Consider the following 112,713-nt stretch of genomic DNA (forward strand, 5'->3'; position numbering starts at 1 on the left):
CCGCCGAGTCTATGCGCTGCTCACGAAGCTGCCACCCGGGGGTCCCACGGTGTGGGCCACGCGGGTGGCATGATCGCGGGTGGCATGATCGCCGGATGCGGAGTGTGGCAGCCGGTACCGGCCTTCTCGCGGCGCTGACGCTGCTGGCGGCGTGCACCCGGGCACCGACGCCGGTCGACCCGCCACCGCAGCCGACCGCCCCCGCCGTCTCGCCTACCCCGCCGTGCACCCCGGAGGGCATCCGGATCACCGAAACCGGGGTGAGCGCCGCGATGGGGTTGCGGGCCATGGGCCTGGAGCTGGTCAACTGCGGAAACCAGCCGTACGAGCTGCGCGGCTATCCGGCGGTCCGGCTCCGGGACGCCGACGGGGACCCGATCACGGTCCGGATCGTCCCCGGCGCCACCGGGATCACCTCCGGCTTCGACGCCTCACCCACCCGGGTCGTGCTGCGCCCCGGCGGGCGGGCCGGCGCGGCGCTGCTCTGGCGCAACACCGTCACCGACGCGACGGTGGTGGCGACCGAGGGCAGGCAGCTCGACGTCGCCCCGGTGACCGGCCGGCCGGCGCACCCGGTCACGCTGGACGGTCCGATCGACCTCGGCACCACCGGCCGACTGGGGGTCAGCGCCTGGAAGCGCCGCGACCCCGAGCCGACGACGCAACCGGCCGAGCCGAGCGGCCCGCCGTCCTCGGCCGTCACCCCCGACAACCCCCTCTGACGGCACGTTGACCCTGGCGGCCCGCCACTGCTCCCACATGGCGGTGACGCAGTCTCGGATGCCGGGGTGCAAGAGATCTTGGAGTTGTCGTACCAAATTTCGCGGCTTATGCGCCTTGCGCTGGCCATGTCGCTGCGCCGTTCACTCGGGCACGCGCTCGCCGTCGACTTCGGGCTGAATCTTGGTACGGGTCCGCCCCCCCCCGAGGGGCGAACCCGTACCAAGGTCGCGGTGTACGGCTCAGGCGGGGACGGAGGCGCGCGAGGTCGACGGGGTCTCGGCGGCCGTGCGGCGGCGGGCCAGCAGGGCGTCGAGCGCCCAGGTGCCCGGACCGAGCACCGCGATCAGCAGGAACGACCAGCAGAACATCGCGGCTGCCTCGCCGCCGTTGCGGATGGGCAGCAGGCCGTGCGGCTGGTGCACCACGAAGTACGCGTACGCCATCGAGCCGGAGGCGAGCAGCGCGGCCGGCCGGGTGCCCAGGCCGACGAGCACCAGCGCGCCGCAGACCAGTTGGATCAGCGCGGCCCACCAGCCGGGCCAGGTGCCGAATGGGATCGCCTCACCGGTGACCGGGTTGCCGCCGAGTATGCCGAAGATCGACGCCGCGCCGTGGAACATGAAGAGCAGGCCGACGACGATGCGGAACAGGGAGAGCACGGGGCCCTTCAACTGCGTGGGGACCATGGGAAACCTCCTGGGCGAGATGGGGCGACGTCCAGGATGGCGCGCTTAGGAATAGAAGTTAATCAATTCCTTGCTGGCGGGACAATCTTGTGGGAACGCTCCCATGATATGGGCGCGAAACGTTAAACGGGGCCCCCTCCTCTACCGGAGGCGTTAATAGGGGGCCCCGCCTTACACCTCAGCTCGTGATGTCCTTGCGGGTGAACCGCCAGAAGGCGAGCGCCCAGAACAGCGTCGCGTAGGCGATCGCCGAGATCGCGCCCCGCACCACGTCGTCGGTCTGCGTCGGCGTGGACAACAATCCCAGCCAGGCGCTGCTGTAGTGGGTCGGCAGCAGGTCGCGCAGCCCGCCCAGCGCGGTGATCTGGTCGAGGATGCTGGACAGGATCCAGAGCAGCACCGCGCCGCCGACCGCGCCGAGCGCGGCATCGGTGGTCACCGACAGCAGGAACGCCAGCCCGGCCACCACCAGCAGCACCACCGCCAGATAGCCGAGCACCCCGAGCAACCGGAGCAACCCGTCGGCCGGGGCCAACTCGGCGGAGACCTGACTGCTCAGCGGCTCCCAGCCGTACCGCAGCGTGCCGGCGAGCAGCGCGGTGCCCGCGAGCAGCAGCAACGCCAACCCGGAGTACGCGAGCGCGACCACCAGCTTCACCGCGAGCAGCCGGGCCCGGGGCACCGGCACGGCCAGCAGGTAGCGCAGGCTGCCCCAGCTCGCCTCGCTGGCCACCGTGTCACCGAAGAACAACGCCACCACCACGACCAGCAGGAACGACGCCGACACCAGGATCGAGAACAGGGTGAAGTTGAGCCCGCCCGCGGTGGCCAGGTCGGCCAGGCTGGCGAACTCGCCCCGCCCGCCGCCGTCGTCGTTCCCGGAGTCGAACTGGAACGCGATCAGGATGACCAGCGGCAGCAGCACCATGAACCCGAGCGCCAACTGGGTACGCCGACGCGACGCCTGCCGCCGGAACTCCGCCCCGAACGGAAGCGTGGCCGACGGCCGGTAACCGACCGCCGCCCCGCCACTGCCTTTCGACGCCACCTGGGAACCCGCCATCACCGGTCACCGCTTCCCCGAGAGTTCTCGCCGACCAGGGCGAGGAACGCGTCCTCCAGGCGACGCCGGGGCACCACCCGGTCCACCCCGATACCGGCGCGGACCAGCTCGGCCACCACCTCGCGGCGTGCGGTGCCGTTCGTGTCGACCACCAGCCCGCCGTCGTCGTCGGGCAGCACCCGCACACCGTCGAGCCGGTCGAGCACGGTACGCGCGGCGTCCGGGTCGCTCACCTCGAACAGCACGCTCGGCGACTCGCCGACGATCTCCCCGACCGGGCCGGCGGCCACGATCCGTCCCTTGTTCACCACCACCGCGTGGGTGCAGGTCTGCTCCACCTCGGCCAGCAGGTGGCTGGAGACCAGCACCGCCCGCCCGTCCGTGGCGTAGCGCTGGAGCACCCGGCGCATCTCGGCGATCTGCGGCGGGTCGAGCCCGTCCGTCGGCTCGTCGAGCACCAGCAGCTCGGGCAGGCCGAGCATGGCCTGGGCGATGGCGAGCCGCTGCCGCATGCCGTGGCTGTACTTCTTCGTCCGCCGGTGCACCGAGTCACCCAGGCCGGCGATCTCCAGCGCCTCGTCGAAGTGCGCGTCCGCCCACGGTCGCCCGGTCGCCCGCCAGTACGCCTTCAGGTTGTCCAGTCCGGACAGGTGCGGCAGGAAGCCCGGCCCCTCGACGAGCGCGCCGATCCGGGAGAGCACCGGCGAACCGGGCACCAGCCGGTGCCCGAACACGTAGATCTCCCCGGCGGTGGGCTGGGTCAGCCCCATCAGCACCCGCAGCGTGGTGGTCTTGCCGGCGCCGTTCGGCCCGAGCAGGCCGACCACCTGGCCGGGGTGCACCTCGAAGTCCACCTCGGAGACGGCGACGAAGCCGTCCGCGTACTCCTTGCGCAGGTTGCGCACGGCGAGCGGCACGCCCGCGTACTCCGGGTGCACGGAACGGTCCTGGCGGCGGTGCCGGCGGCGGGCGAGCAGGACGACCACGACGAGCCCGACCGCGATCGCGGCAAGCAGGCCGACAAGCACCCAGCGCCAGATCGCGGCCGAGGTGGGGATCGGCGCGGCGTCCACGGTGGGCAGCACCAGCGGGCCGTCGCCGAGCGCCACGGTGTGCACGGCCGGTTCGGCCGGCGTGGCGTACGCCTGGTCCGATGTCGCCACCACGAGCCGCAGCCGGTGCCCGGCCTCGACCCGGCGGACGATCGCCGGCAGCGTGACCGTGACCGGCGTCGCGGCGTCGAGGCTGGCCGGCAGGCCGGTCAGCCGCACCGGCGCGACCAGGCCGTCCGGCAGGGTGGCCGCGCCCTGCGGGTCGACGTCGTAGAGCTTGACGAAGAGCACCGCCTCGCCGGTCGCCGAGGCGGCCCGGATCCGCACGGTCGGTGCGCCCACCACGTCGACCGGGTCGTCGAGCGGCGCCGACTCGAAGCGCGCGTGCTGGCCGGGGATGTCACCGGCCACGCCGTCGAGCAGCGAGCCGAGCGCGCCGGCGAACGGGATCGTGGAGATCGCCGCCGGGTTGCCGTTGGGCGGTACGGCGACCGGCTGGGCCGGGCCGGTGAGCGCCACGTCGCGGCGCTCCTGCCCGGTCACGCCCGGGTAGTCGTCGGTGCGGTAGCCGGTGGCCACCAGACCCCGGTCGAGCGCGTCGAACCCGGCGATCCGGGAGAACGTGAAGGTGTCGCCGGGCGCCGCGCCCTCGCCCTTGACGTAGTGGTCGAGCCACTGCGCGGTCAGGAACCTCACCCGGTCGGAGTCGGAGGTCGGCCCGGCTCCGCCGTCGTGGCCGCCGGTGAACCAGGCGACCCGGACCGGGGTGCCGGTGGCGGCGATGCCGCGCGCGTTGGCGTCCGCCTCGGTGAGCGGAAAGAGCGTGTCCGCTTCGCCCTGCACCAGCAGGGTGGGGGCTTTGATCCGGTCCAGCGCCGGGGCCGGCGACGAGCGGCGCAGCAGCTCGACCGCGGCGGCGTCGGCCCGGCCGGTGGTGGCGATGCGCAGGTACGCGGCGCAGACGTCGGCGGCGAACCGCCCGCAGGCCGGGTCGGCGGCGCCACCCGGCGCCCGGCCGGAGCTACTGCCCGGGCCGGCGCCCGGCTGCGGGCTGGCCGGCCCGGCCGAGGCGGGCGCGCCCTCCGGCGCGGCGGCGGTGGCGCCGGACAGTCCGGCCGGGCCGGAGCCGGCGTTGCCGCCGCCGCCGAAGAAGATCCCGGCCCACCCCTTCTTGAACACGCCCTCGGTCGGCGGCTTGCCGGTGCTCTCCGGCAGGAACGCGCGGGACAGGTCGTTCCAGGTGATCATCGGGACGATCGCGTCGACCCGGCGGTCCTGCGCGGCCAGCAGCAGGGCCAGGCCGCCGCCGTACGAGCCGCCGACCACGCCGACCCGCGGGTCTCCCCCGGCGTCGAGGCGGATCTCCGGGCGGGCGGCGAGCCGGTCCAGCAGCCGCTGCGCGTCCCGCACCTCGTAGTCGGGGCTGTCCAGGTGGATCTGGCCGCCGCTGCGGCCGAACCCGCGGGCGGTCCAGGTGAGCACCGCGTAACCCCGGGCGACCAGGTCCTCCGCGTCGGAGCGGACCGACTCCTTCGTGCCACCGAAGCCGTGCGCCAGCAGGACCGCCGGCACCCGGTTGTCGCCGGAGGCGCCGTCGGGCAGGTAGAGCGTGGTGTCCAGGTCGACCGGCTCGTCCCCGTCCGGTCCCGAGCGGACGGTCACCAGGGCCGACTCGGTCCGGAAGTCCGGACCCTGCGGCCGGACCACCCAGACCAGCGCGGCGGCGACCAGGACGACCACCACCGCGGCGGCGACGATCCGGCGCGGGTGGCCGGACAGGGCACGCCAGGCCCGTGCGACGGGCAGCGGTGATCTCATGTGGCACACGGTACGGGCCGTCGACTGAGCGTTCCCTGAGATCCGCCGTACGTCCATTCGCCTGCGCCGTTCGGTGCGTACCGGCCGTCGTCCGCAGCAGGTCCAGAGCATCCCAGCGGGATGTATTCGCATCCCGTGAATTCACATCTACGGTTGCAAATCATCGTCGATGCCACGTCTCGGCGGCCCGATCCGACGCTGCGTGTGGCCATAATTCACTATCGGTCACCCCAGGACGAACTGACGTCAAGCCGACTCCGTGACCACGGTTCCAGCCACGCCCGGTTCGACTAATTTTCCGGTCCGGTGCACGGGACTGCTCACGGCGACCTCCCGCGGCACCGATCGCCCCGCCGTCGCCGTCGCCGGAGGAGACACACCATGACCGCTCCCGCGCCGCGGGTCCGTCGCCGGCCCTCCGTGCCGGGCCGCGTCCTGCCCCTGCTGCTGGCGCTGGTGCTGGTCGCCCCGCTCGGCCTGCTCTTCGCGCTGGCCGAGGGGAACACCGCGGACGACCACGACCTGGCCACCCGGGAACGGCTCGGCGTCCGCTACCTGCGTGCCCTCGGGCCGCTCACCGACTCGCTGGTGGAGGTCCAGTCCACGGCCGTCGCCCAGGCGCCGGCCTCCCGCGCCGCGCTCAACGCCGCCATCGAAGAGGTGGCGAGCGTGGACGACGCCGTCGGCGACGAGCTGCGCAGCCACGACCGCTGGGCCGGGCTGCGGGCGAAGCTGGACGGGATGCCGGCCCGCGAGCTCACCGACCCGGAGGCCGCGTACCAGGCCTACGGCGAGGCCACCGACCTGCTGCTCGCCCTCTACCTGAAGGTGCGGGAAAGCTCCGGCCTGATCCGCGACCCGCAGCCGGACTCGTTCTTCCTCCAGGACAGCATCGGCGGGGACCTGCCCGCCGCGACGGTGCTCGCCGGCCGGCTCGCCGACCTGGTCCGGCTGGCCGGCACGCGACCCGCCGCCCAGCGCACGCAGACCGGCATCGAGCTGGCCGAACTCCGGGTGGCCGCGTTCGGCCCGGCCAACGACCTGGTCGCCGACCTCCGCGCGGCGGTGGACAGCTCGGAGAGCACCGACCTGGGTGCCAACGTGCTCACCCCGTTGGACACCTACCAGCGGTCCCTCGAAGCGTTCACCGCGGCGGGCGGCGGGCGGGCCGCGCCGAACCCGCAGCAGCTCAGCGCCGCCGGGATCAGTGCCCAGGCCGCCGCCAAGCAGCTCCGCACGGTCATCCTCGACCAGCTCGACACCCTGCTGAAGGAGCGGCTGGACGCACTCGACCGGGACCGGCTGCTGGCCCGGGTCGCGGCCGGGGTGGCGGCGGCGCTGCTGGTGGGGCTGGCCGTGACGCTGCTCCGGCGCCGGCCCGCCGACACGCGCCCGCCGCACGTCGAGACCGCGCCGCCCCCGGCGGTCCGCCCGGACCCGCCGGTCCCCGCCCGGGACGCCGACCGCCTACCCGTCCGGGTCGGTGCGGCCCCCGAGGCCGAGCGGTGGAGGCCCTTCGATGCTGCTCACTAGGCTGCGGATCCGGGGCAAGCTCGCCCTGCTGGTGATCATCCCGCTGCTCAGCATGGTCGGGCTGGCCGTGCCGGTGGTGGTCGACCGGGTGGCCGCCGCGCAGCGGGCCGCCGACACCGCCGAGACCGTCCGCGTCGCCAGCCGGATCGGCAGCCTGGTGCAGGACCTCCAGCAGGAGCGCCTGCTCTCGATCGGGCTGCTGCTCGGTCGGGTCACCCGTACCGAGCTGATCCAGAAGTCCGCCACCGTCGACGACCGGGTCGCCGACCTGCGCGCCGAACCGCTGCCGGCACCGGTCAGCGAGGCCATCGAGGGGGTACGTCAGCTCGCCGACGTCCGCACCGCGACGCTCGACGGTCGGGCCATCCCGGCGCAGATCCTGAACACCTTCTCCCGGGTCGACCTCGCGCTGATCGAGTCGCTCCGGCTGCCGTTCCGGGTGGACACCGACACGTCGGCCGGGCGGCAGGTGCTCGCGCTCGACGCGCTGCTGCGCACCGACGAGTCGCTGAGCTCGTGCGCCACCCAGATCGTGCTGGTCCGCGCGAACGGTGACCCGACGGTGTCCGCCTCCTACATCGCCTGCGTCGCGACGCTCAACGTGGACAACCAGCGGTTCCGCAAACTGATCACGCCGGAGCAGCTACAGCTCGCGCTGCTTGACGACGCGGCGGTGGCCGCCCGGACCAACCGGACCTTCCTCCGGGACAGCGTGCAGGACCCGGTCCTCTCGATCGCCCGGGTGCCGCTGGACACGCTCTTCCCCTCGGTCCGCTCGATGATCACACTGGGCCAGTTCGTGGAGAAGAAGGTCATCGCGGACGTGATCGCGGAGACCGGCACCGAGGAGCGGAAGGCGCTGACCACGGCCTGGCTGGTCGCCGGGGCGGCGGCCGTGATCCTTCTCCTGGTGGTGCTGCTGAGCATGACCGTGGCCCGGACCGTGTCCCGGCCGCTGAGCCGGCTCACCACGTCCGCCGAGCGCGTCGCCCGGGTCGCCGAGGCGGAGCTGACCCGGGTCGCCGACGACGAGACCGAGTCGGTGCCGCCGGTGCGCCTCGACCCGGTGGACGTCGACGCCCGGGACGAGATCGGCGACCTGGCCCGCGCGTTCGACCGGGTGCAGCACACCGCCGCCCGGCTGGTCGAGCGGCAGGTGGCCGGCCGGCGCAACGTGGCGCAGATGTTCGGCCACGTCGGCCGGCGTACGCAGAACCTGGTCGGCCGCCAGATCGCGCTCATCGACCGGCTGGAACGGCAGGAGGCCGACCCGGGCCGGCTGGAGCACCTCTACCGGCTGGACCACATCTCCAGCCGGCTGCGCCGCAACGCGGGCAGCCTGGTGGTGCTCTCCGGCGCCACCGGCTCGGACGGTCACGTGGCGCCGGTCCCGCTGGCCGACGTGGTCCGGCTCGCGCTGGGCGAGATCGAGGACTACACCCGGGTCGACGTGCAGGTCCCGCCCGGTGTCTCGGCGGCCCCCGCGATCGTCGGCGATCTGGTGCTGGCGCTGGCCGAGCTGATGGAGAACGCGACCGCCTTCTCACCCCCGCACACCCGGGTGGTGGTCTCCGGCGAGCTGACCGGTGTGGGTGCCCGGCTGCTCGTGGTGGACCACGGCATCGGCCTCACCGAGGAACGGCTCGTCGAGGAGAACGCCCGGCTCACCCGGCGGGAACGCCTCGACCTCGCCCCGACCGAGGTGTTGGGGCTCTTCGTGGTGGGCCGGTTGGCCCGCCGGCACGGCTGGAACGTCCGGCTCGCGGCGACGCCCGGCGGCGGTGTCACCGCCGGCGTGGAGATCCCGGCCGCCTCGCTCGTGGTCCGCCGGCCGGAGCCGGCCGACGCGACCGTGGCCCGGGCCGCCGTCCCGGCCGGCGAGCGGCGTCCGGAACCCGCTCACACGGGTCGCGCGGTCGGCGTCCTGCCGACGCCCGCCGACCCGGTCGGCTTCGACGCGGAGCTGCTGAGCCGGGCCACCCGCAGCATCGCCAGCGGCGACTCGTGGAACGCCTTCGGCGAGCCGGCCGATCTGGACGGGGCCGGCCCGGTCGCCGCCGCACCGCCGGGGGAGGACCTCCGCCTCCCCGCCGGCGGCCCGCCGCCCGCCTGGCCGCCCGCGGCCGTGCCACCCACCACACTGCCCCCCGGCCCGGCCGCGCTCCCCGCGAGCACCACTCCGCCGACACCGGTCGTCGGCCCGACACCGGCCGCTCCCCCGGCCGCCGGGCCGACGACCGGCCCCGCCGTCGCGCCGCCCGCCGGCCCGGCCCACCAGGCGACGCCGCCCGCCGGATTCCCGCCGGGCGAACGGCCGTCCACCGTCCGGCCGTCCACCGCGCGGCCGTCGAGCGTGCCGGGTCCGGCCGGGCCGCCCGGGACCCGACCGATCCGGAAACGGGTGCCCGGCGCGAACCTCCCGGCCGGCCCGCCACCCGCGCCACCCGCGCCGGCCGGGCCGGCGATCGGGCCGCTGATCGGCATCCCGGACGACCCGGCCACGGTCCGCGCCCTGGTGGAGGCGTTCCAGGACGGGGTACGCCGGGCCGAGGACGACGTCACGCCGGCCGAATCGACGCCGGAGCGACCCCGGCTCAGCCGGCGGATACCCGGGGCGAACCTGTCCGTCTCGGCGGTGGCGCCCGCGCCCCCGGCCAGCTCCGACCCCGGCGACCCCGTCGAGGTCCGAAACCTCATCACCGAGTTCGAGGCGGGCGTCGCCCGTGCTCTTCGCGAAGTGAGCCCCCACCACCCACGCTATGAAGAGGATCCATCACGGTGACCAGCCCGTTCCTGCACGACAACGTCGAACAGAGCATTAACGGCGACCTCAGCCCCGAGGCGCGCACCTTCAACTGGCTGCTCGACTCGTTCACCTCCAGCACGGCGGGGGTGGTGGAGGCGATCGCGGTCTCCTCGGACGGACTCCTGATGGCCATGTCCGCGATCAAGGACCGGTCCAACGCGGAGCGGCTCGCCGCCGTGGTCTCCGGCATGACCAGCCTCGCCGGCGGCGCCGCCAGTTGGTACGCGCTGGGCGGGCTCAACCGGGTCATCGTCGACATGGCCGAGGGCTACCTGCTGATCAGCGCGATCAGCAGCGGCTCGGTCCTCGGCGTGGTCGCCGACCGGACCGCCAACCTGGGCACCGTGGCGTACGAGATGACGCTCTTCGCCGGCCGTGCCGGCGGCGCTCTGAGCCCCCGCCTGATCGCCGAGCTGAAGAATGCCGTTCAGCAATGATCCCGGGGGTCGCCGACGAGGATCCGGAGCCGGAACCCGGCGTCCGGGTCCGCCCCTTCCTGCGTGCGTCCACCCGGTCGACGTCGAGCACCGACGCCGACGACGGGGAGCCGTCCGGCCTACGACCGTTCGTGCTCACCGCCGGCCGGGTGGACGGTGACCCGGCGATCAGCCTGGAGACCCAGGTGACCGCCCGACCCGGCAGCATGTCGTGGGCGGTGACCGCCCGGCTGGCCCCGGAACTGGCCACGATCGTCGCGATCTGCGTCGAGCCGGTGTCGGTGGCCGAGATCTCCGCCCGGACCCGGATGCAGTTCGGGGTGACCCGGGTGCTGGTCGGTGACCTGCGCGCCGCCGGCCACCTCGACGTGCACGTCGCGGACGGCGACGACGCCCTCGATCCCGACCTCATCCTGCGAGTGATTGATGGACTTCGTGCGATCTCCTGACTGGCGGGCGTCCGCCCAGGGCGGGCCCGCCGCGAACAGCGCCCCCGCCCGCTACGGCAATCCCGCCCCGCTGATCGGCCGGGCCACACCGCCCCCACCGGCCGGACCACCACTGCCCTACCGGCCGCCGGGACCACCCGGGGAACCGGCCCCGATCGTCAGCCGGGTACCCTCGCCCCGCCCGCCGATCCCGGTGAAGATCCTCATCGCCGGTGGCTTCGGGGTCGGCAAGACCACCACGGTCGGCGCGATCTCCGAGATCGCTCCGCTGACCACCGAGGCGGAGATGACCACCGCCGGCATCGGTGTCGACGATCCGGGCGGGGTGGCCGGCAAGACCACCACCACGGTCGCCATGGACTTCGGCTCCGTGACCATCGACCGCAGCCTGAAGCTCTACCTCTTCGGCACGCCCGGTCAGGCCCGGTTCGGTTTCATGTGGGACGACCTGGCCCGGGGTGCGCTCGGCGCGCTTGTGGTGGTGGACAGCGCCCGGCTCGACGACTGCTATCCGGCGATCGACTTCTTCGAACGGGCCGGGCTGCCGTTCGCCGTGGGCGTCAACGCCTTCGACGGGCGGTTGGCCCTGGACCTGCCGTCCATCCGCTGGGCGCTGGCGATCGCCGAGCACGTGCCGCTTGTGCAGTTCGACGCCCGGGACCGGCTCTCCGTACGGGACGCCCTGCTTGTCGTCCTGGACCGGGCGCTTGACCGGGCGACCCGGTCCCGGGAACGCTGAACCATCCGTCGGTTCGGTCCGTGGTCATCGAAGGGGTGGACGCGATGAGAGGTGATCTGGACGAGACACTGGCCCGGCTGGCCCGGCGCGAGGAGGCGCAGCGCCGCCGGGCCCCGCTGCCCGGCGAGCCGGACGAGGGGGCCGACCGCGGCCTGACCCTCACCGGGTCCGACCTCTCCGGGTCCCACGTCGGCGGGCCGGACCTCGCCGGCCCGGACGTCAGCGGGCCGGACCTCATCGGGCCCGGCGTCGCCGGCCCGGACCCGGTCGGGCCGGTCGACCCTCGGGCCGGGCACGGCGCGTACCGGCTGCGCGGCGGGGAGACGCCACCGCCGCCCCGGCGGGATCCGGTCGAGGAGGTCGCCGAGGCGCTCCGGCGGGTCGTCGCCGATCACCCGGGGCTCGCCGTGACGGTCCGGGTGGAGCGGGGCAACCAGGCGTACCCGCTACGGGTCTCCTGGGCCGGACCGACGGTCACGGTGGGTCCGGTGCCCGCGCCGAAGCCGCCGCCGGCCTGGCCGATGTCGGTGAAGACGGTGGTCGACCCCGGCCACGACCCGGTCGGGACCGACCCGGCCGCCCGGCTCGCCGAGATGATCCGGCGCGACCCGTCGCTGCTGGAGAACCTCGACCCCCACTGACGAGAGCCGTCGCCACCCCCACGCGCGTCCCGCTCCTCCCGGCACGAATGACGGGGATCGTCAGCGGGTCGGCAGGGCGGAGTCCAGACACATTCGGGCGTGCGTCTTCCCGCCCTCTTCACGCAGTTCGGCGCCGCATCGACGAAGTACGGAGATCGCCCCGGCGTTGTCCGGCGTCGTGTCGGCCACGACCGTGTGCATACCGGCCGCCGCGGCGGCGTGCAGCAACTCCCGCAGCGCGGCGGCGCCCAGGCCCCGGCCTCGCGCCGACCGGCCGAGCCACATCCCGGTCTCCACCGTCCCCGGCTCGTCCCGGCGGGTCATCCGCACCATGCCGACCACCTCACCACCGGACACGATCGCGAACATCAGGGTGCGCGTCGGACCGTCCAGGCCGCCGAAGCTGGCCCGGTGGAAGTCGCGGAAGGCGTCCCGGCGGGCCAGCGACCAGCCGGCCGGGGCGTCCACCGGAGGCATGACATCCTCCGGTTCCGCCTCGGCCGCCGCTACGGAGAGCAACGGCTCCATGTTCCGCTCGTCCACCGGCTCCAGCCGTACCGCACCCGTCACGAGCCGGAGTCTGCCGGCCTCTCCGGCGCGCGTCCACCCCTTTGAGCACTCATTGCCGGTACGGCGGAGCGGGGCGACCGGTCGTACCCCCGGGGCGTTCCGGCTCACGCTGCGTTGTCATCCGACCGGTCCGTTCCCGGGTGAGGGCGCTCACGTCGGAAGGAACCCCGACGCATTCTGACAACTCTGCGTCACCGGCACGGGTCAGTCGGTAGCTTCGGGTTGGACGGACCACGACAGGGGGGTCGACATGTTGGAGCGGTTGCACGAGTCGGGAATCCGCGCGGAGCACGCCTACCTCGCCGGTTTCGTCAGCATCGGGCTCTCGTTCACCAGTTGGTTTCTCTCCAAGAGCCTGGAGCGTGCCGGCATGGCACGGGCGGACCGTTGGGGCATCTTCATCGGCGAGTGGGCGCCGACCTTCTTCGCCATCGGCAACGGGCTGCGCACCTACGAGAAGTGAGACCCGTCAACGCCGCCGGTTACGGGCCCGCGACGAGCGCAGCCGACGCAGCCGGCCGATCAGCAGCGGCTCGGCGGCCAGCGCGGCCGGGTGGTCCAGCAGCGCGTTGAGCAGTTGGTAGTAGCGGGTCGCGGACAGGCCGAACGTGTCCCGGATGGCCTGCTCCTTGGCACCGGCGTGTTTCCACCACCGGGACTCGAAGGTGAGGATCCGCCGCTCCCGCTCGGTCAGCCCGCCGGCGGCGTCCGCCTCAGCGGGTCCGGCCGCGTCGTCGCCGGCGGCGTCCACCCCACCGGCTCCGGGCGGCATGCCACCGGCATCCTCGACCCGGGTCTCATCGCCGGCCTCGACCGGGGTCTCATCGTCGGGCTCGACCGGGGTCCCACCGGCAGGCTCGGACGGGGTACGCGGCGGGGGGACGGCCCTCCGGCGCGTACCCGCAGTCGGTCCGGACGGGTCGGGCCGCTCCCGGGCGGTCCGGTCCGGGGCGTCGGCGGACATGGCGCTCCTCTCCGACGAAGAATGACCGGCGCGGGAGACGCGCCGGCCGAGGGGAACCCCAGCGTAACCAGGGCCGCCCTCGGCCGCATCGCCCCGCACGGTCCGCGCCGCCGTCGCCTGATGACGGCGGCGCGGACAGCGGGTCAGGAGATGTCCCGCCGGCGCATCGTCCAGAACGCGCCGACCAGGGCCGCCGCGGCGCCGACGCCGAACACCACCGCCGACTGCTGCCAGGTCACCACGTACCGGGCCGGCTCGCAGGCGCCCTTGGCGAACTGACAGGTGTCGTAGTCGAACAGCTCAGCCTGCTTCAAGAACCACGACTGGGCGTACGTGGAGAGCACGTAGCGGTCGCCGAACGGCACCGACAACACGCCGACCGCGATCCGGATGCCGATCTCGCTGACCGCGAAGAGCGCCACCGCCGCCCCGAGCGCCATCGCGGTGTGCCGGCCCAGCGAGGCGAGCGCGAAGGCGACCGCGGCGACGACGAGCACCAACGTCACCGCCCGCAGGCCGTCCAGCCCGATCGAGCGCCACACCCCGGCGGTCATCTTCGCGGTGGTGCCGCGGGACGTGCCGATCAGCCAGAACGCCGCCGTCCACAACGCGCCGAGCACGACGCTCAGCCCGAACACGGTGGTGAGCAGCGCGGCCAGCTTGGTGCCGAGCACGGCGAGCCGTTTCGGTCGCCACAGCAGCAGGTTCATCATTCCGCCGGTGTTCCACTCGGCGCCCACGAAGGAGGCGCCGACGATGAACGCGAAGAGCGCCACCGCACCGGCGAAGACGGCGATGAACGTGGGGAACTCGGCCCGGAAGTCGAACTGGTAGGGCAGGTTCCACTTCGGGTCGAACATCTCCGGCTGCGGCTGGTAGTCCTTGCCGCAGTTCGGGCCGTACCGGTCCTCGGTCTGCTCGCCGCGGGCCTGGGCGGCCTCGCACTCGGTCACGGTGCGCTGCCAGTCCTGGAGCGACTGCCGGTACTGGCGGTCGGACTCGGCCTGCGCGGCGGCCACCGTCTGCGGCGAGAGCTTGTGGCTGGAGAAGCTGAACGCGGTGGCCACGGTGGCGAGCCCGAGCACCAGCAGGACGAGCAGCAGCCGGGTGAGCCGGCGCTTGGCGAGCCGGCGCAGCTCGGTGACGAACAGGCTCATGCGCCCCAACCTCCTGCGGTGCCGGTCTGGTCGACCTTGGCGGACTGATCGACCTGACGGTGCTGGCCGGGGACCGGCGCGGTGGCGGTCAGTTCGAGGAAGACGCTCTCCAGGTCGACCGCGACCGGGGTGAGCTCGCTGACATAGAGGCCCTGCTCGGCGAGGAGCCGGCTGACCACCGCCGGCTTGTCCACGCCGGACAGCATCAGGTGGTCGGGCTCGCTGGCGACGCGGATCCCGGAGCGGGTGAGCGTCTCCACGGCCTGGGGCAGGTCGGTGACCGCCTCCAGGCGTACCCGCACGGAGCCCTGGGAGTGCGCCGCGAGCACCTGCTCGACCGGCCCGAACGCGACCCGCCGGCCGAGCGAGATGATGGTGACCGAGTCGCAGATGAGCTGGATCTCGCCCAGGATGTGGCTGGAGAGCACCACGGTCATGCCGGATGCGGCCAGGTCGCGCATCAGCCGGCGCATCTCCCGGATGCCGCCCGGGTCGAGGCCGTTGGCCGGCTCGTCCAGGATCAGCAGCTTGGGCTCCTTGAGCAGCGCGGAGGCGACGGCGAGCCGCTGCTTCATGCCGAGCGAGTAGGTCTTCACCCGCTCCCCGGCCCGGTCGCGCAGCCCGACCAGTTCCAGCACCTCGTCGACCCGCTGCTTCGGCAGCTCGCCGGCCTGGGCGAGCAGGCCGAGCGTGTCCCGCGCGGAGAAGTGCGGGAAGAACTGCGGGCTCTCCACGATGGCGCCGACCTGCCCGGCGACCGCCGGCAGCGCCCGCGGCAGCTCCTGGCCGAGGATGGCCATCCGGCCGCCGTTGGGCCGGATCAGCCCGAGCAGCGTACGCAGCGTGGTGGTCTTGCCCGAACCGTTCGGGCCGAGGAAGCCGTGCACCTGGCCGGCCTCGACCCGCATGTCGAAGCCGTCGAGCGCGTGGCGGACCCCGCGTTTCCGGCTCCGGTACGTCTTACGGAGACCCTCGATCTCCAGGACAGCCGACACAGCTGACCTCCCCCGATAAGTTAGGCGACAGCGACACCATACGCGGTATGCACGCGAAGGCAATACCCGGTATGCAACGTCGGCGTGTTAAGCGGGGGCCCCGCCTATACCGGAGGCGTTAAGCGGGGCCCCCTCCTTACACCTCAGGCGCAGACGACGTGCAGGCCGGCCTCGCGGAACGCCTGCACCAGGCTCGGTGACGCTCCGGAGTCGGTCACGAGCGTCTCCACCCGGTCCACCGAGCAGATCCGGGCGAATGCGTGCCCACCCAGCTTGGACGAGTCGGCGATGACCACGACCCGCTTGGCCCGGGCCACCATGAGGCTGTTCATGGCCGCCTCGCCCTCGTGGTGCGCGGCGGCGCCGAGCTGCGGGTCGATCGCGTCCACGCCGAGCAGCGCGACATCCAGCGTGACCTCACGCAGCAACGCCCCACCCAACGGCCCGACCAGCTCGAACGACTTCGGCCGGACCACGCCGCCGGCCACCACCACCTTCATCCGCGAGCGCACCAGCAGCTCGTTGGCGATGTTCAGCGCGTTGGTGACCACGGTGAGCTGGGCGCCCTCGGCGCTGGTGTTGAGGTCCGGGCGGACCGCCAGGGCGCGGGCCACCTCGGTGCTCGTGGTGCCGCCGTTCAGGCCGACCACCGTGCCCGGGGACACGAGCGCGGCGGCGGCGGCGCCGATCCGCTGCTTCTCCGCCGAGTGCTTGGCGGTCTTGTAACGCAGCGGCAGATCGTAGGAGACGCCGTTGGCGACCGCGCCGCCCCGGGTCCGCGTGATCATCTGTTGCTGGGCGAGCTGGTCGAAGTCCCGCCGGATGGTCGCCTGGGAGACCTCGAGCCGCTCGGCCGCCTCCTCGACGCTGACCCGGCCGCTGTCGGTCAGCATCTCGAGCAGCGCGTTCCAACGCGCGTAGCGGTCCACCGCGGGGGCCTCCCCTGACTGTGCACGTACGGTGATCGGTTGCGTGCACAGTAGTGCGCGAAACTGGGTCTGCGCAAAACCCCGTGCTGCGCGAACGGGGAGACGGTTGCGACGCCCACCTCACTTCGCGCAGAATGACGCGCGAAAGAAGGCCGGATCGCGCCGTATTGCGCAAGGTCTCCCGTGGCGAGGAGTGGTGATGGCGTACGTGCACGCGGAGATCGCGAGCCAACCCGACTGCTGGCGGGAGGCGGCCCGGCTCGCGCCGACGGTCGCCGAGCGCCTGCCGCGCCCCGGTGAGCGGGTCGCCGTGGTCGGTTGCGGCACGTCGTGGTTCATGGCGGAGGCGTACGCCGGACTGCGCGAGACCGCCGGCCAGGGCGAGACCGACGCCTTCCAGGCCAGCGAGTTCCCCACCGGCCGCCGCTACGACCGGCTCATCGCGATCACCCGCTCCGGCACCACCACCGAGGTGCTCGACCTGCTCGCCGCGCTGCGCGGGCAGATCCCCACCACGGTCCTGGTGGGCGACCCGGCCTCGCCCGCCGTCGCCCTGGCCGACGCCACGGTCGCGCTGCCTTTCGCCGACGAGCGCTCCGTCGTGCAGACCCGCTTCGCCACCACCGCGCTGGCCCTGCTCCGCGCCCACCTCGGCGAGGACCTCGGCCGGCTGGCCGCCGACGCCGAGGTGGCCGTCCGGGCCCCGCTGCCGATCGACCCGGCCCGCATCGAGCAGGTCACGTTCCTCGGTCGCGGCTGGACCGTCGGGCTGGCCCAGGAGGCCGCGTTGAAGTGCCGCGAGGCGGCCACGTTCTGGGCCGAGGCGTACCCGGCCATGGACTACCGGCACGGTCCCATCTCGATCGCCGCGCCGGGCCGGCTGGTCTGGGCGTTGGGCGGGATCCCGGACGGGCTCGCCGAGGACGTGGCGGCCACCGGCGCGGCGTTCGTGCACAGCCGCACGCACGGCTGCCGCACCGTGCTGACGAGCTGGGCGGCCGGCCGTACCCCGGTCGACCCGATGGCCGACCTGATCCTCGCCCAGCGCTTCGCGGTCGCGCTGGCCACCAGCCGCGGCCTCGACCCCGACGCGCCCCGCCACCTGACCCGGTCCGTGGTCCTGGCGTGAGGTCGGGCGACGAGGTCGTCGTCGCGCTGGACGTGGGCGGCACCGGGATGAAGTGCGCCCTGGTCCGGCCGGACGGCACGACCGTGCACACCGAACGGCACGCCACCGACGCCCAGCGCGGGCCGGACGCCGTGGTCGGGACGGTCCTCGACGTGGCCGAGGGCCTGGCCACCACCGCCCGCGCCGGCGGTTTCACGCCGGTGGCCTGCGGCATCGCCGTGCCCGGGGTGGTCGACGAGGCCCGCGGGGTGGCGGTCTGGTCGGCGAACGTGGGCTTCCGGGACGTACCGCTGCGGGACCTGGCGGGGGCGCGCCTGCGCCTGCCCGCGGCGCTCGGTCACGACGTGCGGGTGGGTGGCCTGGCCGAGGCCCGGCTCGGCGCCGGCCGGGACGCCGGCCACGTGCTCTTCGTCGCGATCGGCACCGGCATCGCCGCCGCGCACGTGGTCGACGGGTCGGCCGCCGGCGGCGCGCACGGCGCCGCCGGGGAGATCGGACACATTCTGGTACGCCCCGGCGGCCCGCGCTGCGGCTGCGGCCGGGCCGGGTGCCTGGAGGCGGTGGCCTCGGCCTCGGCGATCGGCCGCCGCTACACGGAGCTGGCCGGGACGCCGGCGACCGCCGCCGAGGTGGCCGACCGGGCGGCCGGCGGCGAGCAGCTCGCCGGTGAGATCTGGCGGGAGGCGGTCGAGGCGCTCGCCGACGGGCTCGCCACCGGGCAGGCGCTGTACGACGTGGCTACCGTGGTGATCGGCGGCGGGCTGGCCCAGGCCGGTCCCCGACTGTTCGATCCGCTGCGCGACGCGCTGCGCGAGCGGCTGACGTTCCACCGCGAGCCGCGCCTGGTCGTGGCCGCCCTCGGCGACGAGGCCGGTTGCCTCGGCGCCGCTTTACTGGCCCTGGACACCCTGGCGAAGGAGAGCTGATGACCCGGCGCGTGACCGGCAAGGTGGTGACCCCGACCGGCGTCATCCGGCAGGGCTGCGTGGAGATCCGGGACGGCCGGATCAGCGCGGTCGCCGACTACCCGTCGGTGCGCGACGGACACTGGATCCTGCCCGGCTTCGTGGACATGCACACCCACGGCGGTGGCGGGCACACGTTCACCACCGGCGACCCGTCCTCCGCCCGGCAGGCCGCCGCGTTCCACCTCGGCCACGGCACCACCACGCTGCTGGCCAGCCTGGTCAGCGCCCCGTTCGCGCTGATGCGGGACGCCACCGCCGCGTTCCGGCCACTCGTCGAGTCGGGCGTGCTCGCCGGCCTGCACTTCGAGGGCCCCTACCTGTCCGCCGACCGCTGCGGCGCGCAGAATCCGGAGTTCCTGCGCGACCCGTCCACCGACGAGCTGACCGAGCTGATCGAGCTGGGCGGCGGCGCGGTCCGGATGGTCACGCTCGCCCCCGAGCGGGCGGGCGCCACCGCCGCGATCGAGCTGCTGGTGGCGAACGGTGTGGTGGCGGCCGTCGGGCACACCGACGCCACCTGGGAGCAGACCCGCGCGGCGGTGGCCGCCGGGGCGAGCGTCGGCACCCACCTGTTCAACGGGATGCGCCCGCTGCACCACCGCGAGCCCGGTCCGGTGGTGGCGCTGCTAGAGGCCCCGAACGTGGTGTGCGAGCTGGTCGCCGACGGTGTGCACCTGCACGACGGCATGCTCGGTTTCGCCACCTCGGTCGCCGGGCCGGACCGGGCCGCCCTGGTCACCGACGCGATGGCCGCCGCCGGCATGCCCGACGGCGAGTACGAGCTGGGCGGCCAGGCGGTCACCGTGGCCGGTGGCGAGGCCCGGCTCAGCCGCGGCGGGGCGATCGCCGGCAGCACGCTCACCATGGACGCCGCGCTGCGACACGCGGTCGGCGCGGGCGTCGCGCTGCCCGACGCCGCCCGGATGGCCGCCACCACCCCGGCCCGCGCGCTCGGCCTCGGCGACCGGGTGGGCGCGCTCCAGACCGGCCTGCGCGCCGATCTGGTGGTGCTCGACGACGACCTGAACGTGGTCCGGGTGATGCGCGCCGGCGAGTGGGTGGAGTGAGCCGGGCGGGTCAGCCGGCGGCGGGGACGTCGACGCCGAGCACGGCCTGCTCGTCCGGGCGGTGCACCAGGACGTCCGCCAGATAGGAGTGCACCGCCCGGCGCATCCCCACGTCCCGGCCGGCCTGCTCGGAGAGCAGCCACTTGTGCTCGATGATCTGGGCGAACAGCTCCTGCGGCTCCAGCTTGCGGCGCAGGTGCGCCGGCACCGCCCGGACCACCGGCTCGAACACCTCGGTGAGCCAGCGGTGCGCCGCCTGCTGCTCGTCGGTCAGGTCGCTCTCCACCCGGTAGGCGTCCAGGTCGTTGAGGAGCTTGCGGGCCTGGTTCTCCTCGGCGTCCAGACCGGTCAGCCGCAGCAGCCGCCGGGTGTGGTAGCCGGCGTCGACCACCTTGGGCCGCACCAGGTAACGCCCGTTGTCGACGGTCGACAGCGCCACCTCGGCCACGTCGAAGCCCAGCTCGTTGAGGCGGCGGATGCGGGTCTCGATGTCGTGCCGGGCAGCGCGCTCGACCTGCTGCTCGTAGGTGATCTCGTGCCAGAGCTGCTCGTAGCGGCGCACCACCTCCTCGCAGACCACCTCCGGGTCGATCGACTCGTGCAGCAGGCCGGCGGCCTGGAGGTCGAGCGCCTCGCCGAAGATGTTCACCCGGGCGATCTCCAGGTCCTCGCCGCGCTGGCCGTTGGAGAGCGACGGGTGCAACGCCCCGGTCTCGGCGTCCACCAGGTAGGCGGCGAACGCGCCCGCGTCCCGCCGGAACAGCGTGTTCGACAGCGAGCAGTCGCCCCAGAAGAAACCGGTCAGGTGCATCCGGACGATCAGTGCGGCCAGCGCGTCCAGCAGCCGGTTCATCGTCTCCGGGCGCAGCGTGTTGGAGAACAGCGCGCGGTAGGGCAGGGAGAACTGAAGGTGGCGGGTGATCAGCACCGGGTCCAGCGGCTCGCCGTCGTCGGTCTGCCGGTCGGCCACGATCGCGATCGCCTCGACCGACGGGAAGTCGATCCGCTCCAGCGCCCGCAGCAGGTCGTACTCGCGCTCGGCGACCCGCTCCCCGGTCTCCTTCACCGCGTAGACGAAGCCGCCGAGCCGGACGAACCGGACGATGTGCCGGGAGATGCCCTGGGGTAGCGCCACCAGGTGCTCGGCAGGCCACTCGGCCAGCGGAGTCGACCAGGGAAGGTCGAGCAGCGCCGGGTCGACGAGGGCCGAAGTGATCCGCACGGCCACCAGTGTGACCGGTGACCGCCGCAGAACGCCTCCCTTCGTGGCTCGGCACACAACCGCCGCCGCCCCGGCCGCCGTCGGCGGCCGGTAGCGTGTGCGCGTGCGTCAGACCTCAGGGGTACGCCGCGACCTGCGGCTGCGGCCCGTCCGGCCGGCCGGGTGGTGGTGCGACGGGCTGCTGCTCGCCGCACTCGTGGCGCTGACCGTGACACTTGCCGCAGGGCACCTGTTCGGGCTCGACGCGGCCGTCGCCGACTGGTCCGCCGCGCACCGGCCGACCGCCGCCCGCTGGGTCGCGATGGCGTTCAACCTGCTCGGCCAGGGCACCCCGCTGACGCTGCTGGCGGCCGGGCTGGGCGTGCTGCTGGCGCTGCGGCTGCGCTCGGTGCGGGCGGTCCTGCCGCCGGTGGCCGCGTTCGTGCTGACGTTCTTCACGATCGGTCCGCTGAAGGTGTGGACCGCCCGACCGGCGCCGAGCGCCAGCGTGAAGGAGCCGTTCCTGCCACCCGAGCAGACGCTGCCGCTGTTCCAGCACGAACTGCCGGTGCGCTTCGCGCAGTCGTACCCGTCCGGGCACGTGGCCAACGCGATCGTCTGGTACGGCGTGCTCGCCCTGCTGCTGGCCCCGCTGCTGCGTACGGTCGGCCGGGTCGTCCCGCCCCGGCTGGTCACCGTGATCCGGGTGGCGCCCCCGGCGATCGTCTTCTGCACCACCGTCTACCTTGGCTGGCACTGGCTCACCGACTCGATCGCCGGGTTGCTGCTCGGCCTGCTGCTGGACCGGCTGCTGCGCCGGGTGCCCTGGGACGACCTGCCGCTGCCCCGGCGGCTCGGCGAGTGGGCGCGGCCGGTGGTCCGGTCCGTCCCGGACTGAACAGCGGCCGACCGGCCGGGCGCCGCCCCGCCGGCCGCAGGGCGGCACCGGCCGTTCACCCCGAGCCCCTAGGCTGCCTCTGTGGAACGGCTGGCGCGGCGACTCGGCGTACCCGATGCGGTCGTCATCGGTCTGGGCTCGATGCTCGGCGCGGGCGTCTTCGTGGTCTTCGCCCCGGCCGCGGCGGCGGCCGGCGGCGCCGGCCTGCTGGTTGCGCTCGCGCTGGCCGGCTTCATCGCGTTCTGCAACGCCACCAGCTCGGCGCGGCTCGCCGCCCGCTACCCGGAGTCCGGCGGCACCTACGTCTACGGCCGGGAACGGCTGCACCCGTTCGCCGGTTTCGTCGCCGGGTGGGGGTTCGTGGTCGGCAAGACGGCGAGCTGCGCGGCGATGGCGCTGACCATCGGGGCCTACCTGTGGCCGGGGCGGGCGCGGCTCGTCGCGGTCCTCGTGGTGGTGGCGGTGACCGCGGTGAACCTGCGCGGCATCGGCAAGACCGCGACCGCCACCCGGGTGCTCGTCGCGGTGGTGCTCACCGTGCTGGTCGTGGTGGCGGTGACCGGCGCGCCGCACGTCGCGGCCGACCGGCTCACCGGTCTCGCCGACGTCGGGACGCACGGCGTACTCACCGCCGCCGGCCTGCTCTTCTTCGCCTTCGCCGGCTACGCGCGGATCGCCACGCTCGGCGAGGAGGTCCGCGACCCGCAGCGCACCATCGGACGCGCGGTGCCGCTGGCGCTCGGCGCGGTGCTGGCGATCTACCTGACGCTTGCCGTGGTCGCGCTCGGCGTGCTCGGCTCCGGCCGGCTCGCCGCCTCGACGGCCCCGCTCGTCGACGTGGTGACCGCGGCCGGCCGGCCCGGACTGGCCTTACTGGTGCGGGCCGGGGCCGCCGTCGCGGTGACCGGGGTGCTGCTCTCCCTGCTCGCCGGCGTCGGGCGCACCACGCTGGCGATGGCCCGACACCGGGACCTGCCGGGCGCGCTGGCCGCCGTGCACCCGCGCCACCGGGTGCCGCACCGCGCCGAGCTGGCCGTGGCCGCCGTGGTGATCGTGGTGGTGGCGCTGGCCGACGTCCGGGGCGCGATCGGCTTCTCCAGTTTCACCGTGCTCGTCTACTACGCGATCACCAACGCCTCGGCGTTGACGCTCGGCCCGTCGCTGCTCGCCGCGTCGGGGCTGGTCGGTTGCCTGGTACTCGCGGTCAGCCTGCCGCTGCCAAGCGTGCTCGCCGGCTGCGGCGTGCTCGCCCTCGGCACCGCCTGGTACGCCGTCCGCCACACCGCCCGCGCGACCTGACCCTGCTCACTCGGTCGCGCGTGGATGGCCGGTGCCCGCATAGGTGAGCCACAACGTGCGGCGCTCGTCGTCGATCAGATACCAGATCCGGCCGCCGCCGGTCACCTCGTACTGCCAGCGTTCCAGGGCTTGACCCTTCCAGTGGCTGGTCGCCAACAAGCCCTTGAGTCGGTGATGACGGTCGGGGTTCGCCATCGATCGCGGGTCCGCTCGCAGCGCTTCGAACGCCCGGCGCAGGTTCGTCGGCACCTGCCGGACCAGATGCTCCCAGCCCTCTGCAGCGGCCGAGTCGGCGAAGCGCAGTTCGTACTCGCCCCCGACGGCCGGCGGCGCCGCCCGATCGCCCCGTTTCGGGCTCACGGCTGCGCGTCCGGCGCGGGCACCGGACCGAAGTCTCCGCTGGGCTCCCGGCCGACGTGCTCGAGCAGGACGGGATCGGCGTGCACCTCGGCAGTGTGCCGCCACTGGGTCAGCAGGACCGCGACGGGCGACAGATTCTCCAGCGAGGCGGCACCCTGCGCGACCGTGGTCAGCTCAGCTAGCAACTGGTCGACGTCCTCGTCGGGCAGGAAGGCGACCCAGGGCAGGGCCTCGCCCAATACTCGACGGACGGCCGCCAACGGCCCGGTACGAACCATGCCGGCCAGTAGTCGGGCGGTGAAATCGACGACGACCGCGTCCCGTTCCAACTGGTCGGCGCGGGTCAATGCCAGGTCACCGGCACCCCGACGGCGCAACCGCAGGGCGCGCACCTTTTCCAGCCGGTCCGCCGTGGCGGCCGGATGGTGGAGGAATTCGCTGAACGGAAGCTCTTCATAGACCGCACCCATGACTTCCACACTACCTTGGAACTGGCGCCGGTGGGTTACTCATCGGATTGGCGGGGAAACGGCGCGGCGGGCGGTCCGGGGGTGGTCTCCCGCAGCAGGGCGGTCAGCCCGGCCCGCCGGGCCACCACGGTCAACCGGTCGCCGGCGCGCAACACCACGCGCGGGTCGACCGACCAGTCGGCCTTCTGCCCGGTGCGGGTGTGCGCGAGCAGGCGCACCTCGCCCGGACGGGCGACCGCGCCGAGCGGACGACCGTCAAGCGGCGAGTCGGCCACCACCGGCACCTCGGTGACCAGCAGCGCGTGCCGGTCGACCGGGATGGTGGCAATCACCGCGCGGTCCAGCAGAGCCGCCGCGAACGACGGCGCGGCCAGGTAGGACACGCTGCGCGAGATGCCGATCCCGAACGCCTGCTGGATCCGCTCGGCGAAGTCGCCGTCGAACAACCGCAGCACCACCCGCAGGTCCGGGTCGAGGGAACGGGCGATGAGCGCGGCGCGCAGGTTCGCCCCGTCGTCGGTGGAAACCACCACGAGCGCCTGGCTGGTGTCGACCGAGGCGGAGCGGAGCGTCTCCTCCAGGCCGGCGTCGGCGACGATCACCGGCACCCCCAGCCGGTGCGCCAACGCGGCGCCCCGCGCGTCGGGGTTCTTGTCGATCGCCACCACCTCGACGCCGAAGTCGTGCAGTTGGGCCATCACCCGGGTGCCGATGTTGCCCAGCCCGACCACCACCACGTGCCCGGATCGGTCGGGTTGGATCCGGCCGGAGTGCAGGGCCAGCCGGGCGTTGACGATGCCGTCGACCACGGCGGCGGTGATCAGCGGGATCAACGCCAGCCCGGCCAGGTTGAGCACCACCTGCATCACCTGGGCGGCGGCCGGCTTGTTGACGTCCGGATCCTGCCCGCTGAGCGTGGTGACCAGAGTGAGGTAGAGCGCCTCGCCCCAGGTGACGCCGGCCGCCCGGGCGTTCAACCAGCCGAGCACCGCGATCACCCCCAGCAGCACCAGCACCGCTATGCCGATCTTGCGGGTGGCGAAGCTGCGGGCCGCCCGGAGCACCACCGCCACCGGCTGGCGGCGCCGCCGGGCCCGCACCAGCCGACGGGCGGCCAGCTCGGCGCCCGCCGGCCGGCCGGTCGCCTCGGCCAGCACCACGTCGGCCGCGGCCTCGTCGGCGGGCAGCACCCGGACCAGCTCCGGGTCGGTCGTGACGGCCAGGCCGCAGACCACGTCCTGCGGGCGTACGTCGGCACGACGGGCCACGTAGAGCGTGCGACCGGCGTGCCGGAAGTGGGTCGGCGCCAACTCGCCGAGCGCGGCGGCGACGAAGGCGGGAGCGGCCATCGAGGCGTCGGAGATGACCGCCGAATCGGGGAAGAGCTGACGCAGCCCGTCGGCCAGGTTGGTGTTGTACATCCGCACCACCAGGCGCAGCCGGGGCTCGACCGCCTGGGCGCAGAGGGCGGCGTGCATGTTGCCCACGTCGTCCTGGTGCAGCAGGGCCAGCCCGTCCGCGTCGACCAGCCCGGCCCGCCGGAACGTGGCCTCGTCGAGCCGGTCCGCCGTCACCACGCGGACCCCCGGCACGTCCCGCCCGTCCGGGCCGTCGGAGCGGCGGCGTTCCGGCACCACCAGCGTGACCCGGACCTGACCGGCGGTCGGATCGGTGGCGAGCAGCGCCCGCACCACCCAGTAGGCGAGCGGGTCGGAGCCGCAGACCACGTAGTGGGGCCGCTCGTCGCCGTTCGGCCGGAACCGCCACCCGGTCGCACGACGCGCGCGGTCGCGCAGGGGCTCGGCCATGCCCGGATCGTAGTCAGCCGCTCGCGGCCGACGCAGCCCCCGATCTTGAACGCATGTCGCGGCCGGGCGCGGGTAGAGCAGCGCCATGCAGACGTTCCTGCCCTATCCGGACTTCCTGGCCAGCGCCCGGACGCTGGACCAGAAGCGGCTGGGCAAGCAGCGCGTGGAGGCCATCCAGGTGCTGCGCGGGCTGACCCGGCCGGACTACGGGTGGCGCAACCATCCCGCGGTGAAGATGTGGGCCGGGTACGAGGAGGCGCTGACCCGCTACGGGCTGGACATGTGCGCGGTGTGGTGCGAACCGGGCCGGGCCGACACCTGCGCCGCCACGCTCGCCACCGACCTCGCCGCGGCCTGCGGCGTCACGACGATCCGGACCCAGGACGAGCTGGCCGTCACCGGTGACCTACCGCCCTGGCTGGGCCGCGACGACCTGCATCGCAGCCACCGTTCGTCCCTGCTGCGCAAGGACCCCACCCACTACACCCCCCTCTTCCCCGACACCCCCCTGAACCTGGAGTACGTATGGCCCCCCTCCGACCGCCCCCGCCACTGCCTGCCGTGAAAGGCGGGGGCCCCGCTTAACGCATTCGGTAGAGGAAGGGGCCCCGCTTAACACCCGCAGCCGGCGCGGGGCACCGCACGCGCCGGGCGGGCGCCGCGCCCGACGCGCAGGCGCCGCACCTGTTAAGCGGGGGCCCCGGCACATCCGTATGCGTTAACAAGGGGCCCCTCCTTACACCTGAGGCAGACTGGGGGGACTGGGGAGCGGAGGGTGGGGCGTGGGGCTGTCGCAGCGGGTTGGTCGGCTCATCGGCGTACGCGAGCACGTGGTGGACCCGGGCGGCGGTGGCGCGGACCGCGTGCCGCGACCGGCGTCGGCGCTCGTGGTGGGCGGCGGCATCGCCGGCTTGTCGGCGGCGGTGGTGCTGGCCGAACGCGGGGTGGCGGTGACCGTGCTGGAGGCCGCGCCGCACCTCGGCGGCCGGCTCGGGGCCTGGCCGGAGGCGCTGCCGGACGGTGTGCAGCGCAACGAGCACGGGTTTCACGCGTTCTTCCGGCAGTACTGGAACTGGCGGTCGATCCTGCGCCGGGCCGACCCGACGTTGGGTTTCCTCAAACCGGTCCCGGGCTATCCGATCCTGTCCGCGCAGTGGCCGACGGAGGAGTTCGGCAAGCTGCCGCCGGCCCCGCCGGCCAACCTGCTGGCGTTGCTGCTGCGCAGCCCGAGCGTGCGCCTGGCCGACCTCCGTGCGATGGACCGGGACGCGGCGCTGCCGTTGCTCGCCTACGACCCGGTGCGCACCTACGCGGAGTTCGACGAGCGGACCGCGGACGAGTTGCTCGCCTCGTTGCGCCTGCCGGACCGGGCGCGGGCGATGCTGTTCGAGGTCTTCTCGCACTCGTTCTTCAACCACGAGGCGGAGATGTCGGCCGCCGAGATGATCGCCCAGTTCCACTTCTATCTGCTCGGCAACCCGGAGGGCCTGGCGTTCGACTGCCCGGACGAGGACTACGCGACCGCGATCTGGGAGCCGCTGACCCGGCACGTGGAGAAGCACGGCGGCCGGGTGCTCACCGGCTCGCCGGCCGGGCGGCTGGACCGTACCCCGGGCGGCTGGCGGGTGACCGGCGCGGACGGTGACTCCTGGGCGGCCGGGCACGTGGTGCTCGCGGTCGACCCGCCGGCGCTCGCCGCGCTGGTCGCGGCCTCCCCCGGCCTGGTCGCGGCGGCGCCCGAGCTGGTGGGGCGGATGCCCGCGTTCGGCCGGCCCGGCCCGCCGTACGCGGTGGCGCGCTACTGGATGGACGGCGACGTCCGGCCGGAGCGGGCGGTGTTCAGCGGGGTGTCCCGGCAGCCCACGCTGGACTCGGTGACGCTCTACCACCGGCTGGAGGCGGAGCCGCGCCGCTGGGCGGAGCGCACCGGCGGCTCGGTGGTGGAGCTGCACGCGTACGCCTGCGAGCCGGACGTGCCGGCCGACGAGTTGGCCGCGCGGATGCTGCGGGAGCTGACCGTGCTCTGGCCGGAGGTCGCCGACCTGCGGGTCCGCGAGCTGCGCGCCCGGGTGGAGGCGCAGGCCCCGGCGTTCACCCCGGGCAGCCACGCCGGCCGGCCCGGGGTACGCACCGACGCCGAGGGGCTCTACCTGGCCGGGGACGGGATCCGCACCGGGTTCCCGAGCGCGTTGATGGAGCGTTCGGCGGCCACCGGGATCATCGCGGCGAACCACATCCTGCGGGCCGAGGGGGCGGCGGCCGAACCGGTCCGCTCGGTCCGCCCGCGTGGTCTGCTGGCCGGCCGTTCCCGATGATCCGTCGGTAGGCGGCGGCGCCCGGATCGACCGTCCGCTGACCGCCGCCGAGCGGGAAGGGCAGGGCCGGGTCGGGCCGGGTCGGGTCGGGTCGGGTCGGGTCGGCAGCCACCGTCCGACGGTGGATCGAAATACGTTGCTCGCGTTTCCACCGTCGATCTACCGTGAGCGCGCAAGGTCAACCACGCTCCGGGAGCTGTCCGTGTCGCTGCGATCCGCCACCACGATGCCGTCGTGGCTGTCCGGCGCCGGCGGCCCATGGTCCGGGAGGCGCGACTGACGCGCGCCCGCGCGTACCCGTCGCGCCGTCCGGTCCCCGTGGACCGGGCGGCTTTTTCGTACCGCCGATCGGGAAGGGAGAGCCCGGTGGACGCCGTCCTCGTCATCAACGCCGACCTCGGCCCGCTGCACCGGGTCACCGTCGAGCACGCGATCCGGATGCTCTGCCGCCGGGTCGCCGAGATCCACGAGGCCGAGCCGGATCGGCTGATCGGCGTCTTTCCGCTGCCGCGGGTGGTCCGCCTCGTCCGGTACGTGGTGACGCGCTGGCGGTTCCGCGCCGGCCCGGCCTGGTCCCGCGCCGGGGTGCTGGCGCGCGACGGTCGGCGGTGCGCCTACTGCGACGGCCCGGCCGGCACGATCGACCACGTCCTGCCCCGCTCGCGCGGTGGCCGGAACACCTGGGGGAACACCACCGCCGCCTGCTACGGCTGCAACCAGCGCAAGGGCGACCGGACCCCGGCCGAGGCGGGCATGCCGCTTCGGCGGGAGCCGGCCACGCCGAGCTGGGTCGCGCTGGCGCGGTGACGGACGGCCGGCGGGCACAGGGGGCGGTGCCGGGGGTACGCCTCCAGCGCGGCGCCCGCCGGCCCCCGCCCCCGATCTTGGTACGGATTCGCCCTCCCCCGGGGCGCTCTCGTACCAAGATCGAGGGGCGTGCGGTACGCGGCGATCGGGGATCGTTCCGGAAGTGGCCGGCGTTGCGTGCCCGGTTCACGGCCAAGTGCCGCACCCAGCCCAGGAACCTGCCGTACATCGCCACGCCGTCCGGCGGCTGGGCATTCAGCCGGGTCAGGTCGGCGATTGCCTCATGCAGCAGCTCGGCCATGTCGACGGCCAACCATTTCGGTTCGCCGGCGTACTGCGCAACCAACTCCAGCCGGGCCGGCCCGCAGGGCCACGGGTTGGCGCAGGCCGCACAGAACCAGAGCGGCTTGACGGGTGCATGGCGCTGCATGTCCACCTCCGGACGGGGTCAGCTTCGGCTGGCACCCCGCGTACCAGGAGCTACGCGCCACGAAGGTGTGGTTGGCCGTCGATGTCGAAGCCTGGATCGCCGAACACCGACGGCCCCGACCAGCCGACGACGAGTAGGCCCGCCGGCCGGTCGGACCCAGTGATCGACTCCACTTCGCCGAGGTGGCGGGGTAGCGGTTCCCGGGATGCCGCCGCTCCCCCGAACTGGCGCCCGCTCGACCCGAGGAACCGCCCAGAGCGCCAACCCTTCGCGTTCCGCACCCGGGTCAGCGGATTGCGCCGGCAGGAACCCCTCCCCAGACCAAGGCGCCGCCCTTACCCAGCGCGGTGCCAAACTGCGCCTCCCCGTGACCCAAGCCGGGCGATCATGAAGTTATCGTCACGACACGCCGGGCGGGGTGAGGATAACTTCATGATCGACTCAGCCGCCGGATCAGACGTGCCTCGTCGCGTCGACCGTCCCTCGTGGCCCCCGTTCGACGCTCAGGTCGTACCCCCGGACGGGTGCCGGTCAAACGGCGGTCAGCGAGCCGCCGGCGGGGTCCAGCGGAAGCGCGGCTGGCGGCGCTCGTTCACCGCCGCCACCCCCTCGCGGGCCTCGCCGCTGTCCCGCACCTGGGCGTGCCACCAGGCGATCCGGTCGGCGTCGGCGCGGCCGTCGACGATCTCCTTCGCGGCGGTCACGGTGAGCCGGGACCGCTCGGCGATCGTGGCGGTCAGCGCCGCCACCCGGCCGGCCAGCGCGCCGGCCGGCAGCACCTCGTCGACCAGGCCGATCCGCGCCGCCCGCTCGGCGTCGATCAGCTCGCCGGTGAAGAGCAGGTGCTTGGCCGCGGACGGCCCGACCAGCCCGGCCAGCCGCCGCGTGGTCGGCGCGGGATAGACCAGGCCGAGCCGGGCCGGGGGTACGCCGAAGCGGGCGTCCGCCGCGGCGAGGCGCAGGTCGCAGGCGACGGCGAGCTGGCAGCCGCCGCCGACGCAGGCGCCCTCGATCGCGGCCACGGTGGGGCGGCCGAACGCGGCGAGCCGTTCCTCGGCGGCCACCGCGATGCTGCCGTCACCGGCCAGCAGCTCGTCCAGGTCACCGAGGTCGGCGCCGGCGCAGAACGTGCCGCCCGCGCCGGTGAGCACGAGCGCCCGTACCGTCGGGTCGGCCTCCAGGCCGTCGAGCAGCACCGGGAGTTGGCGCCACATGGCCGGGGTCATGGCGTTGCGGCGGGCCGGGTTGTGGATCACCACGGTCGCCACCGGGCCGGTCACGGTGACGGTCAGCTCCGCGTCGGACATGGGTCCGACCGTAACGGGCGGGGTCCGGCGACCACCCGCGTGGGTGGTCGCCGGACCCCGGGTTCGGGCGGTCAGGTCAGGAGACGTTGACCGCGGTGTCGTCGATGACGAACGAGGTCTGCAGGAAGGCGTCCTCGGTGCCGGCGAACTTCAGCGTGACCGTCTGCCCGGCGTACGCGGCCAGGGAGAACGACTTCTGGCTGTAGCCGGTGGCCTCGTTCAGGTTCGAGTAGGTCGCCAGCGTCGCCAGCACGGAGCCGGACGAGTTGAGCACCTGCACGTTCAGCTTGTCGTACTGCACGCTCGTCGTGACTTCGGCGGAGTCGATGTGCAGCCAGAAGCTGAAGGTGTAGGTCGAGCAGCCCGACGGCAGGCTCACCGACTGCGCGATGTTCTCGCTGCTGCTGTAGCCGTAGCCGTTCAGCCAGGAGAACCGGGTCCCGCTGTGCGCCGTCTGACCGCTGTAGGAGCCGATCGTGCCGGTGGTGCCGGTCCAGGGGCTGGTGCCGGTCTCGAAGCCCGGGTTGCCGAGCTTCTGGCCCGCGCCGGTGCAGCCGCCGCTGCCGCCGGTGACGGTCAGCGAGTACGTCGCGGTCTTCGTGCCCGACGTGGCGCTGCCGGTGACCGTCACCGAGTAGGTGCCGGACGGGGTGCCCGAGCTGGTGGCGATGGTGAGGGTGGACGAGCCGCCGGAGGTCACCGAGGCGGGGCTGAACGACGCGGTGGCGCCGCTCGGCAGGCCGGACGCGGAGAACGTCACGGTCTGCGCGGACCCGCTGGTGGTGGCCGTGGCGACGGTGGCGGAGACGGAACCGCCCGCGGTCACCGACCCGGCGGTCGGGGAGAGCGAGACGGAGAAGTCGTTGCCGGTGGAGCTGCACGGCGCGTCGCTGCCGGCGACGTTCACCGCGGTCCACGCCGCCTGCACGGTCTTGTACTCGGTGGAGCAGTTGCCGTACAGGTCGGTCGCCGCCCGCAGGGTGTACGCGCGGGCGGTGTTCGCCGGGTTGCTGGTGCTCACGTACTGGGTGTTCGAGGTGAAGTACACGTCGAGCGCCCGGTACCAGATCTTCTCCGCCTTGGCGCGGCCGATGCCGGTGACCGCCGGCGCCGAGCCGCAAACCGGCGACGTGCCGTACGCCGTCGAGCCGGTGCCCTCGGCCAGGTTGAAGTAGAAGTGGTTGCCGACGCCGGAGGAGTAGTGCACGTCCTTGTTCTTGGTGCTGGTGGACCAGCACGAGTCGGACCTGCCGTCCAGCGACGGGTTGTACATGTAGCGCAGCGGCGTGCCGTTGCCGTTGATGTTGATCTTCTCACCGACGTCGTAGTCGCCCGGGTCGCTCGGCGCGGCGGCGTAGAACTCCATCATGTTGCCGAAGATGTCGCTCGTGGACTCGTTGAGGCCGCCGGACTCACCGGAGTAGACGAGCCCGGACAGCGCCTCGGTGACACCGTGGCTCATCTCGTGCCCGGCCACGTCCAGCGAGACCAGCGGACGGGAGTTGCTCGACCCGTCGCCGTAGGTCATCTGGGCGCCGTCCCAGAAGGCGTTGACGTAGTTGTTGCCGTAGTGCACCCGGCTCGGCACGCCCTGCCCGTTGCCGAAGATGCCGTTGCGCCCGTGGATGTTCTTGAAGTAGTCGAACGTCTTCGCGGCGCCGAAGTGGGCGTCCACGGCGGCGGACTGCCGGTTGGAGTTGGAGCCGTTGCCCCACACGTTGTCGGCGTCGGTGAAGGTGGTGCAGCTCGAGGTGCCGTTGTTCATGTCGCAGGTGCGGCCGTTGCCGTGCGACGGGTCGATCATCTGGTAGGTGCTGCCGGAGAGCGTCGTGTCGATGCTCACCGAGCCGGTGTAGATGCCCTGGCCGCTGCCGAGCACCGACTCGATCTCGTCGTACGAGCCGATGACCTTGCCGCTTGTCGCGTCGGTGATCACGTGCAGCTTCGACGGCGTCTGCTTGTCCGCCTTCCACCCGGTGGCGACGGTCTCCCAGGCCAGCCGACCCTTGCCGGTGGTGGCGTCGACGAAGAGTTCGGGCGCGCCGACGGAGGTGAGGCTGCCGGTGAACGCCTTGCGTGCGCTGGCCTTGGCCGCAGCCGCGCCGACCTTGGCGGTGGTGCCCAGGGTGAGCGGGGCGGACAGGCCGACCGAGGTGCCGGTCATGGTGCCGTTCGGGGCGGTGTGGACGACGAAGTCACCGCCGTAGACCCGCAGGCCGTGGTAGGTGCGGGCGTAGCGGGTGTGCGCCGCCCCCGAGGGGTCGACCTTGGTGCGGACGGCCTGGTACGCCTCCCCGCTGGTGCCCTGGACGGCACCGGGGTTGGCACGGAGCAGGCTGTCGGCCCGGGCCGCGGCGGCGGGCTCGGGGTTTGCGGCGCCAGGTGCTGCCGCGTGCGCCGTGGTGGTGACGCAGGCCAGCACGCCGCTGGTGAGCAGCGCTGCGCTGGCAGCGGCGACGGTTCTTTTCACGGGCCCTCCTGAAAGGAAGTTGTGACGGGGGTAGTCACTGATGTAGATATAGCTGAGACATCGAAGGACGTGAAAGAGATCGGCGGTTTCCCGTCCGAGACACTGACCGAACGGATGAGGGAGGCGCGGTGGACCGGAACCATGTGGCCCCGTCGCGCGTCCGATCGGTATGAGAGCAGCCCCCGCCATGGCGGCCACCGTCGCCGTCATCCTCACCCCGCTCGCCGGCTGCGCCCGCGCCGACACACCGGCGCCCGTCGACCCGGCCGCCACGCCCGCGCCCGCGCCCGGCGTCAAAGTGACGCTCGTGAAATCCGGTGGCATCGTCGGGCTCACCGACACCATCACCGTGCGGCCGGACGGGAGCTGGACCAGGACCGACCGGTCCGGCACCGCCCGCGACGGCCAGCTCACCGAGGCCGAACTCGACCGGCTGCGGCAGCTCACCGCCGACCCCCGGCTGACCGCCGAGGCCGCCGTCACCGTGCCGGCGACCATGTGCGCCGACGCGTTCAACTACCGGCTCACCATCGGCTCGACCACGAGTTCGTACGTGGACTGCCCGCCTCAGGCCACTCCGCCGCCCGCCACCGCCGAGGTGGTCGGCCTGCTCACCCGCGCAACCGGCTAGAAGACGAAGTCCGGCGGCATGCCGGTGCCGCGCAACTCCGGCGGCAGGTGCGCGACGTCGTTGACCGCGATCAGGTTCGGCGGGCCGCCGGCGCCGAAGCGGATCACGGTCAACCCCGCGTTGTGCAGGCCCAGACCGAGCCAGCGCCGCTCCGGGGCGTCCAGCGCGTGTCGCACCAACCAGGCGATCAGGAAGCTGTGCGTGACCACCAGTTCGCGTACGTCACCCTCGGCCGGCACGGCGGCGAAGCGCGCCACGGCCTCCGCCGTCCGGCGCGGCCCGTCGACCCGCTCGGCCGCGTCGTAGCCGGCCAGCATCCCGGCGTACGCCGGTGGCAGGCCGGTCGGATCCGTGTCGTGGGGCAGGTGGTCACCCACGCTGTCGGAGCAGTGCACGGGTACGCCGGGAAGCGCGGCGACCACCAACTCGGCGGTCTCCGCGGCCCGCAGGAGCGGCCCGTGGTGCACCGCGTCGATCCGCGCCCCGCGCAGCCGCTCGCCGAGGAGGGCCGCCTGCCGCCGCCCGCGCGCGGAGAGGCCGGTGTTCCCCTCCACCTCCGCCTCGTCCTGCTCGCCGTGTCGAGCCAGGAACAGCAGCCGGCTGGGCATCTGTCACCTCACCATGATCGCCGAGGGACGACCTTAGTCGCCCCTCCCGATGCCCGCTGCCCCGCGGTCAGCCGTTCGCCCACCGCTCCCGCGGGTGCATCTGGCCGATCCGGATCCGGTTGCCGAACGGGTCGCGTATGCCGAAGTCGATCCCGTACGGCCGGTCGGTCGGCTCGTCGGTCACGTCCACGCCCTTGGCGACCAGATCCGCGTACGCCTTGTGCGCGTCGTCGGTGGTGAGGAACAGGAAGCCGCCCGCGGCGCCCTTGGTGAGCAGTTCCCGCACCTGCTCGGCGGTCTTCGGATCCAGCGCCGGCGGGCCGGGCTTCTCCAGCAGGATCTCCCGCGCGGGGTCGCCCGGCACGTTCACCGTCAGCCAGCGCATGAAGCCGAGATCCTGGTCGGTGTTCACCTCCATGCCCAGCTTGCCGACATAGAAGTCGAGCGCCTCGTCCTGGTCCAGCACGTAGATCTGGGAGCGGGAAATCGAAGTCATCGTCATGCCACGAACGCTAGAGCAAGCCCCTGACCTGCTGCTTATCCAAAACTGCTCGGTCTGGTCCAGGATTTCGCGAAGCAGCTCGGCACGTTCGCCACGGCGGTCCGGTGCCGCCGGAAGTCGCTCGGCGACTCGCCGACGACCTGCCGGAACGTCCGGCTGAACGTGCCGAGGCTGGCGAAGCCCACGGCGAGGCAGATGTCGGTGACGTCCCGGTCGGTCTCCAACAGCATCGACATGGCCCGCTCGACCCGACGGCGTTGCAGGTAGCGGTGCGGGGTCTCGCCGAACGTGGCCCGGAAGGTGCGGATGAAGTGCGCCTGCGACACGTGCGCGATCCGCGCCAGCGCGGGGATGTCGAGCGGCTGCGCGTACGCCCGGTCCATCGCGTCCCGAGCCCGCAGCATGGCCCGGTTCGACTCCTCCACCCCCCGACTCATGAAAGGCGGGGGCCCTTGTTAACGCCTTTGGTATAGGAGGGGGCCCCTTTTAACACCCCCGCACCTCGCGCGCCCATGTCACGCCTCCCAGTTCTGCCCGGTGCCGTCGTCGCCGAGGACTGGCCGAGCGGCCGATTCGCCGACGCCCCGATGCGCAGGAGGGTAACCGCATGACCGACGTCGATTGACCGACAGTCACGGGAGGAGCTCCGGATGGACTCGCTGCGGAAGACCTCGCTGGTGGCGGGCGGCTGCTACGTGCTCACCTTCGTCTCCATCCCGACCGTCGCGCTGTACGACCCGGTACGCGACGCGGACTACCTCGTCGGCGGCGGGTCGGACACCCCGGTCGCCCTCGGCGGCCTGCTCGAGACGATCGTCGCGCTCGCCTGCATCGGCACCGCCGTCGCGCTGTTCCCGGTGCTCAAGCGGCAGGGTGAAGGCCGGGCGCTGGGCTTCGTCGCCGCGAGGGTGCTGGAGGCCGCCGGCATCCTCGTCGGCGTCGCGAGCATCCTGACCGTGGTGGCCCTGCGGCGGGCCGGAGCCGGCGCGGACGCGCTCGTCACAGGCCAGGCGCTGGTCGCGCTCTACGACTCGATGTTCCTGCTCAGCCAGAGCCTCATCCCGGCCGTGAACGCATTGTTGCTGGGTTCCCTGCTGTACCAGTCGCGCCTGGTCCCGCGCGTACTTCCGCTGCTCGGGCTCGCCGGAGCGCCCCTGCTCGTCGCTGCCGACCTCGGCGTCCTGTTCGACCTCTGGGACCGGCTGTCGCCGGTGACAGCGGTCGCGGCCCTGCCCATCGCGGTGTGGGAGTTCTCGCTCGGCGTCTACCTGCTCGTCAAGGGTCTCCGGCCCGCGCCGGTCACCGCAGGCGGCCCCGTCTCCCCCGACGACCGGGCCGACCAGGACATAACCGTCTGACCGTCGGGGGGAGACGGGGCGGGCTGCGACGCCCTGTGGAATTGGAGCCCCCGGCCGGGATCGAACCGGCGACATCTCGCTTACAAGGCGAGTGCTCTGGCCAGCTGAGCTACAGGGGCGCGTGTGACGGGCTCAGCATAGCGACTGGCCACCGGAAATCCCGCCTGGCAGTGCTCCCGACCACGGAAAACATCACCTTCCCGACCGAGATCGGCCGATGGATCGTCGTCGAATCGCTTCGAAAGCCGGGAGATTGATGCCTCGCCGTGCCCTGCTGACCGGAATGTCCATACCCGCTGTCCCACCCGCTGCTCCTCGCCTTGGCACAAACGCGAAAGCCGTTTACGGTGCAGTGACACGGACGACACTCCGGGCCGGCTCCGGCTGCCTGGGTGACGCACCGTCGGGCCGGCACCCTGGGTGCCGGTCGCTCCTTCCACTCGGATCGTCCGGCACGTTCCTGCCGGTGAAAGGAAGCGCTCCATCATGGCTACGGTCACCTACGCGAAGGCGTCCCGGATCTATCCGGGCACCGAGCGCCCCGCCGTCAACCAGCTCGACCTGCAGATCGGTGACGGGGAGTTCCTCGTCCTGGTCGGCCCGTCCGGCTGCGGAAAGTCCACCAGCCTGCGGATGCTCGCCGGTCTGGAGGACGTCGACGACGGCGCGATCTACATCGACGACCGGGACGTCACCCACCTCCCGCCGAAGGCCCGCGACATCGCGATGGTCTTCCAGAACTACGCCCTCTACCCGCACATGACGGTGTACGAGAACATGGCGTTCGCCCTCAAGCTGCGCAAGACCTCGAAGGCGGAGATCGACCGGCGGGTCAAGGAGGCGGCCAGCCTCCTCCAGTTGGAGGAGTTCCTCAGCCGTAAGCCGAAGGCGCTCTCCGGCGGTCAGCGCCAGCGTGTCGCCATGGGCCGCGCGATCGTCCGCGAGCCGCAGGTCTTCCTCATGGACGAGCCGCTGTCGAACCTCGACGCCAAGCTCCGGGTGCAGACCCGTACGCAGATCGCCTCGCTCCAGGCGAAGCTCGGTGTCACCACCGTCTACGTCACGCACGACCAGGTCGAGGCCATGACCATGGGGCACCGGGTGGCGGTCATGCTTGACGGCGTGCTCCAGCAGGTGGACACGCCCCGTACGCTCTACGACACCCCGGCCAACGTCTTCGTCGCCGGTTTCATGGGCTCCCCGGCCATGAACATCAAGACGGTGCCGTTGACCGAGCAGGGCGGCGCGTTCGCCGAGATGACCATTCCGCTGACCCGCGAGCAGATCGCGGCGGCCCGCGCCGAGGGCGGCGACGGCAAGGTCACCGTCGGCTTCCGGCCGGAGGACTGCGACCTGGTCAGCCCGTCCGAGGGCGGCATGCCGCTCGTGGTCGAGCTGGTCGAGGACCTGGGCTCCGACGCCAACATCTACGGCCACGCCGCGCTCGAGGGCCACGACGAGCGGTTCGTGGTCCGCACCGACCGGCGCAACATGCCGAGCATGGGTGCGACCGTGTTCGTCAAGCCGCGTGCCGGCCGCAACCACGTCTTCAACGCCGCCACCGGCAAGCGGATCTGACGTACGCGAAAAAAGGGGCGGTCCGCCACGGCGGACCGCCCCTTTTCGTCTGCGGTGTCAGGCTTCGGCGGCCCGGCGGCGCGCGACCTCGGCGAGCGTGACCGCGGCGGCGACGCTGGCGTTGAGCGACTCCACGTCGGAGACCATCGGGATGCTGACGGTCAGGTCGCAGGTCTCGCCGACCAGGCGGGACAGCCCGCGACCCTCCGAGCCGACCACGACGACGAGCGGGCCGGCCGCGGCCTCCAGGTCGTAGAGGTCGGTCTGCCCGTCGGCGTCGAGGCCGACCACGACGAAGCCGGCCTCCTTGCACGCCTTGAGCGACCGGGTCAGGTTGGTGACCTGGGCGACCGGCACGCGCGCTGCCGCGCCGGCGCTGGTCCGCCAGGCGGTCGCGGTGATCCCGGCGGCACGCCGCTCGGGTACGAAGACACCCTGCGCGCCGAACGCGGCGGCCGACCGGATGACCGCGCCGAGGTTGCGCGGGTCGGTGACGCCGTCCAGCGCGACGAGCAGCGGGGCGGCCTGTTCCAGCGCGGCGGCGACCAGGTCGTCGAACGGCTCGTAGGCGAACGGCGGCACCTGGAGGCCGACGCCCTGGTGCAGCACCCCACCGGTCATCCGGTCCAGCTCGGCGCGGCCGACCTCGAGGATCGCGATGCCCCGGTCGGCGGCGGTGCGGACGATCTCCTTGACCCGGTCGTCGACGTCAATGCCCTGCGCGGTGTAGAGCGCGGTCGCCGGCACCTGGGTGCGCAGCGACTCCAGCACCGGGTTGCGCCCGACGAGCAGCTCGGGGCTGTCCTTCGCCGGGTTCGACTTGCGGCCCGGGGCGACCCGGGGACCGCCGGACCGGCCGGTCGGCCTGCCGCCGCCGCTGCGGCCCTTGACGGTGGGTACGCCCCGACCGCCGCCCTTGCCCCAGGTGGTGTCCTTGCTGCCGGGTTGGCCGATCTTGGGCGCGCGGCCCTCCTCGGCGGCGGCACGGCGCTCCTTGTCCTGCTTCCAGGCGGTGCGCTGGGGCAGCTTCTCGGTGCCGGAGTATGCCTTGTGCCAGGGCCGTTCGTCGGCCGGCAGGGTGCGACCCCGGCCGGCGAGGGCGTCCTTGTTCTTGCCACCGGTGCCCTTGGGGGCGCCTGCCTTCGGCGTCAGTCGCCGGCCACGGCGCTGTGAGTTGCCGGCCATCAGTCCTGCTCTCCAATAGTCCAACGCGGGCCCTGGGGGGTGTCCTCGACGGCCACGCCAGCCTGCTTGAGCTGGTCGCGGACGGCGTCGGCGGCGGCCCAGTCCTTGCGGTCGCGGGCCTGGGCGCGCTGCTCCAGGGCCAGCGCGACAAGCGAGTCCACCACACCGCGCAGGTCACCCGCGCGGTCGCCGCCGGTCCAGGCCGGATCCAGGGGGTCGACGCCGAGGATATCCAGCATCGCCCGGGTGGCGGCCAGCGTCGTGCGGACGGTCACATCGTCGCCGCCGCTCAGCGCCGTGTTGCCGTCCCGGACCACCTCGTGCAGCACGGCGAGCGCCGCCGAGGTGTTGAGGTCGTCGTCCATCGCCGCCACGAACCCCGCCGGCAGCCCACCGGGTCGGCCCGCGCCGACCCGTTCGGCCGCCCGCTGCACGAAACCTTCGATCCGCCGGTACGCGACCGCGGCCTCCCGCAGCGCGTCCTCGGAGTAGTCGATGCGGGACCGGTAGTGCGCGGCGGCGTAGTAGTAGCGCAGCTCCACCGGGCGCACCCCGAGCGAGGCCACGTAGTCGAGGTCGAGCGTGTTGCCGAGCGACTTGCCCATCTTGGTGCCGCCGATGCTGAGCAGGCCGTGGTGCACCCAGTAGCGGGCGAACGGCAGGTCGGCGGCCTGCGACTGGGCGATCTCGTTCTCGTGGTGCGGGAACGTCAGGTCGAGCCCACCGCCGTGGATGTCGAACTCGGCGCCCAGGTAGCGCCAGCACATCGCCGAGCACTCGATGTGCCAGCCGGGCCGGCCGCGACCCCACGGGGACGGCCAGGCGGCGTCGGCCGGTTCGCCCGGCTTGACGCCCTTCCACAGCGCGAAGTCACGCGGGTCCCGCTTGCCCCGGTCGGGGGCGTCCCCGGCGGGCTGCATGTCCGCCGGGGACTGCCCGGACAGCGAGCCGTACGCCGGCCAGGAGGCCACGTCGAAGTAGACGTCGCCGGAGCCGTCGGTGGCCGGGTAGGCGTGCCCGGTGTCGATCAGGCGGGCGATCAGCTCGTGCATTTCCGGGATGTGCCCGGTGGCCCGCGGCTCGTACGTCGGCGGGAGCACGTTGAGCGCCCGGTAGGAGGCGGTGAGGATCTGCTCGTTCGCGTAGGCGATGGACCAGAACGGCCGGTCCTGCTCCATGGCCTTGGCCAGGACCTTGTCGTCGATGTCGGTCACGTTGCGGATGAAGGTGACCTCGAGACCCTTGCTCAGCAGCCAGCGACGCAGCACGTCGTAGTTGACGCCGGAGCGAAGGTGGCCGATGTGCGGGGGCGCCTGGAGCGTGAGACCACACAGGTAGACCCCCACCTTGCCGGCTTCCCGCGGGACGAAGTCCCGCACCGATCGGGTGGCGGTGTCATACAGGCGTAGCGTCACCTCACAAGGGTAGCCGTCCGCACATTTCCCGGTTGGCCGGAGCCGGGTCGTACGCTGCGTGCTGTGGACGCGCAGGCACGCCCGGGAGAGACCGCGCAGACCCTGGACCGGGGTCTGCGGCTGCTGCACCTCGTCGCGGACGCGCCGGGCGGGCTGACCGTCACCGAGGCGGCGCACCGGTTGGGCATCGGGCGGGCGGCGGTCTACCGGCTGGTCGGCGCGTTGACCGGGCACGGCATGCTCCGGCGCGACGGCGCGGGCCGGCTCCGGCTGGGTGTCGGCGTGCTGCACCTGGCCCGACGCGCCCAGCCCCTGCTCGCCGAGGGGGCACTGCCCGCGCTGCGCCGGCTCGCCGAGCGGACCGGGGCCACCGCGCACCTGACCGTGGTCGAGGGCGGCGAAGGGGTCGCGCTGGCCGTGGTCGAGCCGAGCTGGACCGCGTTTCACGTGGCGTACCGGACCGGTTCCCGGCACCCGTTGGAGCGGGGCGCGGCGGGTCGGGCCGTGCTCGCCGGCCGGGCCGGCGACCCCGGGCCGGTCAGCACCAGCGGGGAGCTCCAGTCCGGGGCGTACGGGGTGGCCGCGCCGGTGCTCGGGGTGCCCGGGCTGGAGGGCAGCGTCGGCGTGGTGTCGCTGACCCCGTTGGACGTGACCGAGGTCGGCACCCAGGTCACGGCCGCCGCCGAGGCGGTCGCCGCCGCGCTCGCCTGACGGCCCCCTCGCCGGCTGCCGGCCGCTCGCCGGCCGGCCGGCAGCTCGGCGAAGTGGCGCCATCAGAGCCGGGTGGATACCGCCACCTCGGCGAGATGGAGTCGATCATCCCGCTTCCATCCCGCCCTGAGGGCTCCGCTTCAGGCGACGGCCGTCCATGTAGGCCAGCGCCCCTCAACGCTCCCCACCAGCTCGCCCCACTCGCCCGACGCTCAAGTGGCAATTCGATCGACCCGACCGGTCACCCGCCGCCACTTCGGTGAAGTGGCGGCATCCCACCCGGTCGGATAGCCCCACCTCGGCGAAGTGGAGCCGAGCATCAGCCTCGGACCGGTCCAGCGGGCCGTGCAGCGCAGTGCAATCGCCGCCAGCTCGGCGAAGTGGCGCTGTCGGAGGCGGTCCGACCACACCACCTCGGCGAACTGGAGTCGATCTTTGACCAAAGATGGGGGTAAGGGCGCGTAGGCATAGCACATCGAGCGGCCGGGTGGTGGGTTGTCCACAGGAGCGGCGGAGGAGATGGGCCGCGGTTATCCACAGGGGTATCGGTCGGCCTCGGCTCGCCGCCACGCTTGTCGCATGCCACCTCATCCGCATCGACCGCCGCAGTTGGCATGGCAGGTCTTCCGGGGCTCGGACGCCGTCCGGCGCGGGCTGTTGTCCCGCCACCATCTCCGGGGCGCATCCTGGGTCAGACTTCGGCAGGACGTCTACGCCGATGCCCGCCTGGACCGTGACCACGCGTTGGCGTGCCGGGCCGTCCTGCTTCGCATGCCGCCCGGCACACTGATCGCAGGCCCGTCGGCGGCCTACCTGCACGGCGTCGAACACGCCGCCGATTTCACGGACGACGTGCACGTCCTTCTGCCAGTCATGGTCCGGGCCGATTCTCATCCGGGTGTCCGGGTGCACCACGCCCCGATGGCCAGCGCGCGCAGCGGCCTGCTGGTTCCCGCCGGTGCCGTGCCTACCGTTCCCGTCCCCCCGACCGACCGGCCAACGGGCGGCGCAGCCATCGCCTCGCCGACGGGCTTCGCTTCGGCCACGTCCGCCGAGGCACGGAGCCTGACCGGACCACCCACCCCGACCAGAGGACCCAACCCGACCAAGACGACGGCCCTCACCAGACCGGCAGGGCCGACCAGACCAGCGGGAAAGACCAGGCCACCAAACCCCACCAGGCCATCGGACCGGAGCGGGCCCCCGCCACGCACCGTGCCCGCCGTCTGTGCCTGGGAAACGGCGGTCTGGGCGGATCCCGTGCAGGCGGTCGGCATCATCGACGGGCTCCTGCGGATCGGGGCGGTCGGTCAGTCCGGCCTGGCCGCCGAAGCGGCCCGGAACACCGGCCGTCCGGGTGGCCGCCGGGCCTCCTGGATATTCGGCCTGACCGACGGCTGCGCCGAGTCACCGCCCGAGTCCCACCTGCGGGTGCGTTTGATGTTCGCCGGTCTGCCGCGTCCAGTGGCGCAGCATCCGGTGCGCGTGTCCACCGGCCTCGTCCTGCATCCGGATCTGGCCTGGCCGGAGTTCCGGGTGGCGGTGGAGTACGACGGTCAGTGGCACGTCGATCCCGACCGGATGCACCTCGACCGCCGTCGACTCAACCAACTCGTGGAGGCCGGTTGGCTGGTGCTGCACGTGACCGGTCGCCGCCTGCGCAACGAGTTTCCGCCCCTGGTCCGCGAAATCCGCGCCGCCCTGGTAGCTCGGGGGTGGCGGCCGTGAGCCGCCCACCTCGGCGGCCCTGCCGAGACGCCCACCGCCGCCCACCAGGCACGGAGAAGCCCGGGCGACCAGCGCCGCCCGGGCTTCTCGTTGGTGCGGGGTGGTTACGGCCGTGCGTTGGGCTTCAGCGGGGTCTTCACCGCCGCGTAGGCGTCGACGACCCCATAGCCGTAGAAGCCGTTGAAGTTCAGCGAGCCCGCGCAGTATGCGTCGAACTCGGCGCTGCGGCCCTCGTTGGTGTAGGTCTGCAGCCGCGGCTCCGGGCAGGCGTGCTCGGCCGCCGTCCGGTAGAGGTGCTGTTCGACCTGGTCCGGCGCCATACCGAAGCCGTCCCGGCCCTGCTTCTTGCCGAACCGGCTGACGATCAGCGCGGCCACGCCCGCGGCGTGCGGGGACGCCATCGAGGTGCCCTGGAGGTAGGTGTAGTAGCCACACTCACCCTTGGCGGTGCACTGCTTGAACACCGATTCCTCGAAGCCGGCCACGATGTCGCCGTTCTCGTCGACCGCCCCTTCCTCCTGAAGCACCTTCTTCGGGTACGTGGAGAGGATCATGTTGGCGTCGGTGAGATAGCTGTCGGTGCCGAAGCCGTCCCGGAACCAGCCGCCCGGTGCCGCCACCGCGGTCTGCTCGGTGCCGTAGTTCGAGTAGTCGGACTTCTTGCCGGACGGGCCGACCGCCGACACGCTGATCACGTGCGGGCCCTCGGTGGGCAGGTCCCAGCAGCTCGCGTTGTCGATCGGCCGCGGGTACGGGTCGGAGCCGTAGTCCGGGCTGCTCACGTCGGTGCGGGGGGCGCCCAGGTCCTCGTGGTTGTTGCCGAGCGCGCCGACGAGCGTGACGCCCTTGCGGTGAGCGAAGGTCAGCGCCCGCTTCATGGCCTCGATGATGGTCCGCTGCTCGGCCTGCGCCTCCGGCGAGTCGGCCGGGTTGGCGGTGCAGTTGTAGAGCCACGGGTCGACGTAGAACGACATGTTGACCACGTCCAGCCCGGAACGGCCGGCGTGGACCAGCGCGTTGACCACCGGGTTGAGGAAGAAGTAGCCGCTGTCCTGGCCACCCTTCAGCTCGACCAGGGAGACCTTCGGGGCCACGCCGGAGAGGCCGAAGCCGTTGGCGGCGGCGCCGATCGTGCCGGCCACGTGCGTGCCGTGCCCACCGTCGTCGGTGCCGACCGGGTCGAGGCAGCTCGCCACCTCGCACGGTCCGTCGATGTCGGGGATGTCCGGCGCGAAGTTGCGCGACAGCGCCCAGTTGAAGTTCGGTGCGAGGTCGGGCTGGCTGGCGTCGACGCCGGTGTCCAGGACGCCGACGGTCACCCGGCGGTCACCGGGCTCGATCTTGCGGGCCTTGTCGGCCCGGATCATGTCCAGACCCCAGAGCTTGTCGTCCAGCGGGTCCATCTTCTTGGCCTTGCCCTTGGCGGCCTTGCCCTTGCGCGCGCCGGGGGTCGTCAGGTGCTCCTGCTCGACCCGGTCCAGCTTCGGCTTGCGGCCGATCGCCTTCTCCTCGGCGGCGCCGACCAGCGCGCCGGCGGCGGTGGCCCGGCTCGCGAAGTCGGCCCGGTCGCTGGTGACCTGGAAGAGACCGACGTCGTCGGTGCGGGAGACGACCGTGCCGCCGGCCGCCTTGATCGCGGCAATCGCGGCGTCGGTGGACACACCACTCTCCGCCAGCACGGTGAAGGTCCGGGTGCTGGACGGCGCGGCGGTCGCCGGGACACCCAGGCCGGTCACCGTGAGTGCCAGCGAGGCCGCGACCGCGACCGCGCCGGCGGTGAAGCGCTTGCTCACCACATCAGATCCTCTCGTTGAGGGACGTGGCAGTCATCCCACAACACGGGAGCGGGTTTCGCCAGATGCACGTCCGTAATAGGCCGCAATCAGGCATTCGCGCTCGTCAGCGCGACCACCACGTCGGGCAGGTCGACCAACGTGGACCCTCGGCGTCGCGAGCGACACCTCGGCCGCTACTACCGCTCGCCGGCCAGCGCCGGCTCCGCCGTGACCGGTGCCGCCACGCCGGGGCCGGCCCGCATCTCGTCCACCCGCACCAGGGCGACCCCGCCGACGATGAGTACGCCGCCGACCAACTGGATCGCGCTCGGCAGTTCGTTCAGCACCAGCCAGGCGATGAGCACCGCGAACATCACCTCGGTCAGCCCCACGAAGGAGGAGAGGCGGGCACCGAGCAGCCGCGCCGCGGCGACCCCGGTCAGGTACGCGACCACGGCGGCGATCAGCGACAACCCGGCGATCGGCACCAGCCAGCTCATCCGGTGCCCGGCGAAGCTGACGTCGGCGGTGCTGGCGGCCAGCGGGAGGACCCCGACCGCGCCGAGCAGCAGCAGCGCCACGGCGCCGACGGCCATGCCGCCGCTCGCCATCACCACCGAGGGCAGGTCGGCGTCGATGCGGCCGGCGATGACGAAGTATCCGGCCAGCCCGATCCCGGCGCCGAGCCCCCAGAGCACGCCCACCGGGTCGAGGCGGCCGGCGCCGGTGAGGTCGAGGACCAGCACGAGCCCGGCCAGGGCGGTGATTGATCCGGCCACGGTCAGCAGCCGGGGACGCTGCCCGTGGACCAGCCACATCCACCCGACCACAAGCACGATGCCGAGGTATTCCAGCAGGAGCGCCACACCGACCGGGAGGTAGCGGACCGCGTTGAAGAAGCACGCCTGGGCCAAGGCCACGCCGAGCAGCCCGAACAGCACCACGGTCAACCCGGCGCGGCGCAGCACCGGCCACCGGCCGCGCAGTGCCAGCAGGGCGGGCACGGCCAGCACCAGCGCGGCGATGCCGACCCGGGCGATCACCACGGCCACCGCCGACCACTCGCCGGTGACCAGCGGGCGGGCGAACGTGCCCGAGGTGGCGAACGTGACCGCGGAGAGCAGGGCCAGGCCGAGCCCGGCACCGGACCGTTCACGCATCGGCAACTCCTGGTCATGAGTGAAAAGCATTACGATGATGACGCTAGGGGTGGTCCACGACAGGAGTCAAGTTGCTTTTTGCTCATGACACCGAATGCGGGCTGGCTGCTGCCGCCGCGCTTGTGAACACCGCCGGCCCGGGCCGGGAGAGCCTGCCCGACGTGGCCGCGCTCGATGAGTTCTTCGCCGCGCACGGGTGGAGCGGCCGGCACGAGCACACCGACGCCGAGCTGCGCCAGGTCCGCGCGCTACGACCCCGGCTGCGCCGGATCTGGTACGCCGACACCGACGAGGTGGTGGAGATCGTCAACGGGCTGCTCCGCGAGTCCCGCGCCCTGCCGCAGCTCATCCGGCACGACGACGAGCCGTACCATCTGCACGCCGTGCCCCGCGACGCGCCGCTGGCGACCCGGATGGCGGTCGAGGCCGCGATGGCCCTGGCCGACCTGGTCCGGGCGGGCGAGCTGAGCCGGCTACGCCGGTGCGACCACCCCGACTGCGACAACGTGCTCGTCGACCTGTCGAAGAACAGGTCCCGCCGGTTCTGCGACGCCGGCTGCGGCAACCGGGCCGCGGTCAGCGCCTACCGGGCGCGCAAGGCGTCCCACTCCTGACGGACCCCGGGCCAGTCCTCCCGGCGCAGCTCGTACTCCACCTCGCCGTGCTCCGTACCCGGAATCGGATCGTCGAACGTCAGGTGGAACGTGCGGACGTAGCGCAACCCCGCGCGGGCCAGCACCGCGCGGGACCGGTCGTTGACGGCCATCGTCTGCGCCCACACCCGGCGGAGGCCGACCGTGTCGAACCCGTGCCGCACCAGCGCCCGCGCGCCCTCGGTGGCCAGCCCGTGCCCCCATACCGCGCGGCGCAGCCGGTAGCCCAGCTCCCCCTCGCCGCCGTCGTCGGACGGGTCGAGCGCCAACCAGCCGAGGAACTCACCGGTCAACCGGTCGAGCACGGCCCAGCGGCCGAGGCCGGGATGACTGTCGTACTGCGCCAGCAGCCGGGGCAGCACCTCGTCGCGGATCGTCCCGGCCGGCGTCGGCACCCCGTTGGTCAGGAACCGCATGACCACCGGATCGGCATCCAGCGCGACCAGCCGATCCACGTCGTCCATGGTGAACCGCCGCACCGTCAGGCGCGCGGTCTCCAGCAACACCCCGTCATCGCCCACCGCCGGATCATCCCGCCCCGCCCAACCCCCGAGCGAGGCATTTACCGCCGCGGCGCACTGCGGTAGATCTTGGAAGAATTGGGCCCCTCCGAGGGCCGTTTCTTTCCAAGATCTGTAGTCACAGGGCTAGCCCGGGAGGTCCTCCGCGACCCACAGGCCACGACCCTGCAAACCCACGACCAGGCCCCGGTCCTGAAGGATGATGATCGCCCGCTGCACGGTCGTGACGCTCACGCTGTAAAGGTCGGCAAGTTCCCTGTAGGTCGGCAGACGCTCGCCCGGTGGGTATTCGCCATTTTTGATCCGGGTGGTCAGGTCCTCGGCAACCTCTCGGTAGCCGCCGCTCGGTATGGGCATGGAGGTTCCTTCGTTCGGCACCTTCCATCGGATCATGAGCAATACCCGCCTTCAAGACCAACATTGCCTTAGGTACTAAAGGTCTCTAAGCTGTCAGTCGTGGCGAGGTTCCTTCGTTCGGCAAGCGACGAACCGAGCCATGCAGCAGTCCGCGGAATGGGCACGAGGTTCCCGAGCAGGGCGTCGTGGTGGGACCGCCCGCTCCCCCGGCCGGGCGGTCCCACGGCCGGGGCGGCGATGTCACAAACGACTCAGCTCGAAAGGGACCGCCCATGCCGTCACCCGACCGGCCGCACCTGCCCCTGCGCCCGCTCTGGCTCTGCCGCGCCTGCGGCGCGCCCTGGCCGTGCGCCACCGCGCGCCTCACCCTGGTCGGCGAGTACGCCACCGACCCGGTCGGCCTCAGCGTGTATCTCTGCGGCGTGCTCTACGAAGCGACCGCCGACCTGCACCGGCTGTACCCGGACGACCGGCTCGACCCGGCGGTCCTGTTTCACCGTTTCCTCGGCTGGGCCCGCCGTCGGGCGATGCCCTGACGTCAGGGGTGGGTCATCCGGAGCAGGTCCAGCGCCTCGTCGAGCTGGGTTTCGGTGAGCTTGCCCGAGTCGACGTGGCCGCGGGAGATCACCACCTCGCGGATGGAGACCTGCTTGGCGAGCGCCTCCTTGGCGATCGAGGCGGCCTCGTCGTAGCCGAGGTGGCGGTTGAGCGGGGTGACGATCGACGGCGACCCCTCCGCGTACGCCAGGCAGACCTCGGCGTCCGCGACCAGGCCGGCCACCAGGCGCTCCGCGAAGAGTCGACTCGACGCGGCGATCAGCTTGATCGACTCCAGCAGGTTCCGGCCCATCACCGGGAGCATCACGTTCAGCTCGAAGTCGCCCTGCGAGCCGGCGAAGGCCACCGCCGCGTCGTTGCCGACCACCTGGGCGCAGACCTGGCGCATCGCCTCGGCCACCACCGGGTTGACCTTGCCGGGCATGATCGACGAGCCGGGTTGGAGATCGGGAATCCGCAGCTCACGCAGGCCGGCGCGAGGGCCGGACCCCATCCAGCGTACGTCGTTGGCGATCTTGTAAAGGCTGACCGCGACGGTGCGGAGCTGGCCCGACGTCTCCACAAGCGCGTCCCGGGCGCCCTGCGCCTCGAAGTGGTTGCGCGCCTCGGACAGCGGCAGGCCGGTCGAGTCCCGCAGCCGCCCGATCACCTTGCCCGCGAAACCCAGCGGCGTGTTGATGCCGGTGCCCACCGCGGTGCCGCCGAGCGGCAGCTCGGCCAGCCGGGGCAGCGCCATCTCCAGCCGCTCCACGCCATAGCGGACCTGCGCGGCGTACCCACCGAACTCCTGCCCCAGGGTGACCGGGGTGGCGTCCATCAGGTGGGTCCGACCGGCCTTGACGACGGTCTCGAACTCGGCCGCCTTCGCCTCCAACGCCATGGCGAGCTGGGTCAGCGAGGGAAGCAGATCCTCCACCACGAACTGGGTGGCGGCCAGGTGGATCGAGGTGGGGAACACGTCGTTGCTGGACTGCGACGCGTTGACGTGATCGTTCGGGTGGACGTCCCGGCCCAGCTCGCGGCTCGCCAGCGACGCGATCACCTCGTTGGTGTTCATGTTGGACGAGGTGCCGGAACCGGTCTGGAACACGTCCACCGGGAACTGGTCGTCGTAACCGCCGGCGACCACATGGGCGGCGGCGGTGGCGATCGCCTCGGCCACGTCCGCGTCGATCACCCCCAGCTCGCCGTTGACCTGGGCAGCCGCGCCCTTGATCTGGGCCAGCGCCTTGATCTGGGCCGGTTCGAGCCCACGCCCCGAGATCGGGAAGTTCTGCACCGCGCGCTGCGTCTGTGCCCGCCACAGCGCCTCGGCGGGCACCTCCACCTCGCCCATCGAGTCGCGTTCGATCCGGTAACCGGTCGCCTCTGGAGTCGTCACCCGTACCATCCTGCCCCGCCACCCGCCGACGTGCAGGGAAAGCCGACCGCACCTCAACCCAGCTCGGCGAGCAACTCCTCGGTCGCCCGCCGGTCCGGCGACTCGACCTGGCGGAACAGCGCCAGCGCCCGGGTGGCGTACCGGCGGGCCTGCGCCGGGTCGGTGTCGCGCAGGCAGCGGGCCAGCCCGTCGAGGGCCCGCCCCTGCTCGTAGCGGAGGCCGAGGCGGGTGGCGTCGGTCATCACCCGCCGGTGCAGGTCGAGCGCGGTGTCCACGTCACCGAGCGCGCGCAGGGCGCGGGCCAGCAGGTTGCGGGACGCGCACTGCCCGACCCGGTCCCCGGCGTCGGTCATCGCCAGCAGCGCGGCGCGGTGCCGGGCCTCGGCCTCGGCCGGACGACCCGCCTCCTGTTCCATCAGGCCGATCTCGTTGAGGATCTCCCCCTCGCCGAAGCGGTTGGCGCTGGACCGCTTGACCCGCAGCGCCGCCCGGAGCAGCCGGCGGGCCGGCCCCAGGTCGCCCATCCGGTGCCGGATCATGCCGAGGTGCCCGATCGCGTTCCCGGTGTGCCGGAACTCACCGCCCTCCCGGGCCAGCAGGACGTGCTGGCGGGCCGCCCGGAGGGCCAGGTCGTACCGGCCCCGGAAGAGCAGCACGATCGAGAGCATGTTGAACAGGGTCGCCATCAGCCCGGCGTCCTCCGGGTAGCGGGCGGTCCGGTGGGCCTCGTCCAGGCACTCCAGACAGCGTTCGTACTCGTCGCCGCCGAAACACGCGGCGGCGAGGTTGCCGAGCGCCTGCACCCGTTCCTGACGCAGGCCGAGCCGGCGGTAGCGGTCGACGACCGCCTCCATCAGCCGGACCGACTCCGCGTAACGGCCGAGGCGGAACTTCGCCGAGGCGAGATAGTTCATGGTGATGGCCACCGCCTCGTCGTTGCCCGACACGGTCGCCGCCCGCAGGGCCACGTCGTGCGTCTCGACCAGCTCGTCGAGGTGGCCGCCGACGAAGTTCGACCACCAGAACGCCCGGGTGAGCTGCCAGCAGTGGTCGAGCAGGCCCTCCGACTCGGCGAGGCGCACCAACGCGGTGAGCGTGGCCCGGTTCTCGTCGAACCAGGACAGGCCCCGCTGCTCCTGGGTGACCACCAGGTCGGGACGACGCGGCGGCGGGAGCGCGACGTTCGCCATGCCGCTCGGCTTGGCCTCGGCGAGGATCGCGAGAGCCGCCGCCACCTGAAGGTGATATTCGATCAGGCGGTCGACACCGTCGCGTCGTTCCTCCGCACGCTCGGACTCGGCCAACAGCCGGCGGGCGTACTCCCGCAGCAGGTCGTGGAGGCGGTAACGGCCCGGCTCCACCTCCTCCGCCAGATGCGCGTCGACAAGCTCGTCGAGCAGGTCCTGCGTCTCGGGCAGCGGCAGCTCGATGAGCGCCGCCGCCACCCGGTTGTCGAACCGCACCCCCGGGTGCAGCCCGAGCAGCCGGAACAACCGCCGGGCCGACGCCGACACCTGGGCGTACGACAGGGCGAAGGCGTGACCGACCGAACGCTCACCGGCCGCCAGCTCGGCCAGCGGATCCTGTGCCTCGGTCAGCCGCTGCGCCAGGTCGGCGACCCGCCAGAGCGGACGGTGCGCCAGGCGGGCGCCGGCCAGCCGGATGGCGAGTGGCAGGTAGCCGCACCGCCTGACCACCTCGTCCGCAGCCGCCGGCTCCGCGCCGATCCGGTCGGCGCCGACGACGCGGCCGAGCAGTTCGAGCGCCTCGTCCGGGTCCAGGACGGACAGCGAGTGGGGACGCCCGTCGTCGAGACCGACCAACCGGCGGCGGCTCGTCACCAGCACCAGATTGTCCGGGCCGCTGGGCAGCAACGCGGCGGCCTGGCGGGCGCTCGCCGCATTGTCCAGCACCACCGCGGCCCGCCGGTCGGCGAGTTCGGAGCGCCACATGGCCAGCCGGTCCTCCGGGTCGACCGGCACCCGCTCAGGGGGCACCCCGAGCTGCCGGAGCAACGTGCCGGCCGCCGCGGCGGCGGTCAACGGGGTGCGCTCGCTGTAACCGTGCAGGTCGATGAAGAGCTGCGCGTCCGGGAACTGCTCCCGCACGGCGGTCGCGACCTGCACGGCGAGGGTGGTCTTACCGCTCCCGGCCATCCCGTCGATCAGGTGCAGGCGGGCGCCCTCGGCCACGATCTCCTTCACCAGCCGGGCCATGGTCTGCTGCCGCCCGGTGAAGTCGCTGATGGCCCGGGGCAGGGCGCGCACCGGAACGGCCCGGGGCGCGACCGCCGGCCCGTTCCCGGCGTCGTCACCGGCGAGCAGCCGCTGATGCAAGGTCTGCAGCGCCGAGCCGGGTTCGATGCCCAGCTCCTCGGCGTAGATCCGCCGCCCCTCCCGGTAGACGGCGAGCGCGTCCGCCTGCCGCCCGAGCGCGGACAGCGCCTGCATCAACTGCCCGCGCAGCCGTTCCCGCAGCGGGTGACGCTCGACGTTCTCGGCCAGCTCGTCGACCAGGTCGGCCGCCCGGCGCAGCCGCAGCTCGACGTCGACGCACTCCTCCAGGATCGCGAGCCGCTGCTCGTCGAGCGTCTGCGCCCGCCGCCGTACGCTCCGGGCGGGAATGCCGGCCAGCGCGGGGCCGCGCCACAGCGCCAGCGCGGCCCGGTAGTGCTCCCGCGCCTCGGCCGCCCGACCGGCGCCGACCGCCGTGCGGGCGGTCTCCACGATGCGGGCGAACACCTCGGCGTCCAGATCGTCCGGCCCGACCCGGATCCCGTAACCGGCGGGGTCGGTGACGATGGTGTCGGCGGGCAGGCCCAGCACCACGAACCGGTGCCGCAGTCGCGACACGCAGATCTGGAGCTGGGCGCGGGCGGTGGCCGGCGGGCGTTCCTCCCAGATGGCGTCGACAAGCTCCTCGGTCGGCACCACCCGACCGGCGCGCAACAGCAGCATGGCGAGCACGATCCGGTCCCGACCTGCGGTGACGGTGGCTTCACCGCCGCCCACCCGCAGCGGGCCCAGGATCCCGAACCGCATCTGCGACCCCCGTACGCCCGGTTGCACCTTCCAGCAGCGTAGCCCGACGATCACCGAACGCCGCGTGGAGGCGATAGTGATGTGATAGCGGATCGACAGCGCCTGCGCCCAGACTCAATCCGGTTGTCGGTGACGGCATCCGACGGGGGCGGTGCGCCTGCCCGGCCGCGAGGCTGGTCAGGCGCACCGATGTCGATGCATGGCGGACACGCCGAGGGGCGCCCGGGCCAGGCCAGGACGCCCCTCGCGTACGTCGGTGGGGTCAGCGCCGGCCGACGGTGAGCACCGGCTTGGTGACCTCGGCGAAGAAGTCGTTGCCCTTGTCGTCGACCACGATGAAGGCGGGGAAGTCCTCCACCTCGATCTTCCAGACCGCCTCCATGCCCAGCTCGGCATATTCGAGCACCTCGACATGCTTGATGCAGTCCTGGGCGAGGCGGGCGGCCGGGCCGCCGATCGAGCCGAGATAGAACCCGCCGTGGGCGTGGCAGGAGCGGGTCACCTGAGCGGACCGGTTGCCCTTGGCGAGCATCACCATCGAACCGCCGGCCGCCTGGAACTTCTCCACATAGGCGTCCATCCGGCCGGCCGTGGTGGGGCCGAACGAGCCGGAGGCGTAGCCCTCGGGAGTCTTGGCCGGGCCGGCGTAGTAGACCGCGTGGTCGCGCAGGTAGTGCGGCATCGGCTCACCGGCGTCCAGCCGTTCGGCGATCTTCGCGTGGGCGATGTCACGCGCGACGACGAGCGGACCGGTCAACGACAGGCGCGTCTTCACCGGGTATTTCGACAGCTCGGCGCGGATCTCGGCCATCGGCCGGCGCAGGTCGACGCGGACGACCTGCTCGGTGTCCAGTGTCTCGTCGGTCACGTCGGGCAGGAAGCGCGCCGGGTCGGTTTCGAGTCGTTCCAGCCACACGCCCGACGGGGTGATCTTGGCGACCGCCTGCCGGTCGGCGGAACAGGAGACCGCGATGGCGACCGGGCAGGAGGCGCCGTGGCGGGGCAGCCGGACCACCCGCACGTCGTGGCAGAAGTAGCGACCGCCGAACTGCGCGCCGATGCCGAAGTTGCGGGTCAGCTCCAGAACCTCGGCCTCCAACTCGAGGTCACGGAAGCCGTGCGCGCTCATCGAACCCCGCGTCGGCAGCGCGTCCAGATATTTCGCCGAGGCGTACTTGGCGGTCTTCAGGGCGTACTCCGCGGAGGTGCCGCCGATGACGATCGCCAGGTGGTAGGGCGGGCAGGCGGCGGTGCCGATCAGCCGCAGCTTCTCCTCCAGGAACTGCATCATCCGCGTCGGATTCAACAGCGCCTTGGTCTCCTGGTAGAGGTAGGACTTGTTGGCCGAACCGCCGCCCTTGGCCATGAAGAGGAACTTGTAGGCGTCGGGATGCCCGTCCGGGTCCTCGGCGTACAGCTCCACCTGCGCCGGCAGGTTGCTGCCGGTGTTCCGCTCGTCCCACATGGTCAACGGCGCGAGTTGGGAGTAGCGCAGGTTGAGCCGGGTGTACGCCTGGTAGACGCCGCGTGAGATCGCCTCCGCGTCGGCGCCGTCGGTGAGCACGTGCCGACCGCGCTTGCCCATCACGATCGCGGTGCCGGTGTCCTGGCACATCGGCAGCACGCCGCCGGCCGCGATGTTGGCGTTGCGCAGCAGGTCGAGCGCGACGAACCGGTCGTTCGGCGAGGCCGCCGGATCATCGATGATCGACCGGAGCTGGGCCAGGTGCGCCGGGCGCAGGAAGTGGGCGATGTCGTGCATGGCCTCGGCGGTCAACGCGGTGAGCGCGGCCGGTTCGACGGTGAGGAACCGGCGGCCACCCGGGCCGTTGACGACGTCCACGCCCTCGTCGGTGACCAGGCGGTATTCCGTCTGGTCCGGACCGGTCGGCAGCAGGGGCGCGTACGAGAAGGCGGTGGCACTGCTCATGACCGAAAAGCCTAGGGCAGAGCGATCGATCGGTGACACCCGCCGGTGGGTCGTGGGACGCCCATCTCACCGCACGTCACTTCCCGTCGGCGCAGAGCTCCCGCTTCGGCCCGCAACTGCCCTGGTCGCTCGGGGGACGCCAGGTGTCGGCCGGGTCGGGCGCCGGCACCGCCCCCTGGTCCGGCCGGGACACCCCGGCGGCGGTGGCGCCCCAGCGGACGTACCCGATCTCCCGCCCCTCACCGATGATCATGCCGTTGGGGCCGACCGCCAGGGCGTTCCCCGACGTGCGCAGCTCGACCAGCGTCCGACCCCCGCGAGGCTCGACCGCGACCAGCCGGGACGGCTTCTCCTCGCTGATCACCACCGCGTACGGGGTGAGCGCCGCGCCGCTCTTGCTGCCCGTCGGGCGGGTCCACCGGGTGCGGTCGGCCGCCAGCTCACGGCCGAGCAGCGAGTCCTTGCCGGCGCCGCGCACCACCGCGTACCTGTCGTCGACGGCGAGCAGCTTCTCGCCCTCCGCGCCGACCTGGAGCGGCCGTCCGTCGTACCCGTCGAGCACCGCCTCGCGGCCGTCCGGGGCCACCCCGATGAGCACGTTGCGGGCGCCCTGCGGATCCTCCCGCTGCACGCAGCCGGCGGAGTCCGCGGTGCGCAGGTTGATCCCGGTCCGCCGCCACACCTGCTGGCCGGTGGCCGGGTCGACGGCGGTGATGACGAAGTAGCAGCTCCCGTCGCGGGAGGTCGCCGCGATCCGGAGCAGCCGGCCGCCGACCACGGACAGCCGCTCGTCGCGGCCGGGCTCGACGTTCTGGAGCACCCGGCCGGTCGCGGTGTCGAGCACGTGCACCCGCCCGTCGACCGGGAAACCCAGCAGCGGCGGGACCGACTCCGGCCCGGCCACCTCGCCGTCGATGCGGGTCGCGTCCAGCCGGCGGGTGCCGCGCAGCTCCGGGTTGTCGGCGAGCAACCCGCTGTGTACGCCGGGCAGGAAGGCGGTCCACAGCGGAGCGTTGCCCCGCGGCTCCCAGGCCCGCAATGTGCAGTCGGTCGGCTCCACGCAGTAGGCGTCGAGCAGCAGGTTGCGGTAGGTCCAGACGGCGATCGCGCGATCGTCGCGGCGACGGGTCACCCCGGTCACCGGGTCGAGCACCTCGTACCCCTTGTTCAGCAGCTTGCCCACGGCGACGACCGACTCGCGTCCGCTGCCGGCCACCGCGGACCAGTCGGCCTTGCGCTCCCAGAGCTGGGTGCCGTCGGCGAGGTTGCGCGACTCGACCCGGGTGCGCTGCTCCACGATCACGGTGTCACCGGCGATCGTGACGCTGCGTGGGGTGCCGCCGACGCGCTGCTGCCAGACCACGTCCGGCTCGGAGATCGGCTTGCTCCGGTCGACCCAGTCCCACAGGCCGGGGAAGGGGTTCCAGACGCCGGTGGCGGCGAGCACGACCACGGTGATGAGCCCGAGCAGCAACCAGCCGCGTGCGCCTAGGCCCTTCACACCCGACACGGTAGCGACGATCACCGGTCCGCCGGGCTTCGCGCGGGGCGTGTCGCGCCGCTTCTTGCGCGGCGTCAGGTGTTAATAGGGGCCCCCGCCTCTACCGAATGCGTTAAGCGGGGGCCCCTCCTTCACCGCTGGGCGGCGGAGCGGACCAGCGGCAGCGTGCGGTAGGGGATCTGCTCGGCCAACGCGATGATGGTGGAGGCGCGCCGGATGCCCTCCGAGGCGACGATCTGGTCGATGACCCGCTGGAGGTCGGTGTTCGACCGGGCCACGATCCGGCAGAGCAGGTCGCTGGAGCCGGTGATGGTGTGCGCCTCCAACACCTCCGGAATGGCGGCCAGGTGCGCGGTGACCTGGTCGTGGCCGTGCCGCTGGCTGATCTCCAGGGTGACGAAGCTGGTCACCCCGAAACCGATCGCGGCCGGCGAGATGTCCGGCCCGAACCCGCCCACCACACCGCGGCCGACCAGCTTGTCCAACCGGGCCTGGACCGTGCCCCGCGCCACGCCGAGCCGCCGTGAGCACTCCAGCACCCCGATCCGGGGCTCCTGCGCGAGCAGTTCGATCAAGCGGGCGTCCAGCTCGTCGAGCTGTACATCCTGATCAGTGTTCATGGTGTTTCACCATACCGAATGCACAACCTGACCAGGGATTTCGACAACGGTTGCCCAACCGGAGGCGGTCCGGCGATGCTCGCCGGACAAGCACACCACGGCGGCCCACGAGGCCGGCCGGTACGCGAGGGAGGCCACCATGACCCAGGCGATCGACCGACCCCAGCCCACCGAGGAGACCGACGCCGACGTTCTCGTCGGCGCCGTCGACCACGACATCAGCCGCGACCCGTTCCCGGTCCGGGGCCTCGACCACCTGCACTTCCTGGTCGGCAACGCCAAGCAGGCGGCGCACTACTACTCCACCGCCTACGGCATGACCTGCGTGGCCTACCGCGGCCCGGAGCAGGGCTACCGGGACCACGCGCAGTACGTGCTGACCAGCGGCTCGGCCCGGTTCGTGCTGACCGGCGTGGTCCGCCCGGACGCCGAGGGCGCGGAGCACGTCGCCGCGCACAGCGACGGCATCTCCGACATCGCGCTCGAGGTGCCGGACGTGGACGCCGCGTACGCGCACGCCACCGCGCAGGGCGCCACCGGCCTGCTCGACCCGCACGACGTCAGCGACGAGCACGGCACCGTCCGGATGGCGTCCATCGCCGCGTACGGCGACACCCGGCACACCCTCGTCGACAGGTCCCGCTACACCGGCCCGTTCCTGCCCGGCTTCGTCGCCCGCGGCCCGATCGTGGACCGGCGGCCGATGATCGACGCCGGCCTCCAGCCGAAGCGCTTCTTCCAGGCCGTCGACCACGTGGTCGGCAACGTCGAGCTGGGCCGGATGGACGAGTGGGTCGAGTTCTACAAGCGGGTCATGGGCTTCACCAACATGGCCGAGTTCATCGGCGACGACATCGCCACCGACTACTCCGCGCTGATGAGCAAGGTGGTCGCCAGCGGCACCCGCAAGGTGAAGTTCCCGCTCAACGAGCCGGCGGTGGCCCGCAAGAAGTCGCAGATCGACGAGTACCTGGAGTTCTACCGGGGCCCCGGCGCCCAGCACATCGCGGTGGCCACCAACGACATCCTCGCCAGCGTGGACGCCATGCGGGCGGCCGGCGTGGAGTTCCTGGACACCCCGGACTCCTACTACCAGGACCCGGAGCTGCGCGCCCGCATCGGCAACGTGCGGGTGCCGATCGAGGAGCTTCAGTCCCGCAAGATCCTGGTCGACCGGGACGAGGACGGCTACCTGCTCCAGATCTTCACCAAGCCGGTGCAGGACCGGCCCACCGTCTTCTTCGAGCTGATCGAACGGCACGGCTCCCTCGGCTTCGGCAAGGGCAACTTCAAGGCCCTGTTCGAGGCGATCGAGCGGGAGCAGGAGAAGCGCGGCAATCTGTGACACTGTCCGCGTGACCGAGCCTCCCCCGAACACGACGCCGCCGCCCGCCGGGCCCCCGCCCCCGGGCGGCGGCGTCGCGCCACCCGCCGGCCCGACGGTGCCCGCGCAGCACACCCCGCCGACGTACGCCGCCCTCCCCGGCTACCCGTCGCCGCCACCCGGGTACGCCCCGTACGCGGCGTTCGTCCCGCCCCCGCTGGCGCCGGACGGGCAGCCGCTCGCGAGCTTCGGCGACCGGCTGCTGGCCTGGCTGATCGACACCGTCGTGGCGTCGGCCGTGGCCATGGTCGTCTTCCTGCCGGTCTTCTTCCTGATCGTCTTCCGGGCGGTCGGGAACATCGAGCAGAGCGGCCCGGAGGGACCGGACCCGTCGGCGGTCTGGACGGACGTCTTCTTCCCGCTGCTCGCCGCCGAGCTGGGATTCTTCGCGTTTCTGCTCGTCTTCTACTGGCTCTACCACGTCGAGTACGCCCGCCGGACCGGGCAGACGCTCGGCAAGAAGGTGATGAAGCTGCGGATCGTCCCGGCGAGCCCCGGCGCGCCGCTGACCCGCGGCATGCTCGGCAAGCGCTGGCTGGTCGAGTTCGTCGCCGGGTCGCTCGTGCCGTTCCTCAACTACCTCGACGGGTTCTGGCAGCTCTGGGACAAGCCCTGGCAGCAGTGCCTGCACGACAAGTTCGCCGGCACGGTCGTCGTTAAGGTTGGTCCGTGAGCGTGAGGAGCGAGCCGGGCCTGCGAGCCCCGCAGTCGCGAACTGAGGGGGCACCGTGACGGTGAACGAGCACAGCGAGGCACGTCGGTGAGTGTGGAACCCGGCTGGTACGTCGACCCCGCCGAACCGGAGACCCGCCGGTGGTGGGACGGGGAGGGCTGGATCGGCGCGCCGATCCCGGTCGACGTCACTCCGCCCGACGGTCCCCCGCCCGCCGAGCCCGAGCCCGAGCCGGCCGCCCCGACGCCGACCTCCGGCGGCCCCACCACTCCGGCCCCGCCGCTCGGCACCCCGGGCCAGGCCGGCTCATGGTCGGGCCAGGCCGGACAACCGGGCCAGGTTGGTCTGCCGGGCCAGGTTGGTCAGCCGGGCCAGGTTGGTCTGCCGGGCCAGGTTGGTCAGCCGGGCCAAGCCGGACAGCCGGGCCAGGCCGGGCCGTGGTCGGGACCACAACCCGGGCGGCCAGGGCAGCCGGGATCGGGCGGCGCCTGGCCGGGGCAGCCCGGGCAGTCGGGGCCGCCGCCGGGCTGGCCCTACCCGCAGTGGCCGGGCCGACCGCCCGTCCCGCGCCCACACGGTCTGCCGCTCGCCTCGTACGGCGCCCGGCTGGTGGCCCGCCTGATCGACTTCGGCGTGGTGTTCCTGCTCAACGTCCTGGTCAACGGCTGGTTCGTCTGGCGCTACTTCGAGGCGATCGAGCCCTACCTGCGGGAGACGATGCGCCGGGCGTTGAACGGCGACACCTCCACCGAAGGGCTGCCCCAGATCGACGACCAGGCCGGCGGGCTCCAGGTCGTCATCCTGCTGATCGCCACCGCGCTCTGGTTCGCCTACGAGGTGCCGTCGATGGCGGCGCGCGGGCAGACCTTCGGCAAGCGGCTGGCCCGCGTCCGCGCGCTGCCGGTCGAGACGGACCAGCCGCTCGGCTTCGGCCGGGCGTTCCGGCGGTGGAGCACCCTCGGCCTGCCCACGCTGCTCTGGTACTGCTGCGGACTCGGCCTGCTGTTCCAGTTCGTCGACGCCGTCTCCCCGCTGTTCGACCAACCGCTGCGCCAGGCGCTGCACGACAAGCGGGCGCAGACCGTGGTGGTCCAGCTCCCCCGCGCCCGGCCCGACGCCCCCACCACCCCGCGCGACCGCGCCGACCCCCCGGGAGAATCCCCATGACCGAGACCGGACGTCCCCAGCCCGCGCTGCGGCTCACCCGCGCCGACCTGGACGCGCTGCCCAACTACGTGCCCGGCCGCAGCCCCGCCGACCTGGCCCGGGAGCTGGGCCTTCCCGAGGCGATCAAACTCGCCAGCAACGAGGTGCCGTACGGCCCGCTGCCGGGCGTGGTGGAGGCGGTCGCCGAGGCGGTCGCCGGCTCGCACCGCTACCCCGACATGGGTGTGGTGGCGCTGCGCCAGGCCCTCGCCGAGCGCTACGGCGTGGACGCCGAGCGGATCGCCACCGGCTGCGGTTCGGTGGCGCTCGCCGAGCACCTGGTGCGGGCCACCTGCCTGCCCGGCGACGAGCTGATCTACTCGTGGCGCTCCTTCGAGGCGTACCCGATCATCGCGGCGACGAGCGGCGCGACGAGCGTGCGGGTGCCGAACGACGCCGGGCACGGGCACGACCTGGCCGCGATGGCGGCGGCGGTGACCGACCGGACCCGGATGATCCTGGTCTGCAACCCGAACAACCCCACCGGTACGGCGGTGCGCCGCGCCGAGCTGGACCGCTTCCTCGACGCGGTGCCGGACGACGTGCTCGTGGTGATCGACGAGGCGTACCGGGAGTTCGTCACCGACGCCGAGGTGCCGGACGGACTCGACTACCTGGACCGGCCGAACGTGGCGGTGCTGCGCACGCTGTCCAAGGCGTGGGGCCTCGCCGGCCTGCGGATCGGCTGGCTGGTCGCCGCGCCGGCGGTGGCTGCCGCCGTCCGCAAGGTGGTCACCCCGTTCTCCACCAGCACGGCCGCGCAGGCCGGCGCGCTCGCCGCGCTGGCCCAGGCCGACGAGGTGGAACGGCGCTGCGCGCTCGTGGTGGCCGAGCGGGACCGGGTCACCGAGGCGTTGCGCAAGTTCGTGCCGGACGTGCCGGAGAGCCAGGCCAACTTCGTGTGGCTGCCGCTCGGCGACCGCGCGATGGAGTTCGGCCGGGCGTGCGAGGCGCGCGGCGTGATCGTCCGGCCGTTCCCGGGCGACGGGGTGCGCGTCACCATCGGCACCCCGGCCGAGAACGACGTGTTCCTGGCCGCCGCCGAGGTCGCGCTGGCCTGACCGGAAGGAGTCGGGGCCGGTCCGTCAACCATCGACGTACCGGTCCCGGGTCAACCGACCGGCACGGGCTGCCGCATCCGTCGTCGGTACGTGTAGAGGCCGAAGAGCAGCAGGATCACCAGCGATCCGGCTGCGCCGGAGGTGAGCACCAGGCGGGACCGATCCGCCTTCGTCACCGCGGCCGGGGCCGCGCCGAAGCTGATCTCGCCGGTCACGGTGCGCTTCGTCCAGCCGCTGGCCAGGTGCAGCCGCGCCTGCCACGGGCCGTCGGGCAGGCGGCGGTCGAGCGCGACCCGGACCGTCGTCCGTCCGTCCAGGGGAAGTGTCGCCGCCTCGGCCCGGACCGGTCCCGCCGACAGCCCGCCGGGCCCGTCGGCGAGCCACAGCTCACCGGCCAGGTCCAGGGCACGCCGGCCGGTGTTGTGCACCTCGGCGGTCACCACCGGGGTGCCGTCCGGGTCACGGCCGCCGGCGAGCGGCGCGATCTCGAACCCGGAGGGCGGTTCCCCGCCCGGTCCCACCGACAGGTAGACCCGGATCCCGGCCCGCGCCACCTGCTTGACCATGCGCCCGTCCCCGCCGGCCGTCTCGGCCCACACCACCGCGTACCGCTCACCGGCCTCGGCCCGCTCGGGCACCCGGATGGTGACCCACACCGTGGTCTCGTCGTCCGGGCCCAGGTCCACCCGGGTCCGATCGACCCGGATCCAGCTACTCAGTTCGTTCTCGGTCCGGCCGGGCGCGTAGACGAAGCCCTTGTCGGTGACCTCTGCCGCAGCCGGGTACACGTCGACGTCGCGCCGCACCTTCGATGCGTTCTCCACCACGATGCGCCGCCGGATCGTGGTGCCGGGGTTGACGTGGTCCACGATGTACTTGTGCGCGCGGGTGTCGTCGCGCCGGTTGACCGGGGCGTCGAGCAGGCGTACGCCGACCGCCGCCGGGACCCCGTCGGCGGTGCGGCTGGGCGACGGGTGGGGACGCGGCGAGCCGTCCCGCCGGGTGTCCCGGTCGGGTGCCGGCGCATTGGCCTCCGCGCGGTCGGGTTCGCGGGGCGCGGCCGGCGCGGCCCCGGGTACGGCTGCCGCCCCGACGGCGACCGCGAGGGTCACCGCCAGGGCGAGAGCGCGACGGAGTTCATGCCACCGAATGGGTGATCACCCCCGTGTAGGTGCCGCCGACCGCGTCGGCGGGAATCGTGATGCGCAGCGAGGGATTCCAGGTAGCGGAGTTGTTGCCGCTGCCGGAGGTCTTGCTGAACGCCGTGCGGGGCAGGTTGAGCGTCACCGCGTCGGCCGAGGTGGGCTGACCGGGCACGAAGGTGCCGGTGCCGGTGGTGGAAATCGCCGGGCCGGACCAGTACTCCACCAGGTTCGGCAGGACGGTCTCGGAAGGAGTGCCGCCGCCGGTGGTGAACGCGGTGCTGCTGACCGTGGCGGTCCAGGTCGCGCTGAGCGCCGAGCGGCTGTCGGTGACGGTGACGTTGCCGAGCTGGCCGGTCACGGTGGAGCCGGCGAACACGGCGCCGAGGTTCACCGAGGGCGGTACCGAGATGTCCAGGTTCGCGGTCGAGATGGTGAACGTGACGATGGTGTCGCCGGACGGCGCTGCCGCAGCGGGCGCCGCCAGGGCCAGCACGGCGGCTGCGGCGGCGGACAGGGTAAGAAGTGGCTTCCTCATGCCTGAGACGGTAGAAACCGCGTTTCGGCCGTCAGCCCGGAAATGGGACATATCACTCATTAGGCTACAGAGTGGGTGATAGTTCCGGTGTAGGTCCCGGCGACCACCGTAGAAGGCACCGCGACGCGGATGGTTGGCGCCCAGGACACCGTGTTGTTGCCGTTGCCGGCGGTCTTGCGGAACGCCTCCCGGGTCACGTTGAGCGCGACCGCCTGCGCCGCCGTGAGCTGTCCGGGCACCAGCGTCCCACCGCCCGTGCTGCGCACCGCCGGGCCGGACCAGTACGACACCTGACCGTTGGCGATGGTGCGCTGCGCCCCACCCCCGCCGGTGACGAAGGCGGTCGCACTCACCGTCGCGACCCAGAGGTTCGGGTTCACGTTGCCGCGCTGGTCGCGCACCTCGACCGTGCCGAGCTGACCGGTCAGCACCCCGCCGACGAAGCCGGTGCCGAGGTTGACCGAGGGCGGGACCGTGATGTCGACTCCGACGGTCAGGGCCAGCCGCACGGTACGCACCGGAGTCGCCGCTTCAACGGGAGCGGCGGCACCGACAGCGGCCAGGAGAAGCCCCGACAGGGCGGCTAGCGAACGCACGTCAGGGACTATAAGCCCTAATGTCCGATTTGTCGACTCAGGTGGCGGCCAGCAACACCGGCTCGGCCATCAGGAACCAGCCCTGGTCGTCGTCCTCCGGGACGGCGTCCTCCCGGACCCGCTCCACCGCGACGTAGCCGCTCACCGCGTACGCCCGGCCCGGCTGCCAGCCGATCCCGTCCCGCCCGACGTCGAGCACGAACTCCGACCGGGTCGCGCCGGTCAACGGATCGAGGGTGACCAGCTCCCGGCGGTCGGTCAGCAGGTGCACCCGGCCCGGCTCCACCGCGAGCACCCGGGCCGGGTGGACGTCCGCCCGGCGCCACAGTTCCTCACCCGTACGCGCGGACCGTCCGATCACCACCGGACCGGACGTGTCCACCACCCGCTCGCCGTCCAGCACCGAGTCCGGACCGTCCAGGCCCGGCGCGGCCGTCGGCTCCCCGGGATCCGTCACCAGCCAGCCCCGGCTGTCCTCGCCGCCCGGCCCGGCCGTACGCAGGCCACGGCACCCGGAGTGCCCGGCGCGGCAGCCGACCGGGGTGAGCACGAGCCGGTCCGGCGCGTCCGGCGGTCGCCAGCGGGTCCGCACCACACCTGTCGTCGCGTCCCGCAGCTCGACCGCGGCCGGCCCGGCACAGGTGTCCACCCCGACCATCTCGCCGCTCGCGGTGCTGCCCACGTCGACCCGGCAGCCACGACCGACGTCGGCCTGCCAGAGCCGGCGGCCGTCGCCCAGGTCGAACCCGGCGACCGCGCCCGGACCGGCGGCGAGCAGCACGGCGCGCCCGTCCGCGGCGCGGGCCACGTGCAGGCCGGCGGGCTCCCAGACGGTGGCGGCGAAGGTGCGTCGGGGTTCCGGCGTCGCCCCGGGCTCCGGGCCGTCGGCACGCCAGGCCACCCGTCCGGTACGCGCGTCGAGCGCCACCAGCTTGCCGTCGGACCAGCGGCTGACCACCGTCGTGCCCTCGGCGAGCACCCCGACAAGCGTCGCCGGCCAGCGCCGGTAGGACCAGAACGGGGTGACCCGGTGCCGGCCGGTGACCGGCTGGTCCGCGTACACCTGGCGGGCGCCTGCATAGACGCGGAGCCGGCCGTCCACGACGAGCGGTGCCACCGGCAGCCGCCCGATCACCCCGGCGGTCGGTGCGGGCAGCGCCGGGTAGGGCTCCCGGGCCACGGTCTCGACCTCGGCCGGCGCCAGCACCCGGGCGACCACGGCGACGGAGGCCGCGACGGCCAGCACCGCCGCCAGCGCCACCACGGCCCGCCGCCTGCCGGCCTCAGCCATCCGCCACCTCCGCCCCGGCACCCTACCGGCCGACTCGGGACCGCGACCCGCTCGCCCGGCTCGCGGCTCGCGGCTTCGAGATCTTGGTACGGGCCGGCCCCCAGCGGGGCGGTTCCATACCAAGATTGACTCTTTCCCATAGCTGGGAGCGCCGGTTCCGCCAACTGGACGGTGCCGAGTGCGGAGAACATCGACTCAGGCTTTGGGTGCATCTGTGGTCGCTCTGGCAACCACGGATGCACCCAAAGGCGGCCACGGCACGCGGGCGGCGCGGCACGGCACGGCGCGCGAGGGCGAGAGTGAGGGTGAGGGTGAGGGTGAGGGGAGCGGCTCAGGCGGCCTCGGCGGAGCGGGACGGGCCGGCGGCCACGGCCAGGTCGGCCAGGTCTCGCCGGAGCGCGCCCTCCACGGCGCGGGCGGCCAGGCCGCCGAGGATCAGCGCCAGGACCCGCCCGTACGGCCCGGTCGGCACCGCCTGCTGCTCGACCGTGACCTCGGTGCAGCCGCGCCGCCGCCGCTCGACCGTGCGCAGCGTCCAGGTGATCCGGTAGTCGACGCCGGAGCCGCGCGAGCCGAGCACCAGACGGCGCGGCGCGACGGCCTCGACCACCTCGAACTCCTCCGGCGCGGCCCCGCCGTCCGGCTGGGCCGGGGTCTCCCGCCAGGTGGTGCCGGGGGCGAACCCACCGGCGGTGAGCACCTCGACCGCGCCCACCGCGGACAGCCAGTCGGCGCGGGCCGGGAGGTCGGTCAGCAGGCGCCACAGATGGGCGTCCCGCGCCTCGATGAAAGCGGAAACGGTAACCGTCGACATGGCACCTCCCGTGTCATCCACGGTACGGGCCGTCACCGGTCCCGTGGAGCCCCGTGGCGACAATTCCACCACCGGCACCCCGGACGGGGCGCCGGCGTTCCCGTGGATCGTCAGCCCCGGAAGGCGTCGTCCCGCAGCGCCGCGACGAACGCGGACCAGCCCGGCGGGCTCACCGCGAGCGCCGGCCCGTCCGGGTCCTTCGAGTCGCGTACGCCCACCACGCCGTGCGCGGCGACCACATTGGTGGCCACCTCGACGCAGAGGCCCTGATCGTTGGAGCGGCTGCTGGTACGCCAGACAGCGCCGGTCAGCTCGGTCATGCTCGGTCCTTCCTGTTTCTCTTCCTCGTACGTCCCGGACCGGCACCGCCCGGGGCGTACTCGACCCGCGTCGATAAACGCACAAGGAAACGGCCCCGATCGCACACCAGGTGCGATCGGGGCCGTCGTCGAGGAAGGTGGATCTCAGTGGGCCGGGAGGATCGTCCCGGTGACCTCGCCGAGCGCGACAGTGGTGCCGTTCGGGCCGGGTGCGGTGGCGGTGATCGTCACCGTGTCGCCGTCCTCCAGGAAGGTCCGCTGGCTGCCGTCGGCGAACTTCACCGGCTCGGCCCCGCCCCAGGTGAGTTCCAGGAACGAGCCGACCTGATCACGTTGCGGGCCGGAGACGGTGCCGGAGGCGTAGAGGTCGCCGGTGCGCAGCGACGCCCCGTTGACGGTGAGGTGGGCGAGCTGCTGGGCCGGGGTCCAGTACATGGTGGCGAACGGCGGCTCGGCGACGCGCTCGCCGTTCCACTCGACCGACAGGGTCAGGTCCAGTCCGAGGTGCGGGACGTCCCGCAGGTATTCCTGCACCGGCGGGTCCTGGTCCGGCGCGGGCACGAACGCGGCGGCGAGCGCGTCGAGCGGCGTGACCCAGCCGGAGACCGAGGTGGCGAACGACTTGCCGAGGAACGGGCCGAGCGGCTGGTACTCCCAGGCCTGGATGTCCCGGGCCGACCAGTCGTTGACGAGCACCACGCCGAACACGTGGTCGGCGAAGTCGTCGACCGGCACCCGCTCGCCGAGCCGGCTCGGCACCCCGACCACGAAGCCGACCTCGGCCTCGATGTCCAGACGCACCGAGGCGCCCGTGGTGGGGCCCTGCGCGCTGGCCCGCTGCCCGGTCGGGCGGACCACCGGGGTGCCGGAGACGACCACCGTGCCGGCCCGGCCGTGGTAGCCGATCGGCAGGTGCTTCCAGTTCGGCAGCAGCGGCGGCTGGCCAGGCCGGAAGATCTGCCCGACGTTCCCGGCGTGGTACTCCGAGGAATAGAAGTCCACGTAGTCCGCCACCTCGAACGGGAGCAGCAGCTCGACCTCGCGCACCGGCACCAGCAGCGGCTCCACCGCCACCCGGTGCGCCGGGTCGGTGAGCAGCTCGGTGATCCGCTCCCGGACGGCGGTCCACTGCGGCCGGCCGAGCGCCAGGAAGGCGTTCAGCGTGCGCCGGCCCAGCGCGCCGCCGGCCAGCACCAGACCGGCCGCCTCGGCGCCGGCCAGGTCCAGCACGGAGTCGCCGATCCGGACGCCGATCCGCGGCTCGCCCTCGCCGTGCCGGAACACGCCGTACGGCAGGTTCGTCACCCCGTACGACGACCCCGCCGCTCCCTCAACCCACGTCATGTGTCGAAGCCTCCGTTCACCAGCCCCAGCCGGATCAGATCGGTAAGTGGTTCGGCGATACTGCACGAGCCGTAACCGGCCCAGAGCGGGCGCTGCGCCTCGCGCCGGGCCCGGGCCGACTCGACCACGCGCAACGGGTCGGTGGCGGCCAGCAGCTCGGCCACCGCGTCCACCTCGGCGCCCTCGACGGCGGCAAGCGTGGCGGCCAGCACGTTGACGAAGCCGTGGTGGGTGAAGCCGGTCTCCGGGTCGCGGTGCCGGATCGCGTGGTGCAGCCCGGCGGTGAGCTTGAACGGCAGGTCCCGTTCCCGGCAGGCGCAGATCACCGCGGCCAGCTCGACAGGCGTGGGGAACAGCTCGGCGGCGAGCCCGCCGGTGCGGAACTTGGCCGCCACCGGCAGGCCGCCGGCGCGCGCCCGCGCGAGCGCGTCCAGCGCGCCCATCAGCCCGAAGGTCAGCGGGATCTCGGCGTAGACGGCGGTGCCGTCGAGCCGGCCGGCGAGCGCGACCAGCTCGGCCACACCGGGCTGCGGGTCCTCGCCGCGCTTGGCGACCGGCGCCTCGATCTGCCGGGCGGTCACGCCGTCCGGGGTCAGGGCGGACAGCGCCTCGGGGAGCCCGTCCAGGCCGGTGTCGCCGATCAGCCCGATGACGAGGCCCGGGTCCGCCAGGCCGCGCAGCGCGCCGCGGACGATCTCCGAAGCGGGCAGCAGCAGCGGGCCCACCAGGTCCGCGTACCAGGCCGTGCGGTGTGCGCGGTGCGCGGTCACCGCGTCGGGCAGCGCGGCGTTGCCGGGCGGGAAGACCGCGGCGTCGTCGACCAGGCCGGTGAGGAGGCGGGGCACCTGCGTTGACACGAGACAAGAATGTACGGGACGCTACGAGGAACGGACAACCGCGTCCGATTATCGGACGCCACCGGCCGGCAACGGGACATAACGGGAGGCGAAATGCCCTACTACCGCAGCGTGGGCGAGGTGCCCCGCAAGCGCCACACCCAGTTCCGGCAGCCCGACGGCACGCTCTACGCGGAGGAGCTGGTCGGCCAGGAGGGCTTCTCCTCCGACTCGTCGCTGCTCTACCACCGGCACGCGCCGACCGCGATCCTCGCCGCCGAGGAGTTCGCCCCGCCCACCGTCACCCGGGTGCCGAACCTGCCGCTCAAGCCGCGTCACCTGCGCACCCACAAGCTGGACGGCAGCGGGGCGGACCCGGTGCTCGGCCGGCGGTACCTGCTCGCCAACGACGACGTCCGGATCGCGTACGTGCTTGCCGACCGGCCCTCGCCGCTGTTCCGCGACGCCACCGGCGACCACTGCCTCTACCTGGAATCCGGCTCGCTGCGGGTGGAGTCGCCGTTCGGCGTGCTCGACGCGGTGGCCGGTGACTACGTGGTCATCCCCACGTCGACCATCCACCGCCTGGTGCCGACCGGCGACGAGCCGACCCGGCTGCTCGCCGTCGAGGCGACCGGCCACATCGGCCCACCCAAGCGCTACCTCTCCGTCCGCGGGCAGTTCCTGGAGCACTCGCCCTACTGCGAGCGCGACGTCCGGGGACCGGACACCCCGCTGCTCGTCGACGGCGAGGAGGTGGAGGTGCTGGTCAGGCACCGTCGCGGGTGGACGCGGTACGTCTACGCGCACCACCCGTTCGACGTGGTCGGCTGGGACGGGCACATGTACCCGTGGGCCTTCTCCATCCACGACTTCGAGCCGATCACCGGACGGATCCACCAGCCGCCGCCGGTGCACCAGACGTTCCAGGGCCCGAACTTCGTCATCTGCTCGTTCGTGCCGCGCAAGGTCGACTACCACCCGGCGGCCATCCCGGTGCCGTACAACCACCACAACGTCGACTCCGACGAGATGCTCTTCTACACCGGCGGCAACTACGAGGCCCGGCGCGGCTCCGGCATCGAGCAGGGCTCGATCTCGCTGCACCCGTCCGGCTTCACCCACGGCCCGCAGCCGGGCGCCGCCGAACGCTCGATCGGCGCGGACTTCTTCGACGAACTGGCGGTCATGGTGGACACGTTCCGCCCGCTCGACCTCTGCGACGCCGGCACCGCCTGCGAGGACGACGGCTACGCCTGGACCTGGGCGCGCAAGCCCTGACCGTCCTAGCCCTGACCGTCCTAGCCCCGGCGGAACGCGGTGAACCAGGCGAACACCGTGGCCGTGATCGCCCCCACCAGCGGCCACGGGCCGCCGGTCAGCGCGTACACGGCCAGCAGCAGCGGCCCGGCGGCCGACGTGTACACCGCCGGGGCCAGGCCGCGTGACATGGCGTCCCGCAGCCCGGGCAGCCGGGCCGCCGGCAACCCCGCCAACAGGCCGACCCCGACCGCCACCAGCACCGCGAGCAGCCGGGACGCGCCCGGCGCGACCGGAGCCAGCCCCGCGGCCAGCAGCGTGGCGGCCAGTGACCAGCCGGCCGCGGACAGCACCAGCCGGCGCAGGCCGTCGTCGGCCGAGCGGACCGGGTCGGGCCCGGTCGGGGAGATCTCGGCCAGCTCGGTCAGGTGCTCAAGCGTCTCCGCGTAGCGGCGGCGCTCCAGCCGGGCCACGCCCGGGTCCTGCGCCGCCCCGGCCAGCTCCGGGTCCAGTCGCAACGCCTCGCGGTAGGCCCGTTCGGCCAGGTCGAACAGCTCCAGCCGGACCGAGACCAGGCCGAGCACCAGGTGCGCCTCCGGCTCGTCCGGGGTCAGCTCGACCCCACGCCAGGCCGCGTCGAGCGCCGTCTGCCCGTTGCGCGCGGCGGAGAGGATCGCGGCGGCGCTGCGCTGCGCGTACGGGTCGGTCGGGCCGAGCGCCAGAATCTCGTCCGCGGTGCTCGCCGCGGCCTTCCAGTGTTCCTGGTCGAGCAGCGCGAGCCCGCGTACCACGAGCGCCGGCACGTCGCCCGGTGCCGCTGCCAGCGCCGCCTCGGCCCCCGCCAGCGCCTCGGCGGGACGGTCGGCGGCGAGCTGCATCCGGGCCCGCATGGTCAACGCGCCCAGGTGAGCGGGCTCCGTCGCGATCAACGCGGTGAGTTCGCCGATGCCCTCGTCGTACCGGCCCAGCTCGGCGAGGAGGTGGGCGCGCTGGAGGAAGCCGTCGGCGGCGGACTGGTCGGGGGTGGCGTCACTCGGCATCCCGGCGAGCGTAACCGCCCCGCCCCACCTCGCGTCGACAAGCGCCGCCGCTCAGGCGCTGCGGCAGGGCGCGTCCGCCCGACCCCCGCAGGTCCCGAGGCTGCACCAGCGGCGTCTGCCGCTCTCGTCGAGGAACAACCACCCGCAGCGTTCGTCGGAGCAGACCCGGACCGTGAACCGACTCGCGTCGGAGAGCAACTGGGCGCCGCTGAACGCCGCGGCGTACAGGGGCAGCCGCAACCCGGCGGCGAGGGCGACCCACCAGCGTCCGCGCCCCTCCCCCTCGCGCCGGAACACCAGGTTCCGGGCGGCTGCCTCGGCGGCCCGGGCGACCACGTCGAACGACCGGCGGTCGGCCGGCTCGACCAGGCTGGCGTAGAGGGCGGCCCGGAGCGTACGGGTCTCGGCGAGCACCGCCTCCGCCGCGTCCGGGTCGCGCCGGGCCAGGTGCAGCAGGCGATTCACGGACACCTCGTCGGCCAGCCCGACGTGCCCCGCCCAGACGGCAAGCGTCCGGTATCCGCGCAGCCACTCGGCCCCGGGCAGCGGGGATTCGAGTCCCCACCCGGCGAAGGTGTTGCAGAAGTCGAGGGCGGGATGACCGCCGACACTCCAGGGCAGGTTCTCGTCGCGGACCCGCACCTCGTACGCGGGCCGACCCACCCGGTCGAGCCGGTCGTCCCCGGCCAGGACGCGGCGGCGCACCTCGCGCAGCCGCGACCCCGGCTCGACGCCGAAGTCCGCGATGAGCAACTCCCGGGTCGTGCGGTAGAGCCGCAGCGCGTCGGCCCGCCGCGCACCCCGGTACAGGGCGGTCATCAGGACGGCCACCAACTGTTCCCGCGTCGGATGCCGGGCGGCCAGCGGCGTCAACTCGGCGATCACCCGGCTGTGCCGGCCCAGCGCGAGCTGAGCCTCGGCGCGCAGTTCCACCGCCACCAGGCGGAGTTCCTCCCACGGGCCGTGCAGGCGGTCGCGGAGCGCGCCGTCCGCCTCGGCGGCGAGCAGCGGGCCCCGCCAGAGCGCGAGCCCCCGGTCGAGCAACCGCACCCGCTCGGCGGGGTCGGCGGCGCCACTTGCCGCCCGGACCAGTTCGCCGAACTCGTCGACGTCGACGCGGTGCCCGTCGTCCTCGACGACGTAGCCCTCACCTCGGGTGCTGATCCGCACCCCGTACGGGTTCAGCGAGCCCCGCAACCGACCGATGTACGTCTGCACCGCGCCGCGCGCCCCGGCCGGGGGCAGACCGTTCCAGAGCAGGTCGATGAGACGGTCGGTCGGCACCACCGCACCCGCGTCGAGCAGCAGCAGCCCGAGCAGGCAGCGCTCCTGGCGTCGGCTGCCGATCTCGACGGGCCGGTCGTCGTGGCGGGCCTCGAACGGCCCGAGCAGGCGGAACTCCATACCAATGAGGACGAGCCAGCCGGGGCCGGCGGTTGCCAGCCGGCGGTGAGCGCGTGGTCGGGCATCCCGGCGTCCGGCCCCGGGCGCGGACCCGAGGGGTCGGCGGCGTCGTCGACGCGGTGAGCCGGTGGTGAGTCACGGTGCGGAGGCTGATCCCGTCCCCGACAAGTGACCCGGACGGAGTGATCATGCGTGTCAGCAGGATGAGCGTCGCCCTGGCGGCGGTGTTGGCGGTGGTCGTCGCGACCCAGCCCGGCACGGCGACCGCCGCCGGCAGCGGCAGCGGCAGCGTGCGTGCCGGCGCCTGGGTGCCGGCGCCCCAGGAGGCGTTCGAGATGCCCGCCGGCGCCCGGTGCGAGTTCGCGGTGCGGGTGGAGCCGATCGTCGACGAGGTGCGGAAGCTGACCCTGGCGACCTACCCGGACGGCTCACCGAAGCGGGAACTGTTCACCGGCGCCCTCATCGACCGGGTGACGAACCTGGAGACCGGGGCCACCTCCACCGCCGACGCGAGCGGCACCTCGCTCGTCTTCTACCACACCGACGGATCGATGACCTGGTACGTCTCCGGTCCGGTGCTGCTCGGCTTCCGGGAGAACGCCGGCTCGCTGCCGAAGGGGCTGTGGATCGTCGACGGCCGGTTCCGGGTGGCGTTCGCCGCCAACTTCGACAAGACCATCACGATGCTCCACGGCACGACCCACAACGTGTGCACCGACGTCGACTGACCGCCGGCGCGGCGACCGGTGCGCCCGGTCGCCGCGTCACCGCGTCGGCGCCTCGTACACGAGCGCCACCGCGATGCCGGCGAGCCCTTCCCCACGTCCGGTGAAGCCGAGGCCGTCGGTGGTCGCCGCGGAGACCGTGACCGGCGCGCCGACCGCCTCGGAGAGCACCCGCTGCGCCTCGTCCCGACGCGGTCCGATCTTGGGCCGGTTGCCGATCACCTGGACGGAGACGTTCCCGATCGCGAAGCCGGCCGCCCGCACCCGGCGGGCGCTCTCGGTCAGCAGCGCCACCCCGGAAGCGCCCGCCCACTCCGGCTGGCCCACCCCGAAGTTGGCCCCCAGGTCGCCGAGGCCGGCGGCGGAGAGCAGCGCGTTGCAGGCGGCGTGCGCCACCACGTCGGCGTCCGAGTGACCCGCCAGGCCGTCCTGACCGGGCCAGAGCAGGCCGGCGACCCAGCAGGGCCGCCCGGCCGCGAACGCGTGCACGTCGGTGCCGACGGCCACCAGAGGAACGATCATGACCCGAGCGTACGCGCGTGCCCATCCGTCACCCGGCAACACCGGAGCGCCCCACGTTGACCAAGGAGTTCTCCTTGATCAACGCGGTCAGGTCCCGGTGAGGGCAGTGGTCAGGAGGTGTTCGGCCAAGGTCAGGTCGAACGGGCGGGTGATCTTCATGGCCAGCTCGGAACCGGGTACGCAGAACACCGGGACGCCCTGCTTCTCCACCAGGCCGGCGTCGTCGGTGAGTGGATCACCGGCCGCCCGGTGTGCGGCGTCGAGCACCGGCCGGCGGAAGCCCTGCGGCGTCTGCACCGCCCGGAGGGCCGCCCGGTCGACGGTGCCGAGCACCCGCCCGGTGGCGTCGACCTCCTTGATCGTGTCGACCACCGGCAGCACCGGGATCACCGCGTCGTGCCCGGAGCGGACCGCCGCGGCCACGGACTCGACCAGGTCGGGCGGGGTCAGCGCCCGGGCCGCGTCGTGCACCAGGACGATCTCCGGCCCGGCCGGCACGGCGGCGAGCGCTGCCGCGACGGACGCCTGCCGCTCGGCGCCACCGGGCACCACGGTCACCGGTGCCACCGGCGCGAGCAGCGCCCGCACCGACTCGACGTCGGCGGCCGGCGCGGCCACCACGATCGTGTGCACGGACGGCGCGTCGGCGAGCCGGCGGACGGCGTGCACCAGCAGGGGCTCCCCGGCGAGCGGTCGGAGCGCCTTGGGGGCGCCCGGGCCGAGGCGTACCCCGGCACCTGCCGCAGGAACGAGGACCGCGACGTCACCGCGCGGATTGAGCTGCGCGGTCACGTCGCGGTCCTCGGTTTCGTTCGCTGCGGTGCGGGTAGAGGCAATGGTGCCGATCAGGCCTCGGTCAGCACCTTGTCAAGCAGTGTCTCCGCCTCGTCCTTAGTGCTCTTCTCGGCCAGCGCGACCTCGCCCACGAGGATGTCACGAGCCTTGGCGAGCATGCGCTTCTCGCCCGCCGACAGGCCCCGCTCCCGCTCCCGGCGCCACAGGTCGCGGACGACCTCGGCCACCTTCAGCGGGTTACCGGAGGCCAGCTTCTCCAGATTCGCCTTGTAACGCCGCGACCAGTTGGTCGGCTCCTCGGTGTGCGGTGCACGGAGCACGTCGAAGACCTTGCCCAGGCCCTCTTCGCCGACCACCTCGCGCACACCCACGATCTCGGCGTTCTCGGCGGGCACCCGGACCGTCAGGTCACCCTGCGCGACCCTCAGGACGAGGTATTCCCTGGGCTCGCCCTTGATGACCCGAGTCTCGATTGCCTCGATGAGTGCGGCCCCGTGGTGGGGGTAAACAACGGTCTCGCCGACACTGAAAACCATAGGTTCGAAACCCCTTTCGCTGTGTCTAGGGTAACACGCTCAGGCACCGATGTCTCACCGCTGTCCTGATCGTTGGCGCAGCTCAGGGGCCCTGTGAGAGGTCTTTCTTCGGCTTGACAGGAGCTCAAGTCGATGGTTTCAACACGCTCCGTAACGAACAAATGACAACCCGGTATGGCTGGCCGGAGCGTACGGATCTAGGGCAATGCGCTCCTTCCATGGTAGCTCCGCAACTCCATTCGCGCCCAGGTGTGGCGGTACGGCCCCCGGTGCGGGACCCTGGGGATGGACGCGACGTCCGCTCACCGAGACGTTCCTGGGGGTCCGATGGGCGTGCCTGACGCAGACGGCCAGGGGCCGCCGGACGGCCTGCCCGGGCTGCCCCCGGAATGGGGCCGGGTGGTGGTGCCGGACGACGCCTCGGCGCTCGCCGACGAGGCCCGGCAGGTCCGCCGCGAGCTGCGCCGCGGCACCCGGCACCCGCGGCACCCCGGCCCGGTCCGCCTCGGGTTCCCCCTCCTGGCGCTGGTGATCTCGATGCTGGTCACGCTCGCCGGGCTGGCCGCCGTCACCTGGCCCCGGTCCAACCGGGCCGGCGGCCCGACCGTGCTCCCCCGGGCCACCACGGCCAGCCCACCCGTGGTCGGCCCGCTGCCCGCGCTCGACCTCGTCGGCGCCGACGACACGCCGGTGCCGCTGCGCAGCCTGCTGCCCGCCATGATCATCCTGGTCGACGCCTGTGCCTGCACCCAGGAGGTCGGCACGGCGGCGACCACCGCGCCCGCCGGGGTCACCGTGGTCACCGTGACCGAGGGCCGCAGCGCCGGACCCGCCATCGCGACCGGGGTACGCCCACTCGGCGACCCGGCCGGCGGCCTGCGCTCCTACCTGCACCTCGCCGCCCACCCGGGCACCGCCACCGCGCTGCTCGTGGACCGGCGGGGCACGCTGGTCCGAGTGGTGCCGGAACTCGGCCCCGCGGGCGACTACCAGGCCGACCTGGCCCGGCTGAGCGGTTGACCCGGCCTCAGTAGAGCGCTTCCAGCCGGGCGTCGAGCTGGGGCTCGCCCCGCAGCGCGGTGAACCACACCCGCACCGGCCCGCCGGTGCCCTCCACGAAGAGAACGTCGAGCTTCCCGTCGCAGTCGCGCACCCGTTCCAGGCCGTCCGAGTCGGCGCCGGTCAGCCGCACCACCACGGCCCCGCCGCCGGAGCAGCCCACCGAGAGCTGGTACATGTCGCCCGGTGACGGGGTCACCTGCCGCACCACAGGTTGCCCGTCCGCCGGCAGCTCGGACGTCTCCCGCCACACCACGTGCGACACCCGGACCGGACGCGCCGCCCCCTCCGGGTTCACCCGGATCACCACCGACCGGTCCGGATCGGAGCTCTCCAGGAGGGAACGTGGGTCCACGCCGACGAGCGGATCCGAGCCGGCCGGCCGACCCGGCAGCACCTCGCCGGTCTCGGCGTCGAGATCGACACGTGACTGGACGATGCCGTCCGTGGACCGCCCCGGGGTGGAGTCGAGAGCCGGCGCCGTGAACCGCCACCACCACGCGCCGAGCGCCAACGCCAGCACGGTCAGGCCAGCCAGCAACGCGCGCCGGATCCGCTCCTCGGACGCCATGCGTGCAGCGTAACCATGTGGACGGTTCCGCGGCGACCCGTCAGGACCCGCGTTCCAGCAGGGCCGCGTAGAGCGTCAGCCCCGGCCCGAACGCGAGCATCACCACCCGACGCGGTGGCGGGGACGCCCGGCCCAGCCGGTCCAGGATCAGCAGGACCGTCGGGGACGAGCAGTTGCCGTGCTCGGCGAGTGTCTCCCGGGACGCCGCGAGCGCCGCCGGCGGCAGGGCCAACTCGCGCTCCACCACGTTGAGGATCCGGGGGCCGCCCGGGTGCACCGCCCACCCGTCCACCTCGGACCGGTCGAGCCCGTGCCGCGCCAGCAGGTCGTCCACGAGGTCGCGGACGAACCGGGAAAGCACCATCGGCACCTTCGGCGACAGCCCCATCCGGAAGCCGGTGTCGGTGACGTCCCAGGTCATGTGGTCGGCGGTGGAGGTGTCGGTGACCGAGGTGACCTCGCGCACCGCGTACCCCCGACCGCCGGGCACGACCACGGCGGCGACCGCGGCGTCCGAGAAGAGCGCGTGCGAGACGATCTGCTGGGTGTCCACCCGCGCGCCCGGCGGCTGGATGTGCAGGCTGGTCAGCTCCGCGCAGAGCAGCAGCGCGGGCCGCCCCCGGGCGGTGACGAAGTCGCTCGCCGCGCCCAGCCCGGGCAGGGCCGCGTAGCAACCCATGTGCCCGACGAACATGCGCTGCGTGTCCGTGGCCATGCCCAGGTCCCGGGCGAGCAGGATGTCCACCCCGGGGGTCGCGTAGCCGGTGCAGGAGCAGACCACGAACAGGCCGATGTCACGGGCGTCCAGGCCGGCGGCGGTGAGCGCGCGGCCGACCGCCTCCTTGCCGAGCGGCAGCGCCTCCACCTGGTAGCGGCGCATCCGGCGCTCGGTCGGCCACTCCGAGACATCCTCCAGCAGGGGATTCACCGCGGCCTGCCGGTGGGAAACCCCGGAATTGGCGAAGATCCTCTCGGCCAGCGCCCGGGTGGTGCCGGAGAAGTGCTTCTCGAAGAAACCCGCCCACAGCTCGGCCTGCGCGGCCCCCGGCGGTTGTGCCACGCCCAGACCCGCGATCACCGGTACGCCCACGTCCCCCACCTCTCGATAGCTGTCTCCGCTCACCAACGAGGGGACGACCCGTCCCGGTCCGGGTCACCGCCGAGCGCGGCGACGCCGAGCCAGTCGGCGCACACGTCGGAGGTGGCCGGGTGCAGCGAGCCGCACCGGGCGTCCCGGTACAGCCGCTCCAGCGGATGGCCCCGACGGGTCGCCGAGGTGCCCGCCGCCTCCAGCATCGACGCCGCCACGTCCGCGGCCGTGGTGCCGGCCAGCAGCTTGGCGCGCCACACCCACCGGTTCGTCTCGGCGTCCCCGGGGTTCTCGTCGACCCGACGGGCCGCCTCGGCGACCGTCAGCTCGGCCGCCGCGGTGGCCGCGTCCGCCCGGCCCAGCCGGGCCCGGACCGCCGGCAGGCCGGCCAGGTTCCGGGCGTTCAGGTGCTCGGCGGCGGCGTCGATCGCGGCCCGCGCCACCCCGACGTAGACGGCCGCATAGCTGGCCACCAGCCAGTGCGGCATGAGCTGGGCCACCACCAGGGCCAGCCCCTCCACGCCGCCGAGCAGCCGGTCGGCGGGCACGGTCACGTCCAGGTGCAGGTCGTGCGAGGAGGTGGCGCGCATGCCGAGGGAGTCCCAGGTGGGCTCCACCGTGATCCCCGCCCCGGCCGGCACCAGGAACTGGGAGACGAGGGACTGGTCGGTGGCGCTGCGCGCGGCCACCAGGTAGCCGTCCGGGTGGCCCGCGCCGGAGCAGAAGGTCTTGCTGCCCTTGACGTGCCAGCCGCCGTCGACCGGCTCGTAGACGGTGCTGAGCTGCGACAACCGGGCGCCGGCGCCGCGCTCGCTCATCGCCACCGCGTACCACGCGCCGTCGGCCGCCGCGCGCAGCAGCCGGTCCCGGGCGGCAAGCGCCTCCTCGGGTACGCCGAGCGCCTCGGCCACCTCCTCGGTGACCGCGCCCAACGCGCCGGTGACCGAGGCGTGCATGTTGAACACCAGCGCGGTCGCGCCGTTGCCGCGCGCCAACTCGGTGGCGACCGCGGCGTACTCGGCGAAGGTCGCGCCCAGCCCACCCAGCTCGCGCGGGACCATCAACCCGAACAGGCCGGCCTCCCGCAGGTCGGCGAAGTCGTCCACCGGGAACGAGCCGTCCCGGTCGTGCCCGGCCGCGCGGGCGGCCAGTCGCGGCGCCAACCGGCGGGCCGCCTCCAGCGCGTCCACAGTCATGTCGCCTCCCTCTGCGTCCCTTACCCCGGGTGGTCCCGGCTACCCGCCGCGCCGGCCACTGCCCTGGTAGAGGACCGCGGTCGACCGGGTCGGCACGATGCGCGGCTGCGTCCGGACCGGACGGTCACCGCCCCACCACCGGCGCAGCAGCCAACCAAGCGTGCCGCCCACCTCCGGGCGGAGCCCGGATACGCGCAACGCCACGCCGTGCCGGGCGCACTCGGCGACGAGCGCGCGGGCGTCCACGAACAGCCGGTGGTCGTGGATGCCGCGCGGCACCGTGGGCAGCCGTTCGCCCACCTCCACCGCGACCAGGCGGGCCAGCAACGTGTCGTTGATGGTGTCCAGCACCAGCAGGCCACCGGGGCGAAGCAGCCGGCACGCCTCGGCGACCGCCCGCCGCCAGTCCGGCACGTGTTCCAGCACCTCACCGGCGGACACCACGGCGGCGCAGCCGTCGGCCAGCGGCACCGCGGTCGCGTCGCCCTGGAGCACGGTCACCCCGTGCGCGGCGGCCAGGTCGAGCGCCGAGCGGGTCAGGTCCACCCCGACGTGCCGGTAGCCCTTGCCGGCCAGGTGCGGCGCCAGCAGCCCGGCGCCGCAACCGAGGTCGACGAGCAGATCGTCCCGGGCGGACGCCGGGGGCACCAGCTCGGCGCGGGCGCGGGCCAGCCAGTGCAGCATCGCGAACGCGCCGTCCGGCCGCCACCACTCGCCGGCAAGATCGTCGTACTGCCGGGGGTCGTTCGGGGGCAGCGCCCGGCGCGGACGGGACACCGGGGCCGCTTCTGGCATGGACCGAGCGTGGCACGACTCCCCGGTAACGACCAGACTTCCCTTATGTCGACGCGGGTGTTAGGGCTGGTCAGGGCAAGCCATCCGGAGCCGGCGGCGGCGGTCGTCGTGGTCGCCGCGCTGCTCGCCGCCGGCGTCGGGCACTCCGTCGCCGGGGTGGTGACGGTGGCGCTCACCGTGCTGGCGAGCCAGCTCGCGGTCGGCTGGAGCAACGACCTGATCGACGCCGACCGGGACGCCGCGGTGGGGCGTACCGACAAGCCGGTGACCACCGGCGCGGTCGCCCGGTCGACGCTGGCCCGGGCCACCGCGGTGGCCGCCGTCGCCACCCCGCTGCTCGCCCTGGCCGGCGGCCCCGCCGCGGCGGCCTGCGCCACGCTGGGCCTGGTCTCGGCGCTGCTCTACAACCAGCCGTTGAAGTCGACAGCGGTGTCGGTGCTGCCCTACGCGGTCTCGTTCGGCGCGCTGCCCGCGTTCGTGGTGCTGGCCCGGCCCGGCTCGCCCGCGCCGCCGGCCTGGCTGGTGGCCGCCGCCGCGCTGCTGGGCGCCGGGGCGCACTTCGCCAACGTCCTGCCCGACCTGGCCGACGACGCGCGGACCGGGGTGCGCGGCCTGCCGCACCGGCTCGGCCCGGCGGGTAGCCGGCTGGCCGCCGCCGGGCTACTCCTCGCGGCCACCGTCGCCCTGGTGTTCGGCCCGCCCGGGCCGCCGTCGTGGGCCGGCCTGGCGGCGGTCGCCGCCGCCGTCGCGGTGCCGGCCGCCGGTTGGTACGCCGGGCGCGCGGCGGCCCGGACCGGCGGTCGACCGGTGGCCGCCTTCCGGGCGGTGCTGGTGGTGGCGCTCATCGATGTGGTGCTGCTGGTCGCGAACGGCCGGGTGGTCTGAGCGGTCCCCGGCGCGGGTGGCATTGCCGGGTCCGTGTGCGGCCCTCGATCAGCTCCAACTACCCTGGAGCGCGGTCTGCGCGGGTATGGCCACCCCGTGCCCGGCGGTCGTCCGGGCGGGGATCGTGACGAGGAGGACCGACGTGACGCGCTCGATCAGGGGTTCCCGGGGGCCGGCCCTGCTGCTGGCCGGTGCGGCGGCGGCGAGCCTGCTGCTGTCCGGGTGCGGTGCGGGGCAGGTGGCCGAGACCGCCAACAAGATCCCGTCGGTTCAGGGCGTCAATGTCGCGACCTCGGACAACCTCTACCTCGTGCGGGGCCTCTACGTGCAGTACCCCGGGCCGGACGGTTACGAGGCGGGCGCCGACGCGCCGCTCAACGTCGTGATCTACAACGACAGCAGGACGCCGGTGACGGTGACCGTCACCACGGACAGCGCGCGCGAGGTCGTGCTCACCGGCGGCGCCGGGTCCGACGGCGGGGCCACCCCGACCGGCTCGCCGACCGAGCCGGCCTCGGCCTCGCCCACCGCCACCGACCCGAGCGCCTCCCCCAGCCAGTCGCTGGAGGTGACCGGCTCGCCGTCGCCGAGCGAGTCCGCCTCGGCCAGCCCGTCGCCGTCGGAGAGCGAGGCCACGCCCGCCGGCCAGCCGGCCCGGATCGAGATCCCGGCGCTCGGCTACGCCCAGCTCCGCAGCGGCGGCCCGCAGTTCCTCCAGCTCGTCGGCCTGAACCGGGACCTGCTGGCCGGCCAGCAGGTCAACCTGACCTTCGACTTCGGCAACGGCAAGGTCATCTCCACGCCGGCGCCGATCGGCATCCCGCTCACCCCGCTGGCGCCGCCGTCGCCGATCGTCGACCCGCGTGAACACGCCGCCGAAGAGGGTGGCGTCGAGGGCGGCAGCCACGGCTGACGCCGTACCCGTTCTCCGCCGGCACCGCCGTCGTGGCCCGTGCCACACCGGCGGTGTCGGCGTCTCCGGTGGGCTTTCGTCGTACCGGCCGGTTAGCGTCCGGTGGTGACCACGCCCCGATCGACCTCCTCCCGCGCCGGCGCCGGCCGCGGCCGTGCCGCCGCCCGCGAACCCCGACCGGCCTACGAGTGCGACGCCTGCGGGCACCAGCCGCCCAAGTGGGTGGGCCGCTGTCCCGAGTGTGGCGAGTGGGGCTCGGTGGTCGAGTCCACGGTCACCGGCCCGATGGTCTCCGGCCGGGTGGTCAGCTCCCGGATGCCGGCCGAGCCGGCCCGGCCGATCGCCACCATCAGCGCCGCGCCGGCCCGGGCCCGGCCGACCGGCGTCAGCGAGCTCGACCGGGTGCTCGGCGGCGGCCTGGTCCCCGGCGCGGTGGTGCTGCTGGCCGGCGAGCCCGGCGTCGGCAAGTCGACGCTGCTGCTCGACGTGGCCCAGCAGTGGGCCGCCGGCGCCGGCAGTCCGTCGCTTGTGGTCAGCGGCGAGGAGTCGGTCAGCCAGGTGCGGCTGCGGGCCGAGCGGATGGGCACCCTGCACGACCAGCTCTACCTGGCCGCCGAGAGCGACCTGTCGGCGGTGCTCGGCCACCTCGACGCGGTCAAGCCGGGGCTGCTGGTGCTCGACTCGGTGCAGACGATCTCCACCACCGGCACCGAGGGCGTGCCCGGTGGCGTGACCCAGGTGCGCGCGGTCACCGCCGCGCTGGTCGCGGTCGCCAAGGAACGCGGCGTCGCCACCGTGCTCGTCGGCCACGTCACCAAGGACGGCCAGGTCGCCGGGCCGCGGGTGCTGGAGCATCTGGTGGACGTGGTGCTCCACTTCGAGGGCGACAAGCACTCCTCGTTGCGCATGGTGCGTGGCGTCAAGAACCGGTTCGGCGCGGCCGACGAGGTCGGTTGCTTCGAGATGCACGAGGGCGGCATCAGCAGTCTCGCCGACCCGTCCGGCCTCTTCCTCACCCGCTATTCCGAGCCGGTCCCGGGCACCTGCGTGACGGTGGCGATGGAGGGCCGGCGGGCACTGGTCACCGAAGTGCAGGCGCTGATCGGGGCGACGGTCGCCGGCTCGCCCCGACGCACCGTCTCCGGGCTCGACGGCGCCCGGCTGGCCATGGTCCTCGCGGTGCTCCAACGGCGCACCGAGCGGCTGACGCTGCACGACCGCGAGGTCTTCGCCGCCACCGTCGGCGGCATCCGGGTGGTCGAGCCGGCCGCCGATCTCGCGGTGGCGCTCGCGGTGGCCTCCGGCGGGCTCAACCTCGCGCTCAACCCGCACCTGGTCGCCATCGGCGAGGTCGGTCTCACCGGGGAGGTGCGCCGGGTCGGCGCGGTGCCCCGCCGGCTGGCCGAGGCGGCCCGGCTGGGTTTCCGGCTGGCCCTGGTCCCACCCGGTTGCGGTCCCGGCAGCAGCGGCGTCACGCCGGAGCACATGCGGGTGATCGAGGTCACGGACGTGCGAGCCGCCCTCCAGGCCGCCGCCCGCGCTTCCGCGGAGTGACGGTGCGTGGTCACGAGCCGGGACCGCCCGGACGATTCCGGACAGGCCGCGCGGCCCGTCGACGACCGCGAAAGCCGGACATCGCGACACATCACAGTAACCACGAGAGCACCCACCGCACGGCAGTCCGTAGAATGTGCCCGTGCCGACCGACCGCGATGCCACCAAGCCCGCAACGGCGACGCCGCACGCCCGCACCGGCGCCGTCAGCGGCAACCCGACCCGCTCGATCAGCGTGAGTGTCGCCGCGAGCGTCGGCGGGGCCGGCGCCGACCCGCTGCGGGCCAATCTCGCCCTCATGGCACCCGGCACCGCGCTCCGCGACGGTCTGGAACGGATCCTGCGCGGTCGCACCGGCGCGCTGATCGTGCTCGGCTACGACAAGGTGGTCGAGCAGATCTGCACCGGCGGGTTCCCGATGGACGTGGAGTTCTCCGCCACCCGGGTCCGCGAGCTGTGCAAGATGGATGGCGCCGTGGTGCTCTCCAGCGACGGCACCCGGATCGTCCAGGCCGGCGCGCACCTGATGCCCGACCCGTCCATCCCCACCGAGGAGTCCGGCACCCGCCACCGCACCGCCGAGCGGGTGGCCCGGCAGACCGGCTACCCGGTCATCTCGGTCAGCCAGTCGATGCGGATCATCAGCCTCTACGTCAACGGCCAGCGGCACGTGCTCGACGACTCGGCCGCGATCCTGTCGCGGGCCAACCAGGCGCTGGCCACGCTCGAACGCTACAAGCTCCGCCTCGACGAGGTCTCCGGCACGCTCTCCGCGTTGGAGATCGAAGACCTCGTCACGGTCCGCGACGCGGTGGCCGTGGTGCAGCGGCTGGAGATGGTCCGGCGGATCGCCGACGAGATCGCCGGCTACGTGGTGGAGCTGGGCACCGACGGTCGCCTGCTCGCGCTCCAGCTCGACGAGCTGATGGCCGGCGTGGACGCCGACCGCACCCTGGTCATCCGCGACTACCTGCCGGTCGGCCGCAAGTCACGCACGCTCGACGAGGCGCTCGTCGAGCTCGACCTGCTCAGTGCCACCGAGATGATCGACCTGGTGGCGGTGGCCAAGGCCATCGGTTACCCGTCCGCGTCCGACGCGCTCGACGCGGCGGTCAGTCCGCGCGGGTTCCGCCTGCTGGCCAAGGTGCCCCGGCTGCCGGCGGCCGTGGTCGACCGGCTGGTCGTGCACTTCGGCAGCCTCCAGCGACTGCTCGGCGCGACCGTGGAAGACCTCCAGGCGGTCGAGGGGGTGGGCGACGCCCGTGCCCGTGGGGTCCGTGAGGGCCTGTCCCGGCTCGCCGAGGCGTCCATCCTGGAACGGTACGTCTGACCCGTCTCAGCCGGTGATGGTCAGCTTCACCGGCTCGCTGATCTTGGTGCCGACCCGGGCGAAGACCTGGTACGTGCCGATCGGCGCGTACGGGCCGGCGGCCAGGCCGTCGGCGCAGCGACTGGTGTCCCGCCCGTTCCAACCCAGCTCGTAGGAGCGCTCGAAGTTCGGCGCGAACGACTGCACGTTGGAGCCCCGGTTGGTGCCGCAGGTGTCCGACGACCAGACCTTCTCCGCGCCGGCCTTGACGTAGAGCTCCTGCAGATCGGCCCCGACGTCCCGGCTGCACGTGCGGTCGGAGACGTTCTTGACCTTGAGGCGCAGCGTGACCACGGTGCCCCGCTGGGCGCTGGCCGGCAGCGCGACCGGCGTCACCCGCAACTCCGAGTCGGTGCAGGTGCCGGCGCCCGAGACCGACTGCCCGGACGTGCCGCCGTCATCGGCACCGGTGTTCGTGCCGTCACCGTCACCTGTGCCCGAACCGCCGCCGGTGTTCGTGTCGCCGCCTTCGGCGCGGGTGTCACCGGAAGCACCATCTGTGGGCGACGGGCTCGTCGACTGCGGAGTCAACACCGAGTCGGAGGGATTCGGGGCCGCACCGGCCGAGCCGCCCGGAGACGGATCGCCGCCCGGCGCGCCGGTGTTGTGGTCCGTGCCGGTGCACGAATAGAGCAGGACAATCAGGAAGAGCAGCACCGCGCCGAGCACGACGGCGCGACGCCGCCAGTACACGGCGGGAGGCAGGGAACCGACCGTCAGACGCATGATGCGCCTACCGTAGTCGCGCGACGCTCGGCGCGCCGGTCCGACGCGCCGGTGACCCTGCGCCACAACCGGCATCACGTCCACAGTGGAAGCGGGCGGGCACCGTCAGAGATAGACCTTGCGCTGGTAGACGGCGTGCGCCCCGGCCACCCGGTCGAGGAAGAGCTGCCCGGCGCAGTGGTCGATCTCGTGCTGGAGCGCACGCGCCTCGAAACCGTCGGTGACCAACCGCACCACCTCGCCGCTGCCCGGCAGCATCCCCTCCACCACGAGGCGGCTGGCCCGCTTCACGTCGCCGGTCAGGTCCGGCACCGACATGCAGCCCTCCCGGCCCGCCTTCCACCGGCTCGCCTCCACCACCCGGGCGTTGCAGAGCACGAACGTGCCGTGCACGGTCACCGCCTTGGGGTGCCCGGTCACGTCCACCGCGAACACCTGGGCGCTCACCCCCACCTGCGGCGCCGCCAACCCCACACAACCAGGCGAGACCCGCATGGTGGCCACCAGGTCGGCGGCCAGCCGCACCACCTCGGCCGAGGTCGGGTCGACCTCCGGGCCGGGTCGGCTCAGCACCGGCTCCGGCGCGGCGACCACCCGACGCACCTCACCCGGGACACCAAGCTTCTCCGGCGTCCAGCCGCCCAGGCCGGCGTAACCCTCGGCCGTCACAGCAGGTCCGTGTCCGCCGGGCGGAGACTGACCCCGACGCCCAGCTCCGCCGCGGCCCGGGTCAGCCGGCCGGCCACCTCGTCCGAGCTACCCGGCGGCAACTCCACCTCGGCGACCACCACGTAGAGCGCACCCGTCAACCGGGTGCTCAGGTCGGTCACGTTGCCGCCGACGTCGGCCAGCACCCGGGTCATCGCCGCGACGATGCCCATGCGGTCAGCTCCGTGCACCGCCAGCACGTACGGCTCGCCGGCGGAGGCGCTGCCACCGTCCGGGGTGACCGCGCGCACGGTGGCCAGCAGGTGCCCGTCGGAGGCGAGCGGGGCCAGCGCGGCCTCGACATCCGCGGCGGCCGGGCCCACGCAGATCAGGGTCATCGCGAAGTGGCCCCGCAACCGGGTCATCGTCGAGTCGGTGAGGTTCGCGCCGAGCCGGGCGAGGACCTCCGCGACATCGGCCACGATGCCGGGCCGGTCCCGGCCGATGACGGTGATCGCGAGCTCATTCATTCGGACATTCTGCCCCGCCGCCGGAGATCCACCGCGCCGGCCCACCCGGCCCGCCCAACCTGCGGGAAGGACGGCCGTGACATCATCGGCACCGCCATGACTGAGCCCACCTTCGCCACCCAGGTCAGCCGGTGGTACGAACGCAACGCCCGCGATCTGCCCTGGCGCAAACCAGATGTCGGTGCCTGGGCGATCCTGGTCAGTGAGGTCATGCTCCAGCAGACCCCGGTGGTCCGGGTGGTACCCGCCTGGGAAGCGTGGCTGGCCCGCTGGCCGGAGCCCCGCGCGCTCGCGGAGGACACCCCCGCGGAGGCGATCCGGATGTGGGGACGGCTCGGCTACCCCCGCCGGGCGGTACGCCTGCGAGAGTGCGCGGTGGCGGTCGTGGAGCGGCACGGTGGCGTGGTGCCCGACCGGCTCGACCAGTTGCTGGCGTTGCCCGGCGTCGGCACGTACACGGCCCGTGCGGTGGCCGCGTTCGCGTACGGTCAGCGGCACCCGGTGGTGGACACGAACGTCCGGCGGGTGGTGTGCCGGGCGGTCGCGGGTGAGCCCGACGCCGGCCCGACCACCCGGCCCGCGGACCTGGTCGCCACCGAGGAGCTGCTGCCCGTCGAACCGGCTGCGGCTGCCCTGGCCAGCGCGGCGTTCATGGAACTCGGGGCGGTCGTCTGCACCGCCCGCGCGCCCCGCTGCGCGGTGTGCCCGGTCGAGTCCAGTTGCGCCTGGCGGGCTTCCGGCCAGGCGGCCCCCGTCGGACCGACCCGCCGTCCACAGCGCTACGCCGGCACCGACCGGCAGGTACGCGGACTGCTGCTCGCGGTGCTCCGGGACGCCACCGGACCGGTGCCGCACCAGCGGCTGGACCAGGTCTGGCACGACGACGTGCAGCGGGCGCGGGCACTTGCCGGCCTGGTCACCGACGGGCTGGTGGAACCGGTGGGCCCGGAGTCCTTCCGGCTGGCCGGCGACGGCCCCGCCGTCCCCCTGCCCTGAGCCCGGTCAGGCGCATCCGGAAAGGCGACGGCCCCGGCGGCTCTCGCCAGCCGGGGCCGTCGCCCTGGAACAGTTGCCCTGACCTACGCGGCGTTGTCGTCGGCGCCGGTGGCTGCGGCGCCGAGGTCGGCGGGGACGGCGTCGGGGACGGCGTCGGGTCGGTCGGTGCCGCGGAAGACGAGTTTGGACTTGTCGATGTTGTCGGGGTCGCCTTCGCAGTCGACCACGACGATCTGGCCGGGGGTCAGTTCGTTGAACAGGATCCGCTCGGACAGGTTGTCCTCGATGTCGCGTTGGATGGTGCGGCGTAGCGGTCGTGCGCCCAGGACCGGGTCGAAGCCCTTCTTCGCCAGGTATTTCTTGGCGTTGTCGGTCAACTCCAGGCCCATGTCCTTGTTCCGGAGCTGCCCCTCGATCCGTTGGATCATGATGTCCACGATCGACAGGATCTCGATCTCGCGGAGCTGGTGGAACACGATGGTGTCATCGATCCGGTTCAGGAACTCGGGCCGGAAGTGCTGCTTGAGCTCGTCGTTGACCTTCTGCTTCATCCGGTCGTAGTTCGACTCGGAGTCGTCGGAGGCCTGGAAGCCCAGCGACACCGCCTTGGCCACGTCCCGGGTGCCGAGGTTGGTGGTCAGGATGATGACCGTGTTCTTGAAGTCCACGATTCGACCCTGGCCGTCGGTCAACCGGCCGTCCTCCAGGATCTGCAGGAGCGTGTTGAACACATCCGGGTGGGCCTTCTCGATCTCGTCGAACAACACCACCGAGAACGGCCGACGACGCACCTTCTCGGTGAGCTGGCCGCCCTCGTCGTAGCCGACGTAGCCGGGAGGGGCACCCACCAGCCGGGAGACCGTGTAGCGGTCGTGGAACTCGGACATGTCCAACTGGATGAGGGCGTCCTCGCTGCCGAAGAGGAACTCGGCGAGGGCCTTGGACAGCTCGGTCTTACCGACACCGGACGGGCCGGCGAAGATGAACGAGCCGGACGGGCGCTTCGGGTCCTTCAGGCCGGCCCGGGTCCGCCGGATCGCCTTCGAGACCGCCTTGACCGCGTCCTCCTGGCCGATGACGCGCTTGTGCAGCTCGTCCTCCATGCGCAGCAGGCGCGAGGTCTCCTCCTCGGTCAGCTTGTAGACCGGGATGCCGGTCCAGTTGCCGAGGACCTCGGCGATCTGCTCGTCGTCGACCTCGCTGACGACGTCCAGGTCACCGGCCTTCCACTCCTTCTCCCGCTGGGCCTTCTGGCCGAGGAGCTGCTTCTCCTTGTCGCGGAGCTGGGCGGCCCGCTCGAAGTCCTGCGCGTCGATCGCGGACTCCTTGTCGCGGCGCACCTGGGCGATCCGCTCGTCGAAGTCACGCAGGTCCGGCGGCGCGGTCATCCGGCGGATCCGCATCCGCGCGCCCGCCTCGTCGATCAGGTCGATCGCCTTGTCCGGCAGGAACCGGTCGGAGATGTACCGGTCGGCCAGGGTGGCCGCCGCGACGAGCGCCGCGTCGGTGATGCTCACCCGGTGGTGCGCCTCGTACCGGTCCCGCAGGCCCTTGAGGATCTCGATGGTGTGCGCCAGCGACGGCTCACCCACCTGGATCGGCTGGAAACGACGCTCCAACGCGGCGTCCTTCTCCAGGTGCTTACGGTATTCGTCGAGCGTGGTGGCGCCGATGGTCTGCAGCTCGCCACGCGCCAGCATCGGCTTGAGGATGCTCGCGGCGTCGATCGCGCCCTCGGCCGCGCCCGCACCCACCAGGGTGTGGATCTCGTCGATGAACAGGATGATGTCGCCGCGGGTGCGGATCTCCTTGAGCACCTTCTTCAGGCGCTCCTCGAAGTCACCGCGGTAGCGCGAGCCGGCGACCAGGGCACCCAGGTCAAGCGTGTAGAGCTGCTTGTCCTTCAGCGTCTCTGGCACCTCGCCCTTGATGATCTTCTGGGACAGGCCCTCCACCACGGCGGTCTTACCGACACCGGGCTCACCGATCAACACCGGGTTGTTCTTGGTGCGGCGGGACAGCACCTGCATGACCCGCTCGATCTCCTTCTCCCGCCCGATGACCGGGTCGAGCTTGCCCTCGCGGGCGGCCTGGGTCAGGTTGCGGCCGAACTGGTCCAGCACCAGGCTGGTCGACGGCGCGGCCTCACCCGGCGCGGCACCGGCCGCGGCCGGCTCCTTGCCCTGGTAGCCCGACAGCAACTGGATGACCTGCTGGCGGACCCGATTCAGGTCGGCGCCCAGCTTCACCAGGACCTGGGCGGCGACGCCCTCACCCTCGCGGATCAGGCCGAGCAGGATGTGCTCGGTGCCGATGTAGTTGTGGCCGAGCTGCAACGCCTCGCGCAGCGACAGCTCCAACACCTTCTTGGCCCGCGGCGTGAACGGGATGTGCCCGCTCGGCGCCTGCTGACCCTGGCCGATGATCTCCTCGACCTGCTGACGCACGCCCTCCAGGGAGATGCCGAGGCTCTCCAGGGCCTTTGCCGCCACACCCTCACCCTCGTGGATCAGGCCCAGCAGGATGTGCTCCGTGCCGATGTAGTTGTGGTTGAGCATCCGGGCCTCTTCTTGGGCCAGGACGACAACCCGTCGCGCTCGGTCGGTGAACCGCTCGAACATGCCCTCGTGCTCCTCACATGCCGTGCGCCTTGATGGTCAGATCTCGGCGGGGCCGGTGCGCGAACGTCCGGGACGGACGTCCGTGCCTCCTTACTCTATCGCCGCGGAGCGTCTCCGCTGAGGTCGTGTGACCCCGCCGGGGACCGTTCCGACGTCGTTTCTGCCAACCGTCCACGCTCAGGAGGTGTTCCGGGACCCCCGCCTGTACGCGCAGAGCGAAATTCGACCGGCGGTGGAGGGCCCGGTCGAGGGGTTTCGAGCGGGGGATACGCACCCGCCTCGGTCGTCCACAGCCTGTGGACGGAATCTCCACCGCCTGTGGACAACGCCGTCCGACGCCGGATTCTTCCCGCGCCGCGCCGGGGACTGGACGACCGCACAATTGACCACGGAACGGACATCCGTTACGACCGGCCGGTAAACGCCAACGCCGGCCCGGAGACGTCCTCCGGACCGGCGTCCGCCACCGTCGCGTACGACGGGGTCAGTGCCCCGCCTTCGCGTGGTACTCGTCCACGATCTCCTGCGGGATCCGGCCCCGGTCGGAGATGTCCTTGCCGGCCTTCTTGGCCCACTCGCGGATGGCGCGGTTCTGCTCACGGTCCGCGGTCGCGCCGCCGCGACCACGCGCGGCCCGGCCGCCCACCACCACACCCCCACGACCGACCTTCGAGCCGTGCGCGATGTACTGCGCGAATACGTCGCGCAATTTCTCCGCGTTGGACGCCGAGAGGTCGATCTCGTACTGCACGCCGTCGAGCGCGAACTTGACAGTCTCGTCAGCGTCCCCGCCGTCCAGGTCATCGACCAGCTTGTGAATGATCTGCTTGGCCACGTCCCACATTCCTTTCGAGCAGGGTTGTGCTCCTGCAATACTCCAGCACAATAACCTGTCCGACGCTTGCTCCGTCAATAGGATCGCGTAACAAGCCGGAGAAGCCTTGCGTGCCTACTCCGGCCGGACCAAGGGGAACAGGATGGTTTCCCGAATTCCCAGGCCGGTCAAGGCCATCAGGAGCCGGTCGATTCCCATTCCCATACCTCCGGCCGGTGGCATTCCGTACTCCATCGCCCGGAGAAAGTCCTCGTCGAGGCGCATGGCCTCGTCGTCGCCGCGCGCCGCGAGCTGCGCCTGGGCCACCAGCCGCTCCCGCTGCACCACCGGGTCGACCAGCTCGGAGTATGCGGTGCCCAGCTCGAATCCCAGCACGTAGAGGTCCCACTTCTCGGCCAGCCCCGGCTCGCTGCGGTGCGCCCGCGTCAGCGGACTGGTCTCCTCCGGGTAGTCGCGGACGAACGTGGGCGCCTGCAACGACGGCACCACCAACTCCTCGAACAACTCCTCCGCCAACTTGCCCGGCCCCCACTTCGGGTCGACCGAGAGACCGATCTTGTCCGCGTACTCCACAAGGCGTGACCTTTCGGTGCGGACGGTGACCTCCTCACCGAGCGCGTCGGAAAGAACGCCGAACAGTGTCACCGACCGCCACTCGCCGCCCAGGTCGAACTCACGACCGTCGGCGTGGGTCACCACCGTCGAGCCGGCGACCGCGACGGCGGCCTGCTGCACCAGATTTCGGGTCAGCTCGGCCATCGTGTCGTAGTCGCCGTACGCCTGGTAGGTCTCCAGCATCGCGAACTCCGGCGAGTGCGAAGAGTCGATGCCCTCATTACGGAAGTTGCGGTTGATCTCGAAGACGCGGTCGACGCCGCCTACCACCGCGCGCTTGAGAAATAGCTCCGGCGCGATTCGCAGATACAGATCGGTGTCGAGCGCATTGCTGTGGGTCACGAATGGGCGGGCCGCTGCGCCACCGTGCAGCAACTGGAGCATCGGGGTCTCGACCTCGATGAAGTCCTGCGCGTGCAGGGTGTCCCGCAGGCTGCGGACCGCCGTGGCCCGGGTGCGGACCATCTGCCGGGCCTGCGGGCGGACCACCAGGTCCACGTAGCGCTGCCGGACCCGGGACTCCTCGCTCAACGGCTTGTGCGCCACCGGCAGCGGGCGCAGCGCCTTGGCGGTGACCGCCCACTCGTCGGCAAGCACGGACAACTCGCCACGCCGGCTGGTGATCACCTCACCGGTCACCCCGACGTGGTCGCCGAGGTCCACCAGGCGCTTCCAGTCCGCCAGGCGCTCCGGCCCGACCCGGTCCAGCGAGAGCATCGCCTGAAGCTCGGTGCCGTCGCCGTCGCGCAGCGTGGCGAAGCAGAGCTTGCCGGTGTTGCGGATGAAGATCACCCGGCCGGTGACCGAGGCCCGGTCCCCGGTGGCGGTGTCGGTGGGCAGGTCGGCGTAGCGCTCGCGGAGCCGCGCGAGCGTGGTGGTCCGGGGGAAACCCACCGGGTACGGTTCGACGCCCTCGGCGAGCATCCGGTCCCGCTTCTCCCGGCGGACCTTCATCTGCTCGGGAAGGTCGTCGGCGGGGTCGGTGGGCAGGGCGTTCTGCTCGGTCACGGCACGCTTCCTCAGGCCTTGGGGAACATCGGCGGGGTCAGCCCATGAGCGTACTCAAGCGCCGTGCCGACCGTTACGGGATAACCTGCCCGCCATGACCGACCCCACTGCGGCGCTCTCGTTCGGCGGCGCCGCCGCCGCGTACGACCGGTTCCGGCCCCGCTATCCCGAGGCGGCGCTGCGCCGGGCGCTGGCCGGGCTGGCCGCCCCGGCCCGGGTGGTGGACCTCGGCGCCGGCACCGGCATCCTCACCCGTGGCGTGACGGCGCTCGGGCACCACGTCGTACCCGTCGAGCCGGATCTGGGGATGCGGGCGCAACTGGCGCTCGCCTCCGGAGGCACGACGGCGCTCGCCGGCAGCGCGGAGTCGGTGCCGCTGCCGGACGGTTCGGCGGACGCGGTGCTGGTCGGGCAGGCCTACCACTGGTTCGACAAGGAGCCGGCGCACGCCGAGATCGCCCGCGTGCTGCGCCCCGGTGGCACCTTCGCGCCGATCTGGAACACGCGGGACAGCGACGTCGAGTGGGTGGCCGAGCTGGAGCGGATCGCCGACCTGCGCGACCACGCCGGCAACCTGGTCGAGAAGGTCACCGGCTTCGGACCGGCGTTCGGCCCGGTGGAGCTGACCGAGTTCGCGCACCGGACCGCGCTCACCCCGGACGAGGTGATCGGCATGCTGCGCACCCGCTCGTTCTGGCTGACCGCCACCGCCGACGAGCAGGCGAGGGTCGACCGGGAACTCCGCGACCTCTTCGCCACCCACCCCGACCTGGTCGGCCGGGAGTCCGTCGAGCTGCCGTACCGGACGCTGGTGTTCACGGCCCGCAAGCGGTGAGCGCCAGCGTTAACAGGGGCCCCTTCCTATACCGGAAGCGTTAACAAGGGGCCCCTCCTTGCACCTCAGGTGTTGCGCTCGTAGACCATCCGCAGGCCGATCAGGGTGATCATCGGCTCGTGGTGGGTGATGGTGCGGCACTCGGACAGCACCAGCGAGGCGAGGCCGCCGGTGGCGATGACCGCGTTCACCTCGCCCAGTTCCCCGGACATCCGCTCGACGATCCGGTCCACCTGGCCGGCGAAGCCGAAATAGAGGCCGGCCTGCAGGCACTCCACGGTGTTCTTGCCGATCACCGAACGGGGCCGGGTGGCCTCCACCTTGCGGAGCTGCGCGGCGCGGGCGGCGAGCGCGTCGAAGGAGATCTCGATGCCCGGCGCGAACGCCCCGCCGAGGAACTCGCCCCGGTCGCTGATCACGTCGAAGTTGGTGGTGGTGCCGAAGTCGACCACGATCGACGGCCCGCCGTAGAGCGTGTACGCGGCAAGCGTGTTCACCACCCGGTCCGCGCCCACCTCCTTCGGGTTGTCGATGGCGAGCTGCACCCCGGTCCGCACGCCCGGCTCGACGATGACGCTCGGCAGGTCGGCGTAGTAGCGGCCCAGCATGGTGCGCAGCGAGCGCAACGCGGCCGGCACGGTCGAGCAGGCGGCCACCCCGGTGATCTCCACGGCGTCACCGGCCAGCAACCCGCGGAACATCAGGCCCAGCTCGTCCGCGGTGGAACGGGCGTCGGTCTTGATCCGCCAGGAGTGCACCAGCTTGTCGCCGTCGAAGGTCGCCAGCACGGTGTTGGTGTTTCCGATGTCGATGCAGAGCAGCACAGCGGCAGCCTAGACGGCGCTCGCGCCGGGGGTGAAGCGCGAGGAGTGAGCCGGGGTTGCGAGCCCCGCAGTCGCGAACGAAGACCAGCTCAAGTTACCTACCGCGCAGGTCGAGGGCGATGTCGAGGATCGGCGACGAGTGGGTGAGCGCGCCCACGGAGAGGAAGTCCACGCCGGTGGCCCCGTACTCGGCGGCCACCGGCAGGGTCAGCCCGCCGGTCGCCTCCAACTCGGCCCGGTCGCCCACCACGGCCACCACCTCACGTAGCTGTGCCGGAGTCATGTTGTCCAGCAGCAGGAAGCCCGCCCCGGCCTCGACCGCCTCCACCGCCTCGGCCAGCGTGTCCACCTCCACCTGCACCGGCACCTCCGGGAACGCCTCCCGGACCCGGCGGAACGCGGGCGCGATCCCGCCCGCCGCCAGCTTGTGGTTGTCCTTGATCATCGCGACGTCGTGCAGGCCCATCCGCTTGTTCGTGCCACCGCCGACCCGGACCGCGTACTTCTCCAGCGACCGAAGCCCCGGCGTGGTCTTGCGGGTGTCCAGCACCATCGCCTTCGTGCCGGCCAGCGCGTCGGCCCAGGCCCGGGTGTGGGTGGCCACCCCGGACATCCGGGAGAGCAGGTTCAGCGCCGTCCGCTCGGCGGTGAGCAGCAGCCGGGTCGGCCCGGTCACCGTGGCCAGCACGTCGCCGCGCGCCACCCGCTGCCCGTCGTGGGCCACAAGCGACACCTCGACCGTACGCCCGGCGCCTGTCACGTCGCCCACCAGCTCGAACACCGCGGCGGCCACCGGCAGCCCGGCCACCACCCCGTCCTCGCGCGCCACCAGGTCGGCGGTGTCCCGCTGGTCGGCCGGGACGGTCGCGACGCTTGTCACGTCGAGGAAGTCCGGGCCGAGATCCTCGGCCAGCGCGTCGACGACGATCCGCCGGACCCGCTCCGGGTCCAGCCCGCCGTCCCGCAGCGCCCGCACCGTCGACTCGATCATGGCTTCTGCTCCTCTGTTCCTGACGTTCGCGACTGCGGGGCTCGCAGAACCGGCTCACTCCTCGCGCTCACCCGGAGCCACCCTTCGTTCGCGACTGCGGGGCTCGCAGAACCGGCTCACTCCTCGCGCTCACCCGGAGCCACCCTTCGTTCGCGACTGCGGGGCTCGCAGAACCGGCTCACTCCTCGCGCTCACCCAACGCTCGACCAACCGTCCGTTCGGGTCCACCCCGGCCACCAGGTGACCCAGCCACCTGTCGTCGGCCGCCGGGAAGTCCTCCCGCCAGTGGCAGCCCCGCGTCTCCTCGCGGGCGTACGCGGCGGCGACTAGCGTCGACGCCACGGTGATCAGGTTCGTCGCCTCCCAGTCGGCGGTACGGGGCACCCCCCGCCCCTCGCCCAGCGCGGTGAGCGTGGCCGCGGTGCCGGTCAACGACTCCGCCGACCGGAGCACCCCCGCGCCCCGGGACATCGCCCGTTGCAGCTCCGCCGTGCCCGCCGCCGGCACCAGCCGGCCCGGCCCGCCCACCCACGCGCCGGTCTCCGCCGGCCGGGCCTGCTCGGGCAACCCGGCGGCGACGTCCTCGGCGATCCGGCGGGCGAAGACCAGCCCCTCCAGCAGCGAGTTGCTGGCCAGCCGGTTGGCGCCGTGCACGCCGGTGCAGGCCACCTCGCCGCAGGCGTACAGGCCGGGGATCGAGGTGCGACCCCGCCTGTCGGTCCGGACGCCGCCGGAGGCGTAGTGGGCGGCCGGCGCGACCGGGATCAGGTCGGTCGCCGGGTCCACCCCGATGGCCAGGCAGGACGCCACGATGGTGGGGAACCGCCGGGCCAGGAAGTCACCACCCAGGTGCCGCGCGTCCAGGAACACATGGTCGGCGCCGGACGCGAGCAGCACCCGGTGGATGCCCTTGGCCACCACGTCCCGAGGGGCCAGCTCGGCCAGCTCGTGCTGGCCGACCATGAACCGTTTGCCGTCGCCGTCGACCAGGTGGGCGCCCTCGCCCCGCAACGCCTCGGTGATGAGCGGCTGCTGCGCCAGGCCGGCGCCCGGCCCGCCGGCCGGCACGATCAGCGCGGTCGGATGGAACTGGACGAACTCCACGTCGGTGACGGCCGCGCCGGCGCGCAACGCCAGCGCCACCCCGTCCCCGGTGGAGACCGACGGGTTGGTCGTGGCGGCGAAGATCTGCCCCATCCCGCCGGTGGCGAGCACCACCGCGCGGCCGAGGATCGCGCCGACGCCGTCCTCGCTGCCCTCACCCAGCACGTGCAGGGTGATCCCGCAGGCCGGGCCGAACCCGCCCGGACCGTCGCCGGGCGCGCGTAGCAGGTCCAGCACCAGGGCGTGCTCGACCAGCCGGATCCACGGGTCGCGCCGCACCGCCGCGTGCAGCGCCCGCTGCACCTCGGCGCCGGTGGCGTCGCCGCCCGCGTGCACGACCCGGTCGGCCCGGTGGCCGCCCTCGCGGCCGAGCATCAGCGAGCCGTCCGGGTTGCGGTCGAACTCCGCCCCGATCCGCATCAGCTCGCGCAGCCGGGTCGGGCCCTCCTCCACGAGCACCCGGACCGCATCCGGGTCGCAGAGGCCGACGCCGGCGACCTCGGTGTCGTACGCGTGGGCGGCCGGGCTGTCCGCCGGGTCGAGCACCGCGGCGATGCCGCCCTGCGCCCACCGGGTGGAACCCTCGTCGATGTCGACCTTGGTGACGACCGTGACGTGCAGGCCGGCCTCGCGCAGGTGCAGCGCGGCGGTCAGCCCGGCGACACCGGAGCCGACGACGATCACGTCGGTGGTCTCCACCCAACCAGGCGCGGGTGCGGCGAGCAGCCGGGGCAGCACCGGCAGGTCGACGGTGGGTAGGTCCATGGGCACAGTCAACCCGAAGCGTCCTCGGTCCGGGCGGCGGGGGCGGGACGAGTGGTTTCGGCTACCTCGTCCGGACCGGCAGGCGGGCCGGGCCGGCGCCCTTCAGCGAGGCGGTCACCGTACGGTCGCTGAGCCACAGGTAGCACCGGACACCGCGGTCGCCGACCGCCCAGCGACCGGCGGCGGGCGGCCGGACCACCACGTCGCTGCGGTAACGCAGGATCGGGTCGGCGGGCACCCCGGTGAAGCGCGCGATGGCGGAATAGCAGCCGGCGTAGAGCGGCGCCCAGTCCGCCGGCTCCTTCGGGAAGGGGCGGTCCGGCGCCACCCACACCCCGACGAACTCGGCATCGTGTGCCCCGGCGCAGTCGGTCGGAGTGAGCCGCTGCACCCGGTGCCCGTCCCGGCTGGTGCGCTGGCAGCCCAGGCGCAGCGGGGACGGCGGCTTGAGCGCGTCGCGCAGGCTGCCCGTCCGGACCACCACGACGGCCGCCGCCTCGACCGTGTTCAACTCGGTCAGGTCGCACCGGTACCAGCGGGCCCCGGCCGTCCAGCCGACGCCGGTGGGGATCGCCACACCGAGCCGCAGCCGTCCGGCGCGCCAGTCGTCACCGACGTACGCGCCGGCCCGCTTGTCGCACTCGGTGAACGCGGCACGCAACTCCGGCGAGGTGAGCGCCGGCGGGGTTTTCCGGTCGGCGGGGAACGCACCGACGTGCACGGTCTCCACGCGGTGCGGCAGGTCGCAGTCGACCGGGTCGTAGCCCGCCAGGGCCAGGGTCGGGGTGAAGTCGGCGACCTGGCAGACCTCCGCCGCCGGGGTGAACGGCCCGGCCGGCGCGAAGGCGGCCCAGTCGTCGGTGAGGTCGCCGTCGAGCCCGCCGGACGAGGCGCACCCGGCCAACGTCGCCGCCGCGGCCAACACGGCGACGAGGCTACGCATCGCACGGCCCATCGCGCCTCCCCCAGCCCGACGACCGCCGATTCCGACGGTCCGCTCAGGGTAGCCGAAAATGACCTTCCGGTGACAGACCGCGAACCGCGGGATCGCCGGCGGGGATCAGTTCAGGGCGGCGGCCAGGGGGTTGGGGACGGGGTCTCCGGCGGTGCCGGGGGCGGCGGTGGCCGGGTCGGCACCGAGGTCGACGACCCGGTTGTCGGCGTCGACGTGCACCACCCGGGGCTGCCGGGCACGTGCCTCGGCGTCGTCCATCTGCCCGTACGAGATGAGGATGACCAGGTCACCGGGGTGCACCAGGTGCGCGGCGGCGCCGTTGATGCCGATCACGCCGCTGCCCCGCCGGCCCGGGATCACGTACGTCTCCAGGCGGGCGCCGTTGGTGATGTCCACGATCGCGACCTGCTCGCCGGGGAGCAGGTCCGCCGCGTCGAGCAGATCCTCGTCCACCGTCACCGAGCCGACGTAGTGCAGGTCGGCCTGGGTCACCGTGGCCCGGTGGATCTTCGACTTGAGCATGGTCCGGAGCATCGGGGTGCCTTTCCGCTTTCGTGGTGGGTCAGTGGCGCGGCGCGAGGTGGATCGCCGTGTTGTCGATCAGACGGGTGGCGCCGATCCAGGCCGCGATCAGCAGCCGGGCCGCGCCGGCGACCGGGCCGGGTTCCAGGTCGGGGTCGGTGAGCACCAGATAGTCGAGGCGGGCCTCCGGCGTACCCGGGTCGAAGCCCCGGTGCGCGGCGGCCAGCACCGCGCCCGCGTCGTCACCCCGCTCGGCCGCCGCGACGCCGGCGCGCAGCGCGGCGGAGAGGCTCAACGCGGCCCGCCGCTCCTCGGCGGAGAGGTAGCGGTTACGGCTGGACAGGGCCAGGCCGTCCGGCTCCCGCACGGTCGGCACACCGACGATCTCGGTCGGCACGTCCAGGTCGCGCACCATCCGGCGGACCAGGGTGAGCTGCTGGTAGTCCTTCTCCCCGAAGAACGCCAGGTCGGGGCGGGTGAGCTGGAGCAGCTTCAGGACCACGGTGAGCACACCGTGGAAGAAGCCGGGCCGGCTCAGGCCCTCCAGGTCCGCGCCGAGCGGACCCGGGTCCAGCCGCACGCTCGGCTGGCCCGCCGGGTACATCTCGGTCACCGGGGGCGCGAAGACCAGGTCCACCCCGGCCCGCCGGCAGATCTCCAGGTCCGCGTCGAGCGTGCGCGGGTAGCGGTCGAAGTCCTCGTTCGGGCCGAACTGGAGCGGGTTCACGAAGACGGTCACCAGCACGTGGTCGGCCCGCTCCCGGGCGGCCCGCAGCAGCGTCTCGTGCCCGGCGTGCAGCGCGCCCATGGTCATCACCACGCCGACCGTGCCGGTCAGCCCGTCCCGGGCCGCCGCCAACTCCTTCCGGGTGTGCACCACGCTCACCACGAGGAAGCCACCTCCATCCCGTCCAGCACGTCGAGCAACGCCGCCGCGTCCGCCGGGCGCAGCCGGCCCGCCGCGACCGCGCGGTCCGCCGTCCGTCGGGCCAACGCCAGATACGCCGGTACGGATTCCGGCGCGGTCCGCGCCAGCCGGTCCAGGTGCCGGCGTACGGTGCCCGCGTCGCCCCGGGACACCGGGCCGGTCAGCGCGTCGTCGCCGAGGCGCAGCGCGTTCTCCAGGGCGGCGCGCAGCAGCGGAGCGAGCACCTTCTCCGGCCGGTCCACCCCCGCGTCGCGCAGCCGGTCGGCCGCGTCGTTGACCAGGGTCACCAGGTGGTTGGCGCCGTGCGCGAGCGCCGCGTGGTAGAGCGGCCGGTCGGCCTCACCGACCCACTCCGGCACGCCGCCCAGGTCGGCCACCAGCCGGGCCGCGAACGGGCGCAGCGCGGTCGGGGCGGTCACCCCGTAGGAGATGCCGGCCAGGCGGGACAGGTCGTCCGGCGTACCGGTGAAGGTCATCGCCGGGTGCAGCGCGAGCGGGCGGGCGCCGGCCGCGACCGCCGGGGCCAGCACGGCCAGCCCGTGCGCGCCCGAGGTGTGCGCCACCACCTGGCCCGGGCGCAGCGCGCCCCCCGCGGCCAGGTCGGCGACCACCCCGGCCAGGGCGTCGTCGGGGACCGCGACGATCAGCAGGTCGGTGGCGGCGCGGGCCACGTCCGGGGCGGCCCGGTGCGGGGTCTGCGGCAGCAGCAGCGCGAGCCGGGCGTGGGAGGCTCCGGACCCGCCGGACGCGGCGACCACCCGGTGGCCGGCGGCGGCGAGGGCCGCGCCGAGCACGGCCCCGACCCGGCCGGCGCCGAGCACACCGACGGAGAGGGTACGGGGGAAGGCGAGCGGGGCGCGGAGGGCCCGCGGGCGCAGCGGTGCGCTCATGTCAGTGATCCAGTCCTCGGAGGGGGTACCGGTCGAGGCAAGTATGCGCCCGGGTGACAGACCGGAAACAAGAAGGTGTGAAAACCTTCACCGGCCACCCGGCGGGCCGGCGGCGGCGCGCCGTAGGGTCGGCACGGTGACGTCCGGACGCCCCGCGCTGCGCTGGCGCGACGCCATGGAGCTGGCGCTCTACGGGCCGGACGGCTTCTTCGTCACCGGCGCCGGCCCCGCCGCCCACTTCCGCACCAGCGTGCACGCCTCGCCGGTCTTCGCCGCCGCCCTGCTGCGCCAGCTCGCCGCGCTGGACGCGGCGCTGGGGCACCCCGCCCGGCTGGACGTCGTCGACGTGGGCGCGGGCCGGGGCGAGCTGCTCCACGCGCTGCTCGCGCAGGCCACGCCGGACCTGGCCGCCCGGCTCCACCCGGTGGCGGTGGAACGGGCCACCCGCCCGGACGACCTGCCACCGGAGATCGGCTGGCGCGCGGAGATCCCCGAGCGGATCACCGGCCTGCTGCTCGCCACCGAGTGGCTGGACAACGTCCCCCTGGACGTGGCAGTCCTCTCCCCGACCGGCTGGCACCACCTTCTGGTGAACCCCACCACAGGCGAGGAGACCCCCGGCCCCGCCCTCTCCCCCACCGACGCCGCCTGGCTCACCCACTGGTGGCCCCTCCCGTCCCGCCCGCACGGGTGGGGGCGGGTGGAGATCGGACGGGCTCGGGACGAGGCATGGGCGGATGCGGTGGGGCGGGTCGAGCGAGGGTTGGCACTGGCCGTGGACTACGGGCACCTGCGTCAGTCGCGTCCGTCGGACGGGACGTTGACCGGGTACCGGGACGGGCGGCAGGTGCCGCCGGTGCCGGACGGGTCGTGCGACGTGACGGCGCACGTCGCCATGGACTCGGTCGCCTCCGCCGGTGAGCGGGTCGCCCGGTGTGCGTACTCCCTGGTGTCGCAGCGGGAGGCGCTGCGGGCGCTCGGGGCCGACGGCGGTCGACCGCCGCTGAGCCTGGCCGCCCGCGACCCGGCCGGCTACCTGCGGGCGCTTGCCGCGGCGTCGGCGGCGGCCGAGCTGACCGACCCGGCCGGCCTCGGCGGGCACCTGTGGCTGCGGCAGCCGGTCGGCGTCGCCCTCGACCCGCTCGTGGCACGATGACGGGCATGACCACGGACGCCGGCGACCTCCGCGAGCTGACCGTCGGCACCGGCGCGGGCGGTGAGCAGCTCGGCACCGACATGGTGCTCAACATCGGGCCGCAGCACCCGTCGACGCACGGCGTGCTCCGGCTGCGCCTGGTGCTCGACGGGGAGAGGGTGGTCGCCGCCGAGCCGATCGTCGGCTACATGCACCGGGGTGCGGAGAAACTCTTCGAGGTACGCGACTACCGGCAGATCATCGTGCTCGCCAACCGGCACGACTGGCTGTCGGCGTTCTCCAACGAGCTGGGCGTGGTGCTCGCCGTCGAACGGCTCATGGGCATGGAGGTGCCGGAGCGCGCCACCTGGCTGCGGATGGCGCTGGCCGAGCTGAACCGGGTGCTCAACCACCTGATGTTCCTCGGCTCCTACCCGCTGGAGATCGGCGCGATCACGCCGATGTTCTACGCGTTCCGGGAACGGGAGACCATCCAGGCGGTGATGGAGGAGGTCTCCGGCGGCCGGATCCACTACATGTTCAACCGGGTCGGCGGCCTCAAGGAGGAGGTGCCGGCCGGCTGGACCGGCCGCGCCCGCGCCGCCATCGGCGAGGTCCGCCGGCGGATGCCCGACCTGGACCACCTGATCCGGCGCAACGAGATCTTCCTGGCCCGCACCGTCGGGGTCGGCGTGCTGTCCGCCGCCGACGCCGCCGCGTTCGGCGCGTCCGGGCCGGTCGGCCGGGCCTCCGGCCTCGACCTCGACCTGCGCCGGGACGAGCCCTACCTGGCGTACGACCAGCTCGACGTGCCGGTGGTGACGAAGACCGCCGGCGACTGCCACGCCCGGTTCGAGGTGCTGCTCGACCAGGTGTACGCCTCGCTCGACCTCGCCGAGCAGTGCCTGGACCGCGTGGACCGGCTGAGCGGGCCGGTGAACACGCGACTGCCGAAGGTCGTCAAGGCACCCGAGGGACACACCTACGCCTGGACCGAGAACCCGCTCGGTATCAACGGCTACTACCTGGTGTCCCGGGGTGAGAAGACACCCTGGCGGCTCAAGCTGCGCACCGCCTCGTACGCCAACGTGCAGGCGCTGTCGACCCTGCTGCCCGGCTGCCTGGTGCCGGACCTGATCGCCATCCTCGGCTCGATGTTCTTCGTGGTCGGCGACATCGACAAATGAGCGCGCCCGCCGGTGGGGCGCGGTCGGCGACATTTGCGGGACGGCACCCTTCCGCCCCTGTTCCGGGTGCACCTGATGCCGCTCCCGCAACCCCAGACGCGCCCGGACCTCGCGGCCGTCGGTCCACTCCGCCGCCCCCGCTGGCGGGCGGCGCGGGCGGTCAGCGCCAGCGGTCGGCGGCGCCCCGGGACGGCAGGCCGTAGCCGCCGGATTCCGGCTGCCGCCACTCCCGCTCGGGCTGCCGGTCCGGATCGGGCTGCCCCCACTCCCGCTCGGGCTGCCGGTCCGGCTCGGGCTGCCGGTCCGGCTCGGGCTGCCGCCACTCCGGCTCGACCTGACGCCACTCCGGCTGGCCGCCGCGCTGGGTCGGCGGACGCCACTCCCCGGGCACCGGCACCCCGCCGGACGGCAGCGCCTGTGGGTTCTCCCCGAGCCAGCCGCCGACCGGATCGTGGCGCCCCGAGCCGGCGTCGTCCGCACCGGGAGACACACCCCACGTAGAGCCTGCGTCGGAAGACGCGCCCCGGATCGCGGCCCACCGGTCCTCGATCCGGTATTCGGTGCCGCCCGCGTCGGCGTGCACCGCGGTCCGCCGTTCGCCGACGCGGAGTTCCCGCCCCTGGCCGTCGTCGTGCACCGCCGCCCAGCGGTTGCCGGCCCGCATCTCGGACCAGTGCTCTCCGTCCGGCTCGACGGCCCCCGCCCGCCCGTACTGCCCGGCCGGCGCCGCCCGGCCGTACTCCCCGGACGGCGCTCCCCGGCCGTACTCCCCGGACGGCGCTTCCCGGCCGGCCGTTCCGGCGTCGTACGGTCCCGACCAGCCCGGCGACGGCTGCTCCTCCGGCCAGGCGCCCGCTGCGGCCCGCCCCTCCGGCCCGAGCCACGCACCCGGACGGACCGGTGCGTCGTGCCGGTCCACCGGGCCGTCGTGCCGGTCCACCGGGCCGTCGTGCCGGTCCACCGGGCCGTCGTGCCAGCCCGGCCAGGGCCGATCCTCGGCACGGTCGCCCCAGCCGGCCCGCTCCGCGCCCGGCCCGGACCGCTGCTCGTCCGGCGGCCGTGCCCGGCCGTGGCCGGCCGACCAGCCGCCGTCCACCTCCCGCGACGCCCAGCCCCGCTCGCCACCGGCGGCCCGGCCGACACCCGCCCAGGGATGCCCGCCACCGGTCCGGTCCGGTCCGTCGCCACCGGCCCACCCGGCCCCGTCGCCGCTCCACCCGGCCCCGTCGCCAGGCGAGCCCGGACGGGCCCCGACGTCCCGCGGGCCGTCGTCCCGCGCGTCGGACCAGGGCCGCTCCGCGCCCGAACCGGACCACGGGCCCCCGGGCCAGGCGTCCTCGGCCGCACCGGACCGGCCCGACCACGGGTGGTCGTCCCGGTCCGCCTCGCGGTTCCCGGCCCGATGGTCGACCGGCTCGTCCCGGTGACGGTCCTCCGAGGGCGGCGGCCAGTGACCGGCATATCCGCCGTACCGGGAACCGGCCGCGTCGCCCCCACCGTCGACGATGGTGTGCCGGGTGGTGACGTGCACGGTCTCGGTGTGGTGGACCACACCGACCGGGCGATGTTCCGGCCGGGCCCCCGACTCGGGCACCCGTGCCGCCCCGTACACCCCGCCGGAGGGCCGCTCCGCGCCGTGTCCAGCGGACGACCGTGCCGGCTCCGCGCGGTAGCCCCCGGCGGGTGCCGCGCCGAGCCGGGCCGACTCGCCTCCGTGGCCGCCGAACCCGGCGTGCTCCGGCACGACGCGCCCCTCCACCGCGTACGTGTCAGGTCGCTCGACGTCGCGCGGACCCGCTCGCAGCGGGTCGGCCTGCTGGTCGTAGCGATCACCCGCCGGCCGGCTCGATGCGTCCTCGTCGTGGCCGGCCGGCTGCGCCCACCCCTCCTCGTACGCCCCGGCCACCGGCACCCGGGCCCGTCCGCCCGGACGCTCGTCGGCGGGTGCCGCAGCCAGGCCGGCTGCCGCTGCGTCGAGCCGGCGGCGCACCGCGCCTGCCGCTTCCTCAGCCCGTCGCGCCTGGTCCAGCGCCTGGTTGCCGCGTTGGGCGGCGGCCACGATCTCGGACCGCAGGTCCCGCCGAAACTGCTCCAGTTCCTCCCGCAACTCCTCGGCCACCGCGTCGCCGGCACCATGCTCGGGCCGCAGCGCGACGGAGAGCCCGATCAGCACGACGGCGAGGATCGCGAGCACGGCACCGAAGCGGAGTGTGCCGTTGCCGTCGGCGACCAGCAGGATGAGCGCCGCCAGGGGCGCCAGGCCCACACCGATCCAGAACACGACCGTCAGCAGCGCCGGGGAGCGCTTGTCGGCAGGGGCGACCGAGGCGGGCATGGGTGAGCAGACTACCGAGAGTTCCACCCGAGGGGAACGGGTCCGCACGGTCGGATGCACGCACCGCTGATCGGGCTGCCCGCCCGTACACGAGGCCGCCGGCCGGCCGATGCGACCGGCCGGCGGCAGTGGATCAACTCGTGGCGAGCGCGGCGTCGGAGGAGAAGACCAGACCGACACTCGCGGAACCGGTCTTCAGCGCGTTCTTGGTCTGCGGACCGCCCGCGTCGAGCGAGCTGAACGAGCCGGCCTTGAAGTCGTAGACCTCGACGAGCCCGGCCTGGCACTTCGGCCGCTGCGGGCACTCCGGCGGACCGGCGAGCACGGTGGCCTGACCGGAGCACTTCGCGGCCAGGTCGGAGAGCGAGGACACGCCGTACTTGTCGGCGAACGCCTTGGTCACCGCGAAGGCGTTCTGGTCCTGGGCCTGGGACGGCTGGCCGAACACCAGGCCGGCCTTGTCGCCCTCGGCCTTGAGCGCCTCCATCGTCTTGTCCAGCTCCGGCGAGGAGACCGGCTGGGCGTCCTTGCCGTTGGCCTTGGTGTTGAGGAACTCGGCCATGGTGGCCGCGTATTCCGGGACGACCTGGATCTGGCCCTTTTCCAGGGCCGGCTCGTAGAGCTCCCGGTTGCCGATGGTCTGCACCTTGACCTGGTAGCCGGCCGCGGTGAGCGCGATCTTGTAGAGCTCGGCGACGGTCTGGCTCTCGCTGAAGTTGCCGGCGCCGACCGTCACCTGGCCGCCCGGCCCCTTCTCGATCCCGTCGGTGACGCCGTTGGCGTCGGCGAACTCCTGCGCCGCCACCTGGGGGGTCTTCCGCTCGTCGTCGACCGTCCGGTTGAGCTGGATCAGCTTGGGGGTGTCGAGCTTCGCGGAGACCTTGTCCAGCGCGGCGACCAACTGCGGGGTGGCCGCCTTCGCGTTGATCGCGGGCAGGACGTTGTCGGTGTTCTGGAGCTTCTTGTCGTCGGTGAGGACGACCAGTTGGTCACCCGCCACCGGGGCGCAACCGGCTCCCGAGGCGCCCGCCTCGGGAGCGTCCGTGCCCGACGAGCCGGCGTCACCGCAACCCGTGAGAAGGCCCGCCGCGACGAGGGCGCCGAAGGCCCCCGCGGCCAGCCGTGAACGTGCGCGCATCAGGTGCCCGCCTTCCGTGTCCCGGCGCGACCCCTCCGGGCCGGCCGCGTGTCCGACGGGCGATCCGAATGCCGCCCGCGACTTCACCCAACATCCTCACCGACCCCACCGACAAATTCGGAGCGGTTTTCGTCATCCGATCGTCACCGGCCGACCGCGCGGCTGTGACCGGGAACGCAGCAAACCCGCCGGACGGGTGCGTCAGCCGCCGGCCGTGGCCGCGGCGGCGCGACGGTTCGCCCGCCGCCGGACCCGGCGCAGCGGACGCGGCGTGACCATCCGTTCCACCACCGCGAGTACGCCCTCGACAAGCATCGCCAGGCCGGCCACCAGGACACCCCCGGCGATGATCTGGCCCCCGCCCGCGGCGATGTCGAGACCGAACCCGGCCCGGATGATCTGACCCAGGCCACCGCCGTTGACGAAGGACGCGAGCGCGGCGGTGGCCACCACCTGCACGGCCGCCGTCCGGAAACCGGCCGCCAGGTAGGGCACCGCGAGCGGCAACTCCACCCGGCGCAGCACCTGCACACCGGACAGTCCCATCCCGCGCGCGGCGTCCCGCGCCTCCGGATCGGCCTGCCGGACGCCGGTGTACGCGTTCGCCAGCAACGGTGGCACCGCGAAGACCGCGAGCGCCACCACCACCGACGGCCGACCGAACCCGAGGAAGGTCAGCGGCAGGATGGTCAGCAGGGCCAGGGTCGGGATCGCCAGCGTGACGTTCGAGACCAGCAGCACCAGGCCACCGCCCCGGCCGCTGTGCCCGAGCCAGAGGCCGATCGGCCAGGCCACCAGGCAGCCGAGCAGCACCGCCAGGGCGGAGATGCTCAGATGCTCGCCGAGCCGGTCCAGCACGCCGCCCGGATTGGTCCAGTTCAGCGGATCGTTCAGCCAGATCCACGCCGCCTGCACCGGGTTCACCGAGCCGACCTCTCGCGCAACCAGGGGGTGAGCAGCCGGCCCACCCCGGCCAGGACCAGGTCGAGGACCAGCGCCAGCAGCACGCAGAGCACCGTGCCGGTCATGATCTGCGCCTTGTAGAAGTTGTTCTGGAAGCCCGCGAAGATGAGCTGGCCGAGCCCGCCCCGGCCGACCACCACCCCCACCGTGACCAGGGCGACCGTCGAGACGGTCGCCAGGCGTACACCGGTGAGGATGCCGGGCACTGCCAGCGGCAGCTCGATCCGGAACAGCCGGCCCCACCGGCCGTACCCCATGCCCTCGGCGGCCTCCCGCACCTCCGGTGGCACCTGGTTCAGGCCGGCCAGCGTGTTGCGGACGATCACCAGCAGCGCGTACAGCGCCACCACGGTCAGCACGGTCACCGCGCCGATGCCGAGATAGGGCGCGAGGAAGGCGAACAGCGCCAGCGACGGGATCGTGTAGAGCACCCCGGTCAGCGCCAGGATCGACGCGGCGAGCGACCGGAACCAGTACGCTGCCACCGCGAGCGGCAGCGCCACCAGCGCGGCGATCACGACGGCCCGGGCGGTCAGCCAGGTGTGCTCGCGCAGCGCCGCGAGGATGGTGTCAGAGTTGTCCCGCACGTACTGCCAGGAGAACCACGGATTACCCGGGGCGGCCCGGTAGCTCAGGTGGAGGAACACACGTGGACGTTACCCCGGGGACCCCCGCCGGTCACGGCGCCGCCTCGATCACGCTGGAGCGCATCCGCAAGCGCTACCCGGACGGCACCGAGGCGGTACGCGAGCTGAGCCTGGCGGTCGAGGCCGGCGAGTTGGTGGTGCTGATCGGGCCGTCCGGCTGCGGCAAGTCCACCGTGCTGCGGATGATCAACCGGCTGATCGAGCCGACCGACGGACGGATCCTGCTCGGCGACGACGACGTCACCCGGGTCGACCCGGTGACGCTGCGCCGCCGCATCGGATACGTGATCCAGAACGTCGGCCTCTTCCCGCACCAAACCGTGGCCGCCAACGTGGCCACCGTGCCGGGGCTGCTCGGGTGGTCGCGGGAGCGCACCCGGTCCCGGGTCGGTGAGCTGCTGGACCTGGTCGGCCTCGACCCGGCGCAGTTCGGCAGGCGCTACCCGCACGAGCTCTCCGGCGGCCAGCGGCAGCGCGTGGGGGTCGCCCGGGCGCTCGCCGCCGATCCGGTGGTGCTGCTGATGGACGAGCCGTTCTCGGCCGTCGACCCGATCGTCCGGACCCGGTTGCAGGAGGAGTTCCTCCGGCTCCAGGCCGAGGTCCGCAAGACCATCGTGCTGGTCACCCACGACCTCGACGAGGCGGTGCGACTCGGCGACCGGATCGCGGTGCTGTCCGAGGGCGGCGTCCTGGAGCAGTACGACACCCCCGCCGCGTTGCTCGGCTCGCCCGCCTCGGCGTTCGTCCGCGAGTTCGTCGGCGCCGACCGGGGCATCCGGCGGCTGGCGGTCACCCCGGTGACCCGCGCGGTGCTCGACCCGCTCCCGGCCGGCGACGGGACCGGCCTGCCCACCGTGACGTTGGGCAGCTCGGCCTACGACGCGCTGGGCGCGCTGCTCACCTCCGGCGCGGACCACGCCGTGGTCACCGACGACGGCCACCCGCTCGGACTGCTCACCCGGGCCCGGGTGCTGACCATGGGCGCGGTGGACTGAGCCCGGCCCGCCCGACCTGGCCGGGCCGACGATCCGGCCCAGGTCAGGCCCGGCCGCCCAGGCTGGCCAGGCCGACGACCCAGCCGGTGAAGAAGCCGTACGCGACACCGGTGCTCGCGGCCTGGAAGGCGGCGTAGAGCGTGCCGTCCGGGCCGAGGAGCGTGGCCACCAACCCGCTGAGCCCGCCGGCCAGGGCGTACGCGCCCCAACCGGAGAGGAACTGGCTGCCCGAGGCCGCCACCCGGTCCACCTGCGGGCCGGGCAGCAGATAGAGCAGCGCCGCGGCCAGCACGATCAGCAGGAGCGCCCGCAGGTTCGTGGCGAGCACCCCCTCGTCCGCCTGCCACCGCCAGGCCGGCCAGGCCAGCAGCCGCAGGAACCAGCCACCGGCGCCGGTCGGGTCGGTGTGGCCCTGCGCCCAGTCCACGTACATCGGGCTGCCGCCGACCGCCACGAGCAGGAACGCGGCGAGCGTGCCGGTCCCGGCGGCCGTGCCGTACCGGGAGACCGTGCGGGGGCTGTTGGTGCGGGCCATGGCGCGCTCAGTGCCCGGGTCGCCGCGCCGGGCAAACCTGCCCAGACGCGCGCCGACCGGCGGCCGGCGGGTGGCCACCGGTCAGTGCTTCATCAGGTAGTCGATGAAGGCGGCGCGCAGCAGCGGCGCGGACTCCTCGTAGCCGTGGCCGGTCAGCTCCCGCCACAGCGCGTTGGCCTCGTCGATGGTCGGCCCGACCGAGTTCGGCGCGCCGTCCAGGGCGGCGGCCTCGTCGGCGTTCGGCAGGTGCCGCAGCACCGACCAGAAGAACCCCACGTCGCGGCGCTCCCGGGCCAGGTGGAAGGCCTGCTCGCGCAACTCCTCGGTGGGGAGCTTGTCGAGCTCGTCGAAGGTACGGCCGCCGGGGGCAGGAGTCTCCGTCATGCCGCCGAGCCTAACCGGCGAGATCACCTCCGGCGCGCCGGACGCGACGCCGCCGCGGGCGCGGGTCAACGGTCGTCGCTGTCCCAGCGTCGAGGCTCGTTCTCCCAGCGTGGCGCCTCCCAGGCGTCGACCGGGGTGTCGGCGTTCCGCTCCGGCAGCACCGACGGCCAGGCGTCGGCCGGCCCGGGCGCCGGAGTCATCGCCCAGCCACCGCTGACCACGCCGTCGCCGACCGGCCGGAGCGGCGCGGGCACGCCCGCGCCGGGCGGCGCCGGGCGGGGCCGGCCGAACGTCTCCACCAGCCGCGTGACCAGCAGTCCGCCGCCGAGGACGGCGCCGCCCACCGCCCACCGGCTGATCGTCCAGTCGTGCACCACGGTCCAGGCCAGGAAGACCACCACCAGGCAGACCGCGAGCAGGGTGCCGAAGACGCCGCCGCGCCGGCCGTACGCGCTGGTGCCGCCGAGCATCACCGTGCCGACCGCCAGCACCGTCCAGTCCAGCCCGGTGCCCGGCTCGACCGGGCCGTTGCCGTTCGCGGCGATCAGCACCCCGCCCAGCATCGCCAGCACCGTGGAGCCGACGAGCGCCAGCGCGGTCACCGTGGCGGCCACCGCGCCGCGCCGCCGGGCCGGGTCGGCGACCGGCCGGAACCGCCCGATCAGCCGGCGCACCGGTTTGATCGTGCCGAAGAGACCACCGAGGACGGCCACCGCGGCGAACCCGACGAAGAGGTAGAGGGCGGCGCGCCGGGGGTCGTACTCGCCCTGGACCGCGACCGGGGCGGTGCGCCGCTCCAGATAGACGATCACGCCGGCGGCACCGGCCAGGCTGGCCGCCCAGCCGGGCACGTGCAGCACCACCACGGCGAGGGCGAGCGCCAGCCCGCCGGCCGCCGCCACCGCGAGCGCCGGGAGCAGCGCGTCCCGGGCCCCCCGGTCGCCCTGCTCGGCGAAGTGCAGCGCGGCGGCCAGCGCGACCGGGCCGATCGCCAGGTTCACCGCGGCGGCCCGCAGGGCCAGGCCGGCGGCCAGGGTGAGCAGGCCGAGCGCGGCCACGTCGACGAGCAGCGTCTTCAGCGCGCCGCCGCGCAGCGCGTCCGAGTCGGACCGCCAGAGCTGCCAGGTCACCGCCGCCAGCCCGGCCAGCAGCACGAACTCCCAGACCACGTGCACCGCGATCCGGTCCCGGCCGGGCTCACCGTGGGACGGGTCGTCGAAGATGTTCTCCAGTACGGCGGCGGGCACGCCGGACGACGTCTCCGGTGGGGCCGTCCGGCCCGGCTCGTCGTACCCCATCAGCGCGCGCCTCCCAGGTGGCCGCGTCCGGCCCACTCCACGGGCGGACCGGTGCGGCCGTCGCTCTCCGGTCGCCAGGGACGGTACCTGCGGGCGGTGAGCGGGGGAAGCCTGGGAGTCAGCGGCGCCCGCGCGGTGTCTCGCGGTCGCCCGGCTCCCGGTCCTCGTCGTCCTCCTGCTCGGGCACCCGGCAGGCGCGCTCCAGCCAGAGCGCGGCGACGACGAGCGCCAGCGAGGCGACGAGCCCGGCCACCGCCGCCGGCCGGTCGCTCTCGGCGGCGTTGGTCCGCTCCACGAACAGCCAGCCGGCCAACCCGGCGTAGAAGCCGGCGAAGATGGCACCGGCCAGCGCGGACGCCTTGGCGAGCACCACGAACCGGGCGACCAGCAACGGGTTCACCGGTTCCCGGCCGGGCCGCCGCTCGATCCGGCTGCGGGTGTTGACCGCCGCGTAGCCCTCCAGCACGGCCAGCCCGGCCAGCGTGATCACCGGAAGCCAGGGCAGGTCGGGGGCGTAGTCGTAGTAGAAGCCGCTGATCAGCAGCCAGGCCACCGCGGCGGCGGCCAGGCCGGCCACCACGAGCGTGGAGACCCGGGTCGGACCCATCCGGAAGCGGTCGGGGTCCTGTGGGTTCCGGGCCGTACTCATGCGTCCGACTCTAGCGTCAGATCGGGTCGTGGGCTCAGTTCCAGGGCGTCGGCCGCCAGTGGCTCGGCGTTGAGCAGGTCGGTCAGCCAGCCGTGCCCGGGCAGCCGGCCGTGCGGCTCGATGTCGATCCACGGCCGCAGCACGAAGGCGCGCAGGTGCGCCCGGGGGTGCGGCAGGGTCAGCTCGGGGTCGTCGACGACCACCGGCCGACCGGTCGAGTCCCAGACCGCGATCACGTCCACGTCGAGCGTGCGCGGCCCGTACCGCCGGGCCGGGTCGCGGGTCCGCCCGGCCGCCGCCTCGGCGGCCCGGGCCCGCGCCAGCCAGTCGCCCGGCGTCGCCGCCGGGTCCGCGACCATCACCGCCGCGTTCAGGTACGCGGGCTGCTCCGCGTCCCCCCACGGTGGAGTCTCGTAGACGCCGGAGACCAGCAGCACGTCGTCACCGAGCGCGGCCACCGCGGCGCGCAGGTGGCCGAGGCGGTCGCCGAGGTTGCTGCCGATCGACAGCACGGCCCGGGTCACCGGGTACGCCGCATGGTGACCGCCACGTCCCGGAAGGCGTGCGGGATGGGGGCCTCCGGTTTGTGCACGGTCACCGTGGCGGCGCCGACCCGCGGGTCGGCCAGGCAGATCGTGAGCAGCCGGTCGGCGAGTGTCTCGATCAGGTTCACCGGCTCGCCGGTGATCACCGCGGCCAGGCGCTCCGCCAGTTCGCCGTAGTGCACCGTGTCGGTCACCTCGTCGGAGCGGGCGGCCGGACCCAGGTCGAGTTCGAGCACGGCGTCGACCACGAACTCCTGCCCCTGGGCGCGCTCGAAGTCGTAGACGCCGTGCCGGCCGTGCGCGCGCAGGCCGGTCAGCTCGATCCGGCCGGTCACCGGGCCGCTCCGCTGCCGGCGCCGGCCCGCGTCGCGCTCGCCAGCCGTGGGCTGCCGGTGGCCCGCCAGACGGCGAGCGCGTCGGCGGTGCCGCGGACGTCGTGCACGCGTACCCCCCAGGCGCCGGCGGCCACGGCCAGCACGCTTGTCGCGATGGTCGCGGCGTCCCGCCCGTCGGTGGGGCGGGGCACGCCCGCCGGGTCGGCGAGCAGCCGGCCCAGGTAGGACTTGCGGCTGGACCCGAACAGCAGCGGGAAGCCGAGGTCGACCAGCTCGGACAGGCGGGCGCTGAGCGCCCAGTTGTGCGCGGCGGTCTTGGCGAAGCCGAGCCCCGGGTCGACGATGATCCGGTCGGCGGCGACGCCGGCGGCGAGCGCCGCGTCGACCCGCCGGCCCAGCTCGGCCCGGACGTCGACCACCACGTCGGTGTAGGTGGCCAGGTCGCGCATGTCGCGGGAGTGGCCCCGCCAGTGCATCAGCACCCAGGGGCAGCCGGCGTCCCGGACCACCCGGGCCATGTCCGGGTCGGCGAGCCCGCCGGAGACGTCGTTCACCACGTCCGCGCCGGCGGCCAGCGCGACCTCGGCGACCCGGGCCCGGGTGGTGTCGACGCTCACCGGGATGCCGGCGGCGCTCAGCTCCCGGACCACCGGGAGCACACGGGCGGTCTCGGTCTCCGCGTCGACCCGGTCGGCGCCGGGCCGGGTGGACTCGCCGCCGACGTCGACCAGGTCCGCGCCGGCCGCGCGCAGTCGCACCCCGTGTGCGACGGCGGCGTCCAGACCGGCGTATCTGCCGCCGTCCGAGAAGGAGTCGGGGGTGACGTTGAGAACGCCCATCACCACCGGGGCGTCCGCTCGTACCAGATCGGTCACGGACCCGACAGTACCGCTCGCCGGCAGGGGTTCCGGCCGCCGGGCGCGCCGCGGATCCGGCGCTCCTGACGTGCACGTTAGAACAAGTGTACGATCGGTCGTCCGGGTCGATCGGGGTCCACTCTTCGCGGCTTGTCGCAAAGGTGGCCGGCCCGTACGCTTTGGAATTGCCCGGCATCGAGACGGCGAAGCCTGGAGGGAGGGCCGAAGCGGGAAAAATCCTCCCAAAGCTCACCACCGTACGTGGTGGGTGACGGACCCAGCGTCATCGGCGCTGTTCCGGATGAGCACCATCCCGCCAGGTTTGCCTTGACTGCACCATCGCGGCACCGCCGGCCGCGACCCTTGGGGAGGTTTCCAGTGATCGCCATCGAGCTCATGGCAACGGCGTCGGCCGCCGTCGACCACGCGCTCCACACCCTGGCGTCGACTCCACTCGCCGAGCCGGCCCCGAAGGGCATCGACACCGACAACGTCGTCTCCTTCTTCGCCAGCAAGGTCGCACCGATCCTGCTCGCGGTCCTCGGAGTGATCTTCATCGGCCGGGCCAGCCGGGGCGAGATCTCCAAGGTGCTCACCAGCTCGGCCATCGCCATCATCGGGTTGGCCTTCATCGCCGGCGCGGCCACACTCTTCTTCGTCGGCGACTACCTGATCAACCTGATCTTCGAGTAGG

At 73.3% G+C, this 112,713-nt stretch carries 109 protein-coding genes and 1 tRNA gene; 40 read left to right on the forward strand and 70 right to left on the reverse strand.

Translation table 11 applies throughout. The annotated features are described in order from the left end of the window. The first annotated feature begins 95 nt into the window (after positions 1-95). The gene (locus O7619_RS01105) at positions 96-722 is read left to right on the forward strand and encodes a DUF4232 domain-containing protein (protein WP_282285110.1); all 627 of its coding nucleotides are present in this window, start codon (positions 96-98) and stop codon (positions 720-722) included. A 240-nt stretch (positions 723-962) separates the two neighbouring features. Here the strand turns inward: O7619_RS01105 and O7619_RS01110 are convergent, their stop codons facing one another. The 3 genes from O7619_RS01110 to O7619_RS01120 all read right to left on the reverse strand — a co-directional run bounded on the left by O7619_RS01110 (position 963) and on the right by O7619_RS01120 (position 5,342). Next, positions 963-1,409: a DoxX family protein gene (locus tag O7619_RS01110; RefSeq protein WP_282285112.1), complete on the reverse strand. Its 447-nt coding sequence runs from the start codon at positions 1,407-1,409 to the stop codon at positions 963-965. 178 nt (positions 1,410-1,587) lie between these two features. Beyond that, the gene (locus O7619_RS01115; RefSeq protein WP_282285114.1) at positions 1,588-2,472 is read right to left on the reverse strand and encodes an ABC transporter permease subunit; all 885 of its coding nucleotides are present in this window, start codon (positions 2,470-2,472) and stop codon (positions 1,588-1,590) included. Then, on the reverse strand, positions 2,472-5,342 hold the full coding sequence (locus O7619_RS01120) for an alpha/beta fold hydrolase (protein ID WP_282285116.1): 2,871 nt from the start codon (positions 5,340-5,342) through the stop codon (positions 2,472-2,474). The genes O7619_RS01115 and O7619_RS01120 overlap by 1 nt, the downstream gene beginning before the upstream one ends. Positions 5,343-5,723: 381 nt before the next feature. Here O7619_RS01120 and O7619_RS01125 point away from each other — a divergent pair, with 381 nt between their 5' ends. Genes O7619_RS01125 through O7619_RS01150 form a run of 6 tightly spaced genes read left to right on the forward strand, consistent with a single transcriptional unit; the run spans position 5,724 to position 11,947 of the window. Next, the gene (locus O7619_RS01125) at positions 5,724-6,875 is read left to right on the forward strand and encodes a hypothetical protein (RefSeq protein WP_282285118.1); all 1,152 of its coding nucleotides are present in this window, start codon (positions 5,724-5,726) and stop codon (positions 6,873-6,875) included. Next, positions 6,862-9,657: a nitrate- and nitrite sensing domain-containing protein gene (locus O7619_RS01130; RefSeq protein WP_282285120.1), complete on the forward strand. Its 2,796-nt coding sequence runs from the start codon at positions 6,862-6,864 to the stop codon at positions 9,655-9,657. Before O7619_RS01125 ends, O7619_RS01130 begins: the two co-directional genes overlap by 14 nt. Continuing rightward, a complete protein-coding gene (locus O7619_RS01135; protein ID WP_282285121.1) occupies positions 9,654-10,118 on the forward strand; it encodes a roadblock/LC7 domain-containing protein in 465 nt (154 codons plus the stop codon). The genes O7619_RS01130 and O7619_RS01135 overlap by 4 nt, the downstream gene beginning before the upstream one ends. Beyond that, complete coding sequence (locus O7619_RS01140) at positions 10,115-10,567, forward strand: DUF742 domain-containing protein (protein WP_282285122.1); 453 nt, start codon at positions 10,115-10,117, stop codon at positions 10,565-10,567. The genes O7619_RS01135 and O7619_RS01140 overlap by 4 nt, the downstream gene beginning before the upstream one ends. Continuing rightward, complete coding sequence (locus O7619_RS01145) at positions 10,545-11,306, forward strand: ATP/GTP-binding protein (RefSeq protein ID WP_282285123.1); 762 nt, start codon at positions 10,545-10,547, stop codon at positions 11,304-11,306. The genes O7619_RS01140 and O7619_RS01145 overlap by 23 nt, the downstream gene beginning before the upstream one ends. A 44-nt stretch (positions 11,307-11,350) precedes the next feature. After that, a complete protein-coding gene (locus O7619_RS01150) occupies positions 11,351-11,947 on the forward strand; it encodes a hypothetical protein (RefSeq protein WP_282285124.1) in 597 nt (198 codons plus the stop codon). A gap of 60 nt (positions 11,948-12,007) precedes the next feature. Here O7619_RS01150 and O7619_RS01155 read toward each other — a convergent pair whose 3' ends face one another. Beyond that, the gene (locus tag O7619_RS01155) at positions 12,008-12,517 is read right to left on the reverse strand and encodes a GNAT family N-acetyltransferase (protein ID WP_282285125.1); all 510 of its coding nucleotides are present in this window, start codon (positions 12,515-12,517) and stop codon (positions 12,008-12,010) included. 250 nt (positions 12,518-12,767) lie between these two features. Between O7619_RS01155 and O7619_RS01160 the strand changes: the two genes are divergently transcribed. Then, entirely contained in the window at positions 12,768-12,980 is a 213-nt protein-coding gene (locus tag O7619_RS01160; RefSeq protein WP_281586375.1) for a hypothetical protein, read from the forward strand. Between the two features lie 6 nt (positions 12,981-12,986). Here O7619_RS01160 and O7619_RS01165 read toward each other — a convergent pair whose 3' ends face one another. The 4 genes from O7619_RS01165 to O7619_RS01180 form a co-directional block, all read right to left on the reverse strand. After that, a complete protein-coding gene (locus O7619_RS01165) occupies positions 12,987-13,481 on the reverse strand; it encodes a DUF3263 domain-containing protein (protein ID WP_282285127.1) in 495 nt (164 codons plus the stop codon). Between the two features lie 143 nt (positions 13,482-13,624). Beyond that, positions 13,625-14,638: an ABC transporter permease subunit gene (locus tag O7619_RS01170; RefSeq protein WP_282285128.1), complete on the reverse strand. Its 1,014-nt coding sequence runs from the start codon at positions 14,636-14,638 to the stop codon at positions 13,625-13,627. Further along, a complete protein-coding gene (locus O7619_RS01175) occupies positions 14,635-15,633 on the reverse strand; it encodes an ATP-binding cassette domain-containing protein (RefSeq protein WP_282285129.1) in 999 nt (332 codons plus the stop codon). Before O7619_RS01175 ends, O7619_RS01170 begins: the two co-directional genes overlap by 4 nt. A 143-nt stretch (positions 15,634-15,776) precedes the next feature. Beyond that, the gene (locus O7619_RS01180; protein WP_281586372.1) at positions 15,777-16,562 is read right to left on the reverse strand and encodes a DeoR/GlpR family DNA-binding transcription regulator; all 786 of its coding nucleotides are present in this window, start codon (positions 16,560-16,562) and stop codon (positions 15,777-15,779) included. A gap of 199 nt (positions 16,563-16,761) precedes the next feature. On the opposite strand from O7619_RS01180, the gene O7619_RS01185 reads away from it, so the two are divergent. Genes O7619_RS01185 through nagA form a run of 3 tightly spaced genes read left to right on the forward strand, consistent with a single transcriptional unit; the run spans position 16,762 to position 19,726 of the window. Further along, entirely contained in the window at positions 16,762-17,691 is a 930-nt protein-coding gene (locus O7619_RS01185; RefSeq protein WP_282285130.1) for a sugar isomerase, read from the forward strand. Continuing rightward, complete coding sequence (locus O7619_RS01190; protein ID WP_282285131.1) at positions 17,688-18,617, forward strand: ROK family protein; 930 nt, start codon at positions 17,688-17,690, stop codon at positions 18,615-18,617. The genes O7619_RS01185 and O7619_RS01190 overlap by 4 nt, the downstream gene beginning before the upstream one ends. Continuing rightward, entirely contained in the window at positions 18,617-19,726 is a 1,110-nt protein-coding gene (gene nagA / locus O7619_RS01195) for an N-acetylglucosamine-6-phosphate deacetylase (protein WP_282285132.1), read from the forward strand. The genes O7619_RS01190 and nagA overlap by 1 nt, the downstream gene beginning before the upstream one ends. A 10-nt stretch (positions 19,727-19,736) precedes the next feature. Here the strand turns inward: nagA and O7619_RS01200 are convergent, their stop codons facing one another. Then, the gene (locus tag O7619_RS01200) at positions 19,737-20,948 is read right to left on the reverse strand and encodes a DUF4032 domain-containing protein (protein WP_282285133.1); all 1,212 of its coding nucleotides are present in this window, start codon (positions 20,946-20,948) and stop codon (positions 19,737-19,739) included. A gap of 103 nt (positions 20,949-21,051) precedes the next feature. On the opposite strand from O7619_RS01200, the gene O7619_RS01205 reads away from it, so the two are divergent. Both O7619_RS01205 and O7619_RS01210 read left to right on the forward strand, forming a co-directional pair. Then, positions 21,052-21,825 carry a phosphatase PAP2 family protein gene (locus tag O7619_RS01205; protein WP_282285134.1) on the forward strand — a complete coding sequence of 258 codons (774 nt, stop codon included), beginning with the start codon at positions 21,052-21,054 and terminating at the stop codon, positions 21,823-21,825. 81 nt (positions 21,826-21,906) lie between these two features. Beyond that, a complete protein-coding gene (locus O7619_RS01210) occupies positions 21,907-23,124 on the forward strand; it encodes an APC family permease (protein WP_282285135.1) in 1,218 nt (405 codons plus the stop codon). Positions 23,125-23,130: 6 nt separating this feature from the next. On the opposite strand, the gene O7619_RS01215 is transcribed toward O7619_RS01210, so the two are convergent. From O7619_RS01215 to O7619_RS01225, 3 genes are read right to left on the reverse strand one after another with little or no spacing between them, the layout of a single operon-like run. Beyond that, positions 23,131-23,484 (reverse strand): hypothetical protein, encoded by a 354-nt coding sequence (locus tag O7619_RS01215; protein WP_282285136.1) that lies wholly within the window; start codon positions 23,482-23,484, stop codon positions 23,131-23,133. After that, entirely contained in the window at positions 23,481-23,954 is a 474-nt protein-coding gene (locus O7619_RS01220; RefSeq protein ID WP_282285137.1) for a hypothetical protein, read from the reverse strand. The genes O7619_RS01215 and O7619_RS01220 overlap by 4 nt, the downstream gene beginning before the upstream one ends. 35 nt (positions 23,955-23,989) lie before the next feature. Then, positions 23,990-25,762 carry an NAD-binding protein gene (locus tag O7619_RS01225; protein WP_282285138.1) on the reverse strand — a complete coding sequence of 591 codons (1,773 nt, stop codon included), beginning with the start codon at positions 25,760-25,762 and terminating at the stop codon, positions 23,990-23,992. Positions 25,763-25,847: 85 nt separating this feature from the next. Here O7619_RS01225 and O7619_RS01230 point away from each other — a divergent pair, with 85 nt between their 5' ends. The 3 genes from O7619_RS01230 (at position 25,848) to O7619_RS01240 (ending at position 28,884) form a co-directional block, all read left to right on the forward strand. After that, positions 25,848-26,327 carry an MSMEG_6728 family protein gene (locus O7619_RS01230; RefSeq protein ID WP_282285139.1) on the forward strand — a complete coding sequence of 160 codons (480 nt, stop codon included), beginning with the start codon at positions 25,848-25,850 and terminating at the stop codon, positions 26,325-26,327. A gap of 217 nt (positions 26,328-26,544) precedes the next feature. Beyond that, positions 26,545-28,077 carry an FAD-dependent oxidoreductase gene (locus tag O7619_RS01235; RefSeq protein ID WP_282285141.1) on the forward strand — a complete coding sequence of 511 codons (1,533 nt, stop codon included), beginning with the start codon at positions 26,545-26,547 and terminating at the stop codon, positions 28,075-28,077. A 366-nt stretch (positions 28,078-28,443) separates the two neighbouring features. Next, positions 28,444-28,884 carry an HNH endonuclease gene (locus O7619_RS01240; protein WP_282285143.1) on the forward strand — a complete coding sequence of 147 codons (441 nt, stop codon included), beginning with the start codon at positions 28,444-28,446 and terminating at the stop codon, positions 28,882-28,884. 972 nt (positions 28,885-29,856) lie between these two features. Here the strand turns inward: O7619_RS01240 and O7619_RS01245 are convergent. Beyond that, on the reverse strand, positions 29,857-30,621 hold the full coding sequence (locus O7619_RS01245) for an enoyl-CoA hydratase/isomerase family protein (protein ID WP_282285144.1): 765 nt from the start codon (positions 30,619-30,621) through the stop codon (positions 29,857-29,859). A 76-nt stretch (positions 30,622-30,697) separates the two neighbouring features. Continuing rightward, a complete protein-coding gene (locus O7619_RS01250; protein ID WP_282285145.1) occupies positions 30,698-33,091 on the reverse strand; it encodes a M4 family metallopeptidase in 2,394 nt (797 codons plus the stop codon). Positions 33,092-33,278: 187 nt separating this feature from the next. On the opposite strand from O7619_RS01250, the gene O7619_RS01255 reads away from it, so the two are divergent. After that, entirely contained in the window at positions 33,279-33,722 is a 444-nt protein-coding gene (locus tag O7619_RS01255) for a hypothetical protein (RefSeq protein ID WP_282285146.1), read from the forward strand. On the opposite strand, the gene O7619_RS01260 is transcribed toward O7619_RS01255, so the two are convergent. The 3 genes from O7619_RS01260 to O7619_RS01270 all read right to left on the reverse strand — a co-directional run bounded on the left by O7619_RS01260 (position 33,719) and on the right by O7619_RS01270 (position 35,269). Then, complete coding sequence (locus O7619_RS01260; protein ID WP_282285148.1) at positions 33,719-34,330, reverse strand: histidine phosphatase family protein; 612 nt, start codon at positions 34,328-34,330, stop codon at positions 33,719-33,721. The genes O7619_RS01255 and O7619_RS01260 overlap by 4 nt on opposite strands. 67 nt (positions 34,331-34,397) lie before the next feature. Further along, positions 34,398-34,832, reverse strand: a complete 435-nt coding sequence (locus O7619_RS01265) for a VOC family protein (protein WP_282285150.1) — start codon at positions 34,830-34,832, stop codon at positions 34,398-34,400. 35 nt (positions 34,833-34,867) lie between these two features. After that, entirely contained in the window at positions 34,868-35,269 is a 402-nt protein-coding gene (locus O7619_RS01270) for an AraC family transcriptional regulator (RefSeq protein ID WP_282285153.1), read from the reverse strand. A gap of 213 nt (positions 35,270-35,482) precedes the next feature. Here O7619_RS01270 and O7619_RS01275 point away from each other — a divergent pair, with 213 nt between their 5' ends. Further along, positions 35,483-36,190 (forward strand): DUF4386 domain-containing protein, encoded by a 708-nt coding sequence (locus tag O7619_RS01275; protein ID WP_282285155.1) that lies wholly within the window; start codon positions 35,483-35,485, stop codon positions 36,188-36,190. A 42-nt stretch (positions 36,191-36,232) separates the two neighbouring features. On the opposite strand, the gene O7619_RS01280 is transcribed toward O7619_RS01275, so the two are convergent. Continuing rightward, a tRNA-Thr gene (locus O7619_RS01280) sits at positions 36,233-36,309 on the reverse strand. Positions 36,310-36,676: 367 nt separating this feature from the next. Between O7619_RS01280 and ugpC the strand changes: the two genes are divergently transcribed. Then, on the forward strand, positions 36,677-37,768 hold the full coding sequence (gene ugpC, locus O7619_RS01285) for a sn-glycerol-3-phosphate ABC transporter ATP-binding protein UgpC (RefSeq protein WP_282285157.1): 1,092 nt from the start codon (positions 36,677-36,679) through the stop codon (positions 37,766-37,768). A 57-nt stretch (positions 37,769-37,825) separates the two neighbouring features. Here the strand turns inward: ugpC and rlmB are convergent, their stop codons facing one another. Together rlmB and cysS are read right to left on the reverse strand one after the other, a co-directional pair. Beyond that, positions 37,826-38,953 carry a 23S rRNA (guanosine(2251)-2'-O)-methyltransferase RlmB gene (gene rlmB, locus O7619_RS01290; RefSeq protein WP_282285160.1) on the reverse strand — a complete coding sequence of 376 codons (1,128 nt, stop codon included), beginning with the start codon at positions 38,951-38,953 and terminating at the stop codon, positions 37,826-37,828. Beyond that, complete coding sequence (cysS, locus tag O7619_RS01295; RefSeq protein WP_282285162.1) at positions 38,953-40,368, reverse strand: cysteine--tRNA ligase; 1,416 nt, start codon at positions 40,366-40,368, stop codon at positions 38,953-38,955. Before cysS ends, rlmB begins: the two co-directional genes overlap by 1 nt. Before the next feature lie 63 nt (positions 40,369-40,431). Between cysS and O7619_RS01300 the strand changes: the two genes are divergently transcribed. Both O7619_RS01300 and O7619_RS01305 read left to right on the forward strand, forming a co-directional pair. Next, positions 40,432-41,079 (forward strand): helix-turn-helix domain-containing protein, encoded by a 648-nt coding sequence (locus O7619_RS01300; RefSeq protein WP_282285164.1) that lies wholly within the window; start codon positions 40,432-40,434, stop codon positions 41,077-41,079. 1,215 nt (positions 41,080-42,294) lie between these two features. Further along, positions 42,295-42,807 (forward strand): hypothetical protein, encoded by a 513-nt coding sequence (locus tag O7619_RS01305; RefSeq protein WP_282285165.1) that lies wholly within the window; start codon positions 42,295-42,297, stop codon positions 42,805-42,807. Positions 42,808-42,911: 104 nt separating this feature from the next. Here the strand turns inward: O7619_RS01305 and O7619_RS01310 are convergent, their stop codons facing one another. Further along, positions 42,912-44,600, reverse strand: coding sequence for a S8 family serine peptidase (locus O7619_RS01310; RefSeq protein ID WP_282285166.1), 1,689 nt, complete (start codon positions 44,598-44,600; stop codon positions 42,912-42,914). 179 nt (positions 44,601-44,779) lie between these two features. Then, positions 44,780-45,742, reverse strand: a complete 963-nt coding sequence (locus tag O7619_RS01315; protein ID WP_282285167.1) for an EamA family transporter — start codon at positions 45,740-45,742, stop codon at positions 44,780-44,782. Between the two features lie 71 nt (positions 45,743-45,813). On the opposite strand from O7619_RS01315, the gene O7619_RS01320 reads away from it, so the two are divergent. After that, entirely contained in the window at positions 45,814-46,356 is a 543-nt protein-coding gene (locus tag O7619_RS01320) for a CGNR zinc finger domain-containing protein (protein WP_282285168.1), read from the forward strand. Here the strand turns inward: O7619_RS01320 and O7619_RS01325 are convergent. After that, positions 46,326-46,916: a GNAT family N-acetyltransferase gene (locus tag O7619_RS01325; protein WP_282285169.1), complete on the reverse strand. Its 591-nt coding sequence runs from the start codon at positions 46,914-46,916 to the stop codon at positions 46,326-46,328. The genes O7619_RS01320 and O7619_RS01325 overlap by 31 nt on opposite strands. Positions 46,917-47,042: 126 nt before the next feature. Further along, on the reverse strand, positions 47,043-47,273 hold the full coding sequence (locus tag O7619_RS01330) for a winged helix-turn-helix domain-containing protein (RefSeq protein ID WP_282285170.1): 231 nt from the start codon (positions 47,271-47,273) through the stop codon (positions 47,043-47,045). A gap of 272 nt (positions 47,274-47,545) precedes the next feature. Here O7619_RS01330 and O7619_RS01335 point away from each other — a divergent pair, with 272 nt between their 5' ends. Next, on the forward strand, positions 47,546-47,809 hold the full coding sequence (locus tag O7619_RS01335) for a hypothetical protein (RefSeq protein ID WP_282285171.1): 264 nt from the start codon (positions 47,546-47,548) through the stop codon (positions 47,807-47,809). Between the two features lie 2 nt (positions 47,810-47,811). Here O7619_RS01335 and O7619_RS01340 read toward each other — a convergent pair whose 3' ends face one another. From O7619_RS01340 to O7619_RS01360, 5 genes are all read right to left on the reverse strand, one after another. After that, complete coding sequence (locus O7619_RS01340) at positions 47,812-49,221, reverse strand: class II fumarate hydratase (protein ID WP_281586339.1); 1,410 nt, start codon at positions 49,219-49,221, stop codon at positions 47,812-47,814. A 44-nt stretch (positions 49,222-49,265) separates the two neighbouring features. Continuing rightward, complete coding sequence (locus O7619_RS01345) at positions 49,266-52,253, reverse strand: AfsR/SARP family transcriptional regulator (RefSeq protein ID WP_282285172.1); 2,988 nt, start codon at positions 52,251-52,253, stop codon at positions 49,266-49,268. 262 nt (positions 52,254-52,515) lie between these two features. Beyond that, positions 52,516-54,183: a fumarate hydratase gene (locus tag O7619_RS01350; RefSeq protein ID WP_282285173.1), complete on the reverse strand. Its 1,668-nt coding sequence runs from the start codon at positions 54,181-54,183 to the stop codon at positions 52,516-52,518. A 76-nt stretch (positions 54,184-54,259) separates the two neighbouring features. Beyond that, a complete protein-coding gene (locus O7619_RS01355) occupies positions 54,260-55,693 on the reverse strand; it encodes a PQQ-binding-like beta-propeller repeat protein (RefSeq protein ID WP_282285174.1) in 1,434 nt (477 codons plus the stop codon). 122 nt (positions 55,694-55,815) lie between these two features. Next, positions 55,816-56,304 (reverse strand): Lrp/AsnC ligand binding domain-containing protein, encoded by a 489-nt coding sequence (locus O7619_RS01360; protein ID WP_281586335.1) that lies wholly within the window; start codon positions 56,302-56,304, stop codon positions 55,816-55,818. Positions 56,305-56,443: 139 nt separating this feature from the next. On the opposite strand from O7619_RS01360, the gene hppD reads away from it, so the two are divergent. The 4 genes from hppD (at position 56,444) to hisC (ending at position 60,628) form a co-directional block, all read left to right on the forward strand. Continuing rightward, positions 56,444-57,649, forward strand: a complete 1,206-nt coding sequence (gene hppD, locus O7619_RS01365) for a 4-hydroxyphenylpyruvate dioxygenase (RefSeq protein ID WP_282285175.1) — start codon at positions 56,444-56,446, stop codon at positions 57,647-57,649. A gap of 10 nt (positions 57,650-57,659) precedes the next feature. Next, positions 57,660-58,361 carry an RDD family protein gene (locus O7619_RS01370; RefSeq protein WP_282285176.1) on the forward strand — a complete coding sequence of 234 codons (702 nt, stop codon included), beginning with the start codon at positions 57,660-57,662 and terminating at the stop codon, positions 58,359-58,361. A gap of 87 nt (positions 58,362-58,448) precedes the next feature. Next, positions 58,449-59,528, forward strand: coding sequence for an RDD family protein (locus O7619_RS01375; protein WP_282285177.1), 1,080 nt, complete (start codon positions 58,449-58,451; stop codon positions 59,526-59,528). Further along, positions 59,525-60,628 carry a histidinol-phosphate transaminase gene (gene hisC / locus O7619_RS01380; protein WP_282285178.1) on the forward strand — a complete coding sequence of 368 codons (1,104 nt, stop codon included), beginning with the start codon at positions 59,525-59,527 and terminating at the stop codon, positions 60,626-60,628. Before O7619_RS01375 ends, hisC begins: the two co-directional genes overlap by 4 nt. A 50-nt stretch (positions 60,629-60,678) precedes the next feature. On the opposite strand, the gene O7619_RS01385 is transcribed toward hisC, so the two are convergent. The 8 genes from O7619_RS01385 to O7619_RS01420 all read right to left on the reverse strand — a co-directional run bounded on the left by O7619_RS01385 (position 60,679) and on the right by O7619_RS01420 (position 67,530). Further along, a complete protein-coding gene (locus tag O7619_RS01385) occupies positions 60,679-61,740 on the reverse strand; it encodes a hypothetical protein (RefSeq protein ID WP_282285179.1) in 1,062 nt (353 codons plus the stop codon). A 25-nt stretch (positions 61,741-61,765) separates the two neighbouring features. After that, the gene (locus O7619_RS01390; protein ID WP_282285180.1) at positions 61,766-62,308 is read right to left on the reverse strand and encodes a hypothetical protein; all 543 of its coding nucleotides are present in this window, start codon (positions 62,306-62,308) and stop codon (positions 61,766-61,768) included. A 59-nt stretch (positions 62,309-62,367) separates the two neighbouring features. Further along, on the reverse strand, positions 62,368-62,904 hold the full coding sequence (locus O7619_RS01395) for a hypothetical protein (RefSeq protein WP_282285181.1): 537 nt from the start codon (positions 62,902-62,904) through the stop codon (positions 62,368-62,370). A gap of 37 nt (positions 62,905-62,941) precedes the next feature. Beyond that, positions 62,942-64,195: a PQQ-binding-like beta-propeller repeat protein gene (locus tag O7619_RS01400; protein ID WP_282285182.1), complete on the reverse strand. Its 1,254-nt coding sequence runs from the start codon at positions 64,193-64,195 to the stop codon at positions 62,942-62,944. 331 nt (positions 64,196-64,526) lie between these two features. Then, complete coding sequence (locus O7619_RS01405; protein WP_282285183.1) at positions 64,527-65,009, reverse strand: SRPBCC family protein; 483 nt, start codon at positions 65,007-65,009, stop codon at positions 64,527-64,529. Positions 65,010-65,119: 110 nt separating this feature from the next. Beyond that, entirely contained in the window at positions 65,120-65,329 is a 210-nt protein-coding gene (locus O7619_RS01410; protein WP_282285186.1) for a DUF397 domain-containing protein, read from the reverse strand. Positions 65,330-65,473: 144 nt separating this feature from the next. Further along, on the reverse strand, positions 65,474-66,673 hold the full coding sequence (fahA, locus tag O7619_RS01415) for a fumarylacetoacetase (protein ID WP_282285189.1): 1,200 nt from the start codon (positions 66,671-66,673) through the stop codon (positions 65,474-65,476). After that, positions 66,670-67,530: a hypothetical protein gene (locus O7619_RS01420; RefSeq protein WP_282285190.1), complete on the reverse strand. Its 861-nt coding sequence runs from the start codon at positions 67,528-67,530 to the stop codon at positions 66,670-66,672. The genes fahA and O7619_RS01420 overlap by 4 nt, the downstream gene beginning before the upstream one ends. 93 nt (positions 67,531-67,623) lie before the next feature. Here O7619_RS01420 and O7619_RS01425 point away from each other — a divergent pair, with 93 nt between their 5' ends. Next, positions 67,624-68,790: a homogentisate 1,2-dioxygenase domain-containing protein gene (locus O7619_RS01425; RefSeq protein WP_282285191.1), complete on the forward strand. Its 1,167-nt coding sequence runs from the start codon at positions 67,624-67,626 to the stop codon at positions 68,788-68,790. 20 nt (positions 68,791-68,810) lie between these two features. On the opposite strand, the gene O7619_RS01430 is transcribed toward O7619_RS01425, so the two are convergent. Beyond that, the gene (locus tag O7619_RS01430; RefSeq protein WP_282285192.1) at positions 68,811-69,809 is read right to left on the reverse strand and encodes a tetratricopeptide repeat protein; all 999 of its coding nucleotides are present in this window, start codon (positions 69,807-69,809) and stop codon (positions 68,811-68,813) included. Positions 69,810-69,860: 51 nt separating this feature from the next. Continuing rightward, on the reverse strand, positions 69,861-71,213 hold the full coding sequence (locus O7619_RS01435; RefSeq protein WP_282285193.1) for a BTAD domain-containing putative transcriptional regulator: 1,353 nt from the start codon (positions 71,211-71,213) through the stop codon (positions 69,861-69,863). A gap of 188 nt (positions 71,214-71,401) precedes the next feature. Here O7619_RS01435 and O7619_RS01440 point away from each other — a divergent pair, with 188 nt between their 5' ends. Further along, positions 71,402-71,941 (forward strand): hypothetical protein, encoded by a 540-nt coding sequence (locus tag O7619_RS01440; RefSeq protein WP_282285195.1) that lies wholly within the window; start codon positions 71,402-71,404, stop codon positions 71,939-71,941. 36 nt (positions 71,942-71,977) lie between these two features. Here O7619_RS01440 and ispF read toward each other — a convergent pair whose 3' ends face one another. From ispF to O7619_RS01455, 3 genes are all read right to left on the reverse strand, one after another. Further along, the gene (ispF, locus tag O7619_RS01445; protein ID WP_282285196.1) at positions 71,978-72,460 is read right to left on the reverse strand and encodes a 2-C-methyl-D-erythritol 2,4-cyclodiphosphate synthase; all 483 of its coding nucleotides are present in this window, start codon (positions 72,458-72,460) and stop codon (positions 71,978-71,980) included. Between the two features lie 87 nt (positions 72,461-72,547). Continuing rightward, entirely contained in the window at positions 72,548-73,252 is a 705-nt protein-coding gene (gene ispD / locus O7619_RS01450) for a 2-C-methyl-D-erythritol 4-phosphate cytidylyltransferase (protein WP_282285197.1), read from the reverse strand. Between the two features lie 53 nt (positions 73,253-73,305). Continuing rightward, positions 73,306-73,791, reverse strand: coding sequence for a CarD family transcriptional regulator (locus O7619_RS01455; protein ID WP_013288937.1), 486 nt, complete (start codon positions 73,789-73,791; stop codon positions 73,306-73,308). A 327-nt stretch (positions 73,792-74,118) separates the two neighbouring features. Between O7619_RS01455 and O7619_RS01460 the strand changes: the two genes are divergently transcribed. Beyond that, positions 74,119-74,811, forward strand: coding sequence for a hypothetical protein (locus O7619_RS01460; protein ID WP_282285199.1), 693 nt, complete (start codon positions 74,119-74,121; stop codon positions 74,809-74,811). Between the two features lie 7 nt (positions 74,812-74,818). Here the strand turns inward: O7619_RS01460 and O7619_RS01465 are convergent, their stop codons facing one another. From O7619_RS01465 to O7619_RS01480, 4 genes are read right to left on the reverse strand one after another with little or no spacing between them, the layout of a single operon-like run. After that, a complete protein-coding gene (locus tag O7619_RS01465; RefSeq protein ID WP_282285200.1) occupies positions 74,819-75,421 on the reverse strand; it encodes a hypothetical protein in 603 nt (200 codons plus the stop codon). Positions 75,422-75,461: 40 nt separating this feature from the next. Next, entirely contained in the window at positions 75,462-76,520 is a 1,059-nt protein-coding gene (locus O7619_RS01470) for a 3-oxoacyl-[acyl-carrier-protein] synthase III C-terminal domain-containing protein (RefSeq protein ID WP_282288623.1), read from the reverse strand. A gap of 20 nt (positions 76,521-76,540) precedes the next feature. Then, positions 76,541-77,707, reverse strand: a complete 1,167-nt coding sequence (locus tag O7619_RS01475; protein ID WP_282285202.1) for an acyl-CoA dehydrogenase family protein — start codon at positions 77,705-77,707, stop codon at positions 76,541-76,543. Positions 77,708-77,746: 39 nt separating this feature from the next. Then, positions 77,747-78,502, reverse strand: coding sequence for a methyltransferase domain-containing protein (locus O7619_RS01480; protein WP_282285203.1), 756 nt, complete (start codon positions 78,500-78,502; stop codon positions 77,747-77,749). A gap of 45 nt (positions 78,503-78,547) precedes the next feature. Between O7619_RS01480 and O7619_RS01485 the strand changes: the two genes are divergently transcribed. The 4 genes from O7619_RS01485 (at position 78,548) to disA (ending at position 83,184) form a co-directional block, all read left to right on the forward strand. Then, positions 78,548-79,387, forward strand: coding sequence for a UbiA family prenyltransferase (locus O7619_RS01485; RefSeq protein ID WP_282285204.1), 840 nt, complete (start codon positions 78,548-78,550; stop codon positions 79,385-79,387). Positions 79,388-79,529: 142 nt separating this feature from the next. Further along, positions 79,530-80,300 (forward strand): hypothetical protein, encoded by a 771-nt coding sequence (locus O7619_RS01490; protein ID WP_282285205.1) that lies wholly within the window; start codon positions 79,530-79,532, stop codon positions 80,298-80,300. Positions 80,301-80,405: 105 nt separating this feature from the next. Continuing rightward, the gene (radA, locus tag O7619_RS01495; RefSeq protein WP_282285206.1) at positions 80,406-81,854 is read left to right on the forward strand and encodes a DNA repair protein RadA; all 1,449 of its coding nucleotides are present in this window, start codon (positions 80,406-80,408) and stop codon (positions 81,852-81,854) included. A gap of 142 nt (positions 81,855-81,996) precedes the next feature. Next, complete coding sequence (gene disA / locus O7619_RS01500) at positions 81,997-83,184, forward strand: DNA integrity scanning diadenylate cyclase DisA (RefSeq protein WP_282285208.1); 1,188 nt, start codon at positions 81,997-81,999, stop codon at positions 83,182-83,184. Positions 83,185-83,190: 6 nt separating this feature from the next. On the opposite strand, the gene O7619_RS01505 is transcribed toward disA, so the two are convergent. The 3 genes from O7619_RS01505 to O7619_RS01515 form a co-directional block, all read right to left on the reverse strand. Beyond that, positions 83,191-83,949 (reverse strand): hypothetical protein, encoded by a 759-nt coding sequence (locus O7619_RS01505; protein ID WP_282285209.1) that lies wholly within the window; start codon positions 83,947-83,949, stop codon positions 83,191-83,193. 105 nt (positions 83,950-84,054) lie between these two features. After that, entirely contained in the window at positions 84,055-84,618 is a 564-nt protein-coding gene (locus O7619_RS01510; RefSeq protein ID WP_282285210.1) for a peptide deformylase, read from the reverse strand. Next, complete coding sequence (locus tag O7619_RS01515; RefSeq protein ID WP_282285211.1) at positions 84,615-85,127, reverse strand: ACT domain-containing protein; 513 nt, start codon at positions 85,125-85,127, stop codon at positions 84,615-84,617. The genes O7619_RS01510 and O7619_RS01515 overlap by 4 nt, the downstream gene beginning before the upstream one ends. Positions 85,128-85,223: 96 nt before the next feature. Here O7619_RS01515 and O7619_RS01520 point away from each other — a divergent pair, with 96 nt between their 5' ends. Further along, positions 85,224-86,123 (forward strand): A/G-specific adenine glycosylase, encoded by a 900-nt coding sequence (locus tag O7619_RS01520; protein WP_282285212.1) that lies wholly within the window; start codon positions 85,224-85,226, stop codon positions 86,121-86,123. An 83-nt stretch (positions 86,124-86,206) separates the two neighbouring features. On the opposite strand, the gene O7619_RS01525 is transcribed toward O7619_RS01520, so the two are convergent. The 3 genes from O7619_RS01525 to lysS all read right to left on the reverse strand — a co-directional run bounded on the left by O7619_RS01525 (position 86,207) and on the right by lysS (position 91,202). After that, positions 86,207-88,744: an ATP-dependent Clp protease ATP-binding subunit gene (locus tag O7619_RS01525; protein ID WP_282285213.1), complete on the reverse strand. Its 2,538-nt coding sequence runs from the start codon at positions 88,742-88,744 to the stop codon at positions 86,207-86,209. 484 nt (positions 88,745-89,228) lie between these two features. Next, positions 89,229-89,579: an Lsr2 family protein gene (locus tag O7619_RS01530; protein ID WP_348651305.1), complete on the reverse strand. Its 351-nt coding sequence runs from the start codon at positions 89,577-89,579 to the stop codon at positions 89,229-89,231. A gap of 114 nt (positions 89,580-89,693) precedes the next feature. After that, positions 89,694-91,202, reverse strand: a complete 1,509-nt coding sequence (lysS, locus tag O7619_RS01535; protein ID WP_282285214.1) for a lysine--tRNA ligase — start codon at positions 91,200-91,202, stop codon at positions 89,694-89,696. Positions 91,203-91,296: 94 nt separating this feature from the next. Here lysS and O7619_RS01540 point away from each other — a divergent pair, with 94 nt between their 5' ends. After that, positions 91,297-92,037 (forward strand): class I SAM-dependent methyltransferase, encoded by a 741-nt coding sequence (locus O7619_RS01540; RefSeq protein ID WP_282285215.1) that lies wholly within the window; start codon positions 91,297-91,299, stop codon positions 92,035-92,037. A gap of 65 nt (positions 92,038-92,102) precedes the next feature. On the opposite strand, the gene O7619_RS01545 is transcribed toward O7619_RS01540, so the two are convergent. The 7 genes from O7619_RS01545 to O7619_RS01575 form a co-directional block, all read right to left on the reverse strand. Continuing rightward, positions 92,103-92,861, reverse strand: a complete 759-nt coding sequence (locus O7619_RS01545; protein ID WP_282285216.1) for a type III pantothenate kinase — start codon at positions 92,859-92,861, stop codon at positions 92,103-92,105. A gap of 94 nt (positions 92,862-92,955) precedes the next feature. Beyond that, positions 92,956-93,852, reverse strand: a complete 897-nt coding sequence (gene nadC / locus O7619_RS01550) for a carboxylating nicotinate-nucleotide diphosphorylase (protein WP_282285218.1) — start codon at positions 93,850-93,852, stop codon at positions 92,956-92,958. A gap of 129 nt (positions 93,853-93,981) precedes the next feature. Further along, positions 93,982-95,721, reverse strand: coding sequence for an L-aspartate oxidase (locus O7619_RS01555; protein WP_282285219.1), 1,740 nt, complete (start codon positions 95,719-95,721; stop codon positions 93,982-93,984). A 61-nt stretch (positions 95,722-95,782) separates the two neighbouring features. Then, the gene (locus tag O7619_RS01560; RefSeq protein WP_282285221.1) at positions 95,783-96,676 is read right to left on the reverse strand and encodes a septum formation family protein; all 894 of its coding nucleotides are present in this window, start codon (positions 96,674-96,676) and stop codon (positions 95,783-95,785) included. A gap of 105 nt (positions 96,677-96,781) precedes the next feature. After that, entirely contained in the window at positions 96,782-97,210 is a 429-nt protein-coding gene (gene panD / locus O7619_RS01565) for an aspartate 1-decarboxylase (RefSeq protein WP_281590042.1), read from the reverse strand. A gap of 28 nt (positions 97,211-97,238) precedes the next feature. Further along, positions 97,239-98,087: a pantoate--beta-alanine ligase gene (panC, locus tag O7619_RS01570; RefSeq protein WP_282285223.1), complete on the reverse strand. Its 849-nt coding sequence runs from the start codon at positions 98,085-98,087 to the stop codon at positions 97,239-97,241. Continuing rightward, positions 98,081-99,016: a Rossmann-like and DUF2520 domain-containing protein gene (locus tag O7619_RS01575; RefSeq protein ID WP_282285225.1), complete on the reverse strand. Its 936-nt coding sequence runs from the start codon at positions 99,014-99,016 to the stop codon at positions 98,081-98,083. Before O7619_RS01575 ends, panC begins: the two co-directional genes overlap by 7 nt. Positions 99,017-99,191: 175 nt before the next feature. Between O7619_RS01575 and O7619_RS01580 the strand changes: the two genes are divergently transcribed. Beyond that, complete coding sequence (locus tag O7619_RS01580) at positions 99,192-100,172, forward strand: SAM-dependent methyltransferase (RefSeq protein WP_282288625.1); 981 nt, start codon at positions 99,192-99,194, stop codon at positions 100,170-100,172. After that, entirely contained in the window at positions 100,169-101,338 is a 1,170-nt protein-coding gene (locus tag O7619_RS01585; protein WP_281586296.1) for an NADH-quinone oxidoreductase subunit D, read from the forward strand. Before O7619_RS01580 ends, O7619_RS01585 begins: the two co-directional genes overlap by 4 nt. Before the next feature lie 160 nt (positions 101,339-101,498). Here O7619_RS01585 and O7619_RS01590 read toward each other — a convergent pair whose 3' ends face one another. From O7619_RS01590 to O7619_RS01605, 4 genes are all read right to left on the reverse strand, one after another. After that, positions 101,499-103,673, reverse strand: a complete 2,175-nt coding sequence (locus O7619_RS01590; protein ID WP_282285226.1) for a hypothetical protein — start codon at positions 103,671-103,673, stop codon at positions 101,499-101,501. 133 nt (positions 103,674-103,806) lie between these two features. After that, a complete protein-coding gene (locus tag O7619_RS01595; protein WP_282285227.1) occupies positions 103,807-104,811 on the reverse strand; it encodes a glycine betaine ABC transporter substrate-binding protein in 1,005 nt (334 codons plus the stop codon). Between the two features lie 201 nt (positions 104,812-105,012). Next, positions 105,013-105,735 carry an ABC transporter permease subunit gene (locus O7619_RS01600; RefSeq protein ID WP_282285228.1) on the reverse strand — a complete coding sequence of 241 codons (723 nt, stop codon included), beginning with the start codon at positions 105,733-105,735 and terminating at the stop codon, positions 105,013-105,015. Beyond that, positions 105,732-106,421: an ABC transporter permease gene (locus O7619_RS01605; RefSeq protein ID WP_282285229.1), complete on the reverse strand. Its 690-nt coding sequence runs from the start codon at positions 106,419-106,421 to the stop codon at positions 105,732-105,734. The genes O7619_RS01600 and O7619_RS01605 overlap by 4 nt, the downstream gene beginning before the upstream one ends. Before the next feature lie 2 nt (positions 106,422-106,423). Here O7619_RS01605 and O7619_RS01610 point away from each other — a divergent pair, with 2 nt between their 5' ends. Then, positions 106,424-107,416: an ABC transporter ATP-binding protein gene (locus O7619_RS01610; RefSeq protein WP_282285230.1), complete on the forward strand. Its 993-nt coding sequence runs from the start codon at positions 106,424-106,426 to the stop codon at positions 107,414-107,416. A 43-nt stretch (positions 107,417-107,459) separates the two neighbouring features. Here O7619_RS01610 and O7619_RS01615 read toward each other — a convergent pair whose 3' ends face one another. The 7 genes from O7619_RS01615 to folP all read right to left on the reverse strand — a co-directional run bounded on the left by O7619_RS01615 (position 107,460) and on the right by folP (position 112,037). Beyond that, complete coding sequence (locus O7619_RS01615) at positions 107,460-107,951, reverse strand: hypothetical protein (protein WP_282285231.1); 492 nt, start codon at positions 107,949-107,951, stop codon at positions 107,460-107,462. An 81-nt stretch (positions 107,952-108,032) separates the two neighbouring features. Next, positions 108,033-108,335, reverse strand: coding sequence for a hypothetical protein (locus O7619_RS01620; protein ID WP_281586290.1), 303 nt, complete (start codon positions 108,333-108,335; stop codon positions 108,033-108,035). 65 nt (positions 108,336-108,400) lie between these two features. Then, positions 108,401-109,633: an ABC transporter permease gene (locus O7619_RS01625; RefSeq protein WP_282285232.1), complete on the reverse strand. Its 1,233-nt coding sequence runs from the start codon at positions 109,631-109,633 to the stop codon at positions 108,401-108,403. Between the two features lie 118 nt (positions 109,634-109,751). Further along, a complete protein-coding gene (locus tag O7619_RS01630; RefSeq protein WP_282288627.1) occupies positions 109,752-110,240 on the reverse strand; it encodes a DUF3180 domain-containing protein in 489 nt (162 codons plus the stop codon). Between the two features lie 38 nt (positions 110,241-110,278). Further along, complete coding sequence (folK, locus tag O7619_RS01635) at positions 110,279-110,806, reverse strand: 2-amino-4-hydroxy-6-hydroxymethyldihydropteridine diphosphokinase (RefSeq protein ID WP_282285233.1); 528 nt, start codon at positions 110,804-110,806, stop codon at positions 110,279-110,281. Further along, the gene (folB, locus tag O7619_RS01640) at positions 110,803-111,162 is read right to left on the reverse strand and encodes a dihydroneopterin aldolase (protein WP_282285234.1); all 360 of its coding nucleotides are present in this window, start codon (positions 111,160-111,162) and stop codon (positions 110,803-110,805) included. Before folB ends, folK begins: the two co-directional genes overlap by 4 nt. Beyond that, the gene (folP, locus tag O7619_RS01645) at positions 111,159-112,037 is read right to left on the reverse strand and encodes a dihydropteroate synthase (protein WP_282285235.1); all 879 of its coding nucleotides are present in this window, start codon (positions 112,035-112,037) and stop codon (positions 111,159-111,161) included. Before folP ends, folB begins: the two co-directional genes overlap by 4 nt. A gap of 360 nt (positions 112,038-112,397) precedes the next feature. Here folP and O7619_RS01650 point away from each other — a divergent pair, with 360 nt between their 5' ends. Beyond that, positions 112,398-112,712: a hypothetical protein gene (locus O7619_RS01650; RefSeq protein WP_282285236.1), complete on the forward strand. Its 315-nt coding sequence runs from the start codon at positions 112,398-112,400 to the stop codon at positions 112,710-112,712. Position 112,713 lies beyond the last annotated feature (1 nt).

The organism is Micromonospora sp. WMMD998 (genome assembly GCF_029581235.1).
In the GTDB taxonomy this organism is placed as follows: Bacteria; Actinomycetota; Actinomycetes; order Mycobacteriales; family Micromonosporaceae; genus Micromonospora.

Excerpts from the sequence above, each read along its gene's own strand:
- O7619_RS01105 (WP_282285110.1), top strand. The coding sequence starts at position 96 with ATGCGGAGTGTGGCAGCCGGTACCGGCCTTCTCGCGGCGCTGACGCTG.
- O7619_RS01110 (WP_282285112.1), bottom strand. The coding sequence starts at position 1,409 with ATGGTCCCCACGCAGTTGAAGGGCCCCGTGCTCTCCCTGTTCCGCATC.
- O7619_RS01115 (WP_282285114.1), bottom strand. The coding sequence starts at position 2,472 with ATGGCGGGTTCCCAGGTGGCGTCGAAAGGCAGTGGCGGGGCGGCGGTC.
- O7619_RS01120 (WP_282285116.1), bottom strand. The coding sequence starts at position 5,342 with ATGAGATCACCGCTGCCCGTCGCACGGGCCTGGCGTGCCCTGTCCGGC.
- O7619_RS01125 (WP_282285118.1), top strand. The coding sequence starts at position 5,724 with ATGACCGCTCCCGCGCCGCGGGTCCGTCGCCGGCCCTCCGTGCCGGGC.
- O7619_RS01130 (WP_282285120.1), top strand. The coding sequence starts at position 6,862 with ATGCTGCTCACTAGGCTGCGGATCCGGGGCAAGCTCGCCCTGCTGGTG.
- O7619_RS01140 (WP_282285122.1), top strand. The coding sequence starts at position 10,115 with ATGATCCCGGGGGTCGCCGACGAGGATCCGGAGCCGGAACCCGGCGTC.
- O7619_RS01145 (WP_282285123.1), top strand. The coding sequence starts at position 10,545 with ATGGACTTCGTGCGATCTCCTGACTGGCGGGCGTCCGCCCAGGGCGGG.
- O7619_RS01150 (WP_282285124.1), top strand. The coding sequence starts at position 11,351 with ATGAGAGGTGATCTGGACGAGACACTGGCCCGGCTGGCCCGGCGCGAG.
- O7619_RS01160 (WP_281586375.1), top strand. The coding sequence starts at position 12,768 with ATGTTGGAGCGGTTGCACGAGTCGGGAATCCGCGCGGAGCACGCCTAC.
- O7619_RS01165 (WP_282285127.1), bottom strand. The coding sequence starts at position 13,481 with ATGTCCGCCGACGCCCCGGACCGGACCGCCCGGGAGCGGCCCGACCCG.
- O7619_RS01170 (WP_282285128.1), bottom strand. The coding sequence starts at position 14,638 with ATGAGCCTGTTCGTCACCGAGCTGCGCCGGCTCGCCAAGCGCCGGCTC.
- O7619_RS01185 (WP_282285130.1), top strand. The coding sequence starts at position 16,762 with ATGGCGTACGTGCACGCGGAGATCGCGAGCCAACCCGACTGCTGGCGG.
- nagA (WP_282285132.1), top strand. The coding sequence starts at position 18,617 with ATGACCCGGCGCGTGACCGGCAAGGTGGTGACCCCGACCGGCGTCATC.
- O7619_RS01220 (WP_282285137.1), bottom strand. The coding sequence starts at position 23,954 with ATGGGTGCGGTCTATGAAGAGCTTCCGTTCAGCGAATTCCTCCACCAT.
- O7619_RS01225 (WP_282285138.1), bottom strand. The coding sequence starts at position 25,762 with ATGGCCGAGCCCCTGCGCGACCGCGCGCGTCGTGCGACCGGGTGGCGG.
- O7619_RS01230 (WP_282285139.1), top strand. The coding sequence starts at position 25,848 with ATGCAGACGTTCCTGCCCTATCCGGACTTCCTGGCCAGCGCCCGGACG.
- O7619_RS01245 (WP_282285144.1), bottom strand. The coding sequence starts at position 30,621 with ATGTCCGACGCGGAGCTGACCGTCACCGTGACCGGCCCGGTGGCGACC.
- O7619_RS01255 (WP_282285146.1), top strand. The coding sequence starts at position 33,279 with ATGGCGGCCACCGTCGCCGTCATCCTCACCCCGCTCGCCGGCTGCGCC.
- O7619_RS01260 (WP_282285148.1), bottom strand. The coding sequence starts at position 34,330 with ATGCCCAGCCGGCTGCTGTTCCTGGCTCGACACGGCGAGCAGGACGAG.
- O7619_RS01265 (WP_282285150.1), bottom strand. The coding sequence starts at position 34,832 with ATGACGATGACTTCGATTTCCCGCTCCCAGATCTACGTGCTGGACCAG.
- O7619_RS01270 (WP_282285153.1), bottom strand. The coding sequence starts at position 35,269 with ATGAGTCGGGGGGTGGAGGAGTCGAACCGGGCCATGCTGCGGGCTCGG.
- O7619_RS01275 (WP_282285155.1), top strand. The coding sequence starts at position 35,483 with ATGGACTCGCTGCGGAAGACCTCGCTGGTGGCGGGCGGCTGCTACGTG.
- ugpC (WP_282285157.1), top strand. The coding sequence starts at position 36,677 with ATGGCTACGGTCACCTACGCGAAGGCGTCCCGGATCTATCCGGGCACC.
- rlmB (WP_282285160.1), bottom strand. The coding sequence starts at position 38,953 with ATGGCCGGCAACTCACAGCGCCGTGGCCGGCGACTGACGCCGAAGGCA.
- O7619_RS01315 (WP_282285167.1), bottom strand. The coding sequence starts at position 45,742 with ATGCGTGAACGGTCCGGTGCCGGGCTCGGCCTGGCCCTGCTCTCCGCG.
- O7619_RS01330 (WP_282285170.1), bottom strand. The coding sequence starts at position 47,273 with ATGCCCATACCGAGCGGCGGCTACCGAGAGGTTGCCGAGGACCTGACC.
- O7619_RS01335 (WP_282285171.1), top strand. The coding sequence starts at position 47,546 with ATGCCGTCACCCGACCGGCCGCACCTGCCCCTGCGCCCGCTCTGGCTC.
- O7619_RS01340 (WP_281586339.1), bottom strand. The coding sequence starts at position 49,221 with ATGGTACGGGTGACGACTCCAGAGGCGACCGGTTACCGGATCGAACGC.
- O7619_RS01345 (WP_282285172.1), bottom strand. The coding sequence starts at position 52,253 with ATGCGGTTCGGGATCCTGGGCCCGCTGCGGGTGGGCGGCGGTGAAGCC.
- O7619_RS01350 (WP_282285173.1), bottom strand. The coding sequence starts at position 54,183 with ATGAGCAGTGCCACCGCCTTCTCGTACGCGCCCCTGCTGCCGACCGGT.
- O7619_RS01360 (WP_281586335.1), bottom strand. The coding sequence starts at position 56,304 with ATGAACACTGATCAGGATGTACAGCTCGACGAGCTGGACGCCCGCTTG.
- hppD (WP_282285175.1), top strand. The coding sequence starts at position 56,444 with ATGACCCAGGCGATCGACCGACCCCAGCCCACCGAGGAGACCGACGCC.
- hisC (WP_282285178.1), top strand. The coding sequence starts at position 59,525 with ATGACCGAGACCGGACGTCCCCAGCCCGCGCTGCGGCTCACCCGCGCC.
- O7619_RS01390 (WP_282285180.1), bottom strand. The coding sequence starts at position 62,308 with ATGAGGAAGCCACTTCTTACCCTGTCCGCCGCCGCAGCCGCCGTGCTG.
- O7619_RS01400 (WP_282285182.1), bottom strand. The coding sequence starts at position 64,195 with ATGGCTGAGGCCGGCAGGCGGCGGGCCGTGGTGGCGCTGGCGGCGGTG.
- O7619_RS01405 (WP_282285183.1), bottom strand. The coding sequence starts at position 65,009 with ATGTCGACGGTTACCGTTTCCGCTTTCATCGAGGCGCGGGACGCCCAT.
- O7619_RS01410 (WP_282285186.1), bottom strand. The coding sequence starts at position 65,329 with ATGACCGAGCTGACCGGCGCTGTCTGGCGTACCAGCAGCCGCTCCAAC.
- fahA (WP_282285189.1), bottom strand. The coding sequence starts at position 66,673 with ATGACGTGGGTTGAGGGAGCGGCGGGGTCGTCGTACGGGGTGACGAAC.
- O7619_RS01425 (WP_282285191.1), top strand. The coding sequence starts at position 67,624 with ATGCCCTACTACCGCAGCGTGGGCGAGGTGCCCCGCAAGCGCCACACC.
- O7619_RS01430 (WP_282285192.1), bottom strand. The coding sequence starts at position 69,809 with ATGCCGAGTGACGCCACCCCCGACCAGTCCGCCGCCGACGGCTTCCTC.
- O7619_RS01435 (WP_282285193.1), bottom strand. The coding sequence starts at position 71,213 with ATGGAGTTCCGCCTGCTCGGGCCGTTCGAGGCCCGCCACGACGACCGG.
- O7619_RS01440 (WP_282285195.1), top strand. The coding sequence starts at position 71,402 with ATGCGTGTCAGCAGGATGAGCGTCGCCCTGGCGGCGGTGTTGGCGGTG.
- ispF (WP_282285196.1), bottom strand. The coding sequence starts at position 72,460 with ATGATCGTTCCTCTGGTGGCCGTCGGCACCGACGTGCACGCGTTCGCG.
- O7619_RS01455 (WP_013288937.1), bottom strand. The coding sequence starts at position 73,791 with ATGGTTTTCAGTGTCGGCGAGACCGTTGTTTACCCCCACCACGGGGCC.
- O7619_RS01460 (WP_282285199.1), top strand. The coding sequence starts at position 74,119 with ATGGGCGTGCCTGACGCAGACGGCCAGGGGCCGCCGGACGGCCTGCCC.
- O7619_RS01465 (WP_282285200.1), bottom strand. The coding sequence starts at position 75,421 with ATGGCGTCCGAGGAGCGGATCCGGCGCGCGTTGCTGGCTGGCCTGACC.
- O7619_RS01475 (WP_282285202.1), bottom strand. The coding sequence starts at position 77,707 with ATGACTGTGGACGCGCTGGAGGCGGCCCGCCGGTTGGCGCCGCGACTG.
- O7619_RS01480 (WP_282285203.1), bottom strand. The coding sequence starts at position 78,502 with ATGCCAGAAGCGGCCCCGGTGTCCCGTCCGCGCCGGGCGCTGCCCCCG.
- O7619_RS01485 (WP_282285204.1), top strand. The coding sequence starts at position 78,548 with ATGTCGACGCGGGTGTTAGGGCTGGTCAGGGCAAGCCATCCGGAGCCG.
- O7619_RS01505 (WP_282285209.1), bottom strand. The coding sequence starts at position 83,949 with ATGCGTCTGACGGTCGGTTCCCTGCCTCCCGCCGTGTACTGGCGGCGT.
- O7619_RS01515 (WP_282285211.1), bottom strand. The coding sequence starts at position 85,127 with ATGAATGAGCTCGCGATCACCGTCATCGGCCGGGACCGGCCCGGCATC.
- O7619_RS01520 (WP_282285212.1), top strand. The coding sequence starts at position 85,224 with ATGACTGAGCCCACCTTCGCCACCCAGGTCAGCCGGTGGTACGAACGC.
- O7619_RS01525 (WP_282285213.1), bottom strand. The coding sequence starts at position 88,744 with ATGTTCGAGCGGTTCACCGACCGAGCGCGACGGGTTGTCGTCCTGGCC.
- O7619_RS01540 (WP_282285215.1), top strand. The coding sequence starts at position 91,297 with ATGACCGACCCCACTGCGGCGCTCTCGTTCGGCGGCGCCGCCGCCGCG.
- nadC (WP_282285218.1), bottom strand. The coding sequence starts at position 93,852 with ATGATCGAGTCGACGGTGCGGGCGCTGCGGGACGGCGGGCTGGACCCG.
- O7619_RS01555 (WP_282285219.1), bottom strand. The coding sequence starts at position 95,721 with ATGGACCTACCCACCGTCGACCTGCCGGTGCTGCCCCGGCTGCTCGCC.
- O7619_RS01560 (WP_282285221.1), bottom strand. The coding sequence starts at position 96,676 with ATGGGCCGTGCGATGCGTAGCCTCGTCGCCGTGTTGGCCGCGGCGGCG.
- panD (WP_281590042.1), bottom strand. The coding sequence starts at position 97,210 with ATGCTCCGGACCATGCTCAAGTCGAAGATCCACCGGGCCACGGTGACC.
- O7619_RS01575 (WP_282285225.1), bottom strand. The coding sequence starts at position 99,016 with ATGAGCGCACCGCTGCGCCCGCGGGCCCTCCGCGCCCCGCTCGCCTTC.
- O7619_RS01580 (WP_282288625.1), top strand. The coding sequence starts at position 99,192 with ATGGAGCTGGCGCTCTACGGGCCGGACGGCTTCTTCGTCACCGGCGCC.
- O7619_RS01585 (WP_281586296.1), top strand. The coding sequence starts at position 100,169 with ATGACGGGCATGACCACGGACGCCGGCGACCTCCGCGAGCTGACCGTC.
- O7619_RS01590 (WP_282285226.1), bottom strand. The coding sequence starts at position 103,673 with ATGCCCGCCTCGGTCGCCCCTGCCGACAAGCGCTCCCCGGCGCTGCTG.
- O7619_RS01595 (WP_282285227.1), bottom strand. The coding sequence starts at position 104,811 with ATGCGCGCACGTTCACGGCTGGCCGCGGGGGCCTTCGGCGCCCTCGTC.
- O7619_RS01615 (WP_282285231.1), bottom strand. The coding sequence starts at position 107,951 with ATGGCCCGCACCAACAGCCCCCGCACGGTCTCCCGGTACGGCACGGCC.
- O7619_RS01620 (WP_281586290.1), bottom strand. The coding sequence starts at position 108,335 with ATGACGGAGACTCCTGCCCCCGGCGGCCGTACCTTCGACGAGCTCGAC.
- O7619_RS01625 (WP_282285232.1), bottom strand. The coding sequence starts at position 109,633 with ATGGGGTACGACGAGCCGGGCCGGACGGCCCCACCGGAGACGTCGTCC.
- O7619_RS01630 (WP_282288627.1), bottom strand. The coding sequence starts at position 110,240 with ATGGGTCCGACCCGGGTCTCCACGCTCGTGGTGGCCGGCCTGGCCGCC.